The sequence below is a fragment of the Enterobacter cloacae complex sp. 677-3DZ2D5B genome (genome assembly GCF_004136695.1).
GTDB classification, from domain to species: domain Bacteria; phylum Pseudomonadota; class Gammaproteobacteria; order Enterobacterales; family Enterobacteriaceae; genus Enterobacter; species Enterobacter hormaechei_C.
In genome coordinates, this window is sequence record NZ_QFLS01000006.1 from 170,182 (window position 1) to 285,524 (window position 115,343).

Genomic DNA, 115,343 nt, shown 5'->3' on the forward strand with positions numbered 1-115,343 from the left:
CAACCAGCTTTCTGGTGAAGTTTATCCGTCAATGCAGTCCAACCTGATCGCTGGCAGCACGCAGGTGTTTAACGTGTTAAACCAGCGCATGCAGCGCGCGTTTGATAACGACAGCCTGCCGATACCACCGTTAGCCATGTCGCTGGTGCAGCAGCCGGAGCCGCAAAACAATGGCGTCTGGGGCCAGACCTTCAGCTCCTGGAGCCGAAACAGCGGCGACGGTAACGTGGGCAAGCTGGACGGCAACACCACCGGCTTCCTGCTGGGGGCAGATCGCAAGCTGGCGGACCATAACGTGCGGGTCGGCGGCTACTTCGGCTACAGCCGGGGTGATTACGACGTCGACAGCCGTCGATCCTCAACGGATACCGACAACTATCACCTTGGCCTGTATGCGGCGGGTCAACAGGATGCGTTCTCCCTTCGCGGCGCGCTGGGTTATACCTGGCACAAGATCGAAGGCGAGCGCAATGTTGATTTCAGCGGTTTCTCGGATCGGCTGAAGTCAGATTACGACGCCAACTCCCTGCTGGCGTTCACCGAAGCGGGCTACCGTTTCGGCCAGCCAGACAGGAATATTGAGCCGTTCGTCAATTTATCGTACATCCGGCTGCATACCGACAGCTTCAGGGAAGACGGCGGTGCCGCTGCGCTGAGCGTCCGTAACGAAACGATGAACACCTTCTACACGACACTCGGGTTGCGCGGTGTGACCGAGCTGCCGAAGCACGTTAACCTCTACGGTTCATTGGGCTGGCAGCACGCCTATGGCGATAAGAATACCTCTTCGCGCATGGCGTTTGCGGGCAGCGACGCGTTCATTACTCAGGGACAGGCCGTGGATGAGGATGTGATGGTCGGTGATATCGGCGTGAGCGTACAGCTGTCGCGTGCTGCGACGCTGGATGTGGGTTACCAGGGACAATATGGTGCGGATACCCGCGTCAACTCGGTTAACGCCAATCTGCGCTGGTCGTTCTGAATTATTTCCATTAAAAGAACCCGCCCTCGTGGCGGGTTTCTGCTTTTGGCTTCTGACGAGGCTAGGGATCGTTCCCAACCGCGTCCAGCAGTTTGTTTTTAAAGATAAACAAACACGCCTCGTTGAAGTTCCCTGCCCCTAACCGCTCTGACAGCACCGTTCGCTTGCGATAGAGGCTTTTAACCGACATATTCAGCTTATCTGCAATCTCTTCCATTGACCTCCCTGCCTTCAGCAACCGGATCATTATCGCTTCGTGTCGACTCAGCCGTAAGTTAAGCAGCCATTTGGTTGTCAGACGCCTGCCTTTCATATCAAGCACCAGATTAAATAACGACGCCATATCCGGAGCCGTAAGCGACGTGTTCATAAACAGCTTCATACTGAGAAGATCCTCCTCTCGAGGACGCATATCCAGCATAACGCAGCAGATCGTTTTTCTCGTTCTGGCCGGATGGCGTATCAGGTAATCATATAAACGGAGCGGCGTACGGCTATCAATCAGTACAGTATATTCATTTGCGTCGGTATCAAATATGTTTCTGTCTATCGAACTGAGGCAAATTATATCCGGGAAAAATAGCCGCATCCCCCTGACAAGGAAACAATCCTGAGTCACTAACACTATTGAAGTCGCCACTAACCATCCCTTTTAGATTAAAGCAAGCCCGCCTCTTAAGAAACAAGAACGCTTTCGTTTATAGCGTTTTACATTAACGGCAAATGTTTTCTGGCTTTGATCATCCCTCAATATGACATTGGTGAGCTAGACTTTTTGCAGACTATCACTCAATGCCTGGCGTTAATTATAAATAAAAAAGAATTTCAGAAAAGTCACTTCTCTGAACATTAAGAATTTTTGTCATGAAACTTCCCAAACATGCACCAGAAAGTACTTTAATTAACTCAGAAGAACTTCATTTTGAATATAACAAAACAGGAAGCAGAGAAAGAAAAATCATTTAATATCAATTAATTAAAAACATCAACTCTGCACTAAATTATCTAAAAAACTTACTTCTCCCAGAATTATCTCAAAACCTCCCAGCCGCTTTTCAACTTATTTATCCCCCAACACATCGGGTGTACATTAAGCCCAATCAGACCGCTGAGATGAGGGCTCATAATTACCTTTAAGTAAGTACCCCATAACGTAGCATCATTCAGATTTAATGTTCTCCTTTATGCCCTTTAACGCAGAGTTAAAAGGCGGCCGTGTTATGCAATGGATTCACAATAAACAAATGGCAAATAGATATGGAAAGATCGCTTAGCTTCACTACGTTATTCTTTTATCGCACCACAATATTATTGTTCCTGCTTTTACTCTTTCCTGTTCTGGTTCAGGCTGATGAATCCGTTTATGAGCATCAGATACAACAGGCACGTAACGGTAATTACGCTCTGTTTCTTGATTACCTACAGCGCTATGAGCAACAACATGCTTTAACACCCGGACAGGTTGCGGACTGGTTACAGGTAGCCTCCTGGGCAGGATGCGATGACGAAGTTATCCGGGTCTGGCAGCGTTATGGTATTTATATGCCGCTGCCCGCTCGCGCCATCGCTGCCGTCGCCCAGTCCAGAAGAAACCAAAAAGCCTGGCCATCCGCCTTATCGCTGTGGAAAGAGGCGCTCAGCCTTGCGCCGGATAACGACGATTACCGCATCGGCTATGTGAAGACTCTGGCCGATGCCCGCAAAGATCGCCTCGCGCTTTCGGAAGCCCGGCAGCTGGTTAAAGACAATCCTTCTCCCGCGCACCTTGAGACGCTCTCCTATGTCTGGATGCGCCAGGGAAAAAACAGGGATCGGCTGCTGGCTGACATGCGCGCGCTGAGCGCCGCGCCAGGGAATGAGGCCCTTCTTCGCGAGACGATCGATGCGCTAACGGATAACCGGGTAAGCACGCCCGCACTCTGGCTGTCACAAAACGCGGCGCTCTCTCCTGCGGAGCGCCGCCGCCTTGAGCGTAACGCCGCGGCTGAACGGGTACGCCTGGCGGATGTGCCTGGCAGAACGGAGAAAGAGCGCCTGCGGCTGGCACAAAACGCATTAGATCGCTATCACGCCCTGCTTTCCCGCTGGCAAAACGACCCGCAGGCGGCTGAAGACGTCATCCTTGCCCGTATCGATCGGCTTGGCGCCCTGTATGCGCAGGGTAATTACCAGCAGGTCATTAGCGAATATGAGTCGCTGACGGCCGCACAGCATCCGGTGCCGGACTGGGCCATCGGCTGGGTGATCTCTGCATATTTGCAGGAGAAAAACACCGTTGCCGCCTTCTCGCTTGTGCAACGCTATCCACACTACGCCTCCGATCCGCAGGATGAGGAGCATGCGCTTTTCTACGCCTGGCTGGATACGGGGCAATATCAGGCCGCCCGCCGCTACGTTGAGCGCGAGACCCGCAGCGTTCCCTGGACCCGCTACGATTTCGGGTCCCCCACCGCCCAGCCAAACGATCGGTGGCTTACCGGGCAGTCACTCAAATTTAACTATTTGCTGGCAACCAACGCCCTGCCGGAGGCCGAAAAGCTGTCGTATCGTCTGGCGTCAACGGCGCCGGGAAATCAGGGATTACAGATTGATTATGCCGCCCTGCTTCAGGCCAGAGGCCTGCCGCGTGCGGCCGAGCAAAAGCTTAAACGAGCAGAGACGCTCGAACCCACGAATCTGGAGCTTGAAAAACAGCAGGCTTACGTCGCAATGGACCTTCAGGAGTGGCGCCAGATGGATTCACTGGCTGATAACGTAATTGCTCGCGCCCCCGCCGATCGCAGCGCCCGTCGCCTGGACAGACTCAGAATGGTCCACCATATGTCTGAGCTGCGTCTGAAGGCGGGTAAAGGATTGCACTCAGATAACCCCGTCAGCGGAAGCCACGACATGAACTGGGACGCCACGCTCTATGGCCCGCCCGTGGCGGATAACTGGCGGCTGTTTGCCGGCACCCGCTATGCCCAGGGGAATTTCGACGAAGGTAAAGGCATCAGCCGCCACCTGTTGGGCGGCGTTGAGTGGCGCCCCCGTGACCTCACGCTCGAAGCCGAGCTCTCCGGCAACCACTATCACGGCAAAAACAGGCCGGGCGCACGGCTCTCAACAACTTACAGCCTGAGTGATAACTGGCAGGTCAGTGGTAACCTCGAGCGCTTGTCACGCGCCACACCCTTACGGGCATTACGCAATGGGATTAGCGCCAACCGGGGTGAAGGTGGGGTGCGCTGGTATCAAAACGAGCGACGTGAATACCAGTTCAACGCCGCAATCAGCCGCTTCTCAGACCACAACCGCCGTCAGGAATACACCCTCTCTGGGAAAGAGCGTCTCTGGCAGACCCCGACCCTGACGCTGGAGCTCGAACCGGGGATCGCCGCCAGTAAAAACAGCCTGCGGAATACGCTCTATTACAACCCGGCACGGGAGCTGTCCGTGACGGCTGCCCTGTCCGTTGACCATGAGATGTACCGCCACTACGACACTCTCTGGAGCCAGCAGTTCGAGGCAGGCGGGGGCAGCTACTGGCAGAAAAATCAGTCACCTGGCGCCGTTACCCTGCTGGGTTACGGGCAACGCATCCAGTGGAACAACGTTGTCGATACTGGCGTGATGCTGAACTGGGATAAGCGCCCTTACGACGGCAAACGCGAGAGCAATCTCTCCGTCACGTTAGATGCGACTTTACGCTTTTAAGGATGAATATGCTGAACACACGTTTTTCTATAAGCCTGATCGTCATCGGCTGGCTCTGCCTCAGCGCGAGCCTCTGCGCGCAGCCGCTCTCCTTTATGGCCCCTGAAGAGAGGCCGCAGCTGGAGGCCAGCAAACCCTGGCCGGAGAATCAGTTTTTGGTCCTGGCCTACCACGACGTCGAAGATGATGCCGCCGATCAGCGCTACCTCTCCGTTCGCACCAGCGCGTTAAACGAGCAGATAAGCTGGCTTTTGCACAACGGCTATCACGCCGTTAGCGTGCAGGACATTCTGGATGCGCATGAAGGAAAAAAAGCGCTGCCGCCGAAAGCCGTTTTGCTCAGCTTCGACGACGGTTATAGCAGTTTTTACACCCGGGTCTGGCCCCTGCTTCAGGCCTGGAACGTTCCTGCGCTGTGGGCACCGGTGGGCAGCTGGGTGGATACGCCGGCAAATCAAAAAGTTAACTTCGGCGGTCTGATGACGCCCCGCGATCGCTTTGCCACCTGGGATATGGTTCGCGAGCTCAGCCAGTCCCCGCTGATTGAGATTGGCTCGCATACCTGGGCCTCGCATTACGGCATTCCGGCCAACCCGCAGGGAAGCCGTGAACCCGCCATCGCTAACCGTTTTTTTGATAACGCGACGGGGCATTACGAAACCGATGAACACTTCAATCAGCGGATCGCCGCAGACGTACGGAAAGTCACCGATAAAATCACCCAGGTGACGGGAAAAGCGCCGCGTGCCTGGGTGTGGCCCTATGGGGCGGCCAACGGTACATCGCTCGCTATCGCCCAGAAACAGGGCTATCAGCTGGCCTTTACCCTGGAGGACGGGCTGGCAAACGTGCGCGACCTCGGCAACATCCCGCGCCTGCTGATTGCCGGAAATCCGTCGATAAAAACCTTTGCCAACACGGTTAGCCGCGTTCAGGAGTTTGAACCGGTGCGCGTCATGCATGTTGATCTTGATTACGTCTACGATCCCGATCCGGCCCAGCAGACGAAAAACATCAACAAACTCGTCCAGCGGGTCTACGACATGAAAATCAGCCATGTGTTTCTCCAGGCGTTTTCGGATCCGCGGGGCGACGGCAGGATCAGCGCGCTCTATTTCCCCAACCGTCGTCTTCCGGTCCGGGCCGATCTCTTTAATTTTGTCGCCTGGCAGCTACAAACCCGCGCGGGAGTGAAAGTCTTCGCGTGGATGCCGGTTCTCTCTTTCGATCTCAGTCCAGCCTTGCCGCGCGTGCAGCGCCGTGAGCGTCAAACGGGAGAGTTGACCGTGGCCGCCGAGCCCTATATCCGGCTCTCCCCCTGGAGTCCGCAGGTTCGCCAGCAGGTGACGGAGATCTATGAAGATCTGGCCCGCTATGCCAGCTTCAACGGGATCTTGTTCCATGACGACGCAGTGCTGACGGACGTTGACGATGCAGGACAGGATACGACCCGGCAGAAGAGCCAGCGGCTTATCGGCTTTACCCGCACCCTGAGCCAGGCGGTGAAAAACATCCGTGGCCCGCAGATCAAAACCGCGCGGAACATGTTCGCGTTACCCATTCTTGAGCCGGAAAGCGAGGCATGGTTTGCGCAAAATCTGGATGATTTTCTGGCGGCCTACGACTGGACGGTGCCGATGGCAATGCCACTGATGGAGTCCGTCCCGGCAGAAGAGAGCAATGCCTGGCTGACGCGTTTAGTCAAAGCCGTCGCCGCACGCCCCGGCGCGCTGAATAAAACGATTTTTGAGCTACAGGCCAGGGACTGGGCGCAGAAACCGCAGCGTGCCGTAGCCGATGAACGTCTGGTGGAGTGGATGCGGGTGCTCCAGCTGAACGGCATCAAAAATTACGGTTATTACCCCGACGACTTCCTCAACAACCAACCTGATATTTCGCGTATCAGACCTGAATTTTCTTCGTACTGGTATCCTGACAATGACTGATCGCATTATCGCCTTCTCTATTTTGTGTCTGGTATTCGGGTTGCCGTTAGGCGTAGCCGCGCTGTTTACTGGCGAACTGATTCTGGACTTTGTCTTTTTCTGGCCGCTGTTTATGTCCGTGCTCTGGGTAACCGGCGGCCTCTATTTCTGGTTTCAGCTTGAACGGCACTGGTCGTGGGATAACGCAACACCCGCCCCCGCCTTAGCCGGTGAGCCGTTAATCTCGATTCTTATTCCCTGCTTCAATGAGGAACGCAACGCACGGGAGACCATTAGCGCCGCGCTGGATCAGCGGTACTGGAATGTAGAAGTTATCGCCATCAACGACGGTTCTTCTGATAACACGGCGGAGGTACTGCAACAGCTGGCGCGGGAGCAGCCGCGCCTGCGGGTGATTAATCTCGCGGAGAACCAGGGGAAAGCCGTGGCGCTCAAGGCCGGCGCTGCGGCGGCCCGGGGCGATCTGTTGGTCTGCATTGACGGCGACGCCCTGCTCGACCGCGACACCGCGGCGTATCTGGTGGCACCGCTGATTCAGTATCCCCACGTTGGGGCCGTCACCGGAAATCCGCGTATTCGCACGCGCTCAACGCTGATTGGTCGTATTCAGGTGGGCGAGTTTTCTTCCATTATTGGCCTCATCAAGCGAACGCAGCGGATCTATGGCCGGGTCTTTACCGTCTCCGGCGTCATCGCCGCCTTTCGCCGACAGGCGCTGGCGGATGTCGGGTACTGGAGCCCGGATATGATCACAGAGGATATCGACATAAGCTGGAAGCTTCAGCTTCGCCACTGGGATATCTTTTTCGAGCCGCGGGCACTGTGCTGGATCCTGATGCCGGAGACGCTAAAGGGACTGTGGAAACAGCGTCTGCGCTGGGCGCAGGGGGGTGCAGAGGTGTTTCTGGTTAACCTGCGCAAGATGGCCCGCTGGGAGCATCATCGCATGTGGCCCCTGTTTCTCGAGTACGCCCTATCAACGCTGTGGGCATTTGCCTATGGGGCGACCGTGGTGTTGTTCATTCTCAGCCATATTATCCCTCTTCCCGCGAACCTGGCCGTTGCGAGCCTGTTTCCCCCGGCGTTTACCGGGCTGCTGCTGGGCGTAATGTGCCTGCTGCAATTCCTCGTCAGTTTGTATATCGAGCGGCGCTACGAGCGGAAAGTGGCAGGCTCGCTGTTCTGGGTAATCTGGTTCCCGATGGTGTACTGGATGATTGGCCTGTTTACCACCCTCGTGGCATTTCCGAAAGTCATGCTTAAACGTAAACGCGCCCGCGCGCGCTGGATCAGTCCGGACCGGGGTAAAGGGAGCATTCAATGAACGAGAGTACGTTAATTTTGACTGAACATCGGCTGGCACCGCGTCTTTTCGATGCTGCATTAACGCTGATAGCCTGGGGAGGATTCCTGTTTTTCCTGTACGCCAGGCTGTGGATGCAGTTAACCGAGGAGGGCGATCACCGCTGGAACGCAATTATCGCCTCTTTTAATACAGTGCTGGTTTATCTGCTGATTGCCGCGTTCAACGGCTGGCTGCTGATCCTGTGGTATCAGTACAATCGCCGCCGCGCGCATGTGAGGCGGCGTCATCCGGAAATGTTGCGCCATGACGAGCTTGCCCAAAGTTTTAACGTCACGCCGCAAATTATGTCCGAGATGAGCCAGTACAACCTGCTGACGGTTTACCATGACCAGATTGGCCGGATCATTGATTTGAAGATCAGCGAGCAGCAGGACGAGAAAGAAGAGTAAGAAAAAGCCCCCGCAGGTTATCCGGCGGGGGCTTTTTTGTCGCGGGTATGAATTAGTTATCCTTCACCACAATCAGCGGTTCAATATCGCTCTCTTTCTTCACCACCAGCGAGTTATCCCCACGCAGGCAGGTTCCGCCATAATTCCCGCCCACGGTAAAGGTGCAGACCTGAATGTATCTGCCGTCAACCTTCGGCAGGCACCATAGCTGCTGGTAGATATTCTTGCGGTCAACAAACTTGCCGCTGGACTGGTCCAGCAGTTCGTCCTGGGCGCCGATCAGAGCGATATTGCTCCCGCAGCGTCCGGCGATCGGTTTAACGGCATAACCGGTCCGTTTGAGCAGATCGTTGACCTCAAAATCGGTATCCAGCAGGTAACGGTGGTTCGGGAAGAGCTGCCACAGCACCGGCAGGATCGCCTTGTTACCTGGGATCACCGTCCACAGCGGTTCAAAGACCAGCACTTCCGGGCGCAGCAGGACGTCAATCAGGCGCACTTCACCTTGCGGGTGACCGGTGCGGATAGGCACGGCGGCGTACTCGGTTTCGCTCACCTCGCGGATCTGCTCAATCGCCGTTTCCCAGGCCCAGGTTTTCCATACGCAGTTAACGTGACGGCCTTCATCATCAATCAGTTGCCCGGCGGCATCCCAGCTCAGCGCGCCCAGTCCATGCAGGATTTTGGTTTCAAACCCGGCCTGGATCAGCGAGCGCTGAATAAAGAGCGCGTGGTAATCCTCTTCAATATCGTTGTCCTGCATGATATGGACGAACGGCCGCGCGTGGCTGTGCTTCCATGCGCCGGTCAGCTCCTCCAGCAAGCCTTCCGCCGGATTGTGGCCGGTGCCGCGATAGCCGTTTTTCACCCACTCTTCAAGAATCAGCCCGCCCTCGGTATGGCAGGAGGCGGAATCCGCGTTGTACTCGTAAACCTTAATGCCGCGCTCATCCATGCAGAAATCCATACGACCGGTGATCATATGGTGGCGACGCCACTGCCAGGAGAGGCGCAGACGCGGCCAGAGGATTTTTGGGATGTCGAAAAGCGCGAGTAAGCTGTCGTCTTTCAGCACCTTGTCGGTGGCATGAAGGTACATCAGGTGCAGTTCGTTGGTGGCTTTGATCAGCTCCTGCTCGGCGCTTTCGGTAATGGTGAAGTACTGGCAGGGATCGTTGTTGATAACGTGGCCGTTGGCGCGAACGTACGCCTGTTGCAGGGCGTCGTTTTCATTGAGCCATTTTCCGTCGAACTGGCGGTTGTTCTTCAACCGCGCGCCGCTGATTTTCAGCAGTTCACCGTCGATCTCCGGCTGAGGAATACTGTGTTCCGTCTCCTCCGTCTGGATCATCCAGCCGAGGATCTCGGTATCGTTGAACGTGTCATGAAGCGTATAGCAACCGTCCTCCACGCTCAGACGCAGCTCGCGCGTCCACTGCTGCCCCATCGGCAGCGGGGAGTGAATAACGTTCTGCTCGGCAATGCGCACTCTGTCATCCAGCAGCTGGGTAATGACGGCGACGTGGCCGGTCTCATGAAACTCACCGCCCTTTTGCCAGATGAGCAGCGCACCGGCCTGCGGCGCGCGTTTTGAGCCATTGGCAAAGGCCTGTAGCGGCAGAATATTGTCGTTTACCACCTGGCGCAAAAAACGCAGGGAGAAGATCTCCCACGCCATCCCGACGTCGGTAAAGACAAACCCGTGATTGAGAAACAGGAAACGGCGCGCAAACTCAACGCACTGCCATTTATGGCCCATGTACTCGTTGCCGATATAGCTGCGGAATTCCGCATCTTCCGGGTAGTGACGCGGATCGAGACTGCCGTAATTTGAAGAGTAAATCGCCACGCCACCCGGCGCATAACCTAATAACGTCCCGAAGGGGGCGTCACTGCTTAACGTTCCTTTACGCATGTGTCCAACCTAAAACAGGCAGGCGGCAATTTTTTTGTGGGGTTGTCGTCGTCTGCACGTTGTAATTAACTGACAGAGGTGGCGTTATCATACACCCGCCCTGCCCATTACGCTCGCATCGTTAAACGGTTCCTGCATCTCCTGCTACACTGCCTCAACACAACACCAAAGAGGCAGGCCAACATGTCAGATAACACCTATCAGCCACCGAAAGTGTGGGAATGGAAACAGAATAACGGCGGCGCGTTCGCCAATATCAACCGTCCCGTCTCGGGCGCGACGCACGAGAAAGAGCTACCTGTGGGCGCGCACCCGCTCCAGCTGTACTCTCTCGGTACGCCGAATGGACAGAAAGTTACCATCATGCTGGAAGAGCTGCTGGCGCTGGGCGTGACGGGCGCGGAATACGACGCATGGTTGATCCGCATTGGCGAGGGCGATCAGTTCTCCAGCGGTTTTGTCGACGTGAACCCGAACTCGAAGATCCCGGCCCTGCGTGACCACTCCACCACCCCGCCGACGCGCGTCTTTGAATCCGGCAATATCCTGCTCTATCTGGCCGAGAAATTTGGTCACTTCCTGCCAAAAGATCCGGCAGGACGAACGGAAACCCTGAACTGGCTGTTCTGGTTACAGGGCGCGGCCCCGTTCCTCGGCGGCGGTTTTGGCCACTTCTATAACTACGCGCCAGTGAAGATTGAGTACGCTATCGATCGCTTCACCATGGAAGCTAAACGCCTGTTCGACGTGCTGGACAAACAGCTGGCGCGCGGTCGTTACGTAGCGGGTGAGGAATATACCATTGCGGATATGGCAGTCTGGCCATGGTTTGGCTGCGTGGCGCTGGGCAGCGTCTATAACGCCGCCGAGTTCCTGGATGCCGGGAAGTACACCAACGTGCAGCGCTGGGCAAAAGATGTGGCGAATCGTCCGGCCGTGAAACGCGGGCGCATTGTTAACCGTACCAACGGCGAGCTGAACGAGCAGTTGCATGAGCGTCATTCAGCAAGCGACTTCGATACCCAGACGGAAGATAAACGTCAGGCCTGATCCATGACCGGGCGGTTCGCCGCCCTTATTCCGCGATGAGAAAAATGCGTCAGCACGCGTGCGCAAGGAGCCTCGTATGTCAGACCAGACGCTAAAAGCGACCCGACAGCAGAGCCTTATCACCCTGCTGAGTCAAAGCGACTGGCTGACTACCGAGGTGCTGGCTGAAAAGCTCTCCGTCAGCAAAGAGACGATCCGCCGGGATCTGAAGTCGTTGCAGCAGCAGGGGAAGCTTCTGCGCCAGCACGGGCGCGCGCGTCTGATTCACCCGGACAGCCGCGACAGCGGTGAACCCTTTGGCGCACGCCTGAAAAGCCATTATGCCGACAAAGCCGATATTGCCCGCCACGCGCTGGGCTGGATCAGCGAAGGGATGACCATCGCCCTCGACGCCAGCTCAACCTGCTTTCATCTGGCGCGCCAGTTGCCGGACATCGACCTCACCGTATTTACCAACAGCCTGCCTGTCTGCCACGAGATGGCAAAGCGCGAGCGGATCACGCTTATCTGCTCCGGCGGAACGCTTGAGCGTAAGTATCGCTGCTATGTTAATCCGGCGCTGGTGACGCAGCTAAAAGGGCTGGAGATCGATCTGTTTATCTTCTCGTGTGAAGGGGTCGATGAGCATGGCGTCCTCTGGGATCCGTCCGAGCACAACGCGGGCTTTAAGGCGCTGCTGTTAAACCGCGCCAGCCAGTCGCTGCTGCTGATCGACAAAAGTAAATTTATGCGGGCAAGCGAAGTGAAAATTGGTCAGCTGTCGCAGGTAACACAGATTATTCAGAGCGATAAACGTCAGGCCGCCAGAGACGGCCTGACACGATGAGGTTACGCGGTGAGACGGAATTTCTGCACTGAGCGCTGGAGTTCTTCGGTCTGCCGTTCCAGTGCGGCGGCGGCGGCGGAAACCTGCTCCACCAGCGAGGCGTTCTGCTGGGTCACGCCGTCCATCTGCGTGATGGCAACGCCGACCTGAGAAATTCCTTTGCTCTGCTCCTCTGACGCGGTGGCGATCTGCTTCATAATGACGGTCACTTCCGTCACGTCGCGCAGGATTGCTTCCATCGTGGTGCCGGTATCGTTCACCAGTTGCGCCCCCTGCTCCACGCGGGCAACGGAATCCGCAATCAGCCCTTCGATCTCTTTGGCCGCATTCGCGCTGCGGCTGGCCAGATTACGTACCTCACCCGCCACGACCGCAAAGCCTCGCCCCTGCTCCCCGGCCCGGGCGGCTTCCACCGCGGCGTTCAGCGCCAGAATATTAGTCTGGAAAGCGATGCTGTTGATAACGGTGGTGATTTCAGCGATTTTTTTCGAGCTGTCCGAAATGCCGCTCATGGTCGTAACCACATCTTCCACCAGCGACCCGCCGCGGCTGGCCGTGCTGGAGGCGACATCCGCAAGCTGGCTGGCCTGGCGCGCGCTTTCGGCATTCAGCTTCACCGTTGCGGTAAGCTGCTCCATGCTGGCCGCGGTCTCTTCCAGCGCGGCGGCCTGCTCTTCGGTACGCGAAGAAAGATCGTTATTCCCGCTGGAGATCTCCGTTGCCCCGCGCCAGATATTCTCGCTGCCGGAACGAATCGTGCTGACCGCCTCCCGCAGGCTGTCCTGCATTGCACTCAGCAGCGGTACCAGTTGCCCCACGCAGTTGCGGCCCAAAGATTCAATCGGCTGGCTGAGGTCGCCCTGCGCAATCTGGCGGAACTGCTGACGGATACGATCCAGCGGTTTTACCAGTATCGCCACCAGGTAGCGGTCGGTGAACAGCAGGATCAGCAGACCCACGATCGTGGCGGTGATAATTACCGTCCGGGTCATGCTGGTGAGGCCGTCGACCACCACGCGCGTGCTGTCGAGCGCCTTCGCCGCGGTATTGTTAAAGTTCTCAGCCGCTGACCCGAATGCACGGCTTAGCGGCGGCGTGACGTTGTTGGCATGCTGACGATAGCCTTCGAGCGTCGCCTGCTTCGCCTGCGCCATCTGCGGTGTAACGCCCTGATCGAGCAGCGCCTGCCAGGTGGAAATCACCTGCGCAGACACCTTTTCATCCATCGGGCCCGGGGAGATAGCTTTCATCTCTGCCAGCTTTTTACTCATGTTATCCAGCGCCTGCTGAGCAGGAGCCAGGTCCGGCGTGCCGCCCGCCGCTTTAACTTCCATTGCCCGGCTCAGGCGGGTGACGAAACGGAAATACTGATCGTTGCCCTGGCTCAGCACCGTCATTTGCCGGACCAGCTGGCGGTCAACGTCATTACCATCAGAAACACGAGACAGAGACCAGGTGCTGTAAAGCCCCACGCCTGCCCACATGACACAAAAGATCCCCAGTATCGTCAGCATGACGAAACGGATGGTGAAATTACGAAGCATCTTCATTGAGTATTCCTTGCCGTGAGGGTGAATTCGCCCAGAGGCGAGTACTCCCCTCGTTATCGGCAGATACTGTAGAAAATATACTTTTTTCGTTATCGAGTCGGCATAGAATGAAAACGTTGTTTCGAAAATTCACCGACAAGAAAGGAGACATCATGTCCTGGCACCCTTACACCGGCCGATACGAAAACATGCAGTACCGATACTGCGGCAAAAGCGGCCTGCGCTTACCGGCACTGTCGCTGGGCCTGTGGCACAGCTTCGGTCACGTTCAGCCGCTCGATTCCCAGCGCGCGCTGCTGCGTAAGGCCTTCGATCTCGGCATTACCCACTTTGATCTTGCCAACAACTACGGCCCCCCTCCGGGCAGCGCTGAAGAGAATTTTGGCCGCCTGCTGCGGGAGGATTTTGCCGGGTATCGTGACGAGCTGATCATCTCCACCAAAGCGGGCTACGACATGTGGCCAGGACCGTATGGTTCGGGCGGTTCACGTAAGTACCTGCTCGCCAGCCTCGACCAGAGCCTGAACCGCATGGGTGTGGAGTATGTGGATATTTTCTATTCTCACCGCGTAGACGAAAACACGCCGATGGAAGAGACCGCCGCCGCGCTGGCACACGCGGTGCAGAGCGGTAAAGCGCTGTATGTCGGCATTTCGTCTTACTCCACGGAACGCACGGCGGCGATGACCGAATTGCTGCGCGAGTGGAAGATCCCGCTTTTGATCCACCAGCCGTCTTACAACCTGCTTAACCGCTGGGTCGACAAGACCGGCCTGCTGGACGCGCTGGAGAAAAACGGAACGGGCTGTATCGCCTTTACCCCGCTGGCACAGGGCCTGCTCACCGGAAAATACCTGAACGGCATTCCGGACGGTTCACGTATGCAGCGCGAAGGGAAAAAAGTGCGCGGCCTGACGGAGAAAATGCTGACGGAAGCCAACCTGAGCAGCCTTCGTCTGCTGAACGAGATGGCGCACGCGCGCGGGCAGACGATGGCGCAGATGGCGCTAAGCTGGTTGTTGAAAGATGAGCGTGTAACGTCGGTACTGATTGGCGCGAGCCGCCCGGAGCAGCTGGAAGAGAACGTTCAGGCGCTGAATAACCTGCGCTTTAGCGAAGATGAACTGATGCGGATTGACCAGCACGTTGCGGATGGTGCGCTGAATTTGTGGCAGGCGTCGTCGGATAAATAGTGCGGCCTGCTGCCCTTACCACGCCCCCTCTCCCACAGGGAGAGGGGGCGTGGTGAATTTATTTCTTACTGATCTTATCCAGATACCCCATCACAAACGCCGACAGCACAAACGTCAGGTGGATAATCACATACCACATCAGCTTATTATCCGGGACGTTTTTCGCGTCCATAAAGACGCGTAACAGGTGAATAGACGAAATTGCAACAATCGACGCCGCGACTTTATTCTTCAGCGATGAGGCGTCCATTTTCCCCAGCCAGCTGAGCTTTTCTTTGTGCTCGGCGATATCAAGCTGAGAGACGAAATTCTCATAACCGGAGAACATCACCATCACCAGTAATCCTCCCACCAACGTCATATCTACCAGCGACAGTAGAACCAGAATCAAATCGGCTTCTGCCACGGAGAAAATGTTTGGCAGGACGTGGAATATCTCCTGAAAGAACTTAATCGTCAGGGCGACCAGCGCCAGGGAGAGACCAAAATAGACGGGTGCGAGCAGCCAGCGAGAGGCATACATTGCGTTTTCAAAGAAGCGTTCCATAAAATCCTGTCTGCAAACGAAACCAGCGCTGAGTATATCTCAACTATACCTCGTTGGGATCTACATCCGGACGCGCATACTCCGGCCAGACCAGCGCGACCAGTTCCGGGTAGGCTTCCAGGCTAAACTCGCGAAAACACTGGCGCAGATTTAATACATCTAAATCGGAGTACGACACCTTCTCGCCATTCAGACAGCGCTTTTTGATATTGTCGTAATATTTATAAACCGCCGAATTAAGGTCGCTACAGCGGCGCTGCGCGTCGAACAGGCCGGGCGTATCATTAATTTCGGCCATTTTCATTCGCTTAATTGTCGCATGGAGGAAATCGATATATTCGTGATTTACTCGCCAGTACCAGACCGGCGTCACGGCGTTCATCAATACGGAGAAATGATCTTCCCCCTCCTCTTTCGACATCAATTCAGGCTGCGGCGGTTCACTGACGTCTTTTGACACTTTCGTTTTATTGAACTCTTGCATCAATAAAAGCACGCCAGCGGTCAGTAAAAGTAACGTTATGACCGTGAAGAAAATGCTGTTCATGGGTAGGCTCCATTTTTTTTGATTTTAAAATTGCCTCATGATATTGTCAACGAATCTCACCCTTTTTCCAACCCCACCTTTTTGAAATTAAAGGAAATTAAAATGCTGCCCGACAATCTTGTCCCGGCAAAGTACCACATTACGCCTGTGGAACAGCCTTCGACGGAAGCAGATAAAGAGGCGAATTTCACTCAAGGAAAAAGAAAACTCTCCGACTATGAAGCCGACATATTAATTGGTGTTTCACGCACTGGCAAATCCCGTAATATGGTGCTGGAAGAGCACGATCGCCATTTAAAAGAGCGTTTATTTCGCGCGATCAAGATTGAAGCCTTAGTTCATCTGCTGAATGATTTACAGGCCGAAGGGGAAATAGACGCCCAGACGCTAAGTCAAATAATGGTCGAGAAAACGCAGCAAATAAATGAAGCCGGCAATGAAATTTGGCTTAATTTAATTACGCGTGAAAAAAACAATCCCATTTTTTATAACCTGGGGGAAGATTAACGTGAATGATGATAGCGGTAATAACGTTTATTTGACTTTAGATGATAAAAAAAGCGATGAATTTATCTTAAAGCAGAATCTCGATGCCCTGAAAAAGATAAAAAATGACGAGATGACGCGAATTACGCAGGATTTGGTTTCGATTCCGGCCACGCTGGTACGCCTGAAATGGCAGAACCGTCGGGAGATTTACGCCTTGCAGGCCAAGGAGGAGATATACGGCGCGGTGATGAACGCCATTATTGAACAGCGTCCTGAGCTTAAAGAGAAGATCCTCGGGCGACTGGAGGCGAACTATCAGTACCTGCTGGCACGCGAGACAGCCACCCTGCGCCTGACCCGTAAACTCTCGGAAGGCAATTACCGTACATCAAACGTGACCTGTGTGGCGCTTGATGAAGAGGCGCCGACGGCACCTTCAGAGTGAGACAACAATGATTGTTGCGGAATGCAGGCCGGGTAAGGCGACGCCGCCACCCGGCAGGCAAGGCTGCAAGAGCCTTCGTTTTACTTCGCGGCCGCTTTCTCTTCGCCGACCAGACCAATCTTCAGGTATCCCGCCTGATGCAGCGTGTCCATTACCTTCATCATGGTTTCATAATCGACGGTTTTATCCGCGCGGAAGAAGACGGTGGTGTCTTTCTTGCCGCCGGTGAGCTGGTCCAGCGCCGGAATAACCGAGGCATCCGTTACCGGATCGTTGCCCAGGAACATGGACTTATCGGCCTTCACGGACAGGTAGATAGGCTTTTCCGGACGCGGCTGCGGCTGGCTGGAGGACGCAGGCAGATTCACCTTCACGTCCACCGTCGCCAGCGGTGCGGCAACCATAAAGATAATCAGCAGAACCAGCATGACGTCGATAAACGGCGTCACGTTGATCTCATGCATTTCACCGTTATCGTCCAGATTTTCATTAAGACGCATTGCCATACAATCAACCTACGCGCAGTTTGGACGCCGCATGAACCGGTTTAACGGCGCTGGCGTTCAGGTCCAGATCGCGGCTTTGCAGCAGCAGAACCTGCGCGGCAACGTCACCCAGTGTGGCTTTGTAACTGCCAATCATGCGCGCGAAGATGTTATAGATAACAACCGCCGGGATAGCGGCAACCAGACCGATAGCCGTTGCCAGCAGCGCTTCTGCGATACCCGGCGCGACGACCGCAAGGTTAGTGGTCTGCGTCTGGGCGATACCGATAAAGCTGTTCATGATGCCCCAGACGGTACCGAACAGGCCGACGAACGGGGAGATAGCGCCGATAGTCGCTAGGTAGCCGTTACCGCGGCCCATATGACGACCCACGGCCGCAACGCGACGCTCCAGACGGAAGCCGGTACGCTCTTTAATGCCTTCGTTATCTTCACTGCCTGCGGAGAGTTCCAGCTCGTTCTGCGCTTCGTTCACTAACAGGGTAGTCAGGCTTTTCGCATGGAAGGATGAGGTGATATCAGAAGCCTGATCCAGAGAACGGGCTTCCGCCAGCTGCTTCTGCTCACGCTTGAGGCGGCGTTTTTGTGAAAGAAGTTCGGCGCTCTTGCTGAAGAAGATAGCCCAGGTGATCACGGACGCCAGAATCAGGCCGATCATCACAATCTTAACTACGATGTCAGCATGTTGATACATGCCCCAAACGGAGAGATCCGTCTGCATCAAATTATTACCCACTCTGTATCTCCAGGACGCAAATCACAAAATCTGAACGTAATAATATCAAAACGTCGTCGAATTGATAGTAGTTCTCATTAGTATTTACATAGTGCCGTAATTTTCGCTCACTTTCCTTGCGCTTACGCAGTAAAAATTTCTTATGCGAATTTTTGATAATATTTTCTGCTTATTCGATAAGCATCCGGATGCACATTCTGACAATCGTGGTAGTCTGGACGTCCAGACGTATAAAAATTGGGTTAGCGAACATGACTAAAAAGCAGCTTGAGACCACGCTGGTGCAGGCAGGACGCAGTAAGAAATACACTCAGGGCTCGGTCAACAGCGTGATCCAGCGCGCCTCCTCGCTGGTGTTTGATACCGTTGAAGATAAAAAAATCGCTACGCGTAATCGCGCGAAGGGCGGGCTGTTTTACGGTCGTCGTGGCACGTTAACCCATTTCTCGTTGCAGGAAGCCATGTGCGAACTGGAGGGCGGCGCGGGCTGCGCGCTGTTCCCGTGCGGCGCGGCGGCGGTCGCCAATACCATTCTGGCGTTTGTGGAACAGGGTGACCACGTCCTGATGACCAATACCGCTTACGAGCCAAGCCAGGACTTCTGCACCAAAATACTCAGCAAGCTCGGCGTCACCACCAGCTGGTTCGATCCGCTGATTGGGGCCGGTATTGCCGGGCTTATTCAGCCCAACACGCGCGTTGTGTTCCTGGAATCTCCCGGCTCCATCACCATGGAAGTGCATGACGTCCCGGCCATCGTGAAGGCGGTGCGCAGCATAGCGCCGGAAGCGATCATCATGATCGACAACACCTGGGCGGCAGGTGTGCTGTTTAAAGCCCTGGAATTTGACATCGATATCTCCATTCAGGCGGCGACCAAATACCTGATTGGCCATTCCGACGGCATGATCGGTACGGCGGTATCTAACGCCCGCTGCTGGGATCAATTGCGTGAAAACGCCTACCTGATGGGCCAGATGGTGGATGCCGATACCGCCTACATGACCAGCCGGGGCATCCGTACGCTCGGCGTGCGTCTGCGTCAGCATCACGAAAGCAGCCTGCAAATTGCACAGTGGCTGGCGCTGCATCCGCAGGTGGAGCGCGTTAACCATCCGGCGCTGCCGGGCAGCAAAGGCCATGAATACTGGCAACGTGACTTTACGGGCAGCAGCGGGTTGTTCTCATTTGTACTTAAAAAGCGCCTGAATGACGCCGAACTGGCAAGCTATCTGGATAACTTTACCCTCTTCAGCATGGCCTATTCATGGGGTGGGTTTGAATCGCTGATCCTGCCCAACCAGCCGGAGCAGATTGCGGCCCTGCGCCCGGGCGGCGAGGTGGACTTCGAAGGGACCTTAATCCGCCTGCATATCGGGCTGGAAAATGTGGACGATTTAATTGCGGATTTATCGGCAGGATTTGAGCGCATCGTGTAAAGTGCTGACTGAAATGTACTCCCCGGACGCAATTCTGAACACCGCAAGCAGAAAAGTCTGTATGAGATGCGCCTGCGATCAACCCCGACAGGCAAAATTGGGAGTACAATAGCGTTATATCTGCTGTTCCACAGGAAAGTCCATGGCTGTTATTCAAAATATCATCACGGCGCTCTGGCAACACGATTTTGCCGCGCTGGCGGACCCGCATGTCGTCGGGATTGTCTATTTCGTGATGTTCGCGACGCTGTTTCTGGAGAATGGACTACTGCCAGCCTCATTTTTACCCGGCGACAGCCTGCTCCTGCTCGCAGGGGCGTTAATCGGCAAGGGCGTGATGGACTTCGCACCGACAATGGTGATCCTCACTTCTGCGGCCAGTCTCGGCTGTTGGCTGAGCTACCTGCAAGGGCGCTGGCTTGGAAACACCCGCGTGGTGAAAGGCTGGCTGGCACAGCTGCCGCATAAATATCACCAGCGCGCCACCTGCATGTTTGACCGCCACGGCCTGCTGGCGTTACTTGCCGGGCGTTTTCTGGCGTTTGTTCGCACCCTGTTGCCTACCATGGCGGGTATTTCAGGCCTCCCTAACCGCCGCTTCCAGTTCTTCAACTGGCTGAGCGCTCTGCTCTGGGTGGGCGTGGTCACCACGCTCGGCTACGCGCTGAATATGATCCCGTTTGTTAAGCGCCATGAAGACCAGGTGATGACGTTCCTGATGGTGCTGCCGATCTTCCTGCTGGTTGCGGGCCTGGTCGGCACAATCGCGGTGGTGATTAAGAAGAAGTATTGCAGCGCCTGATACCCCATCCTGATTCTCTTCCCGCGGGGAGAGAATCAAAAGCCTAAGCGCCCTGCATCGTTCTGATGCGCGACGCATCTTCCCCCGGCGTGACGCCGAAGTAGCGCTTAAACTCCCGACTAAACTGCGACGCGCTTTCATACCCAACCCGCATCGCCGCGGCGCTGGCCTTCATGCCATCGTGGATCATCAGCATCCGCGCCTTATGTAGACGGTAGGTTTTGAGGTACTGCAACGGCGACGTGCTGGTGACGGATTTAAAGTTATGGTGAAACGCCGAGACGCTCATATTGGCTTCCGCCGCCAGCTGGTCAACGCTGAGGTTTTCCGTGTACTGGCTCTCAATGCGCTTGAGCACGCGGCTAATCAGGCTAAAGTGCGTCTGGCGGCTTACCAGCGCCAGCAGCGCCCCGCCGCCCGGCCCGAGCAGCACATGGTAAAGAATTTCGCGGATAATCTGCTTTCCGAGAATACGCGCATCCAGCGGCCTTTCCATCACGTCTAACAGGCGTTCAATCGCGCAGAGAATTTCCTCCGATAGGGTCGCGGAGTTGATACCGCTTGCCGCCATCGACGGCCGGAAAAGTTCGTCCTCCCCAATATCCATCAGCAGCTCCTGCAACTGGAGGATGTCGACGTTGACGCGGATCCCGGCCAGCGGCACCTCCTCTGTCGCGAAAGTTTCACATTCGAAGGGTAAAGGTACTGTCAGAAGCAGATATTCATTGGTGTCGTAACGGAACACGCGCTCATTGATATAGCCAATCTTATGGCCAGAAAAGAGAAACACGATGCCGGGCTGATACATCACCGGGGTGCGCGTCCCGGGCTGGGTACCGTACAGCAATCGAATATCCGGCAACAGCTCAGCCGAATCATTTCCGTTATCAATCAGTGTCTTAATCTGCGACGTTAGCTGGCGGCAGATGGCATCACGGTTCATTTTCAGTTACTCCGGGTACGGTTTCCGACGCTGACAGTGTGCGCATTTTCTTACCGTTTCTCCAGCGCGCTGTAGAAATGGGCAAGACATCGGCAGGAATGTGCATTGAGAGGATAGCGCCTGCCCGCCACAATGAGCAGCATCAGGTTGCCTTCTGCGCCACCACGATTTTTTACCCACTACAGGGAACAAGCCATGAACAACTTTAATCTTCATACCCCAACCCGCATTCTGTTTGGTAAAAACGCTATCGCTGACCTGCGCGCGCAAATCCCGACGGACGCCCGCGTCCTGATTACCTACGGCGGCGGCAGCGTGAAAAAAACCGGCGTACTGGATCAGGTGTACAGCGCTCTGGAAGGTCTGGACGTGCGCGAGTTCGGCGGTATCGAGCCTAACCCGTCTTATGAAACGCTGATGAACGCGGTAAAAATCGCCCGCGACGAGCAGATCACCTTCCTGCTGGCGGTGGGCGGCGGTTCCGTGCTGGACGGCACCAAATTCATCGCGGCGGCGGCCCATTACGCTGACGGCATCGACCCGTGGCATATTCTGGAAACGGGCGGCAGCGACATCAGCAGTGCGATCCCGATGGGCTCCGTGCTGACGCTGCCGGCCACCGGATCAGAGTCCAACAAAGGCGCGGTCATCTCCCGTAAAACCACCGGTGACAAGCAGGCCTTTATGAACGAACACGTTCAGCCCGTGTTCGCGATCCTCGATCCGGTTTACACCTATACCCTGCCTGCGCGTCAGGTGGCGAACGGCGTGGTCGACGCCTTTGTTCACACCGTTGAGCAGTACGTTACTTACCCGGTAAACGCCAAAATTCAGGATCGTTTCGCGGAAGGCATTCTACTGACGCTGATTGAAGAAGGTCCGAAAGCGCTGAAAGAGCCTGAAAACTACGACGTGCGTGCCAACGTGATGTGGGCAGCCACCCAGGCGCTGAACGGCCTGATCGGCGCAGGCGTGCCGCAAGACTGGGCTACCCACATGCTCGGCCACGAGCTGACGGCGATGCACGGCCTGGATCACGCCCAGACGCTGGCGGTGGTTCTGCCTGCGCTGTGGAACGAAAAACGTGACGCTAAACGCGCCAAACTGCTCCAGTACGCCGAACGCGTGTGGAACATCACCGACGGTTCCGACGATGCGCGTATCGATGCCGCGATTGAAGCCACCCGTCACTTCTTTGAAAGCCTGAGCGTGCCAACGCGTCTCTCTGGCTACGGCCTGGACGGCAGCTCCATCCCTGCCCTGCTGGCGAAACTGGAAGCACACGGTATGACGCAGATCGGCGAGCATGGCGACATCACCCTTGACGTCAGCCGTCGTATTTACGAAGCGGCACGCTAAGCGTTTTTAGGATCCTGACTTTCGTTTTTTGACATTTCGTCCAGACTTAATGCACATCACATCGTCGGAGGTTCCCTCCGGCGATGAGCACCTGAAGGAGGAAAAATGGCAAACCAAACCGTAATCAAGCTACAGGACGGCAACGTGATGCCCCAGCTGGGGCTAGGTGTATGGAAAGCCGGTAACGACGAGGTCGTCTCCGCCATTCATAAAGCCCTGGAAGTCGGCTATCGGTCCATCGATACCGCCGCCGCCTATAAAAACGAGGACGGCGTGGGAAAAGCGCTTGCCAGCGTCGGCGTTCCCCGGGATGAGCTTTTCATCACCACCAAGCTGTGGAACGACGATCAAAAGCGTCCCCGCGAAGCGTTGCAGGAGAGTCTGGAGAAACTCCAGCTCGATTTCGTCGATCTTTATCTCATGCACTGGCCGGTACCGGCTATCGACCATTACGTTGATGCCTGGAAAGGGATGATTGAACTGCAAAAAGAGGGGCTGATAAAAAGCATCGGCGTCTGTAATTTCCAGGTTCATCATCTGCAACGCCTGATTGATGAAACGGGCGTCGCGCCGGTGATTAACCAGATTGAGCTGCACCCGCTGATGCAGCAGCGCCAGCTTCATTCATGGAACGCCACGCACAAGATCCAGACCGAATCCTGGAGCCCGCTGGCCCAGGGCGGCGAAGGGGTGTTTGACCAGAAAATCATCCGTGAACTGGCGGATAAGTACGGTAAAACCCCGGCGCAGATCGTCATTCGCTGGCATCTGGATAGCGGTCTGGTGGTGATCCCGAAATCGGTCACGCCATCGCGTATCGCCGAGAACTTCGACGTCTGGGATTTCCGCCTGGATAAAGACGAGCTGGGTGAAATTGCGAAGCTGGATCAGGGCAAGCGGCTTGGGCCGGACCCGGATCAGTTTGGCGGGTAATCCCCTCACCCTGCCCTCTCCCCGGAGGGGAGAGGGTTAGACCTGTAGACCCGGTAAGCACAGCGCCACCGGGCATTGTTACAGGTTTAACCGGTCTTACGTTTTACGTTCTTCTTCGTTCCCGCAACACCATTCGAACGCTGATGCGCAATCGGGGTATGTTTGGTCAGCGCCGGGCGCGTGTTGCGGTTCTGGCGGCGCGCTTCGCGCATCTCTTCCAGCGTTGGCGCAGGCACCAGGCAATCACGACGCGAGCCGATCAGGTGCTTTTTCCCCATCTCTTCCAGCGCCTGGCGGATCAGCGGCCAGTTTTTCGGATCGTGATAGCGCAGCAGCGCTTTATGCAGACGGCGCTGTTTATCCCCTTTCGGCACCACCACGTCTTCGCTCTTATAACCAATCTTACTCAGCGGGTTTTTGCCGGTGTAATACATGGTCGTCGAGTTGGCGAGCGGCGACGGGTAGAAGTTCTGCACCTGATCCAGACGGAATCGACGCTGCTTCAGCCACAGCGCCAGGTTCACCATGTCTTCATCACGGGTGCCGGGGTGTGCGGAGATGAAGTATGGGATCAGATACTGCTCTTTCCCCGCCTGTTTTGAATAGGTATCAAACAGCTGTTTAAAGCGGTCATAGCTGCCCATGCCCGGCTTCATCATTTTGGACAGCGGGCCTTCTTCGGTGTGCTCCGGGGCGATCTTCAGATAACCGCCAACGTGGTGCGTCGCCAGCTCTTTGATGTAGCGCGGATCTTCCACCGCAATGTCGTAACGCACGCCGGAGGCGATCAGGATCTTCTTGATGCCTTTCAGGTCACGGGCGCGACGGTAAAGATTGATCGTCGGCTCGTGGTTGGTGTCCATATGCTCGCAAATGCTCGGATAGACGCAGGAGAGACGACGGCAGGTCTGCTCGGCGCGCGGCGATTTACAGCGCAGCATGTACATGTTGGCCGTTGGACCACCCAGATCGGAGATCACGCCGGTAAAGCCCGGCACCGTGTCGCGAATCGCTTCGATCTCGTTAACAATCGACTCTTCGGAACGGCTCTGAATAATACGGCCTTCGTGTTCGGTGATCGAACAGAATGAGCACCCGCCGAAGCAGCCGCGCATGATGTTGATTGAGAAACGGATCATCTCATACGCCGGAATACGGCTGTTGCCATATGACGGATGCGGTACACGCTTGTACGGCAGAGCAAACACGCTGTCCATCTCTTCGGTAGAGAGCGGGATCGCCGGCGGGTTAACCCAGATATAGCGCTCGCCGTGCTTTTGCATCAGCGCTCGCGCGCAGCCGGGGTTGGTTTCATGGTGTAAGATGCGCGACGCGTGGGCGTAGAGTACTTTATCGCTTTTTACTTTTTCGTAGGACGGCAGCAGCACATAGGTTTTTTCCCACGGCTTCGGACGCGGCGGCTGCACCACCACGGCCTTTGCTTCCGCTTTTTTCGGCTCAACCGGTTTGTTATCCGCGCACGGCAGATCGTCACCGTACGGATGCGGGATAGGATCGATTTTGCCCGGCATATCGATAATGCGGGAATCCACCCCGCTCCAGCCCGGCAGCGCCTCTTTCACCATGATCGCGGTGTTGCGCACGTCGCGGATCTCGCTGACCGCTTCGCCCTGCGCCAGACGGTGTGCCACCTCTACCAGCGGACGCTCACCGTTACCGAAGATCAGCATGTCGGCTTTCGAATCCACCAGCACCGAACGGCGCACGGTGTCGGACCAGTAGTCATAGTGTGCGGTACGGCGCAGGCTCGCTTCGATGCCGCCCAGGATCACCGGCACGTCTTTCCATGCTTCTTTGCATCGCTGGGTGTAGACGAGGGTCGCGCGATCGGGACGTTTACCCGCCACGTTGTCAGCCGTATAAGCGTCGTCATGGCGCATCTTACGGTCGGCGGTATAGCGGTTGATCATCGAGTCCATGTTGCCCGCGGTCACGCCGAAAAACAGGTTAGGCTTGCCCAGACGCATAAAGTCGTCTTTGCTGTTCCAGTCAGGCTGGGAGATGATCCCCACGCGGAAGCCCTGGGCTTCAAGCATACGGCCACAGATCGCCATGCCAAAGCTCGGGTGATCGACATACGCATCGCCCGTCACCAGAATGATATCGCAGCTGTCCCAGCCCAGTTGATTCATCTCTTCCCGGGACATCGGCAGGAACGGCGCCGGTCCAAAGCAGGCTGCCCAGTACTGGGGCCAGGAGAAGAGGTCGCGATCCGGCTGGATCAGGGAAATAGCGCTCATAATGCTTCCGAAGAAAAAATAGACAAAAGGAGCGGGATTATACGCTGGTTTACCGGGGGAAATGAAGGGGTATTGTGCGGGCTGTTGCCCTCACCCCAACCCTCTCCCACAGGGAGAGGGAGAAAGTGTTTTACGGTGCCGGATTCACCAGCATCTGCCCTACCGATCCCCTGTCCATCATCTCCAGCGTCTGGCTGTGGAACAGGAACGGGAAGTGCGGCCAGGAAGGCTGGCCGTAGTAGACGAGCAGTTCGACCTGGCCATCCACCCAGACGGTATCTTTCCAGCCCCTGTCTTCCGGGAACGGCATCGCCCCGTTGACGTTGCGGATCAGGAATGACACCCCTTCAATATGGAACGACTGCGGCATCTCCGAGCGGACGGTCCAGCGCTCCCATGTTCCCTGTTGGGCGGTGATATCAATGCGGTTTACGTCCCACAGCGCACCGTTGATGCCCGGATCGTCGCCAAGGCTGATATCGCGACTGCGTACTGCCGGGCCGGTCACAATTTCCTGCGGCAGCAGGCGCATCGGCAGGCTGTCGGTCACCAGCGGCAACAGGCCGGTCGGGCGCAGCGTCAGCACCAGCGTGGAGACCAGAACGCTCGACGGTTCAAAGAAGCCACGAATACGGTCAACAATGCTTGCCGCTTCGCCGCAGGTCACGGACACTTCATCCCCGTTGGTCATATCCACGAGGATCTCACGACGTTCGCCCGGTGCCAGCGCCAGCTGTTTTACCGACACCGGCGCAGGTAATAACCCCTGATCGCCTGAAATCACGTGCAGCGCGCGGCCGTCGCTCATCTGCAACTGATAGCGACGCGAGTTAGAAGCATTCAGCAGACGCAGGCGCACCCAGCCACGAGACACTTCAACATACGGGCTTTGCGCGCCGTTAACCAGCAGCGTATCGCCGACAAAACCACCGCTGCCCGGCTCGCTGTACTCCGGCGTGCCGAAGTTATCCAGCCGCTTGTCCTGAATAATGATCGGGAAATCATCGACGCCGTAGTGATTCGGGATCGGCAGCGTTTTGCTGACCTCATCTTCAATCAGCCACATTCCGGCCAGGCCGTTGTAGACCTGCTGGGCGGTGCGGTTCGGGGTGTTGGCGTGATACCACAATGTCGCCGCGCTCTGACGAATCGGGAGGACGGGCGCCCAGTCGGCATTCGGCGACATCATGCGTGCCGCGCCGCCAATCAGCGGCCCCGGCACCTGCAAACCACTGACGGTCATCGCGACATTTTCCGTCGTACGGTTGCTGTAGATGAGCTTAACGTCATCGCCATTCCACACGCGAATGGTCGGCCCGAGGTAGCGTCCGTTAATGCCCCATACCTGCGCGCGCGTTCCCTGGGTAAAGGACCAGTGGCTACGCTGAAGCGTGAGGAATAGCGGCTGCCCGCGACGGGATTCAATCAACGGCGGAATAGGCAGCGGCTGTTGCTGCCCGGCGGCGCTGGCTGTCCGCGGCATCGCACCCGCACAAAGGGCGATACCCGAAGCCTGAATAAACTGACGCCGACTGAGTGACATATAAGCTCCATCTGAAACGACTAACAACGCGGGAATTCGTTTTCCCTTACACGACACCGGGTTAAATCTTACCGGCGGCTTCTCGCTCTGCAACTTCTTTATCGAGCTGCGCAATATGCTGAGCCATCAGCTCGCGGCAGTGCGTGGCCAGCTCGCGCACTTGGTCTTTACCGTATTTAGAGGTATCTACCGGCGGCAGCATTTCGACAATGACCAGTCCGTTATTCAGACGGTTAAGATTAATCTTATTCGATGTATTGGAAACACACACGGGAATAATTGGAACGCCAGCCGCAATTGCAGCATGAAACGCGCCGGTCTTGAACGGCAGCAGGCCGCGACCACGGCTGCGCGTCCCTTCCGGGAACATCCAGATGGAAATCCGGCGCTTTTTAAACTGATCCACCACTTCCGCAATGGTGCCATGCGCTTTGGCGCGGTTGTTGCGGTCAATCAGCAAGTTACCGGTGAGCCAGTACAGCTGGCCGAAAAAGGGGATCCACAGCAGGCTTTTTTTGCCCACGGTTACGGTCGGCGGAAGAACAATATTTGAGGCCGTCACCATATCGTAGTTGTTCTGATGGTTAGCGATATAGATGGCGTTACCGAAATTCTCCGCCCCTTCAGGCAGACGCTTTTCAACCTTCAGGCCAAACAGCGGCGCAAGACGACCAAACATGTGGCCAAACGTCGCGACATGCTTTGGGTTACGCGGGCTGAACAGGCAATAAATCGATCCGAAAATACAGACCAGAATGCAATAAATAACGGTAAGAATGAGACGAACAATGTATAGCATAGCGACCTCTGAAGCCCTGACAGCTGACAATTATACTTCACCTGTGGCCAGGTAAGGACTTTATTACGAGCGCGTATTGTTAATCGCAACGCACGAATTAACAACGTTTTTACGGGAAATTTTATGGTAATACCCCCTCCGGAAAGAGGGGGATGAAACAGGTTACTCTTCGCTGTCGTCCGCTTTGCTGCGCGCCGGCGAGTCAATCTCCACGCGGTCGATTCGCTGGAGGCCGCGCATCAGTGAGCCGCGACGTCCGCGCTCACCCACCACCTTCTGCAACTCTTCCGGACGCAGTTTGATTTTACGCTTGCCGACATGAATGGTCAGCGTGCTCTGCGGCGGCAGCAGGAAGAGATGCGCGAGGCTATCTTCGCCTTTTGCCGCTTCCGCTGACGGGATACTGATGATCTTGTTGCCCTTGCCTTTCGACAGCTCCGGCAAATCGCTGACCGGGAACATCAGCATACGTCCGGCAGCGGTGATCGCCAGCAGCATGTCGCTTTCGTTCTCGATGATCAGCGGCGGCATGACGTGTGCGTTATCCGGCAGGCTAATCAGCGCTTTACCGGCACGGTTACGCGACACCAGATCGTTGAAGGTACAGATAAAGCCGTAGCCCGCATCAGACGCCATCAGCAGTTTTTGATCGTCGGCTTCCATCAGCATATGCTCAACCGTGGCACCCGGCGGCAGCGTCAGCTTACCGGTTAGCGGTTCGCCCTGGCCGCGCGCAGACGGCAGCGTGATCGGGTCAATGGCGTAGCTGCGGCCCGTGGAGTCGATAAACGCCACCGGCTGGTTACTCTTGCCCTTCACCGCCGCCTTGAAGCTGTCACCGGATTTGTAGCTCAGACCCGGCGCGTCGATATCGTGGCCTTTGGCGCTACGCACCCAGCCGCTCTGGGAAAGCACGATGGTTACCGGCTCGGACGGCAGCATGTCGTGCTCGTTCATCGCCTTCGCCTCTTCGCGCTCGTGCAGCGGAGAACGACGGTCGTCGCCAAAGGCGTCGGCATCGGCCTGCAACTCTTTCTTCAGCAGAGTGTTCATCTTGCGCTCGGACGCCAGAATCGCCTGAAGCTGATCGCGCTCTTTTTCCAGCTCGTTCTGCTCGCCGCGGATCTTCATCTCTTCAAGTCTGGCGAGATGGCGCAATTTCAGTTCGAGGATCGCTTCGGCCTGGGTTTCGCTGATGCCAAAGCGCGACATCAGGGCAGGCTTAGGTTCGTCCTCGGTACGAATGATCTCGATCACTTCGTCAATGTTGAGGAACGCCACCAGCAAACCTTCGAGGATATGCAGGCGCTTAAGCACTTTTTCCAGGCGATGGTTCAGACGACGGCGCACCGTATCGCGGCGGAAGGCCAGCCATTCGGTAAGGATCTCCAGCAGGTTTTTCACCGCCGGACGACCGTCCAGACCAATCATGTTCAGGTTGATGCGGTAGCTTTTTTCCAGATCGGTAGTGGCGAACAGGTGGTTCATCACCTGCTCCATATCCACGCGGTTAGAACGCGGCACAATCACCAGACGGGTCGGGTTTTCGTGGTCCGATTCATCACGCAGGTCGTCCACCATCGGCAGCTTTTTATTGCGCATCTGGGTGGCGATCTGTTCCAGCACTTTGGCACCCGACACCTGGTGCGGCAGCGCGGTGATCACCACGGCACCATCCTCTTTATTCCACACCGCGCGCATGCGCACGGAGCCGCGACCGTTCTGGTAGATTTTGCGGATTTCCGCACGCGAGGTGATGATCTCGGCTTCGGTCGGATAGTCCGGCCCCTGCACGATATCCAGCAAATCGTCCAGCGAGGTTTTTGGCTGCTCAATCAGGGTGATGGCCGCTTTTGCCACTTCACGCAGGTTGTGCGGCGGAATGTCCGTCGCCATGCCCACGGCGATACCGGTCGTGCCGTTCAGCAGGATGTTCGGCAGACGCGCAGGCAGCATTTTCGGCTCCTGCATCGTACCGTCGAAGTTTGGCACCCAGTCGACCGTGCCCTGCCCCAGCTCGCCCAACAGCACTTCGGCATATTTAGACAGGCGAGATTCGGTATAACGCATTGCCGCGAAGGATTTCGGATCGTCCGGCGCCCCCCAGTTCCCCTGGCCATCCACCAGCGGATAGCGATAAGAAAACGGCTGGGCCATCAGCACCATCGCTTCATAGCAGGCGCTGTCGCCGTGCGGATGGTATTTACCCAGCACGTCGCCGACGGTACGGGCGGATTTCTTAAACTTGGCGGTAGCATTCAGCCCCAGTTCGGACATCGCATAGACGATGCGGCGCTGAACGGGCTTCAGGCCATCCCCGATAAACGGCAACGCCCTGTCCATGATGACGTACATGGAGTAGTTCAGGTAGGCATTTTCCGTGAATTCATGTAGCGCGAGGCGCTCTGCCATATCGCTCATTACGTGTGATTCCTCAACTCAGAAACCGATGGGTTTCAGGCAATATTGCCGCAGATACTACCTCATCTGGCGAGTTGAGTCACAAAGAAAAAGGGCCGCTCATGCGGCCCTTTCCGGGTTATTTGTTCAGCTTGATAACCTGCTTCACGTCGATTTCAAACTCGTTCCAGTCTTTATCGATTTTACCCTGGAGTTCGACTTTATCCTGCGGCGTCACCGTCACGCCGTTCCAGCGCTTGTGGTCGATCTCCACCACCACCGTGCCGCTTTCATCGCGGAAGGTGTAACGGTCATCGGACAGGCGCTCGGTAATGTTCCCGCGCAGCTTCACCCAGGCATCGTCCTTCAGGTCTTTCACTTTAGCCGCGGTGGTGAGGTTGGCGTTGTTATCGACAAAGCCACCCTGCTGGGTTTGCGTCTGATTCTGTGTCGCAGATGGGCCAGAGAAGCCACCCTGTGCAGCGAAGACAGGGGCCGTGGTCATCATCATGATGGCAGCAATTGCAGCGAATTTTTTCATCTTTATCTCTCCCTTTAATGTCGTTTCACAATCCATTAAACAGGGTAAACCTTAACAACTTCTTAAGGGGAAAATTTATTTATTTTTACTGTACAGCAGGCGCTTGCAGAAGGTTTACTGACGGCATCAAGGAGGAAATATGCGCATTTTACTGGTAGAAGACGACAAGCTCATTGGCGACGGCATCAAAGCGGGCTTAAGCAAAATGGGCTTTAACGTGGACTGGTTTACCGACGGGAAAACCGGGCAGGCGGCCCTGTACACCGCGCCGTATGATGCCGTGGTGCTTGATCTGACGCTGCCGGAAATCGACGGGCTTGAGATCCTGCGCGCCTGGCGCGAAAGCGGAAAGAGCGAACCGGTGCTGATCCTGACCGCGCGGGATGCGCTGAATCAGCGCGTCGAAGGGTTACGCCTGGGGGCGGATGATTACCTGTGTAAGCCGTTCGCGCTGATTGAAGTGGCGGCCCGCCTCGAAGCGCTGGTACGCCGCAGCCACGGTCAGGCGCGCAGCGAGTTGCGTCACGGCAAGGTCACGCTCGATCCGGCAAGCCTTGTCGCCACGCTGGAGGGCGAAACGCTGGTGCTCAAACCCAAAGAGTTCGCCCTGCTGGAACTGCTGATGCGCAACGCGGGCCGCGTGCTGCCGCGCAAGGCCATCGAGGAGAAGCTCTACAACTGGGATGATGACGTCTCCAGCAACGCTGTCGAAGTCCACGTTCATCATTTACGCCGCAAGCTCGGCAGCGACTTTATCCGCACCGTGCACGGCATCGGTTATACCCTGGGTGACGCATGAAACTGACCCAACGCCTGAGCCTGAAGCTGCGCCTGACGCTCCTCTTTTTGCTGCTGTCCCTGGCGGCCTGGTTTGCCGCAAGCGTGGTGGCCTGGCACCAGACGACCGACAAGCTCGATAAGCTGTTCGATACCCAGCAGATGCTGTTTGCCAAACGGCTGCTGACGATGGACGTGGACGAACTTCGCGCCCCGGAACGCATGCGCGAGGTGCCGAAAAAAGCCAAACACGGCCATCTTGACGACGATGCGCTGGCCTTCGCAATCTTCACCGCCGACGGCAGCATGGTGCTTAACGACGGCGAAAACGGGCGCGACATACCTTACCTCTACCGCCGGGACGGGTTTGATGACGGTCGGTTGCAGGATGACAACGACGAATGGCGTTTCCTGTGGCTGACTTCTCCGGACGGGAAATACCGCGTGGTGGTTGGCCAGGAGTGGGAGTACCGACAGGATATGGCGCTGGACGTGGTCAGCTCGCAGCTGACGCCGTGGCTGGTGGCGCTGCCCATAATGCTGCTGTTGCTGATTGTTCTGCTGAGCCGGGAACTGAAACCGCTGAAAAACCTGGCGCAGACCCTGCGCTCGCGCTCCCCGGATGCGACCGATACGCTGCCCACCCACGGCGTGCCGACGGAGGTTCGCCCCCTGCTTGATGCGCTTAACCATCTTTTCGCCCGTACGCAGGAGATGATGGCCCGCGAGCGTCGCTTCACCTCGGATGCCGCCCATGAGTTGCGCAGCCCGCTGGCCGCGCTGAAGGTGCAAACCGACGTGGCGCAGCTTTCCCTTGACGATCCCGGGGCGCAGTCTAAAGCGCTGGGGCAATTGCACGCAGGCATCGACCGCGCCTCCCGGCTGGTGGATCAGCTTCTCACCCTGTCGCGCCTGGATTCACTGGATAATCTTGATGACGTCGAACCCGTGATGATGGCCGATTTGCTGCAATCCGCGGTGCTGGATATCTGGCATCCGGCGCAGCAGGCGGGCATTGATGTTCGGCTCAACGCTAATGCGCCCGAGGTGATGCGTCACGGACAGCCGCTACTGCTGAGCCTTCTGGCGCGTAACCTGCTGGACAACGCCGTTCGTTACAGCCCGCGCGGCAGCGTGGTGGACGTGACGCTGAACACCCAAAGCTTTACCGTGCGCGACAACGGCCCGGGCATTTCAACCGATGCGCTGACGCGTCTCGGCGAGCGCTTTTATCGTCCACCGGGCCAGGACGCCACCGGCAGCGGTCTGGGGTTGTCTATCGTCAAGCGTATCGCGGCGTTGCACGGGATGCGCGTCTCGCTGGGCAATGCGCCGGAAGGGGGTTTTGCGGTGACCGTCAGCTGGTAAGATTATTGCGCTGAGCGCAAAAGACTTTGCACATTTTGCTTATTTTTCCGCTCCGTCCTCGCGCGTAGAATACCCGGCATACTCTCATCATCGAGGACAAATAATGAGCAACATTCTGATTATCAACGGCGCGAAAGAATTTGCGCACTCTAAAGGCCAGCTGAATGACACCCTGACCGAGGTCGCGGATGGTTTCCTGCGCGACGCCGGACATGATGTTAAGGTCGTGCGCGCGGACAGCGATTACGACGTGAAGGCCGAAGTGCAGAACTTCCTGTGGGCCGACGTGGTGATCTGGCAGATGCCGGGCTGGTGGATGGGCGCACCGTGGACCGTGAAAAAATACATGGACGATGTGTTTACCGAAGGTCACGGTTCGCTGTATGCCAGCGACGGCCGCACCCGTTCAGATGCGTCTAAAAAATACGGTTCCGGCGGTCTGATTCAGGGCAAAAAATATATGCTCTCCCTGACCTGGAACGCGCCGCTGGAAGCGTTCACCGAGAAAGATCAGTTCTTCGAAGGCGTGGGCGTAGACGGCGCGTATCTGCCGTTCCACAAGGCGAATCAGTTCCTGGGTATGGAGCCGCTGCCGACCTTTATCGTCAACGACGTAATTAAAATGCCGGACGTCCCGCGCTATATCGCAGAATATCGCAAGCATCTCGCGGAAATTTTTGCTTAACTGGTAGCCTGGAATTAGAAGGAGTTAATTATGCTTACCGTTATTGCTGAAATCCGTACGCGTCCTGGCCAACATCACCGCCAGGCAGTACTGGATGAGTTCGCGAAGATCATCCCGACCGTACTGAAAGAAGAAGGCTGCCACGGCTACGCGCCGATGGTAGACGCCGCCACCAGCGCAAGCTTCCAGGCGACCGCGCCAGACTCTATCATCATGGTGGAGCAGTGGGAAACCGTCGCGCACCTTGAAGCCCATTTGCAGACCGCGCATATGAAAGCGTGGAGCGACGCGGTGAAAGGGGACGTTCTGGAAACCCACATCCGTATTCTGGAGCAAGGGGTTTAAGTTCTGTGAAATTTGCCGGGTGGCACTACGTTTACCCGGCCTACAACTTTCCCCCGCAGGCCCGGTAAGCGTTAACGCCACCGGGCTTTTTTTATCACCTTACCGCTCAACTGCTATGCTTATTCTGACTTCATGTTTAACAGGAGGATGGAATGGGTCTTTTTAACTTCGTGAAAGAAGCAGGCGAAAAGCTTTGGGACAACCTGACCGATCATAAGGGTCAGAGCGACAAAATCACCGAGCACCTCAAGAAACTCAACATTCCCGGTTCCGATAAAGTTCAGGTTAACGTCACCGATGGCAAGGCCAGCGTAACGGGCGACGGGCTAACGCAGGAGCAGAAAGAAAAAATCCAGGTCGCCGTCGGCAACATCGCGGGCGTCAGCGAGGTGGAGAACAATATCACCGCGACAGACGCCAAAGATGAAGCAACCTACTATACGGTGAAATCCGGCGATACCCTGAGCGCCATCTCTAAAACCGTGTACGGCGATGCCAATCAGTACAACAAGATCTTTGAGGCGAACCGCCCGATGCTCTCCAGCCCGGATAAAATTTATCCCGGCCAGACGCTGCGTATTCCTAAGGCATAACGTCTGAGGCTATTGGTTCACGTCGCGCAGAGGAACAGCATGAAAATCGCTTGTCTTGGCTGGGGCTCGTTAATCTGGAAAAGCGGCGCGCTACCGGTAGCCGGTGAGTGGCAAACCGACGGGCCTTCTTTGCCCGTCGAGTTCTGTCGGGTCAGTGATGGCGGTGAACTGGCGACCGCCATCTGTATGAATGCCCCTGCCGTGCCGGTGCTTTGGGCATGGCTGGAGGCCACAACGTTGAGCGTGGCCTGCCGCGCTTTGCGTGAGCGCGAAGCCATTCCCGAGGATCGCTGCGATGGCATTGGCTCGTTGCTAATCACCGGACGCGACACGGGTATCCTGACAACATGGGCCAGGGAGAAAGGTATTGAAGCGATCATCTGGACCGGGCTTCCGCCGAGAAGCGCGTCGCAGGAAGGCAGGGTTCCTGCCGTGGACGAGGCCATCGCTTATCTCGACGGCCTCAGCGGACAGACCCGCAGCCATGCGCGGGACTATATTTGCCGCGTGCCTGCCCAGCTTGATACGCCCTACCGGCGCGCCATTAAAGAGGTGCTTGGGTGGTGATACCGCTGCCCGTTACCAGTACAGCTTCCAGCTCTGTGTGAAGCGCACCAGCGCCTCGACGTAGAAGTAATCGCCCCAGCTCGCGCACTCATCCACGCCTTTATTGCTCGCCAGGTGATACACAGAGTGCTTAAGCAGCCCGTTGCCCTTCTCTTCTTTACCCATCAGATAGTGCTTTGTCAGCGAGGACATAATCCCTTTCGCCCATTCGAGGTAACGTTCGCGATCCGGATCTGTGACCGGCAGATGTTTCACCAGCTCCAGCAGTCCACACACCGCAATTGCCGCCGAGGAAGAGTCACGCAGCGCGTCGGTGCCCACCAGCGCCAGATCCCAGTGGCAGACGTAGTCTTCCGGCAGGCGATTGAGGAAGTAGTTCGCCAGCCGTTTTGACAGAGCGATCATCGTCTCGTCGCCGGTATAGATATAGCTCAGCAGGAAACCGTAAATGCCCCAAGCCTGCCCGCGCGACCAGCAGGAGTCGTCGGCGTAGCCCTGCTGGGTGTTGCCGTAGCGCGGTGCGCCGGTTGCCACATCCATATAGTAGGTGTGGAAGGTGGAGGCATCGTCACGAATGAGATACGTCGCCGCCTGCATGACGTGCGCTTTTGCGGCGTCGGCAAAGCGCGGATCGCCCGTCTGCTCTGTTGCCCAGTAGAGCAGCGGCAGGTTCATGTTGCAGTCGATGATCATTCGCCCGGCCTGCTCCGGATCGGAGAGATCGCCCCACGCCTGGATGATCTTCGCCTTCTCGTGGAAGCGTTCCAGCAGGGCTTCCGCCGCCAGCAGCGAGAAGCCGCGCGCCTCGCGGTTTCCGGTCAGCCGCCACGCGGCTACGCAGGAGAGCGTGTAAAGGAAGCCTAAATCGTGGGTATTGGTGTCGTTGCGCCCGGCGATGCGCAGGCCAAACGAGCGCACGTGTTTTTCCGCCATCGCACGGAATTTTTCCTCGCCGCTCATCTCCCACGCCAGCCACAGCTGCCCGGTCCAGAAGCTGGTGGTCCACTCCACGTTGTCAGTCAGCGGATAAAAACCGTTCTGGCAGGTTTCCGCCGGGAATTTGTCGCCGAACTCCGTTAAATGACGGCTAATCAGGTCCAGAACGTGGCTGCGCGCCGAATTCAGTTCATCGCTGAATGTGCGGGAGTCAACGGGCGCAGCGATAACAGGCAGACGTTCTTCTTTGATACGACTTAACATATTTCGGTTCCTTCTTTGACGGCGTAATTTATCGTGTTGACGTTTCTGCTACATTCAGCGCACGAGCCCCGCGCCATTTGCTCTGACAGGCGGATAACGTAAAAGCAGAAATAAGGGTAAAGGTCAGCGCCGTTGCGCCCATGATGATATAGGTGTGCTCAAAGCCAATACGGTCATACATATAGCCGGCAGGGGAAGAGACCACCACGTTGCCAACGTAGAGCATCGCCTGATAGCCGAGTAAATACATGGTGGCATTGACGCGCTTGTCGAAATGCTCGGCGATATATTTAAATACCGACACCAGCAGGAGACAAATTTCCAGACCGTACAGCGGCTTAAGCACTGAAATTAACAGGTGAGAATCACACATGCCGGAAATAATCAGACGCGCCCCGACCACCAGCCCGACAATTAATAGCCCGCGTTTGGCGCCAATAAAGTTCACAAACAGCGGGATCACCATATACATGACGAACTCCATGCCCGACTGCACGGTCCCGAGATAACCGAATACCGCGTTGCCCTGGTGAATATCGTCGAAGAAGGTGACGAAATAGCGCGAGAACTGCTGCTCGGCGATAAACATCATCCACGCCACGCCCGCCACGTACAGGCAGAAGGCCCAGAATTTGCGGTTTCGCAGCAGGGCGTAAACGTCTGACGGGGCGATTTTCTCTTTCGTCAGCACCTCGCCCGCGTGAATGGAGTTAGTGTTCACTTTCAGGCTCAGCAGGACGATCAGCATCAACACCGACGCCACGCTGCCGAGAATAAAGTTATACGCCGGTGAGAGGTTGAACAGCAGGCCGGAGAAAGATGACGCCACCGCCCAGCCGAGCGATCCCCACATACGGATCTGCCCGAACTCCATGCCGTTTAAGCGGCTAAAGCGGTCAGAATACGATTCGCACGCCGCCACACCCGCGTACCAGGCAAAGCTTAAATAGAGCGCGCCGATAATAATCCCGAGCAGGGTATTAGACATTAACAGCGGCTGGTAAACATAAATAAAGAATGGCGCCATCAGGGCCGACATGATCACCACAAAATAGAGCAGATATTTGCTCATGCCGATCTTATCGAGAATATAGCCGTAGATCGGCTTGAGAATAACGGAGAATATTCCGTTCACCGCAAAGACGGTTCCAATCACCGATCCGCTCAGGTTGGCTTTCTGACCGAGCCAGATCGCCAGCAGACCAATACTGGCAGACCAGGTAAAGAAATAGAGAAAGATAAAGCTGCTGATTTTGTAATATTCAGTTCTGTTGGTTGTCGATGTGCTTTTCATATCATCCTCGCCGGGGTGTAGGGCCAGATTTTTATAATGTGAACGACAGCTTACGTTCGCTTCCGGGTTCGCTAATAACGACCCGGCTATGGGTTATATTCAGCTGCGGCGTCGCCGCAGCAGGCTGTCTTCCGCCAGCCAGGACGGCGCAACAGAGCCAGCTTTCCCCTTGCGGGAGGTCAGCTTTTAACAGCGGAATGGAGGCGCACTCCGCAAACATAATGCTGCTGTTCGGCGGCGTGACGATGCTGTCTGGCTGGCGCTGAATGATCGGCGAAAGATCGACAATGACGCTGCTGCCGTTTTCAGCCAACAGATAACAACCGCGTTCGCGCACCTGGTGGGCGGTTTTCATCACCGCAAAGCCGCCCTCGACGGTTTGCAGAGTGCGCGTGCTGTTGATACGGTGCAGGCGCAGGTGCCACTCCCCGAACGGGATCTGCCAGGTCGTAATCTGCACGTCGCGCCACGGCGACCAGCGCGAGAAAATGTAATTTTCATCCACCCGAACCTCTTCGCACTCGCGACGACCGCGGAAATAGTCATCTCCGTCCGCCAGCAGCAGCATGGAATCGCAGGCGGCATGCTTCAGGCCAAAACGCCCGCGCTCAAGGGTGAATCCGAAGCGGCTGGAGTAGGCAAATTTGGTGTATTTCGCTTCGGTGTTGACGTAGTTGTTCAGCTCCAGCTGACCAGCGGTAAGCATGACGACGTGCTGCGAATCTTTCGAATGCATCAGGATCTGCTGCGCATGCGGAATCACATGTTTTTCAGCAAGCGCGGGCAGCGGTTGTTCTTCCGCCTGCCAGAACGGGTGTGCTTCCGGCAGCGCCAGGATCAGATAGGTTTTCAGCGCCCAGTACGGTGAACCGGGGGAGTTGTAATCCTCGCACATCGCCAGGTTCGGATACGCAAACCCCAGGGTGAGAATGCCGTCGCGATCGACAATCGACTGCTGCTGCCACCAGCGCAGATGCCGCAGCACAATGCCTTTCACGATGCCCGGGGTGAAGACGTCCAGCTGGGAAAAAGCCACCGCGCTCCAGAAGGCAACCATGGCAAAGCGGTAGGTCAGGCTGCGGCCAAACGGCACCGAGGCGCCATCGGCGGCGGACCAGTAGATAAAGTCTTCCGCGAACAGACGCGAGCGCTCGCGCAGAACATTCGCCCTCGCCTCGTCGTCACTCAGGGTGGCGTAAATCAGGCCGTAGAAATGGAAAGCCATGGAGATGTAGTAATCTTTCGGGCGGCCGGGACCGTCGGAATACCAGCCGTCGCCGAGGTAGTAGGCGTCCATCAGCGCAAAGCGGTGGTCAATGGCGGCCTGATCGTACGGCAGGCCGGCGCGCTTAAAGCCTAGCTGAACCATGATGGCAAAATAGTTCCAGTTGCTGTCCGGCATCTGCGCGTCGGTGATTTGGTTGAGCCACGCGTGCAGGTTCATCACCTCGCGACCGGTAAAGTGCGCGGTGAGTTTATCTCCCAGCAGAGCGAGCCCCAGACCGTAGGCCGCCATCTCCACCAGACGCTGATCGTACGGGCCGGTTTCACCCCAGTAACCGCTGCTTTGCGGGTCGGTACCAAGCTTAATGGCAGTAAGGTACTTCTCGCTGAACGGCGTGCTTTCGCCGGACGCCATCAGCGGAAACAGCCCCCACAGCGCGCGGGAAAGTCCCTCCATCTGCGCAATATCTGCTGTGTAATGGGCGCAGGTGTCGCCCAGCGGGAATCGTGAACGGTTCGCCGGAAATTGCGTGTCCAGCGCCTGTAAAAGTGCATTCAACGACGCCACTACCTCCTGGCGTGAAGACAACGGATTTGATTTTTCTTTGTTTGCCGCCCACATCGGTTCGCCCTCGTAATCAACTGCGGCAAAGCATAGTGAATCCGCAAGGTGCAGAAATGTTAGCCGTGTCACAGGCATGAACGATGAATAAACCTCCAGTTGAGAAAATTTAAAAAGGTGGTTTATAAAGACGATCAGACGGGAAAAAGTTGAGTTTTATTGCACTATGCACGACACGCCGACAACCGACCTTCTGGAACTGATCGCCCTGAACGATACCGTGGCCTCGTTCAGCCGCCTGTTTGCCAATACGGTGCGCTACCATCACTGGCATCAGTGTCTGGAGATCCTCTATGTGGAAGAGGGCTTTGGCGTGGCGATTGTCGATAATCGTCACAACACCATGCGCCCCGGACGACTGTTTTTCTTCCCGCCTTTTACGCTGCACAAGGTCATGGTGGACGAACAGGCGGAGGCAATTTACCGCCGCACCATTATTCATCTCGACCAGCACGCGGTGCTGAAGATCCTGCGGGATTTTCCCCAGACCCGGCAGCGCCTGGAGCGGCTGTCACGCCGTGGCGGCGAAGCGTGGGTCGCCGATTTAGCCCACTGTCACCACCATATCGACCATCTGTTTAGCTGCTATAAACCGCCGATGAACGGCGAGAGCATCGCCAGCCTGCTGATCGGCCTGTTCGCGATGCTGCCCGACGATCGCGACGGCGAGCCGGGCAACAGCCAGGGGATCGCCAGCCAGGTCATGATCTGGCTCGACGAGCATTATCAGGAGAAATTTCGTCTGGATGCGCTGGCTGCAGAGCTGGGTAAATCGCGCAGTTACGTATCGCGAAGATTCCATGCGGAAACAGGCGAAAAAATTCACGACTACCTGAACACGCTAAGGTTGCGTAAGGCGTGCGAGTGTTTACTCCACACTGATTCGAGCGTGCGTGACATTGCCGCACAGGCGGGATTTTCCGACGTGACGTGGTTTATCAGCGCGTTTAAAAAGGGGATTGGCGAGACGCCGTTGCAGTACCGGAAAAACCATTCATCGTGATGAGCTGCATTTCTTGTCCGGCGGCGCTACGCTTGCACGGGCCTACGGGTTAAGTAGGCCGGGTAAGGCGCAGCCGCCACCCGGCAAAAAGACAGCGTGTATCAGGCCTCTATATCCGCCATGTCGCCTTTCTCCTGTAGCCAGTTACGTCGATCTTCAGAACGTTTCTTGGCCAGCAGCATGTCCATCACGGCGTTAGTTTGCTGTTCATCTTCATCGCTGATGGTCAGCTGCACCAGACGGCGGGTATTCGGATCCAGCGTGGTTTCACGCAGCTGCATCGGGTTCATCTCACCCAGCCCCTTAAAGCGCTGAACGTTCGGTTTGCCCTTCTTGCGCTTAAGCTGTTCCAGCACGCCCGCTTTCTCTTCTTCCGTCAGTGCATAGTAAACTTCTTTGCCGAGGTCGATTCGGTACAGCGGCGGCAGCGCCACGTGGACGTGACCGTTTTTCACCAGCGCGCGGAAATGCTTCACAAACAGCGCACAGAGCAGCGTGGCGATGTGCAGGCCATCGGAGTCCGCATCCGCGAGAATGCAGATCTTGCCGTAGCGCAACTGGCTCAGATCGTCGCTGTCCGGATCGATACCGATCGCAACCGAGATGTCGTGTACTTCCTGCGAGGCCAGCACTTCATCAGACGAGACCTCCCAGGTGTTGAGGATCTTACCCTTGAGCGGCATTATCGCCTGATATTCACGATCCCGCGCCTGCTTGGCCGATCCGCCTGCCGAGTCTCCTTCCACCAGGAACAGCTCGGTGCGGTTGAGATCCTGCGCGGTACAGTCCGCCAGCTTGCCCGGCAGCGCGGGGCCGCTGGTCAGCTTTTTACGCACCACTTTCTTCGCCGCGCGCAGACGACGCTGGGCACTGGAGATCGCCATTTCAGCCAGCATTTCCGCGGCCTGAACGTTCTGGTTCAGCCACAGGGTAAAGGCATCTTTCACCACGCCGGAGACGAACGCCGCACACTGGCGTGACGACAGGCGCTCTTTAGTCTGACCGGCAAACTGCGGATCCTGCATTTTCACGGAAAGCACGTAGGCGCAGCGATCCCAGATATCTTCCGCCGACAGCTTCACGCCGCGCGGCAGAATGTTGCGGTATTCGCAGAACTCGCGCATCGCATCCAGCAGCCCCTGACGCAGGCCGTTGACGTGGGTCCCGCCGAGCATAGTGGGGATCAGGTTAACGTAGCTTTCGGTCAGCAGCTCGCCGCCTTCCGGCAGCCATAGCAGCGCCCAGTCCACCGCTTCAGTATCGCCTTCGAAATTCCCGACGAACGGTTTTTCCGGCAGGGTTGGCAGGCCGTTAACCGCTTCGCACAGGTAGTCGTTCAGACCATCGGCGTAGCACCAGGTTTGTTCGGTATTATTAACGTGGTCTTTAAAGGTGATTTCCACGCCCGGGCACAGCACCGCTTTGGCTTTCAGCAGGTGCGTCAGGCGGGAAACAGAAAAGCGTGGGCTGTCGAAGAAGCTTTCGTCAGGCCAGAAGTGGACGCTGGTGCCGGTGTTGCGTTTACCGCACGTCCCGACGACCTGCAAATCCTGCACTTTTTCGCCGTTTTCAAACGCGATGTTATACACCTGGCCGTCGCGACGGACGTTCACTTCCACGCGCTTTGACAGGGCGTTAACCACGGAGATCCCCACGCCGTGCAAGCCGCCGGAGAACTGGTAGTTTTTGTTGGAGAACTTACCGCCCGCGTGCAGACGACAGAGGATCAGCTCAACGGCGGGAACACCCTCTTCCGGGTGGATATCTACCGGCATGCCGCGGCCGTCGTCGATGACTTCCAGCGACTGATCGGCGTGCAGGATAACGTCCACGCGTTTGGCATGGCCTGCCAGCGCTTCGTCCACACTGTTATCAATTACTTCCTGGCCCAGGTGGTTTGGGCGCGTCGTATCGGTGTACATCCCCGGGCGGCGGCGAACCGGCTCAAGCCCGGTGAGTACCTCAATGGCATCAGCGTTATAGGTTTGCGTCATGATTTAAGCTAGCAATTCGCATTGATTGTCAGTGGCTGTGCAGTCCAAGAAAATCGACAATCTGGGTGAAATGATCTTCAAAGCCCGTGAAAGCATGGTTACCGCCCTCTTCTACAGTCTGGCGGCAGGATGCGTAATACGCCACTGCCTGGCGGTAATCCAGCACTTCATCTCCCGTCTGTTGCAGCAGCCAGATAAGATCGGGCGCTTCAAGCGGGTCGACCTGCATAACTTTGAGATCGTAAATATGGCGTGACTCTAGCACATATTGTTGGCCGGTGTAGGGGTTCTCGTTTTCGCCAAGAAAGTCCCTTAACAGCTCAAATGGCCGGACCGCCGGGTTGACGACGACAGCGGGCAACATAAAGCACTGCGACAGCCAGGTGGCGTAGTAGCCGCCGAGCGACGACCCGACAACGCCAAACGATTCGCCGCCGTGTTCCAGCACTAGCGATTCCAGCATCTCTGCCGCATCCGCCGGATAAGGGGGCAACTGCGGAATAATCATCTCCACGTGGGGATGATGCGCGCTCAGCCACTGGCGAAGCTGCGTCGCTTTCGCCGAACGCGGTGAGCTGTTAAACCCATGCAGATAGAGAAGCGTCGACATCAATAGCCTTCCGAAGCGGTATCCGGGCGGAATTGTGCCCCGGCCAGACGGCAAACTTCGGTGGTCAGCGAGCCATCGGCATGCAGCTCCAGCCAGCGCCAGCCCGGTGCGATGGTATCCAGCGTAAAGTTGGCGCAGTGCGGCTTAAACTGCACGCAGGTAGAGGGCGTCGCGAGCAGACGTCGACCGTTCCAGTCGAGATCCTGTTCCTGGTGAATATGACCGCACAGCAAATTTTTTACGCGCGGGAATTTCGCCAGCACGCCGTCCAGCGCCGCAGAGTTGCGTAAGCTGTGCTGATCGAGCCAGCTACAGCCCGCCGGCAGCGGGTGATGATGCAGTAACAGCAACGTATTGCGATTCGGTTCGGCGGCCAGTTTTGTCTCCAGCCAGTCAAGCTGATAGTCGCTCAACTCACCGTGCGGAACGCCAAACACCTGACTGTCGAGGAGCAGAATTTGCCACTGGTCCCCCGCAAAGACACATTTTGCCGGTGAAATCCCCGCATCCTGAAGCGAACTGTACATCGCGGGCTGAAAATCGTGATTGCCCGGCAGCCAGACGCAAGGCACGCTAAAGCTCGCAATCCCTTCAGCAAAATGCTGATAGGCTGCGGAGGATTGATCCTGCGCCAGATCGCCCGTCGCGACGATCAGATCGCATGGCCGCTTTTCAGCATGGATCGCGTCAAGAACCGCCTGATAACTCTCCCAGGTGTTCACGCCCAGAAGCGTCTCATGCTTTTCGGCAAAAAGGTGGGTGTCGGTGATTTGTAATATCCTGACTGGCGCCCCACCAGCAACAGTCAGGTTCAACAGGCTTTCCAAATGGTGTCCTTAGGTAGGTTTATGACGCTAACAAACCGGAATCGCCATTGCTCCATGTGCTAAACAATATCTTAGCCAGTCGGCTAAAAACTGGTTAATTTGATGCTTTTCGTCGCGTTGATGCAACTTTTTATTCGGATAATCATACCGCGCTTTAAAGCGAAAGATCTGCTGGCTTGAACACACTTCAGCGACCATCGCGTCATGATAAAGACGTACCGTCATCGACGGCAGGCTCCAGTAGCTGATGCTCGGCGCCGTTTGCTCAATCTCCACCAGCGTAGTGTAGCGCGTTGATTCTGTTATCGTTAACCGATACTGCGCGTTGCTCACCTGATAGCTCACCGTTTCGCCGGGCGCGTCGTTTCGCGGCAGCAGGCGGCGCAGCTGGGCGAAATTGGTTTCGCACAGGCGCATCATTTCTGGGAAGTCAGGTGTATAACGCTTCATTTTTTCCACTCGTGTCGTAATGTCTGATAATGCAGCTGTAGCCATTGCAGAGCGATGACAGACGCTGCGTTGTCGATTTTCCCCTCTTCTACCCACTGGTAAGCCAGCTCCCGACTCACCACATGAACCCGAATATCTTCGTTTTCATCTGCCAGACCATGGATCCCTTCCGCTGTCGTGGCGTCCACTTCGCCCACCATAATAGATGAACGTTCCGTTGTCCCACCCGGGCTTGCCAGGTAGCTCAACACCGGCTTCGTCCGGCCAACCACCAGGCCCGCCTCTTCCAGCGCCTCGCGGCGAGCGACGTCTTCGACCGACTCACCTTCTTCGATCATCCCGGCCACCATCTCCAGCAACCACGGCGTTTCGCTGGTATCATAAGCCGCAATACGCACCTGCTCGACCAGCACAACTTCGTCACGCACTGGGTCATAGGGTAGCAACACAGCCGCATGCCCGCGCTCAAAAATTTCGCGTTTGATTTCACCGCTCATCTCACCGTTAAACAGACGATGCCTGAAACGGTAAAGTTCCATTGAAAAAAAACCGCTATAAAGCGTTTCTCGTGCAATAATTTCTACATCGTTTTTGGCGAAGGTGACAGGCACGTTTTCTGGTTTTTGCATCGGTCGAGTCCTGGTAGCAATGGTGATGAAATTGTGAATTTCAAGGCTGTTTGGCTGCCGTTTGTATGGCTATATGGTAGATTGGAGCAAATTACCGCCAGATGGCACGTTACGCCAACCTTTTGGTGTGGATGATTCTGTTAGAATCGGCAATTATTTTTAATTAGATCAGCGCTAATACTGCTTCACAACAAGGAATGCAAATGAAGAAATTGCTCCCCATCCTTATCGGCCTGAGCCTGACGGGCTTCAGTGCAATGAGCCAGGCAGAGAACCTGTTACAGGTCTACCAGCAGGCACGTCTGGGCAACCCTGATTTACGTAAATCAGCGGCCGATCGTGATGCTGCGTTTGAAAAGATTAACGAAGCACGTAGTCCACTGCTGCCGCAGTTAGGCTTAGGTGCAGATTATACCTACACTAACGGTTTTCGCGATAATAACGGCATCAACTCGAATGCCACCAGCGCCTCTTTACAGTTAACGCAAACCCTGTTCGACATGTCCAAATGGCGTGAGCTGAGCTTGCAGGAAAAGAGCGCGGGCATCCAGGATGTGACCTATCAGACCGATCAGCAAACGCTGATCCTGAATACCGCGACCGCCTACTTCAACGTACTGAGCGCGATTGACGCCCTCTCCTACACCGAAGCGCAGAAACAGGCGATTTATCGTCAGTTAGATCAAACCACCCAGCGCTTCAACGTGGGCCTGGTCGCCATCACTGACGTACAGAACGCCCGTTCACAGTACGACACCGTACTGGCAAACGAAGTGACCGCACGTAACAACCTCGACAACGCGCTGGAATCACTGCGTCAGGTCACCGGTAACTACTATCCTGAGCTGGCCTCTCTGAACGTGGACAGCTTCAAAACAGACAAGCCGCAGGCGGTTAACGCCCTGCTGAAAGAGGCGGAAAACCGCAACCTGACCTTGCTGCAGGCACGCCTGAGCCAGGACCTGGCGCGCGAGCAGATCCGTCTTGCACAGGATGGTCACCTGCCAACCCTGAGCCTGAGCGCCTCTACCGGCGTATCGGATACCAGCTACAGCGGTTCTAAAACCAACACTGCCCAGTATGACGACAACAATATGGGCCAGAACAAAGTTGGCCTGAGCTTCTCTCTGCCGCTGTACCAGGGCGGGATGGTTAACTCTCAGGTTAAGCAGGCGCAGTACAACTTCGTAGGCGCGAGCGAGCAACTTGAAAGCGCGCACCGCAACGTGGTCCAGACCGTGCGTTCTTCCTTCAACAACGTGAACGCGTCCATCAGCAGCATCAACGCCTATAAACAGGCCGTTGTCTCTGCGCAAAGCTCTCTGGACGCGATGGAAGCGGGTTACTCCGTCGGTACGCGTACTATCGTTGATGTGTTAGACGCAACGACCACGCTGTACAACGCGAAACAGCAGCTCTCCAGTGCGCGTTACCAGTACTTGATCAACCAGCTGAACATCAAGCAGGCGCTGGGTACGCTGAACGAGCAGGATCTGCAAATGCTGAACAGCACGCTGGGCAAACCGGTTTCCACGTCGCCTGACAGCGTCGCGCCGGAAAATCCACAGCAGGATGCCGCCGTGGATAATTTCACCGCTAACAGCAGCGCCCCGGTTGCACAGCCAGCGGCAGCGCGTAGCACCTCACCTGCCAGCAGCGGCACGAATCCGTTCCGCAATTAAGCGTGTCATCAGGCCCACTGCGGCCTGATGCCCTCACCTCAGCCCTCTCCCACAGGGAGAGGGAGCACCATAATCCCCCCCGAACGTAAGCCAACGTAAAGATCCCCCGGATTTCGCCCCTCGTCGCTTCATTTTCAACCACTCATCCTCTATCCTGAGCGTTATTACCACTGGGTCCTGGAAGACAAATATGAAACGGACAAAAACGATGAATCACGCGTCGTTCCGCAAAAGCTGGAACGCACGCCACCTGACACCTGTCGCGCTGGCGGTCACCGCCGTCTTTATGCTGGCAGGCTGTGAGCAAAACGACGAAACGGTTTCGCTGTATCAAAACGCCGACGACTGCGCGAGCGCAACCGGTAAAGCCGCTGAGTGTACGACGGCGTATAACAACGCCCTGAAAGAAGCGGAACGTACCGCGCCGAAATATGCCTCACGCGAAGACTGTGTAGCCGAATTCGGTGAAGGCCAGTGCCAGCAGGCACCTGCTCAGGCGGGTATGGCACCGGAAAACCAGGCGCAGGCACAGTCCAGCGGCAGCTTCTGGATGCCGCTGATGGCGGGTTATATGATGGGCCGTTTGATGAGCGGCGGTGCGGGCTACCAGCAGCAGCCGCTGTTTAGCTCCAAAAACCCGAACAGCCCGGCCTACGGGAAATACACCGATGCCACCGGCAAGGGTTACGGTGCTGCAACGCCTGGCCGTACGATGACCGTACCGAAAACCGCAATGGCGCCGAAACCAGCCACCACCAGCACCATTACCCGTGGCGGCTTCGGTGAGTCTGTTGCCAAACAAACCACCATGCAGCGTAGTGCGACCGGCTCCTCAACTCGCTCAATGGGCGGCTGATCATGGAACGAGTCAGTATTGCCGAGCGCCCGGACTGGCGCGAAAAAGCCACCGAATACGGTTTCAACTTTCACACCATGTACGGCGAGCCGTACTGGTGTGAAGATGCTTACTATAAGCTCACGCTTGCTCAGGTCGAAAAGCTTGAAGAAGTGACCGCAGAGCTGCACCAGATGTGCCTGAAGGTGGTTGAGAAAGTCATCGACAGCGATGAGCTGATGACCAAATTCCGCATTCCGAAGCACACCTGGAGCTTTGTTCGTCAGTCCTGGAAAACGAACCAGCCTTCGCTCTACTCTCGCCTCGATCTGGCATGGGATGGCGTGGGTGAACCGAAGCTTTTAGAAAACAACGCAGATACGCCAACCTCCCTGTACGAAGCCGCGTTCTTCCAGTGGATCTGGCTGGAAGATCAGGCGAATGCCGGAAACTTGCCGGAAGGCAGCGATCAGTTCAACAGCCTTCAGGAAAAGCTGATTGAACGTTTCGTCGAACTGCGTGAACAGCACGGTTTCAACCTGTTGCACCTCGCCTGCTGCCGCGATACCGAAGAAGACCGCGGTACGGTTCAGTATTTGCAGGACTGCGCAGCCGAAGCGGAAGTGGCGACGGAATTTCTCTATATCGAAGATATCGGTTTAGGTGAAAAAGGTCAGTTTACGGACATGCAGGATCAGGTGATCAGCAACCTGTTCAAGCTCTATCCGTGGGAATACATGCTGCGGGAAATGTTCTCTACCAAACTGGAAGACGCTGGCGTGCGCTGGCTGGAACCAGCCTGGAAGAGCATTATCTCCAATAAAGCCCTGCTGCCGATGCTGTGGGAGATGTTCCCGAATCACCCGAACCTGCTGCCTGCTTATTTTGCCGAAGATGATTTCCCACCGATGGAGAAATACGTCGTTAAGCCAATCTTCTCTCGTGAAGGGGCAAACGTCTCGATTATCGAAAACGGTAAAACGCTGGAAGCAGTTGAAGGGCCGTACGGTGAAGAAGGGATGATCGTCCAGGCGTTTTATCAACTGCCGAAGTTTGGCGACAGCTATACGCTGATCGGCAGCTGGCTTATTAACGATCAGCCTGCCGGGATTGGCATTCGCGAAGATCGCGCGCTGATTACGCAGGATCTGTCGCGTTTCTACCCGCATATTTTCGTCGAGTAAGACTTGCCGGGTGGCGGCTTCACCTTACCCGGCCTACATGTCGAGCGTAGGCCCGGTAAGCGCAGCGTCACCGGGCATGTGTTTACCCCACCTGCACCGACAGCATACTCAAACTCCCCATCTCAATGCCGTCGACCGGGGTTGTAATAACCTCCTGACCGTCCCATGCGCCTAATACATACAGCAATGGCAAGAAGTGTTCCGGCGTCGGGTTAGAGAGCGAACCGCCATCGTGCTCCAGATAGTTCACCAAAGGGTGCCGTTCGACCGGCCCTTGCCAGGCCAGGTTGTCTTTTACATAGTCATTAAAGGCTGTTGCCCAGGGGTACGGCGTATTTTCACCGTGCCAGCGTACCGTACGCAGATTGTGTACCACGTTGCCACTGGCAATCAGCATGATGCCCTCATCACGAAGCGAAGCCAGCTTACGCCCCATCTCCATGTGCCAGGCAGCTGGTTTGGTGCTGTCGATACTCAGTTGTACCATCGGAATATCGGCATTCGGATACATTTTGATCAACACCCCCCATGAGCCATGGTCAAAGCCCCAGGCTTCTTTGTCCAGCGCAACCGGAACAGGGGCAAGCAGATCAACCAGCCGCTGCGCCAGCTCAGGGGAGCCCGGCGCAGGATAATGCGTGTCATACAGCGCCTGCGGAAAGCCGCCAAAATCATGAATCGTTTTTGGCGTTTCCATGGCCGTCACGCCGGTACCCCGGGTAAACCAGTGCGCAGAGACCACCACAATTGCCTTCGGACGCGGTAACGTCTCACCCAACTGACGCCAGGCGCGGGTATAGACGTTATCTTCCAGGACGTTCATTGGGCTGCCATGGCCTAAAAACAGTGCTGGCATACGAGAAGAAGACATGGTGATATCCTTAGAGGAGGTGTCAATGTGATAGGCCTACATTACGCGCATTCAGGTGAAGATGAACGCAGATAACCGTGAAGATCATCATCAGGAAATTTGAATGCCAGATATCGCTTAAGGAGAATGCATGTCAGTACCGTTGATTTTGACCATACTTGCGGGCGCCGCAACCTTTATCGGTGCGTTCCTCGGGGTACTCGGGCAAAAACCCTCTAATCGCCTGCTGGCCTTCTCGCTGGGTTTCGCCGCCGGGATCATGCTGCTTATCTCGCTGATGGAGATGCTGCCCGCCGCGCTTCACACCGAAGGGATGTCGCCTGTTCTGGGCTATGGCATGTTTATCATTGGCCTGCTGGGTTATTTTGCACTCGACCGTATTCTTCCTCACGCGCACCCGCAGGATTTAATGCAAAAAAGCGTTACCCCCGTTCCGGGAAATATCAAACGCACGGCCATTCTGCTGACGCTGGGTATCAGCCTGCATAACTTTCCGGAAGGTATCGCCACCTATGTCACGGCCAGCAGCAACCTGGAAATAGGTTTTGGTGTGGCGCTGGCCGTGGCTTTGCACAATATTCCTGAAGGACTTGCCGTTGCCGGGCCCGTTTATGCCGCCACGGGTTCAAAACGTACAGCTGTCTTTTGGGCAGGTATCTCCGGCATGGCTGAAATTCTCGGCGGCGTGCTGGCGTGGCTGATCCTCGGTAGCCTCGTATCCCCGGTTGTAATGGCTGCAATTATGGCTGCCGTGGCCGGGATTATGGTCGCGCTCTCTGTCGATGAGCTGATGCCGCTGGCAAAAGAGATCGATCCCAACAATAACCCAAGCTACGGCGTGCTGTGTGGAATGTCAGTGATGGGGATGAGCCTGGTTCTGCTGCAAACGGCAGGTATTGGCTAAGAATTAATGCCTCCGTTTTTATACGGAGGCTTTATATTATTCAAAAAAACAATCCTATATATTTTACATATAATAACCCACAAAATATAAATCTATTAAAACCCCGAAAAAAGAAGCCTCTTCAGATAGCCTGAAAATATTAATTAAAACCATCTAAAAATATATTTAAGTCACGTTAATCGCGTCTCCCCGCCCCAATCCGTATACTTTGCGAGTATTCTGAAATTAATATTCACATTACGAATCAATCTGAAAAAGGATATTTTCATGTATATGGGTAAAAAATTGCTGTTAGCGGCAGCTATGGCTGCCATTGTATCGGGTTCTGCGTTTGCTGATGATCAAGGCTCAGGCAAAATCAAATTCAAAGGCGTGGTTATTGACGCACCATGCAGCATCGCTCCAGACAGCGTTGATAAAGAAGTCGACCTGGGTGAAGTGACTACGGCCGTTATCAACGCCAACAAAAAATCCACGCCGGTTCCGGTCGATATCAATCTGGAAAACTGCCAGCTTGACGATCCGGCAGACGAAACCGACACGCCAATTACTAAAGTGGAAGTGACCTTTACCAGCGCAGCGACAGATGCGACGGATACCAGCCTGATGAGCAACACCTTTGCAAACGGTGCGCAGAACGTGGGCGTCCGTCTGCTGGATAACGCGGAAGGCAACATCACGCTTGGTCAGCCAAACGTGCTTGATCTGCTGGCGGGTTCAACCACCCAGACGCTGCATTTCAAAGCGGTTATGGAAGTCCCAACAGGTAAAACTGCGACGGCAGGCCAGGTTGAAGCCACGGCTAACTACGTCCTGATGTACAAATAATTCCGTTACGTCACGGTATCAGCCGACTGGCAATCCATGCCGGTCGGCACTCTTTATTTATTCGAGTAACAGGATGATGACATACAAAGTACAATGGATAATCATCATTGCGTCCCTGTTAATGACGATAGTTGCCTCTGCCACTGAATTTAATATAAACGCCATCGATAAAGATCAGCGCGGCAGCGTCGATTTATCACGTTTTAAAGATCAAATATCGGTTACGCCGGGAAGCTATTTCGTTACGGTTTCAGTTAATGATATTCCGCTGGCAAATGGCTGGCAGCTTCGCTGGCGAGAAATAAATAACGCAGTTCAGGTCTGTATTTCCCCCGAGCTGGCCGATACATTCGCATTGCAGGATGACGTTCGTCACGCTTTGCCGGAAAAAGAGGGATGCGTTGATTTCGCCACCAGACCAGACATCAAATTTATTTTTGAGCAAGGCAGCCAGACCCTGAAAGTAACGATCCCCCAGGCGTGGCTGCAATACCGTGCGGTTGACTGGATGCCGCCATCCACCTGGGACAACGGCGTGCCAGGCGTACTGCTGGATTACAATCTTTTTGCCAGCCATTATCAGCCCAATAGCAGCGGCAGCAATGACAACGCCAATACCTATGGTACCGCCGGTGCGAACATGGGCGCGTGGCGCCTGCGAAGCGATTACCAGTACACGCGAAGCGATACTGAAGCAGGCTCAGAGCAGAATGGCCGTTTTTCACGCGTGTATATGTTCCGCCCTCTGCCCTCGATCGGTGCGAAACTGACGCTGGGTGAAACGGATTTCCAGTCCTCCATTTTTGACGCCTTCACCTACACCGGCGCATCGCTAATCAGCGATGAACGTATGCTGCCATGGTCGCTGCGCGGCTATGCCCCACAGATTACCGGAATAGCACAAACCAACGCCACCGTGGCCGTAAGCCTTGCCGATCGCGTGATTTACCAGAGTAAAGTGCCACCAGGACCCTTTGTTATTCAGGATCTTAACCAGTCGGTTCAGGGCACGCTGGACGTCAAAGTCACGGAAGAAGACGGACGCGTCAACACCTTCCAGGTCTCGGCTGAATCCGTGCCGTTTTTAACGCGCAAGGGCCAGGTGCGCTATAAGCTCGCGGCGGGTAAAGCGCGCCAGGGCGCCTCCCATGATGTTGAAGATAATGCCTTCATGAGCGGCGAATTTTCCTGGGGCATGCTGTCGCACACCTCTCTGTATGGCGGCACGCTGGCCGATGGCGACCGTTATCGTTCCGTCGCTGCCGGGATCGGCCAGAATATGGCCTGGCTGGGGGCGCTCTCTTTTGACGTCACGCAGGCTACCAGCCAGCTGCCACACCAGCGCAGCCAGACGGGTTACAGCTATCGCATTAACTACAGCAAGCGTTTCGATACCACCGGCAGTCAGCTTACGCTCGCCAGCTACCGCTACTCAGACCCACAGTTTTTGAGCTACGCCCGCTACCTGGATTATGACAACGGTGACCGCCAGTCGGAAAAACAAACCCTGAGCGTGACGGCAAGCCAGTACATTTCAGCGTTATCCCTGAACCTGTACGTCAATATGCTGCGTCAGACATGGTGGAATGATTCATCCTCCACGACCGGCAGCATCACGGCGGGCTACAACTTTGATATAGGTCGCTGGAAGAATCTTGGCGTAACCCTGTCCTGGAGTAAAACGCATTACGAGGAGGAAGACGAAAATGACGATACTCAGTTTTATCTCTCGCTCAGCGTACCGCTCGATCCCGATCATCGACTTAACTATGACCTGCGTAACAGCGACACGCTGAGCCATAACGTGTCGTGGTATGACACGTCGGATCGCAATAATACCTGGGGCGTTTCCGCAGGTACGGAGAGCGGGAAGCCAGATTCCGGCGCGCAGGTCAGCGGGAATTATCAGCATTATTCTGCGTACGGCGATCTCAATCTCTCCGGCAGCTATAAAGCTAACGAATATAACTCCCTCAGCGCGAGCTGGAGCGGTTCCTTCACCTCAACGGCGAAAGGCGCCGCGCTGCACCGGCGCAGTTACGGTAATGAACCCCGCGTAATGGTCAGCACCGACGGGGTAGGCCATATCCCGCTGAACATGTCGCGCGATGAAACTAACCGTTTTGGCATCGGCGTTTTACCGTCATTCTCCAGCTATTCCCCCTCTAGCGTGCAGGTCAATATGAACAACCTTCCGGATGGCGTAGACGTGGACAACCGCGTCGTGACCTCAACCTGGACTGAGGGGGCCATTGGTTATCGTCAGATTGCCACGCGCGCAGGTCAGGACGTAACAGGCGTTTTGCGGATGTCGTCAGGAACACCACCACTCGGGGCGATTGTTCGCCTGGATGAAAGCAATTTACAGGTTGGGATGGTGGCCGATGAAGGCCGCGTCTGGCTCGGCGCCGTTGAGCCAGAACAGCAGTTTCGCGTGACATGGGGCGACAACCAACAGTGTCGCTTCTCGTTACCTTCTCACTTAGAAAACAGTATGCAGTTGATACTGCCGTGCCAGTAAGAAATCATCATGAAATTAACGCCGATTAAAAGCCTGTGCCTGATGCTGATCAGCACAACATTTACCGTCCACGCGGCCATTAACCTGGACCGCACGCGCATTGTTTTTCCAGAAAGCGACAAGGCCAGCAGCCTGAAAGTGGACAACCAGAGCAAGGCGCTGCCTTATCTGGCGCTCTCCTGGATTGAAGATGAAAAGGGGCAAAAAGAAGATGTGCACTTTATGGCGCTTCCCCCCATTCAACGTATCGAAGCGGGCGCCTCGTCGCAGGTAAGAATTGTTAAACAAGCCGCTACCCGCCAGTTGCCAAAAGACAGGGAATCGCTGTTTTATTTCAACCTGCGTGAAGTACCGCCTAAAAGCACCAGCGCCAGCGAGGAGCGCAGCGTGATGCAGGTTGCCATGCAGAGCCGAATTAAGCTCTTCTGGCGTCCGGAAGCGATTCGCAAAAAATCTGGCGAACTGACTGAAATGCGTATGGAAATTACCGCCAACGCGAAAGGGCTCACGGTCCACAACCCTACGCCGTACTACATCACGCTGGCGTGGCTGAGCAAAAATGCCAAAACCATGCTGCCGGGTTTTGACAGTCTGATGATTGCGCCTTTCGCCACGGCAACCGCCTCTACCGGCGATTACCACGGTAGTTATTACAGCATCGGCTACATCGACGATTACGGCGCACTGAAAAAAGTCGACGTACAGTGCACCGGAACGGTGCTATGTAAGCTTAACGAACGGAAAATCGATAAAGATGCGAAAGCTCACTAGTTTCCTGCTTACATTGCTGCTTACAACGCTGCCTTTGAAAGAAGCGCTGGCGCTCAACTGCTATCTGGGTGGATCTGGCGGCCCCGTCGAGGAGACAAAAACGATCTCCCCTTTTGCCATACCCAGCAACGCTCAGGTTGGCCAAAAAATATGGGAGTCTGATGACATTAAAATTCCGGTGACGTGTGACAATAACGTCACAAGCGGTTTCAAGCCGGAAGATGTTTTTGCCTGGGTAAACCCTTATCCTGCCGCAACCGATCCCTATTATGAACTGGGCGTCACCTATGAAGGCATAGATTACGATGCCACAGGCCAGCCCAACGGCGTGGATACCCGCCAGTGCCTGGACAACGATAACATCACCATTTACACCCCGGATCAAATCCGCCAGATGGGTTGGGAGAATCGCATCTGCTCTGGCAATCCGGATGATATCCACATTACGCGCACGTTCGTCGCCCGTTTACGACTTTTCGTGAGAATTAAGGCTATGCCGCCACATGGCTATGTCAGCTCGCTCAGCGATTACATCGTTGTGCAGTTTGACGGTAAGGGCGGCGTTAATCAGATGGCCGATGCGAAGAACCTTAAGTATCACATCAACGGACTGCAAAACATTACGGTGCTTGATTGCGGGGCGACGTTTACCATTTACCCTGAGAATCAGGAGATCGACTTTGGCACCTTCAGCGCGCGCGACATCGTGAATCAGCAGACGCGTTTGCGCACGTTTTCAATACGAACCACCAAAGTCCAGGATGCCCAGTGCTCGGATGGATTTAAGATGGACTCGTCGTTTTACACAACCGAAACGCTCAGCGCAGACGACACTGCGGTGCTGATAGGGAATGGGTTAAAACTGCGTATTCTTAACGGAACGGCCCCTTACACCTTCAACCAGTACAAAGAGTACGCCGATTTTACGGGCGATAAGATGAATGTTGAGCAAAACTACACAGCTGAACTTTCACGGGAAGAAGGAAAAGCGATTCAGTCCGGGCCGTTCGAAACCGTGGTACTGTTCAAAATTAACTACCACTAGAAACAAAAAAACCGGGTTTCCCCGGCTTTTTTACATCAGCATGTTCAGCTGGCTTTGCGCTCGTGCGCGCGGCGGTACTCAACCAGATCTTCAATCGTCACCACTGGCATATTGTGCAGACGCGCAAAGGTGATGCACTCCGGCGCACGCGCCATGGTGCCATCATCGTTGGTCAGTTCGCACAGCACGCCTGCGGGTTTGAAGCCAGCCAGCGTCACCAGATCGATGGTCGCTTCGGTATGACCACCACGGGTCAGCACGCCGCCCGGCTGCGCGCGCAGCGGGAAGACGTGACCAGGACGGTGCAGATCGGAAGGTTTCGCACCATCAGCAATCGCTGCACGCACGGTGGTCAGACGGTCAGCCGCCGACACACCGGTGGTTACGCCATGCGCCGCTTCAATGGTCACAGTGAAGCCAGTACCAAAGGCGCTGGTGTTGTTTTCAACCATCATCGGCAGATCAAGCTGCTGGCGACGGTCTTCGGTGATGCACAGGCATACGATGCCGCTACCGTGACGGATGGTCAGCGCCATCTGCTCAACGGTCATGTTCTCGGCGGCAAAAATCATGTCGCCTTCGTTTTCACGGTTTTCATCGTCAAGCACCATCACACCGCGGCCTTCGCGCAGGGCATCCAGTGCATGTTCAACACGTTGAGTTGAAGTGCCAAAAGAGGAAAGTAGCGTCTGATTCATGGTAAAAAAACCTCATTAACTTTATGGTTACCAGAATCAGGGCAGTCTTAGGAGCGCCGTACAAGCGGCAAAAAAATAACGTGAGCGGGCTTTGCCCGACTGGATCGTTACTCTCTCCCATCCGGACTCTAACCGTCGGCCCCGGAATTACACCGGATCTGCTGACCTTTGAGAATTCACCCAAAGCGCTCGCGGGCTTTCAGCGTTAAGCTGATTTACCGCCGGTGGGGAATTTCGCCCCGCCCTGAGAATAAGCGAGATAACTATAACGCTATTGATTACCCTGGGCAATGCATAAGCTTCAAACAATTTTGTTTAACCCGCGGCATGACACGCTACAATAGGCACTAACACCTTTTCATCAAGGGAAACGACAATGATTGACCCAAAGAAAATTGAGCAGATCGCGCGTCAGGTTCATGAGTCCATGCCGAAAGGTATTCGTGAGTTTGGTGATGACGTTGAGAAGAAAATCCGCCAGACGTTGCAGGCACAGTTGGTTCGCCTTGATTTAGTCAGCCGCGAAGAGTTTGACGTGCAGACGCAGGTGCTGCTGCGCACCCGCGAGAAGCTGGCGCTGCTGGAACAACGTTTGACCGAGCTGGAAAACCGCAATGCGCCGGAAGAAGTGAAGCCAGCGCCAGCTATTCCACCGGTGGATGACCAGGCATAAGTGCGGCCTGATGCCCTCACCCCAGCCCTCTCCCACAGGGAGAGGGTGAAAAACGAACGGGCCAACAGGCCCGTTTTTTACTGACTGTCTTTCTGGATCTTCTTAATGATGTTGGTGGTTGAACACCCGTCCTCAAAGTTGAGCACCATTACTTCACCACCATTCGCCCAGACCTCTTCGCTACCTGCGATTTGCTCTGGTTTGTAATCACCGCCCTTCACCAGCAGGTCAGGCAAAATTCCGGCAATCAGGCGCTGCGGGGTGTCTTCTTCAAATGAGACCACCCAGTCCACCGCTTCCAGCGCGCCGAGCACTATCATGCGCTGCTCCAGCGGGTTAACCGGACGCGTTTCACCCTTCAGACGTTTGGTTGAGGCATCGCTGTTGACCGCCACAATCAGGCGGTCGCCCAGCTTGCGCGCATTCGCCAGATACGACACGTGGCCCGCATGCAGGATGTCGAACACGCCGTTCGTCATCACCACTTTTTCACCGCGTTTGCGCGCGGCGGCAACGGCCACTTTCAGCTCGTCTTCGGTCATGACGCCAAAGCCGGTATCCGCACGCCCACGCACCGCGTTTTCCAGCTCAATTGGCGAAACGGTGGAGGTCCCGAGTTTACCGACGACCACGCCCGCCGCGGCGTTCGCGAAGTAGCATGCTTCTTCCAGGGAGTTACCCGCCGCCAGCGTCGCCGCCAGCACGCCAATCACCGTATCACCGGCACCGGTCACGTCGTACACTTCCTGCGCCTGGGTTGGCATATGCAGCGGCGCCTTGCCCGGTTGCAGCAGCGTCATGCCCTGCTCGGAACGGGTCACCAGCAGCGCAGACAGCTCGAAATCAGCGATGATTTTCATGCCGCGCTCAACCAGCTCTTCTTCAGTTTTGCACTTGCCCGCCACCGCTTCGAATTCAGAGAGGTTTGGCGTCAGCAGGGTTGCGCCGCGATAGCGCTCAAAATCGGTGCCTTTCGGGTCGATCAGCACCGGTACGCTGGCCTTACGCGCCAGCTGGATCATGGTCTGCACGCTCGCCAGCGCGCCTTTCGCGTAGTCGGACAGCACCAGCGCGCCAATATTGCCCAACGCCTGGTTAATGCGCTCGTGCAGCGGCTCGGGATCAACGCCTTCGAACCCTTCTTCAAAGTCGAGGCGGATTAGCTGCTGGTTACGCGACAGCACGCGAAGCTTGGTGATGGTTGGGTGGGTCGGAACAGAAACGAAGTCACACTTCACATTCACGTCCGCCAGCGACTTGCTCAGCGCACGCGCCGCATCGTCAATGCCGGTCAGGCCAACCAGACGCGAATGTGCGCCCAGAGAGGCTATGTTCATCGCCACGTTTGCCGCGCCACCGGGACGCTCTTCAATGGTGTCGACCTTTACCACCGGTACCGGTGCTTCCGGAGAGATGCGGCTGGTCGGCCCATACCAGTAGCGATCCAGCATCACATCACCGACAACCATAACTCCAGCACGTTCAAACTCTGGCAGTGTTACTTTCATTCCTGACTCCAGAAAGATTCACAATTTGCGCGCGATAATATCACACTTGTTTTGTTACGCACGGTTCCACTAGCCACTTCTGCCAGCTTGTAGTCACCTGCGCGCGTTCGTCGGCGAAACAGTCCAGCGCCACATGGCCCGGCTGTTCCTGTAATGCCAGATGGTGCAACTCATCACGCAGTGTGGTGTAGGCGCGGGTTAAGGCCTGCGCCTCCTGCTCATCCATAATGTCGTTCTGCGCCAGCAGTTCCAGTATGCGCACGTTATCCGACCAGCGGGTCAGCTTCGGCTTATCGTGCGCGTGCAGCAGCACCAGGTACTGAGTGATAAACTCAATATCGGTAATCCCGCCTTCATCGGCTTTGATATCAAAGCGATCGCGATGTTTGTTGCCAAGGTGCGCGCGCATCTTCTCCCGCATTTCCCGCACTTCGGTTTGCAGCGTACTGCCCTCGCGCGGGGTCGTCATGACCGCCTTGCGGATCGCATCGAACTGCGTTTTGAGCTGCGGATCGCCATACACCACGCGGGCGCGCACCAGCGCCTGATGCTCCCACGTCCAGGCTTCGTTCTTCTGATAGTCGGCGAAAGCCTCCGTCGAGGTGACCAGCATGCCTGCCGCGCCGGACGGGCGCAGACGCGCATCCACTTCATACAGAATGCCGGATGAGGTGCGAGTGCTGAACAGGTGCATGATGCGCTGGGCCAGGCGCAGGTAGAACTGCCGTCCGTCAATCTCACGTTCGCCGTCGGTCATGACGTCTGCCGGACAGTCGTGGAGGAAAATCAGATCCAGATCGGAGCTGTAGCCCAGTTCCCAGCCGCCCAGCTTGCCGTACCCCACCACCGCAAAACCGCGGCCTTCACGGTCAGCAAGGTGCTTCGGCTGGCCGTAGCGGGCTACCATCTGCACCCACGCCTGATGGACAACCGCGTCGATGATCGCTTCCGCCAGCCAGGTTAAGTGATCGCTCACTTTCATTACCGGCAGGGTACCGGCGATATCTGCCGCCGCCACGCGCAGCATCTGTGCCTGCTTAAACTGACGCAGCGCCTCAAGCTGTTGCTCTTCGTCCTCTTCAGGTACGCGCAGCAGATACTGACGCAGCTCGTCGCGGTAGGCATCCGTCGCCGTCGGCTGATAGAGGGTATTCGGGTCGAGCAGTTCGTCCAGCAGCAGCGGATAACGCGCCAGCTTGTTCGCCACCATCGGCGAGGCGGCGCAGAGGGAAATCAGGTGCTTCAGCGCGCCGGGAAACTCGCTTAACAGCTCAAGGTAAGTGGTACGCGTGACGATCCCACTCAGCAGCGGCATCATGCGCGACAGCGGCACCGGCGCATCGTCGCGGGAGCAGACATCGCTCAGCAGATGCGGCATCAGATGATCCAGCACCTGACGACCGCGTGGGCCGATAGCGCGTTTGTTCAGTTCGAGGCGGAAATCGGCAATCAACGCCACCACGCGATGGCGGGCATCGTCGCTTAAGTGCGCCAGCACCGGCGTGGTGTCATCTTCCTGAAGCGCGTCCTGCCACAGTTCGCGCCAGTGCTCGGAGAGCGCATCGTCCTGCGATTCAGTTTCGTCGTCGCCGATCAGATCGTTAAAGATGCGGCGCACGCCCGCCATATGCGCTTCCAGCCGTTGCGTCAGCGCCGCCCAGTCATCCACCCGCATCCCCCAGGCCAGACGCGCCCGGTTCAGCTCATCGCCCGGCAACGTCTGGGTCTGTTCGTCGTTGATACTTTGCAGCAAATTTTCCAGACGACGCAGGAAGAGATAAGAGTCACGCAGCGTTTGCGCGTCGCCTTCCGGCAGCAGATGCAGCTGATCGATAGCGCTTAGCGTCGGCAGCAGCGAGCGGGATTGCAGAGAAGGTTCACGCCCGCCGCGTATCAGCTGGAAGACCTGGACGATAAATTCGATCTCACGAATACCGCCAGCACCGAGCTTGATGTTGTCTTTCAGGCCACGGCGACGCACCTCGCGGGCAATCATCCCTTTCATATTTCGCAGGGACTGGATAACGCTGAAGTCGATGTAGCGGCGGAACACGAACGGGCGCAGCATGGCGCGCAGCTCGTTGGCGTAGGCATCGTCGCTGTCGCCCATGATCCGCGCTTTGACCATCGCGTAACGCTCCCAGTCGCGACCCTGCTCCTGGTAGTAATCTTCCAGCGCGGCAAAGCTCAGCACCAGTGGCCCGCTGTCGCCAAACGGACGCAGGCGCATGTCCACGCGGTAAACAAAACCATCCTGCGTGGGCTGATCCAGCGCCTTAATCAGCCGCTGCCCCAGACGAGTAAAGAACTGGGCATTGTCCAGCTCGCGACGGCCGCCGCGCGTGGAGCCGTTCTCGGGCCAGGCAAAAATCAGATCGATGTCTGAGGAGAAGTTCAGCTCGCAGCCGCCCAGCTTGCCCATCCCCAGGATCAACAGTGGCTGAGGAACCTCTTCCTCGCTGCACGGCGTGCCCCACTCTTTACAGCAGGCGGCGTAGAGCCAGTCCCGCGCGGCGACAATCAGCGTCTGCGCCAGCTCGCTCAACTGCTGCAAGGTGCTTTCTTCACTCACCAGCTCCAGCGCCTGCGCCCAGGCAATGCGTACCATCACCCGGCGGCGGAACTGACGCAGAACGCGCATCAGCGTGGCTTCGTCTGCCACCTCTGCCAGCGCGGTTTGCAGCCAGCCAGCATAATGCCGCCACTCGTCAGCCTGCGGCGGCGCGCTTTCCAGCTCTGCCAGCCAGTCCGGGTTAGCGCTGACGCTCTCCTGTACAAAATCACTGAACGTGAGCACGCTTTTCGCCTGCTCGCTTAACGACGACGCGGGTAACGACTCAGGCAGCCGTTCACAAACGGTCTGCCAGTGCTGCTGTAACTGCGAAGAAAGCGGCATATCAGGGGTTCCTTGCCAGAATTAACGTTTTCCGCTGTGCAGCCAGTACGGATCCTGCGAAATGGCCTCGTTGCGGAAATGCTCGATCTCAATCTGCTGACGGGTCTCGATGGCATGCTTAAGCCCCTGCCAGTTCTCCAGCCAGGCCTGCGCCTTCACGCCCTCATACGCACCCGACAGCAGCAACATGCTGTCGATGTTACGCGCCAGGCGGGGAAGCTGATCGCCATACTGGTCACCCAGCGGATGCGCAAAGGTGGTTCTCAGTTCGGCCGCGTGACGGGAGAGGTGGATATCCGCAAAACGTTTGAAGTTTTCCGCAATTTTGGCCTGCCCTTTCGCATCGAGGAAGGTGCGCCAGCCGCGCGTCACCAGAAATTCGGTCAGCGCCAGTTTCGCGCTGGCGTTTTGCGGGCTGTAGATCGCCGTTTGTGCCGACACGTCGGAAAGCATCAGCGTTTCGGTTTGAGTGAGCAAATCACGTAAGTGAGTGCTGGCTTTACGCGGTACAATGCCGCCAAAGAGCGTCAGGGTATGACGTACCAGCCCCATAGCGGCCAGCACCTGTTTTTTGGCATTTTTCACGTTACGCGCCCACAGCTCCTCGTGGAACTGCCACTGAGAGAGTGCCAGCTCCAGCGCCGCTTCCATCCCCTGCTCAACGGAGGCTTTCGGCACAACGCGCAGAATCGGGGTTTCTCGCAGCACGCGCGGCGCATTCCCGGCGGCCAGGTGATAGCCGCGTGCCGCTTTACTCAGGCTGCCCTGACGCAGTCCAGGCTGGTTCACCAGCTTGCGCGCCAGCTTCAGCACATCGCTCGCGTCGCCATCAAGCAGTTCGAGTTCCAATTCGCAGATCGGCTCCTGCTCTTCACCAGCCTTAATTTCACCCCGATCAAACGCGATCTCAATGCGGCTCTTGCCTTCCGTCACCAGCCATTTCTCGCGCCAGAAATCGGTGCTGAACAGCGGTTGCGCCTCTGCCGACAGCGTTGCGGGCAGCGTTCCTTCCGGCCACACTTCCGCCGGAAAACGATCCAGCTCAAGTTCTGGCTTACTGATGTCGATATTGTATTCCGGACGCTGGTGTAAACCGCCCACCACGCGACCGGCGATTTTCATCGTCATCTCGTAGCGCCCGTTCGCACCCCGGATGCGCAGGCCCATATCATGGTTGCGCAGCCAGTTGTCCGGCGTTTCGTAATAGATGTTGAGCAGCTGTACGGGTTCATGGTGCTCGCCGGACAGCGTATTCAGATGCTGGCGGAGCGCGTCAGCGCTGTCTTTTTCGACGATAAACTTTAATTCGATCTCTTGTGCCATAGCCTTGTACTTTTGCGTGCGTCACAGACGCGTCGATGAAGGCGAACTTCCTCGCCATTTGTTTGTCAGTACATAGTATTTTGCGCCAAATTGCCACGCAATGAGCAATTTGACGGGCGTAAAAGTTTAAAGCGGTGGAAATCATGACACAGATGATTCCGATTGATGATGAATCCTTTGCGTAGCGACACTGATACCACTACTATCGTTCCACTTTTTATGAAAATAACGACTGATATGCTTAAATTACGCCTGATTGGACTTACTTTACTCGCTTTTAGCGCCGCAACCGCGGTCCACGCTGAAGAGAAACGTTACGTTTCTGATGAACTGAATACCTGGGTACGCAGCGGCCCTGGAGACAATTATCGCCTCGTGGGTACGGTAAATGCCGGCGAGGAAGTGACTCTGCTGCAAACCAATGCAGACACCAATTACGGTCAGGTTCGTGACAGCTCTGGCCGCACCTCATGGATCCCGCTGAAAGAGCTGAGCACGGTGCCAAGCCTGCGCACCCGCGTGCCGGATCTGGAAAATCAGGTGAAAACCCTGACTGACAAGCTGAACAACATCGACGGCACCTGGAACCAGCGCACCGCAGAGATGCAGCAGAAAGTGGCGCAAAGCGACAGCGTGATCGCCGGTCTGAAAGATGAAAATCAGAAGCTGAAAAATGAGCTGATCGTCGCGCAGAAGAAAGTGAACGCCGCGAATCTACAGCTGGATGACAAACAACGCACCATCATCATGCAGTGGTTTATGTATGGCGGCGGGGTGCTGGGCGTCGGTCTGGTGCTGGGTCTGGTGCTTCCTCACCTTATCCCAAGCCGTAAACGTAAAGACCGCTGGATGAACTAACTCGTCTTCTCTGCCACACTTACGTATCATCTTGCGAAAAGAGAAAACGGGAGTGTTGGCGTGAAGAGTTATCTGGTCGGTGGTGCGGTACGTGATGCGTTATTAGGTCTGCCGGTCAAAGATAAAGACTGGGTCGTGGTCGGTGCCACGCCCGAAGCGATGATTGACGCGGGCTACCAGCAGGTAGGCCGCGATTTTCCTGTGTTCCTCCATCCGAAAAGCCGGGAAGAGTACGCCCTGGCGCGAACCGAACGGAAATCCGGTTCCGGTTATACCGGCTTCACCTGCTATGCCGCGCCGGATGTGACGCTGGAGCAGGACTTACTGCGCCGCGATCTCACCATTAATGCCCTGGCGCAGGACGAAAACGGCCATATTATCGACGTCTACGGCGGCCAGAACGATCTGCGCGACCGTCTTTTACGCCATATTTCCCCCGCCTTTTCTGAAGATCCGTTACGCGTACTGCGCGTGGCGCGTTTTGCCGCCCGTTATGCCCATCTCAGCTTCCGCATCGCCGACGAGACGATGGCGCTGATGACGGCCATGACCGACGCGGGCGAGCTGGAACACCTGACGCCAGAACGCGTCTGGAAAGAGACCGAAAACGCCCTGACTACCCGTAATCCGCAGATCTTTTTCCAGGTTCTGCGCGACTGCGGGGCGCTGAAAGTGCTGTTCCCGGAAATAGATGCGCTGTTTGGCGTGCCCGCCCCGGCGAAATGGCACCCGGAAATTGATACCGGCATTCACACCCTGATGACGCTGAGCATGGCCGCTATGCTCAGTCCTGAAGTGGACGTGCGCTTTTCCACTCTCTGCCATGACCTCGGCAAAGGGTTAACGCCAAAGGAATTGTGGCCACGCCATCACGGGCACGGTCCGGCTGGCGTAAAGCTGGTTGAAGGGCTTTGCCAGCGCCTGCGCGTGCCGAATGACATTCGCGATCTGGCAAAGCTGGTCGCCGAGTTCCACGACCTGATCCACACCTTCCCGATCCTGAAACCCGCCACCATCGTCAGGCTGTTCGATAACATTGACGCCTGGCGCAAGCCGCAGCGCGTGGAGCAAATTGCGCTGACCAGCGAAGCCGACGTGCGCGGCCGCACCGGGTTTGAAGCGTCCGATTATCCGCAAGGCCGTTTGCTGCGTGAGGCGTGGGACGTAGCGAAAGCGGTGCCAACGAAAGAGGTGGTGGAGGCAGGGTTTAAAGGCCCGGAGATCCGCGAAGAGCTGACGAAGCGGCGGATTGATGCGGTTGCGGCGTGGAAGGAAAAACGTTGCCCTCAGCCGAAAGACTGAGGGCGGTCGGTCATCAGAAGAAGACCACGTACACGGCAGCCGCGACGATAAAGCGGTAGATCGCGAACGGAATAAACGAAATACGCTTAATCAGTTGCAGGAAGGTTTTGATGGCGATCAGCGCCACAATGAAGGCGGTGATAAAGCCCACGGCGAACATCGGAATGTCACCCACGGTCAGGAAGCCGATGCTTTTGTAGAGATCCAGCGCGGTGGCGCCCATCATCATCGGCACCGCCAGCAGGAACGAGAACTCAGACGCCGCGTAACGGCTCACGCCCATCAGCATCCCGCCGGAAATGGTTGCCCCTGAACGGGAGAAGCCCGGCCACAGCGCCAGACACTGGAAGCAGCCAATCATAAACGCCTGACGATACGTCATATCGTCCAGACCTTCCGCACGCGGGGTTTTTGGCTTCAGCACTTCGGCGGCAATCAGCAGGAAGCCGCCGACAACCAGCGCGTACATCACGTTAATCGGGTTGAAGAGCGATTTAATGGTGTCGTGGAACACCAGCCCCAGCACCACTGCCGGGATCATCCCGAGCAGAATATGAATCAGCGTCAGACGCCCCTTGCCCTCTCCTTCACGCTGCGGCAAACGCCCGAAGTGGATGCCGATCAGACCAAACAGACGACGCCAGAACATCACAACCACCGCCAGGATAGAGCCCAGCTGAATCACCACCTCAAACGTCTTTGCGGTATCGCCTTCAAAGCCCAACAGATGGCCAACGATAATCATATGGCCCGTACTGGACACCGGCAAAAACTCCGTCAATCCTTCGACCACACCCAGTATTGCCGCCACCAGCAGCGAGTGCATATCGCTCATCTATAAACCCCTAAAAAGATATAAAAAAACGGTTGCCACAACGGCTACCGTGAAACATACAGCTCTAAGACCGATATAACCTAAAATGGTTTAGCTATTATGACGTTAAATCTTTCCTTTCAGATTTGTGCCACGCTCGATAATCACGCCCACGTTGGCGGCGCGCGCCACCGCGCCCGGCTTGCTTAGCTTAATGCGCACCCACGGGGAGTTAAATTTGCTCAGCAGCAGGTCTGCCACCTCTTCCGCCACGCGTTCTACCAGCGCAAATCGTTGCCCTTCCACATGGCCGATGACCGTTTCACTGATGTCGGCGTAGCTCAGACAATCATTCACATCATCGCTTTTCGCTGACTTGCGGTTATCCCAGCCCATTTCGATATCGAACACCAGTTTCTGCTCGATGGTCTGTTCCCAGTCGTAAACACCAATTGTGGTGATTACCGAAAGTTGCTCTATAAATACAATATCCATCACGACCTGCCTGCTTTTTGGCTAAACCGGATACCACTTCCGGCGAATTATGCGTATTATCCACAGATGCTGAGAATACAGATACATTTTCAAAACGGAACAGCGTTATGAGTGCAATCGCGCCTGGAATGATTATCCTCGCCTACCTTTGCGGCTCAATCTCCAGCGCCATTCTGGTCTGCCGCATCGCCGGGTTGCCTGACCCGCGTGAAAGTGGTTCCGGGAATCCGGGGGCGACCAATGTACTACGAATTGGCGGCAAGGGAGCAGCCGTAGCGGTTTTGATTTTTGACGTTCTGAAAGGAATGCTTCCCGTCTGGGGCGCGTATGCGCTCGGCGTCACACCCTTCTGGCTGGGGCTGATAGCCATCGCCGCCTGCGTCGGCCACATCTGGCCTGTTTTCTTTGGTTTTAAAGGCGGTAAAGGCGTGGCCACTGCGTTTGGCGCGATTGCGCCGATCGGCTGGGATCTCACCGGCGTGATGGCGGGCACCTGGCTGCTGACCATCCTGCTGAGCGGTTATTCGTCGCTGGGCGCCATCGTCAGCGCACTGATCGCCCCGTTCTATGTCTGGTGGTTTAAACCGCAGTTTACCTTCCCGGTGTCGATGCTCTCGTGTCTGATCCTGTTGCGCCATCACGACAACATTCAACGCCTGTGGCGTCGTCAGGAAACGAAGATCTGGATGAAGCTCAGACGTAAAAAGAAAGACGCTCAGTAAACCGTTCGTTATGCCTTATAACCAAATGTGATTTTTGTCACCTTCTGCCTGTGGTAACTGTTAGAGACACAACACAACCACACAAAAAGAAAATGGCAGAAATCACAGATTCAACTCCCCTTCCAGCGGCAGCAAACACCCCGGATGGCGATATCAAGTGGGTACGCAGCGCATCGGACGTTTCACGTCTCGTTAATGACGGCTCTCAGGGCCGGGCCAATGCCCGCATCGTGGTCGGTATCGCGCTCGGGGGAATTTTTCTCGATGCCTACGATCTCGGCGCGCTGGCATTCGGCATCAAAGACATCACCCGCGAATTTAACCTGACGCCCGCCGGTACCGGCATGGTGGCTTCAGCCATTACGTTTGGCGCGATTGTCGGGGCGCTGCTCGGCGGCTATCTTACGGATAAAATCGGGCGCTACCGCGTCTTTATGGCCGACATGGTATTCTTTGTCGTTGCCGCTATCGCCTGTGCGCTGGCCCCGAACGAATATGTGCTGGCGGGCGCGCGCTTTGTGATGGGTCTTGGCGTTGGGATCGACCTTCCCGTCGCGATGGCGTTTCTCAGCGAGTTCGCCAGACTGAAAGGCCCGGGGAATAAAGCCTCCAGCGTCGCGATGTGGTGTCCCACCTGGTATGCGGCCATCAGCATCTCTTATCTTCTGGTGCTCTTCTTTTACGCCGTGCTGCCGGAAAGCCACAGCGACTGGCTCTGGCGTCTGATCCTTGGCTTTGGCGCGGTGCCCGCGCTGGTGATTATCGCCATCCGCAGCCGCTATATGAGCGAATCCCCGGTCTGGGCGGCGAATCAGGGCAATCTGAAGGAGGCGGCGTCTATCCTGCGGCAGTCTTACAACATTAATGCCCACGTACCGCAGGATGCGCTCGACCAGCCCGCGCCTGTTGTGAACAAGGCAAAATGGTCGAACTACCTGAACCTGTTCCGCGGTATCTATCTGCGGCGTACCACGCTCGCCACCCTGCTGTCGGTCGTCTCCTCGTTCGCCTATAACGCCGTAGCCTTTGGCCTGCCGGTGATCATCTCCAGCTTCTTTGTGCAGTCGATGCTGACGACCATTCTGATCTCGCTGGCGCTTAATCTGCTGTTCGCGTTTGTCGGCGGGCTGCTGGCGGTGCGCTATGTTCCGCGCTTCGGCGCATGGCGGATGTCACTGGCGGGTTATGCGTGCCAGCTGGCGGCGCTGCTCGGCCTGGCGCTGATTGGCCGCCCTGACGGGTCCACGGAAGGCGTGGTCGCCGTCGCGATGCTGGCGCTGTTCCTGTTTGGCCAGGGTTTTGGTCCGGGTGCGCACACCATGACGTTTGCCTCTCTGAGCTACCCGACCTCGCTGCGCGGTGTGGGTGTGGGGCTTAACCAGACGCTGATGCGCAGCAGTTCAACGCTATCACTGTTTCTGTTCCCGCTGCTGGTCGCCTCGCTGGATACCGCTGTGTTCTGGGTGATTGCGCTGGCGCCGTTTATCGGTCTGGCGTCGCTGCTGGCGATCCGCTGGGAGCCGTCGGGGTATGATGTGGATGCAGAGGATTATCGCTAGCCTTTCTTGCCGGGTGGCGCTGCGCTTACCCGGCCTACATTACTGAAACCGGCTCACATGAGCCGGTTTTTTTATCCATAAGCGACTCATATGACAGCCTTCATTTCCGCCAGGGCATACTGAAACGTATCCCGATAGTGCGGAAGTGGAAGCACCATGTTAGCAACTCAGGTCACTGATAATTCATACAAAGGCTGGCAGGCCTCGCTTGCCCTCCAGTTTTGTCATACCCCTGAGAAAACCCTCCTCCATTCCGCGCGTCACACCGGGCCACTTACCGTTCAGCGTCCGTTTTATCCCGAAGGGGAAACCTGCCACCTTTACCTGCTGCACCCGCCAGGTGGAATTGTGGGCGGGGATACGCTGGATATTTCCGTGCGGCTCGACGCCAAAAGCCATGCCCTCATCACCATGCCCGGCGCCAGCAAGTTCTATCGCAGCAGCGGCCCGCTGGCCTGCCTCAGTCAGCATTTTTACCTCGACGAAGAGGCCACGCTGGAGTGGCTGCCGCAGGACACCATTATTTTCCCCGGCGCTAACGCCGCGCTGCGTTCCGTCTTTCACCTGCACGCCACCAGCACGCTGCTGGCGTGGGAGCTGTACTGTCTGGGCCGTCCGGTGATAAACGAAACCTTCAGCCAAGGCACGCTGGAGAGCCGCCTTGAGGTGTGGGTGGATGGCGAGCCGCGTCTGATTGAGCGACTGCATCTCAGCGGTGGCGATCTGACGCCCGTCGCGGACCATCCGTGGGTCGGCACGCTGCTGTTCTATCCGGCCCGGGAAGCACATCTCGACACGGTGCGCGAGCGGCTCGCCCCGCAGGAAAACTTTGGCGGGGCGACGCTTACCGACGATCTGCTGTCGGTGCGTTTTCTCTCGCACGACAACCTGATTTGTCAGCGGGTGATGCGCGATATCTGGCAGTCGCTTCGCCCGCTTTTAACCCCCAAAACCGCCTGTTCGCCGCGCATCTGGCAGACATAAAGAGAAACGCTATGGAACTGACTCCCAGAGAAAAAGACAAGCTGTTGCTGTTCACCGCCGCGCTGGTTGCCGAACGCCGCCTCGCGCGCGGGGTAAAGCTCAACTATCCGGAATCGGTCGCGCTGATCAGCGCCTTTATTATGGAAGGCGCGCGCGATGGCGAAACCGTCGCCTCGCTGATGGAAGCCGGCCGCCACGTCCTGACGCGCGATCAGGTGATGGAGGGAGTACCGGAGATGATCCCGGATATTCAGGTGGAAGCCACCTTCCCGGACGGATCCAAGCTCGTCACCGTCCACAACCCGATCGTGTAAGGAGCGCGTGATGATCCCAGGTGAATACCGGATCCAGTCCGGCAACATTGCTCTCAACGTCGGGCGCGAAACCCGAAGTGTGATAGTGGAAAACCACGGCGACAGGCCGATCCAGGTGGGATCGCACTATCACTTTTACGAGGTCAACCCGGCGCTGAAGTTCGATCGCGAGGCCACCCGAGGCTACCGGCTGAACATCCCGGCGGGCACCGCTGTGCGCTTCGAGCCCGGCCAGAAGCGGGAAGTGACGCTGGTGCAGGTGACGGGCGCACAGCGCATTTTCGGTTTTCGCGGCGAGATCATGGGCGAGGTGAAACATGGCTGAGATTTCACGCCAGGCGTATGCCGATATGTTTGGCCCCACGACCGGGGATAAAGTGCGGCTGGCCGACAGCGAACTGTGGATCGAAGTAGAAGACGATCTCACGATCTACGGCGAAGAGGTCAAGTTCGGCGGCGGGAAGGTGATCCGCGACGGCATGGGACAGGGGCAGATGACCGCCGACGACTGCGTGGATCTGGTGCTCACCAACGCGCTGATCGTCGATCACTGGGGGATCGTGAAAGCGGATATCGGCGTAAAAAATGGGCGGATCTTCGCCGTCGGCAAAGCCGGAAACCCGGACATTCAGCCCGGCGTGACGATCCCGATTGGCGCAGCAACGGAAGTGATCGCCGCCGAAGGCAAGATTGTCACCGCTGGCGGGATCGACACCCATATCCACTGGATCTGTCCGCAGCAAGCGGAAGAGGCGCTGGTCTCTGGCGTCACCACCATGATCGGCGGCGGCACCGGGCCCGCGGCAGGTACAAACGCAACCACCTGCACGCCGGGGCCATGGTATATCGCCCGCATGTTGCAGGCTGCCGATACGCTGCCGGTGAATATTGGCCTGCTGGGCAAAGGGAACGGTTCAAACCCGGACGCGCTGCGCGAGCAGATCGCGGCAGGTGCCATCGGGCTTAAGATCCACGAAGACTGGGGTGCGACGCCTGCGGCCATCAACTGCTCGCTGGAGGTCGCTGAAGAGATGGATATCCAGGTGGCGCTGCACAGCGACACGCTGAACGAGTCCGGTTTTGTCGAAGATACGCTGGCCGCCATCGCCGGGCGCACCATCCACACCTTCCACACCGAAGGGGCGGGCGGCGGCCATGCGCCAGATATCATCACCGCCTGCGCGCACCCGAATATTCTGCCCTCCTCCACCAACCCGACGCTGCCCTACACGGTCAACACCATCGACGAGCACCTGGACATGCTGATGGTTTGCCATCACCTCGACCCGGATATCGCCGAGGACGTGGCGTTTGCCGAATCCCGCATTCGCCGGGAGACCATCGCCGCCGAAGACGTGCTGCACGATATCGGCGCGTTCTCACTCACCTCGTCAGATTCACAGGCAATGGGCCGCGTGGGGGAAGTGATTATCCGCACCTGGCAGGTCGCGCACCGCATGAAGGTTCAGCGCGGCGCGCTGCCGGAAGAGACCGGCGATAACGACAACTTCCGGGTGAAGCGCTATGTCGCCAAATACACTATTAACCCGGCGCTGACCCACGGCATCGCCCATGAAGTGGGCTCGATTGAGGCGGGCAAGCTGGCGGACCTGGTGGTCTGGTCCCCGGCGTTCTTCGGCGTCAAGCCCGCCACCATCGTCAAAGGTGGGATGATCGCCTGCGCACCGATGGGCGATATCAACGCCTCGATCCCCACGCCGCAGCCGGTGCATTACCGCCCGATGTTTGGATCGCTGGGCGCCGCGCGCCACGCCACGCGGCTGACGTTTATCTCGCAGGCCGCCAGTGCGAACGGCATCCCGCAGCAGCTCAACTTGCAGAGCGCCACGGCGGTGGTGAAAGGCTGCCGGACGGTGAAAAAGGCGGACATGATCCACAACGCTCTGCAACCGAACATCACCGTCGACTCGCAAACCTACGAGGTGCGCGTCGACGGCGAACTGATTACCAGCGAACCGGCTGACGTTCTGCCGATGGCGCAACGCTATTTCCTGTTTTGAGGAGTGATGATGATTTATCTGACCCAACGCCTGGACCACGCACACCCGACTACCGCCAGCGTCACGCTGCCGATTGACGTGCGGGTGAAAAGCCGCGCCCGCGTGGCCCTGAACGACGGTCGCGAAGCCGGGCTGATGCTGCCGCGCGGTTTGCTGCTGCGCGGCGGCGATCTGCTGACCACCGACGACGGCAGCGAGGTGATCGAAGTGATCGCGGCCCCGGAGTCGGTTTCCGTGGTGCGCTGCGCCGATCCGTTCCTGCTCGCCCGCGCCTGTTACCACCTGGGCAACCGTCACGTGCCGCTGCAAATTATGCCCGGCGAGCTGCGCTACCACCACGACCACGTTCTTGACGATATGCTGCGTCAGTTCGGGCTGGAGGTGACCTTCGCCAGCCTGCCGTTTGAACCGGAAGCGGGGGCTTACACCAGCGATGCCCACAGCCATGGCCACTCCCACGCTCATTCACATTAAGGACTCATCATGCGCAAGTATTTACCGCTGTTTCTGCTGGCCTTTTCCGTTCCGGCGCTTGCCCATCCGGGCCACGGGACCGACAGCTTCCAGGCCGGATTTCTCCATCCGCTGACCGGGCTGGATCACCTGCTGATGCTGACGGGGGCTGGCGTGCTGTCCGCCCTGAGCGGCCGCAAGCTGCTGCTGCCGTTAGCAACGCTCGGCATGATGCTTGCTGGCGCCGTTGCGGGCAGCCTGCTCGGCGGTTTTAGCGGCATGGAGATGCTGATTATCGCCTCGCTGGCGGTCTGCGGCGTAATGATGTTTAAGACTGAAAATCGCCTGCTGCTGGCGGTGCCAGCCCTGGCGATGTTCCACGGCTGGGCGCACGGCGTGGAGATGTCCGGCCACAGCTTCTGGCTCTTCACCAGCGGGTTTATGTTAGCCAGCGCCACGGTGCTGTGCGCCAGCTTCGCGGCAGGGCTGCTGCTGCGCCGTCACGACGGCCTGCGTAAAACCTTCGGTGGCGGGCTGATCGTCTCTGCCCTGCTGGCGCTGATGAGCTGATGGAGCACGCCCGCCAGCGGCTGCGCCTGATGCAGCTCTCCAGCAGTAGCCTGCCGGTTGGATCGTTTACCTGGTCGCAGGGGCTGGAGTGGGCCGTTGAGGCCGGGTGGGTCACGGACGCTGAGGCCTTCAGGCGCTGGCAGATCCAGCAGATGGAGCAGAGCTTTTTCTGCGTCGACCTGCCGCTGTTTATCCGCCTTTATCGTGCCTGCGAGAAGCAGGACGTCGCGACAGCAAAACGCTGGACGGCATACCTGCTCGCCTGCCGGGAAACGCGCGAGCTGCGCGATGAAGAACGCAACCGTGGCGCGGCCTTTACGCGCCTGATTAAAAGCTGGGAACCCGCCTGCCCGCCAGAATGGTTGCCGCTGTTGACGCAGAGCCAGCTCTGCGGCATGGCGTGGCTCGGCGTGCGCTGGGGCATTAGCACGCGTGAGCTGGCGCTGAGCCTGGGCTACAGCTGGATTGAGAGCGCGGTGATGGCGGGCGTCAAGCTGGTGCCGTTTGGGCAGCAGGCCGCACAACAGCTGATTATCGACCTGAGCGACCATTTTGCCGCCGGGTTTGAACAGGCATTTTTACGTGGCGACGACGCGCTGGGGGCCGCTACGCCGCTGTCCGCCATCGCCTCCGCGCGCCACGAAACCCAATATTCACGACTATTCCGTTCCTGAGGAGTCAATATGGCTGATTACAAACATCCCCTGCGCGTTGGCGTGGGCGGCCCGGTAGGGTCGGGCAAAACCGCCCTGCTGGAAGCGCTCTGCAAGGCGATGCGCGATACCTATCACCTGGCGGTGGTGACTAACGATATCTACACCAAAGAGGATCAGCGCATCCTGACCGAGGCGGGTGCGCTGGAGCCAGAGCGCATCGTGGGCGTGGAAACGGGCGGCTGTCCGCACACCGCCATCCGCGAAGATGCTTCAATGAACCTGGCGGCGGTGGAAGCACTCAGCGAGAAGTTCGGCAATCTGGATCTGATCTTCGTCGAAAGCGGCGGGGATAACCTGAGCGCGACCTTCAGCCCGGAGCTGGCGGACCTCACCATCTACGTCATCGACGTGGCCGAAGGGGAAAAAATCCCGCGCAAGGGCGGGCCGGGGATCACCAAATCCGATTTTCTGGTGATCAATAAAACCGACCTCGCGCCGTACGTGGGGGCGTCGCTGGAGGTAATGGAACGCGACACTAACCGCATGCGCGGCGAGCGTCCGTGGACCTTTACCAACCTGAAAGCGGGTGACGGGCTGGCGACGATCATTGCGTTTCTGGAAGAGAAAGGGATGCTGCGGATCTGAAAAAGGCCTGGCATAACGCCAGGCCGTGATGGTTATTTGCAGCTGTTATTGGAAGACCCTTGTTCGCGCCATGCGCCCCACTGGCCGCCGGTTCCCGGCGTTTCTTGCCCCGGGTTGACATACCACTGGTTGAGCCAAACTTTACCGTTGTAGGACACTTTGGTGCATCGGGTTGGATAGGCAATTTTGGCGTTATAGGCCGGTGCCGCAGGATTTACCGGTGTGTCATCTTTTGCCGGGGTGTCATCCTTAGCCGGTACCGCTGGCTTACTGACGGTGATGGTCATGCTGTCCGTCGCGGTTCGCCCATCCGCGCCGGTCGTCGTCAGCGTAAAGGTCGCTTCCCCCTCGCTGTTGGCAGGAATGACGGCATAGGCATGCGCGCTGTCCACGCTCTTCACCAGCGCGCCGTTCAGTGTCGCCTCCAGCGAGAAGGTTTCTGCCCCTTTTGTCACACGCCAGTTATACGATTTGGCATTCAGGCTCTTACTGCCGTCCAGCGCGTAGGTGATCACCCCCGTGGTCGGAGAAACCAGAGCGTAATCTGCGCCTGCCACAGCCGTTGGAGCCGGCGCGACAGGCGTGCTACCATCTTTGAGCGCCATAATACGGGCCACCGCACGCTCCATGTCAGGTTGAGTACCCACTTTTGCCGAATCTCCGTTGGCCAGTGGCGTTCCGGTCTCTGCCAGAATCTGACGCATCTGACGCGGTGTCACGGTAATACCGTTGGCTTTGGCGATGCCTGACAGGCTGGCTACCACACCCGCAATAATCGGGTTCGAGGAAGAAGTTCCGGCAAACGTCGCGGTATAAGAATCGTTAACGCCGCCATTTTTATAGAGATCGCCATAACCTGTGCTCACTACGTCCCAGCAGCCCCATGCAGAGCTGGTGACGCGCGAACCATAGGTGCTGAACGACGCTTTTTTACCGTCTTTTGCACAAAACGCGCCCGCCAGGATAGCCCCGGAGTCACGCACGTTCACGTCAAACTCCCCCTGGAAGCCTGGGCTATCCAGGTTGACGTTCCCGTTACCTGCCGCCTCAATAACGTGAACGCCTTTATCTGTCAGCGCTTTAATCACATCGTAATAGGCGGGTTCGGACTCCATTGCCACCCAGCAATCCTTTTGGCAACCCGCTGGATAACCGCCCGCTACGTGTACCCCGATCTGCACCACATCGCCAGCTTTTAGCAACGGAATTAAATTATAGAGGTTATTATGCGCTGAGGCCGCGTACCCCAGTCGGCTTTTCCAGCTTATCCCTCGAATACCGGTGCCAATATCTTTCGCTGCCATAATCCCGACAGAAGCGGTGTCATGATCTTGCTTTTCAACATACGTTGTCTTTCCAGAGCTGAGGCTCATTGGCGGTAAGTTGAGGTGCTGGGTATTCCAGGGATAAATTTCCGTTGAAATAATCGTCACCCCTTCACCCGCACTGCCTGCATAGTGATCTACGCTTTCGCGGTTTACGCCCCCCATATAATAACCGGCGCGCTTAACATCAGGTGCTTTGAGATAATCCTGCTTATTGCGAAAATCCGGAACGGCGGCAGACGTTAAATTATTATTTACCGAAGATTTAACCTGCGGCGTAAGGGCGTTTTCATCCAGCGACACCGGTTCGGCCTCCGGATAAACTAACTCTACGTTCTGATTCTGCTCCAGCTCAGTAATAATATGGTTAATGTAGGTTTTATCCTGACGTTTATCTTGCGGTAACGCGATACGCAGATAACGGTCAAAGCCATAGCGTTTATTGAGTTCCGTTAACTCGGATGACTGATTTGAACTCCGCAAATTAGTCGGCCTAAACATATTTGTGGTGATAAGGGAAGGATCATTCAGGGTAATTTTATTGTTTGTCGCTTTTAGCAAACCTGTAGTGGGTTTTAGCTTGAGTACAATTGCTGTGTAGGTCGCATTGTCATGTGCAAACTCATTTTGCACCTGATTTTCTGCCGCAGCGGAAAATGAAATTGCTGCACAAATAAAAAGGGACAAGGTACTTTTTTTCATGGTAATCACGGTTCCTTTGTGAATCGACATTTCTCCTTTTTCAGTATCTGTGATACATGCACCGTGATGAATAAGAGCATCCTAATCTGGGGGAACGATCTTTCTATAATTGAATAAGAAAAATCTTTAACTCGTTTCTTTATATTTCGCAACGCGAGGATACACCTGGATACAAAAACCGTAAAGATTAATCATAATGAAATAATCAACATCCACCGCCGTTAAAAATACTCTCATTGTTACTGCTATTTTACCGCAGTCTGGATTTTAATAAGGATATATCTTGCGAGGGATTCCAACCCCGCCATTATCATGTAAGGGTTAATACGACGCATCATTATGGACATTAAAATTGTTATCGCTGAAGAATCCTCGTTGATTCGCCGCGGCTTATCCTCAATGATGCAAGCGCTCTCGTTACCCGCCTCAGGCATGAATCAGAGATGTGTTTTGACCGGTGAAGCAACCTCTTCCGCAGAACTTCTGTCGCTTCTGGGTCAGCATAACCCCGATATCGTTATCCTCAGCTATTCACTGACAACCAGCTTTAATCGCTCTCCTCTCACGGGTATGGACGGTCTGAAGCTGTTGAGATGGCTCCATCAGACTTATCCTGCGCTCAGCATTATCCTGCTCTCGCCCTATGCAAACGCCATGTTTATTCGTCAGGCGCTAAAGGAAGGCGTCAGATCGTATTTGTCGCGGGATATCAACGAGAAAACATTAAGCCAGGCGATTGCTACAGTTCTTAAAGGTGAGATCTTTATCGAAAGCCAGCTGGTAAATATGCTTTTTCGTCATGAGATGACAGATATAGAGAAACTCTCGCCGCGGGAAATCGATGTGCTGCGTCTGATATGTAACGGATTAAATTTGAAGGAGATTGCACAACATATGCACCTGAGCATCAAAACAGTCAGTGCGCATAAGATCCGGGCGATGGAAAAGCTGGATGTGCAAAACGACTGCCAGCTTTACTCGCTGATCATCAAGAACCAGATTTTCGACATCAGGATATAAAACTCCCCCGCCGCGACGACGGGAGAGCCATTCACGCCTCCGGCAGCTCCGCCAGCGGCCAGCGCGGACGCACGGACACGCTCAGGTCAGCCGTTGCGCCAGCGTTCAGGCGCACCATCCCGGCGTAGGCGATCATCGCCCCGTTATCGGTACAAAATTCAGGACGCGCGTAGAACACTTCCCCACGACGCTTTTGCATCATCTCTGCAAGCTTCGCGCGCAGCGTACGGTTGGCGCTCACGCCGCCTGCCATCACCAGGCGCTTAAAGCCGGTCTGATCCAGCGCGCGTTTGCACTTGATCATCAGCGTATCCACCACCGCATCTTCGAACGCACGAGCGATGTCGGCACGCGTCTGCTCGCTGTCGTCGTTATTGCGGATGGTGTTCGCCGCGAAGGTTTTCAAACCGGAGAAGCTGAAATCCAGCCCCGGACGATCAGTCATCGGCCGTGGGAAGACAAAGCGCCCTTCCGTGCCCTGTGCGGCCATTTTCGAGAGCATCGGGCCGCCCGGGTAATCCAGCCCCAGCAGCTTGGCGGTTTTGTCGAAGGCTTCACCGGCTGCATCGTCAATTGACTCGCCCAGCAGCTCATACTTGCCAATACCCGTTACGCTGATCAGTTGGGTATGACCACCGGAAACCAGCAGCGCCACAAACGGGAACGCTGGCGGATTGTCTTCCAGCATCGGCGCCAGAAGGTGCCCTTCCATATGGTGAACCGGAATGGCCGGAACATCCCACGCGAAGGCCAGTGAACGCCCTACCGTTGCGCCGACCAGCAGCGCGCCGACCAGGCCCGGTCCTGCGGTATAGGCCACGGCATCAATATCTTTTGCACTCAACCCGGCCTCTTTCAGCGCCGCCTGGATCAGGGGAACCGTTTTACGCACGTGGTCACGAGAGGCCAGTTCAGGCACGACGCCGCCGTAGTCAGCGTGCAATTTCACCTGACTATACAGTTGGTTGGCCAGAAGCCCTTTTTCGTCGTCGTAAATCGCGATGCCGGTTTCATCGCAGGATGTTTCAATACCCAGTACACGCATGACTTGTTTTACCTCGTTTCAATACCGCGCAGTGTAGAGCCTGGGCGGATTGTTGTAAAACTTTGTTCGCCCCAGGAAGAAGCCTCGTGTATACTCCTCACCCTTATTAAAGTCCCTTTCAAAATCGCATCGGTGCTTTACAAAGCAGCAGCATTTGCAGTAAAATTCCGCACCATTTTGAAATAAGCTGGCGTTGATGCCAGCGGCAAACCGAATTTATTAAAGGTGAGAGTTACATGCCGGTAATTAAAGTACGTGAAAACGAGCCGTTCGACGTAGCACTGCGTCGCTTCAAACGTTCATGCGAGAAAGCAGGTGTTCTGGCTGAAGTTCGTCGTCGTGAGTTTTATGAAAAACCAACGACCGAACGTAAGCGCGCTAAAGCTTCCGCTGTGAAACGTCACGCGAAGAAACTGGCTCGCGAAAACGCACGCCGTACTCGTCTGTACTAATCTGTTGAGGGCCACAGCCCTCAATTGACAGACAGAGTTGTAGTCGTAAGGCCGTGCTTCCGGAAGGAATGCGCGGCTTGTTTTCGTTTATAAGTCGCTTAAATTTTTGGGGCATATGGCCGGAAGAATCCCACGCGTTTTCATCAATGACCTGCTTGCCAGAACCGACATCGTCGATCTCATCGACGCGCGGGTGAAGCTAAAAAAGCAGGGCAAGAACTACCATGCGTGCTGTCCGTTCCATAACGAAAAAACCCCCTCTTTCACCGTAAACGGTGAAAAGCAGTTCTACCATTGCTTCGGCTGTGGCGCACACGGTAATGCCGTTGATTTTTTGATGAACTACGACAAGCTCGAGTTCGTTGAAACCGTCGAAGAGCTGGCGGCGATGCATAACCTTGAAGTGCCGTATGAAGCGGGCAGTGGGCCAAGTCAGATCGAGCGCCATCAGCGGCAAACGCTGTACCAACTGATGGATGGCCTGAATTCGTTTTACCAACAGTCTCTTAAGCACTCTGCGGCTGAGCCTGCGCGTCAGTATCTGAACAAGCGCGGACTGAGTGACGATGTGATTGCGCGTTTCGCTATTGGTTACGCCCCGCCCGGCTGGGACAACGTGTTAAAGCGTTTTGGCGGCAATAGCGAAGATCGTAAATCCCTCATCGACGCAGGCATGCTGGTCACCAACGACCAGGGACGAAGCTACGACCGCTTCCGTGAACGGGTGATGTTCCCGATCCGCGACAAGCGTGGCCGGGTGATAGGTTTTGGTGGTCGCGTGCTGGGTGATGCCCTGCCGAAATACCTTAACTCCCCGGAAACCGATATTTTCCATAAGGGCCGCCAGCTTTACGGTCTTTATGAGGCACAGCAGGATAATGCGGAACCTCCGCGTCTTCTGGTCGTCGAAGGCTATATGGATGTTGTTGCGCTGGCGCAGTACGACATTAACTATGCCGTTGCGTCGCTGGGAACGTCCACCACGGCGGACCATATCCAGCTGCTGTTCCGCGTCACCAACAACGTGATTTGCTGTTACGACGGTGACCGCGCAGGACGCGACGCCGCCTGGCGAGCGCTGGAAACCGCGTTGCCGTATATGACCGACGGGCGTCAGTTACGCTTTATGTTCCTGCCCGACGGTGAAGACCCGGATACGCTGGTGCGTAAAGAGGGCAAAGCGGCGTTTGAAGCGCGGATGGAGCAGGCTCAGCCGCTCTCCACGTTTCTGTTTAACAGCCTGATGCCGCAGGTTGATTTGAGTACCCCTGACGGGCGCGCGCAGCTCAGCACGCTGGCGCTGCCGTTAATCAGCCAGGTGCCCGGCGAAACGCTGCGCATCTATCTGCGTCAGGAGTTAGGCAACAAGCTCGGCATTCTGGATGACAGCCAGCTTGAACGTTTAATGCCGAAACAGGCTGAAAACGGCACGGTACGCCCCGCGCCTCAGCTAAAACGCACAACCATGCGTATACTGATAGGGTTGCTGGTACAAAACCCCGAACTTGCTCCGCAAGTGCCGTCGCTGGCGGGTTTGAACCACGAAAAATTGCCCGGGCTTGGCTTATTTTCAGAATTGGTCAACACTTGTTTGTCTCAGCCAGGTCTGACCACCGGACAACTTTTAGAGCATTATCGCGGCACAAAAGAGGCCGCTACCCTTGAAAAACTGTCGATGTGGGACGATATAGCAGATAAGGATATCGCAGAAAAAACGTTCACCGACTCACTCAACCATATGTTTGATTCGATGCTTGAGTTGCGCCAGGAAGAGTTGATAGCTCGCGAGCGCACCCATGGCCTAAGCAGCGAAGAACGCCGGGAGCTCTGGATGATTAACCAGGAACTGGCGAAGAAATAAAAAATTTAACGGCTTAAGTGCCGAATATCGATCGGGAAGCCCCCGGCAGCCGCACTGAGAGGCAGCGGCAAAAATATAAGTACGCCCTCGCTTTAAATGTTGGCAGCCCATCGCCGACACCAATCAAACGAATTAAGTGTGGATACCGTCTTATGGAGCAAAACCCGCAGTCACAGCTGAAACTTCTTGTCCAACGCGGTAAGGAGCAAGGCTATCTGACCTATGCCGAGGTCAATGACCATCTGCCGGAAGATATCGTCGATTCAGATCAGATCGAAGATATCATCCAAATGATCAATGACATGGGCATTCAGGTGATGGAAGAAGCACCGGATGCCGATGATCTGTTGCTGGCTGAAACCTCCAACAACACTGACGAAGATGCGGAAGAAGCTGCTGCACAGGTCCTGTCCAGCGTGGAATCTGAAATCGGGCGTACCACTGACCCGGTCCGCATGTACATGCGCGAAATGGGTACCGTTGAACTGTTGACCCGCGAAGGCGAAATTGACATCGCAAAACGCATCGAAGACGGGATCAACCAGGTTCAGTGCTCTGTTGCCGAATACCCGGAAGCGATCACCTATCTGCTGGAGCAGTACGATCGCGTTGAAGCAGAAGAAGCGCGTCTGTCCGATCTGATCACTGGCTTTGTCGACCCGAACGCTGAAGAAGATATGGCGCCAACCGCCACTCACGTCGGTTCTGAGCTGTCTCAGGAAGAGATGGATGACGACGAAGACGAAGATGAAGAAGAAGACGACGACAGCAGCGATGACGACAACAGCATCGACCCTGAACTGGCGCGTGAGAAATTTGCCGAGCTGCGTACCCAGTACGAAGTGACGCGTGACACCATCAAAGCGAAAGGCCGCAGCCATGCCGCCGCTCAGGAAGAGATCCTGAAGCTGTCTGAAGTGTTCAAACAGTTCCGCCTGGTGCCAAAACAGTTCGACTACCTGGTGAACAGCATGCGCGTGATGATGGATCGCGTACGTACCCAGGAACGTATCATCATGAAGCTGTGCGTTGAACAGTGCAAAATGCCGAAGAAGAACTTCATCACCCTCTTCACCGGCAACGAAACCAGCGAAACCTGGTTCAACGCCGCTATCGCGATGAACAAGCCGTGGTCTGAAAAGCTGCACGACGTGAAAGAAGACGTACAGCGCGGCCTGCAAAAACTGCATCAGATTGAAGAAGAGACCGGCCTGACCATCGAACAGGTAAAAGACATCAACCGTCGTATGTCCATCGGTGAAGCGAAAGCCCGCCGTGCGAAGAAAGAGATGGTTGAAGCGAACTTACGTCTGGTTATCTCTATCGCCAAGAAATACACCAACCGTGGCCTGCAATTCCTGGATCTGATTCAGGAAGGCAACATCGGTCTGATGAAAGCGGTAGATAAGTTTGAATACCGTCGTGGTTACAAGTTCTCCACCTATGCTACCTGGTGGATCCGTCAGGCGATCACCCGCTCTATCGCAGACCAGGCGCGCACCATCCGTATTCCGGTGCATATGATTGAGACCATCAACAAACTCAACCGTATCTCTCGCCAGATGTTGCAGGAGATGGGCCGCGAGCCGACGCCGGAAGAGCTGGCTGAACGCATGCTGATGCCGGAAGACAAGATCCGTAAAGTGCTGAAAATCGCTAAAGAGCCAATCTCCATGGAAACGCCAATCGGTGATGATGAAGATTCGCATCTGGGTGATTTCATCGAGGATACCACCCTCGAGCTGCCGCTGGACTCTGCCACCACCGAGAGCCTGCGTGCCGCTACGCACGACGTGCTGGCTGGCCTGACCGCCCGTGAAGCCAAAGTGCTGCGTATGCGTTTCGGTATCGACATGAACACCGACCACACGCTGGAAGAAGTGGGTAAACAGTTTGACGTGACCCGCGAACGTATCCGTCAGATCGAAGCGAAGGCGCTGCGTAAACTGCGCCATCCGAGCCGCTCTGAAGTGCTGCGTAGCTTCCTGGACGATTAATCGGTCCTGAAATGAAAAAGCTCCCAATCGGGAGCTTTTTTTTGTTTATTCCCTCTCCCTGTGGGAGAGGGTCAGGGTGAGGGCATCAGGCCGCAGAGGAGCTAAAGCCCCCTCACCACAAGCGCCTCATCAAGTTCCCGATACGCCTCCACCAGCTTGTCCAGCGTCGCCCTGTTCAGCCCACTCGGGTTCGGCAACACCCAAATCTGCGTTACGCCAATGGTAATGTTCTGCTTACCCCACTTCACACCGCGCTGGCTGAACGCCTGCTCGTAGGCCTGCTTGCCGAGGATCGCCAGCGCCGCGGGCTGATAGTCTTCAATTTTCGCGATCAGCTCACGCCCGCCAGCGCGCAGCTCATGCAGATTCACTTCGCTCGCCTGCACCGTGGGTCGCTCGACCAGCATGGTGATGCCACAGCGCGTATCCAGCAGCTGCTGCTCTTCTTCCGGCTTAAGCTGTTTGTCGGTAAATCCGGCCTGGTGGATCACCTTCCAGAAGCGATTTCCCGGATGAGCAAAGTGAAAACCGGTGTGCGCCGATGACTTGCCCGGATTAATACCGCAGAACACCACCCGCAGGCCAGGGGCCAGAATATCGTTGATCATCTCTACTCCTGTCTATGCATCTTAAGATAAGTATAAAGGATTGATTATGCGTTGTTTATAAAAACAGCAGGCAGGTGTGAATGGCTGGATTGCTGAGGGGAGTTACTTTATAATTCACCGCCACGGCCCCTTAGCTCAGTGGTTAGAGCAGGCGACTCATAATCGCTTGGTCGCTGGTTCAAGTCCAGCAGGGGCCACCAAATTTTTGCTTTAAAATCATATAATTAAGCCACTCGAAAGAGTGGCTTTTTTGTAAGTAATCCACCACACGTAGCCCGGCCTGCCGCTTCCCCTCACAAACCCTAAAAACTAAAGAAATCCCCCATCGCGCCGATCATCATCCGTGTGTATTATTTCCTGTAGCTTTTACAACAACTAACCTTAACTCAAATACTTAAGCGCCAGAGCGAAAGGCATCATGAGCACACCGATCAAACGGCTAGAAATCATTAAAAATGCCATTGAGCTGGAAGATGACGACATCATCCGGAGCCAGTTGAAACGTCTCAAAGAGGAAGCCTTTGACGATGAACTCCTGTCCATCGTCGCGGCGCTTGAGCAGAAAAACTATACCGCAGCCCTTCGCGCTATCACCGCCTGGCTGCAAAGCCAGCGCGCCGTTACCCCGTGGCGTGACCCGCAGCTGGCGGCCAGCAAGCTGGAGCTAAAAGCCCTGGAAGAGCGTCTGCGCGATCTGATTGATCGTCGTAACGCCCGGGTACAGCAGCTTGATGAGTTCAACGATCTCTATTTCTCCCGCCTCGGGCCGTTGATGCAGCAGATCCTCGCCCTGCGTAAAACGCTGGCGGAGCTTAACCTGCGTCGTCAGCAGGCGGAGACGCGTCGTCGGGAAGAGGATTACCGCCGCTGCCAGAGCTATATGGCGCAGGCCGTAGAGGTTCTGACAACGCTCACCCGGCGCTGGCGAGATCTGCCTGCGGATTCCGTTCAGGCGGCAGAGGCGCGCAAGCATCTTCAGCAGCAAAGTAATCTGATTGCCAACCTGCTGGCCGAAGCGATGGAGCTGGAGACCGGTTTAACGCGCGAAGAAGAGCCGGCACGTCAGGCGCGCGATGAGGCCAACGAAGAGTACAAGAAGTATCGCGAACAGCATCATGATGCCGAAGTTCGCCTGCGTAAAGGCAAGGATCTCTCTGAAGAGGATCGGAACGAGCTGAAGCGGCTCTGGCGTCAGGCTAGCAAGTTATGCCACCCGGATCTGGTTGCCGATGATTTAAAAGAAGAAGCCAACAGGATGATGGTGCAACTCAACCAGGCCAAACAGCGCGGCGACGTGAAGGCCATTCGCTCGCTGGTCGCCCGTCTGCAACAAGGGTTTGAACCGATGATGGCGAGCGACAGGCTGAACGACCTGGAACGTATTCGCAAAAAAATGGCACAGGTGCGTGAGCAAATCGACACCCTGGTGAACGAGCTGGCAGAGCTGGAGAAAGAAGAGTCCTGGCTGCTCGTCTCGTCGCTCAGCAATATGGAAGCCTACTTTGCCCAGCAGGAGAAAGCGCTGAAAGAGGTATGCGCCTCGCTCGAACATCAGGTGAGCGAAGCGCAGCTGGATCCCGCTGCCTGATTATTTGGCGTGCCAGTACGCGCTGGCACGCACCAGCTGTGGGTCAATTGCGTCGGTTTCAAACTGACGGCTCAGGCGTTTTACCACTTTCCCCTCTCCGGTCAGCCAGATAAAGTAATCCTCTTCCGGCACGGCCAGCGCGGCAAGATGGTCGGCCACCGCCTGCTCGTTGTGGCCGATAACCCAGGTGATGTTGAACCCGCTCAGGTGCGCCAGATAGTCCTGGTACGTCGCATCGCCCACGGTGACGATGGCGTGGATCGCCGGGCGAACAGGCAGTTTTGCGATGCTTTCTAAACGGCGGCGCAGCGCGGGCATGCCCGACTCGTCGCACACGTACAGCTGCCAGGCGTAATCTTCCGGCACCACCAGCGAACCACGCGGACCGCCGATGGTCAGCTTGTCGCCCACCTTCGCCTCTGCCGCCCAGTTGCTGGCAATGCCACCATCATGAACGAAGAAATCGAGCGCCAGCTCATGTTTTTCGTCATCGTACAGCGGGGTATAGTCACGCGCTTGCGGACGCACGCCGTCGCCCCAGTCGATGCCTTCATCAGTCACCACAGGCGGCACGAAAGTGGTGCCCGGTGCCGGGAAAAAGACTTTGGTATGGTCGTCAAAGCCGCGAGAGCTAAAGCCCTCCAGCGCCTCGCCGCCTAGCACAATGCGCTGAAATCCTGCACTGACTCGCTCAGTGCGCATCACGTTCAGCTCACGAAAACGCAGGTCATTGCGGACACGTTGAGGGTAACGGGTAGATGCCATGTTGATGCCCTTCTCAGGTGAATACGATATATCGGAATGAATTTTTAATGATAATGATTGCTATTAACTCAGAAATCAAGATTTTTTAGATTGCATCTGAATATATCTTAGATATAGTTTAGATATATCAAATTGAGGAAGAAACATGCGACACGAACACGACGGCGGCGGACGCCGGCCACGATTTTTTGGTCATGGCGATCTGCGGCTGGTGATCCTGGATATCCTGACCCGCAACGCGAGCCATGGTTATGAGCTGATCAAAGAGATCGAGAACCTGACGCAGGGACATTACACGCCAAGCCCTGGCGTGATCTATCCGACGCTGGATTACTTGCAGGATCAGGCGCTTATCACCATTACCGAAGAAGAGAACGGCCGTAAGCGGATTGCGATTAACGCCGCCGGAGAACAGTGGCTGGAAGATAACCGGGAACAGCTGGAGCAGATCCAGACGCGTATCAAGGCGCGCTCCGTCGGTTTCCAGCTGCGCAAAAACCCGCAGATGAAGCGGGCGCTGGATAACTTCAAAGCGGTTCTGGATCTGAAGGTTAATCAGGGAGAGCTCAGCGACGCGCAGTTAAAACAGATTATCGGCGTGATTGACCGCGCGGCACTGGAGATCTCCCAGCTGGATTAAGCCAGCACGCCGTCGCTCACGCGGAACACGCGGACCAGCTCTTTCAGGTGCATGGCCTGTTCGTTAAGGGATGCCGCCGCCGCAACGGACTCCTCCACCAGCGCGGAGTTCTGCTGGGTGGTGGCGTCTATCAGGCCAATCGCGCTGTTGATCTGCGAGATGCCTTCCGTCTGTTCGTGGCTGGCCTGGCGAATCTCACGCAGGATGACGTCCATCTCTTCCACGTTGCCGACCATGCCGTTGATAAGCCCGCTGGCCTTCTCCACAAGGTTCATGCCGTCCTGCGTCTGGCTTGTGGAGCTTTCAATCAGCTGGCGGATCTCACTCGCGGATGTTGCACTTTTCTGCGCGAGCTGACGTACCTCGCCCGCCACCACCGCAAAGCCGCGACCATGCTCACCCGCGCGCGCCGCTTCGACCGCCGCGTTCAGCGCCAGAATATTAGTCTGGAAGGCAATGGCGTCGATCAGGTCGATAATGTCGGACATCCTGTTCGATGTTTCGTTGATCAGGCGCATCTTGCTGGTGACCTGCTTCATCATCTCGCCGTTGTTTTTGACCACGGCAGCCGCATCGGCAGACAGGTTCGTCGCTTCTCCGGTGTGGGACGCGGTGTTCTTCACCGTAGCGGTGATCTGCTCCATCGACGCAGCCGTCTGTTCAACGGAACTGGCCTGCTCCTCCGTGCGGGCAGCCAGATCCTGGTTGCCCGCGACAATCTGCGCGGCGGCGCTGGAGATGTTTTCCGATCCGGTTTGCACCTGCTGCACAATCTCCAGCAGGCGCGTTTTCATCTCCATCAGTGCGGTGAGTAGCAGTCCGGTTTCATCTTTACCGTGCGAGGTAATGCTGCCGGTGAGATCGCCATCGGCAATGGCCTCCGCAAAATTCACCGCGTCGTTCAGCGGGCGGGTAATGGATCGCACAATGAACCAGCCAGTCAGGCTGGCTGCCGCGACGCTAAAAAGCGTAATCAGGATCAGCAGGAGACGATTGGTGCGGAAATCACCTTCCACCTGCTCGCCCGCACTCTGCATTTCATGGTCCTGGATCGCAATCAGCGCCTGCACTTTCGCTTTATAGGACTGTTGCAGGTTCAGGGTGTTGGTCATCATTTCGTTTATCGCGCCCGCACGGTCGTTATTCTGCACGGCCTGCAAAATGCGGTAGCGCGAGTCAAGATATTGCTGGCGCACGCCGTGGATATCGGCCAGCACCTGTTGGGATTTTTTATCCTTGAGAGCGTTGTCCAGCTCGCTCAGGATTGCGGCGATGCGCTCGCTGATCGCCTTCAGACGCTGCTCTGATTGCGCCGTGTACGTCCCCTGTTCGTCCAGCAGCATGAGCTGCTGCGTGCTGATAAATTCCTGGAAGTTGTCGATTAACTGGTTCGCTTTTACCGTCGTTGGATAATCGCTGGTAAGGATGGTTTGCATTCCATTGTTTGCCCGATTCAGGCTCATCAGAGACAAGCTTGCGCTGACGACCATCAGGACAATAAATAATCCAAACGCCAGAAATAATTTCGTGCCGATCTTTACGTCATGTATGAACATATTTACCCCATCGATGTGATTATTTCTCAGACGATCGCTGTTATCGACAGGAAACTCGCTAACTTTATGACTTTGATCGTTTTTTTATTTCTCACTTTCAATAAATCCGGGGCGTAGCAATTAAAAATCGGGTGTTTTTTTTAATTACTTAATATTTCATTAACAACATAACTTATTCTGAAAAACAAAAAAGCCGTTTACCCCGGAGGAATAAACGGCTTTATCGAAGCATGCATTTCTTAATGCAGCACGGTAACCGCATCTTCAAGACGTCCGGCCCGGTGCTTAACCATCGCGGAAATCTGCGCGCTCTCTTCGACCAGGTCAGCATTTTTCTGCGTAATGCTGTCCAGCTCTGCCACGGCACGGGTCAGCTCTGTCAGGCCTGTCGCCTGCTCTGAGGTGGCGTGGCTAATCTGCGCGATAAGCTGCGTGACGTTTTTCACCTGCTCGACAATATCATCCATGGTACGTCCCGCGGCGTGGACCTGATCGGCGCCCGACTGCACTTTGCTGGCGCTGGCGTCGATCAGCTTACGAATATCGTTAGCTGCATTCGCGCTGCGGCTGGCAAGATGACGCACTTCGCCCGCCACCACCGCAAAGCCTTTCCCCTGCTCGCCCGCGCGTGCCGCCTCAACCGCGGCGTTCAGCGCCAGAATATTGGTCTGGAAGGCAATGTCATTGATAAGCGAGGTAATAGAGCCAATGCGCTGGGTACTGTCGGCTATGTCATCCATGGTTTTCACCACGGTCTGCATCACGGTGCCCCCCTGCGTGGCCGCGCTGCTGGCGGCCATCGACAGCTTGTCGACTTCGGCTGCGGTCTCAGAGTTACTCTGCACCGACGCCGCCATCTGGTTCATTGTTGCCACGGTCTGCTGCACGTTAGCCACGGTCTGGCGCGTGCGGTCGTTGAGATCTTCATTGCCCTGCGCCAGCCTGTCGCTGCCGTCGCGCACGCTCACCACCTGACTGGAGACGTCGTTGATCAGCCAGCGGCACATCAGCCCCAGCTGTCCGACGGCCCGCAGCGTCAGCCCCAGTTCATCGCTGCGGTTAAGATGCTGCACGCTGTTACGCTCTCCGGTAGCGACCCTGAGCGCCTGCCGTGCGACGTTTTCCACCGGGCGGACAATCTGTTGCTCAAACACCAGGGTGCCAAGCAGCATCACCACGGCTGCCGCCACCAGCGAAGCCCAGCCCGCGGCACTGGCAACCAGCGTTGCGGTCATCACCGCAAAAAGTACCGCCATTACGCTGCGCACGCGCCAGCGCAGCGGCATCGCCGGTAATTTGCCGAGCCAGCCTTTGCGCACCACCAGCCCTTTATGAATGCGTTTTTTGCTACGTCCTTCGTTGAGCGCCTTATAAAGCGGCTCCACTGCGGCGACCTCGTCCTCGGTGGCGCGGGTACGAATGGACATATAGCCCGTCATCTGGCCGTTACGCACCATCGGTACCGCATTGGCGCGTACCCAATAGTGATCGCCATTTTTACGTCGGTTTTTGACAATCCCGCTCCAGGGTTCGCCCTTTTGCAGCGTGTACCACATGTCGGCAAAAGCCGCTTTCGGCATATCCGGATGGCGCACAATGTTGTGCGGTTGCCCGAGCAGCTCCTGGAGCGTAAAGCCGCTCACTTGCACAAAGGTGTCGTTAGTGTGGGTCATGTAGCTGTGGAGGTCGGTGGTCGACATAAGCGTGGTGTCATCGTCCAGCGGATATTCATTCTGGGTGACATAGTCAGGAGAGGACATAGTGAGCATCCCTTGCAGGTTATTTGAATGTTAATTTTGTGGCTTATGTTTTTTCGGCGATAAAAAATTTATCTTTAGTTGTTAAATATGATTGAGATCGCAAATCTCGGTTAAACCGCACTTTTCGTGCGTTTTTCTAATTAATTGATTTAAAATACTTTCGAGACGAAACTACCTACAAAGCATGATCCCCCGGCGCACACTTAAGGCGCATTTCTGCCCTGGAGTAGTGCAATTGACGACACCCCATCCCCGGCTCGTTATCCCTTATCCCGTGCGGCGCGCAATGGCATGATTAAATATTGTGCAAATTTGATTTCACCTGGCGTTTATCCCGATTTTTGTTAAGGCATCTGAGGTGGCGTAATCCCTGCAATAATTAACTCAGTATCATGTGATACGCGATCCCCGGGAGCATATTTTGAACAGGTTACCTTCCAGCGCCTCGGCTCTTGCCTGTACCGCGCACGCACTGAATCTCATTGAAAAGCGAACGCTTGATCATGAGGAGATGAAACAACTTAACCGTGAGGTCATTGATTACTTTAAAGAGCATGTGAATCCTGGTTTTCTGGAGTATCGCAAATCTGTTACCGCCGGCGGGGATTACGGAGCCGTAGAGTGGCAAGCGGGCAGTCTGAATACGCTTGTCGACACCCAGGGACAGGAGTTTATCGATTGCCTGGGTGGTTTTGGTATTTTCAACGTGGGGCACCGTAATCCAGTTGTGGTTTCCGCCGTACAGAATCAACTTGCGAAACAACCTCTCCATAGCCAGGAACTGCTCGATCCGCTTCGCGCCATGCTCGCGAAAACGCTGGCAGCCTTAACGCCCGGCAAACTGAAATACAGCTTCTTCAGCAACAGCGGCACCGAATCGGTCGAAGCGGCGATTAAACTCGCCAAAGCGTACCAGTCGCCACGCGGGAAATTTACCTTTATCGCCACCAGCGGCGCGTTCCACGGGAAATCCCTGGGCGCGCTGTCGGCGACCGCTAAATCCACTTTCCGTAAACCGTTTATGCCGCTGCTGCCGGGCTTCCGCCACGTACCGTTCGGCGACATCAACGCCATGCGCACCATGCTCGGCGAATGCCGTAAAACCGGCGACGACGTGGCGGCGGTGATCCTGGAGCCGATTCAGGGTGAAGGCGGCGTGATCCTCCCGCCGCAGGGCTATCTGCCCGCCGTGCGTCAGCTGTGCGATGAGTTTGGCGCGCTGCTGATCCTCGACGAAGTGCAGACCGGGATGGGGCGCACCGGCAAGATGTTCGCCTGTGAGCATGAGAACGTTCAGCCGGATATTCTGTGCCTGGCAAAAGCGCTCGGCGGCGGCGTGATGCCGATTGGCGCAACGGTCGCCACTGAAGAGGTGTTCTCGGTGCTGTTCGACAATCCATTCCTGCATACCACCACCTTTGGCGGTAACCCGCTGGCCTGCGCGGCCGCGCTGGCGACCATCAACGTGCTGCTGGAGCAAAACCTGCCTGCGCAGGCGGAGCAGAAAGGCGACATGCTGCTGGACGGCTTCCGCCAGCTGGGCCGGGAATACCCGGATCTGGTACAGGATGCGCGCGGGAAAGGGATGCTGATGGCGATTGAGTTCGTTGATAACGAAACCGGTTATAGCTTCGCAAGCGAGATGTTCCGCCAGCGGGTACTGGTGGCGGGAACGCTTAACAACTCGAAAACCATCCGCATTGAACCACCGTTGACGCTCACCATTGAGCAGTGTGAGCAGGTGCTGAAGGCGGCGCGTAAGGCGCTGGCGGCGCTGCGGGTGAGTGTGGAAGAGGCGTAAAAAAAGCCGGGTGGCGCTACGCTTTCCCGGCCTACAACATACTGCATATGCAAGCCCGGTAAGCGTAGCGCCACCGGGCTGCTTTTTATCGGTGAAACTCTGCCACCGTCATGGTGAAGCGAAGCACGGTATCGCTTTCATTGGCATAGCCGTGCGCCGCTTCCGTTTTCGCCACCGCCGACGCCCCGGCAGCTACCTGCGTTACCGTCTCGTCCACCGTCAGGGTTAACATGCCTTCGTTCACGTGCAGCAGCTCAAACGTTCCCGCCGGATGTCCCGGAGAGGTGAACGTTTCTCCCGGATGCATCTCCCACTGCCACAGCTCAATCATATCCGGGCCTGCGGTGCCTGCCAGCAATCTGGCGTAACCGCCCTGTGCGCCCTGCCACAGAACCGGGATCGCCTCTTCCCGAATAATGTGTATCTGCGGCTCGCTGGAGACGTTAACGATATCTGCCACCGAGACGCCAAGCGCGGCGGCCAGTTTACACAGAATGGCAATGCTGGGGTTGGCAGCCCCTTTTTCGATCTCCACCAGCATGCCTTTGCTGACGCTGGCGCGGCGAGAAAGCTCGTCCAGCGACAGTTTTTTCTCTTTCCGCCAGCTGCGGATACGGTTCGCGACGGCCAGGCTTACCTGGGCAACATCGGCACCCGCATCGGTCATTATATTGACTTTATCAGTCATTGGTCACTACCATGGTATAAAACAGTCAATACAGGATTATTTATGTCTCTTGTAACACCGTCAATAGATTCGCGACTTGTCGGGATCGCGCCCGGCTTTCGGGCGCTGAGCATTCTGGTTGAAGCTGCCCCGATTACCCAACCGGAGGTTGCGCCCGCTGCGCTGGCGCAGGCCTGCCAGCAGATGCTCAATGATGATGTGCCCTGGGCAGAAAATCATCTCGCCGCCTGGGATGAGGTGTTTAAAGCCTTTGGTGCAAAACCCAAACGTACGCCCTGCTCGGCCTCGGCCCTGCGCAAGCGCGTGATGAGAGACGGTTCGCTGCCGCCGCTCGACCCGGTGGTGGATATCTATAATGCCATCAGTATCCGCTACGCTATTCCGGTAGGGGGAGAAAATCTGGCGGCTTACTCGGGAGCGCCGCGCCTGACGCTGGCCGACGGCAGTGAGCCGTTTGATACCGTCAAAGAGGGTGAGCCGGTAGTCGAAAATCCGGAGCCAGGCGAAGTTATCTGGCGTGACGATCTTGGCATCACCTGCCGCCGCTGGAACTGGCGACAGGGGATACGCACGCGTCTGGACAGCCAGGCGCAGTCCATGTGGTTTATTCTCGAAAGCCTGCCGTCGATGCCGCTGGCGGCATTACAGGAAGCTGGCGATGAGCTGGTGAGCAATCTGCAAAAGCTGATGCCGGGCGCGACGGCGCGTATTCAGTTGCTGGAGCTGGCGTGAACAACGCCGGGTGGCGCTTCGCTTACCCGGCCTACAAAATCAACACCCCCCGTACCCGTAGGCCCGGTAAGCGCAGCGCCACCAGGCAAAACCGCTACTCCGGCAACAATCCGACAAAGCTGCGTTTTTTGCGCGGCTCCGACATCAGCTCCTCCAGCTTATCCACGCACGCGAGATAGTGCGGGGTTTGCTTATGCGCCAGCACCGCCTCTTCGTCTTTATAGGCTTCGTAGATAAAAAACCGGGTTTTCACCCGCGGGTCCTGCAATACGTCGAAGCGCAGGTTGCCCGGCTCCTTGATCGCCCCCTCGTGGTTGGCGCGAAATACCTCCAGAAACTCGTCTACCCGCTCGGGCTTAATGTTGATCTCCACCAGCGTCACGTTCATTTTGCTTCTCCCTGTTTCTCTTCCTGCCAAAACTGGAACGCCTCCCGGGCGCTCATGTTCTCGTGAACCACTTTCTTCACCGCCTTCAGCATGGCGAGCGGCGCGCTGGACTGGAAGATGTTGCGCCCCATGTCCACGCCGGACGCGCCCTGGTCTATCGCGCGCCAGCACATCTCCAGCGCCTCGTGCTCCGGCAGCTTTTTGCCCCCCGCGATAACGATCGGCACCGGGCAGCTGGCGGTCACTTTTTCAAAGCCCTCGTCCACATAGTAGGTTTTGACGAACTGCGCCCCCATTTCGGCGGCGATGCGGCTTGCCAGCGAAAAATACCGAGCGTCACGCGCCATCTCTTTCCCCACGCCCGTCACCGCCAGCGTCGGCATGCCGTAGCGCGCCCCTGCATCGACCAGCTTGATGATATTGTTGATCGACTGATGCTCAAACTCGCTTCCGATGTACACCTGCGCCGCCACCGCGCAGACGTTCAGGCGCAGCGCGTCTTCCATCGCCACCGCCACGCACTCGTTAGACAGCTCGCCCAGAATCGAGTTACCGCCGGAGGCGCGCAGCACCACCGGTTTGTTCGTCGCGGCAGGTACCTGGCTCCTGAGGATGCCGCGGGTGCACATCAGCACGTCGGTTTCGCCAAACAGCGGCGCGATGGTGAGATCGATACGCTCAAGGCCGGTGGTCGGTCCCTGAAAGTAGCCGTGGTCAAAGGCCAGCATCACCGTGCGGTTGCTCTGCGGGTTGAAAATGCGCGAAAGCCTCGACTGCATGCCCCAGTCCAGCGAGCCGCAGCCCTTCAGGGTGTACGGCACATTCTGCTGCGGCGTACCGATGCCAAAATCCTTGCCGTCTTTGATGTCGTCTAAATCAGCCATTTGCTCCCCCGTCAGAAATCGTATTTGCTGATGTTCTCTTTGGTGAACACCACGCGCTCCGGCAGCAGCACGATGCCGTTGCCCTTCGCCTCATACTGGTAGCCCTGCACGCTGTTCGGCTCGACCTTCAGCGTCCCGATATTTTTCACGTCTACGCTGTCGCCGACGTTAAGATCGCCTTTTTTCAGCAAACGATCGGCGACATTGACCGCAATTTTGCCCTGTTGCACCACGTCCCACAGGCCGAAGGCCTTCACCGTGCCGCGCTCAACGTACGGGCGCATCACATTCGGCGTGCTGAAGCCGACAATCGCCACCCCTTCCCGCTTCAGGTTTTCTGCCGCCTGTGCCGCCGCCGGCAGGGCGTTGGCGTCCGGGGCGATGATCGCATCCAGATCCGGATAAGCCTTTAAGATCCCTTCGGCGGTTTGCAACGATTTGGTGGCGTCGTTATAGCCAAACTGGGTGGTGACGACCTGCCACTGAGGATGATCTTTCTCGATTTTGGCCTTCGCCTCTTTCACCCACTGGTTCTGGTCGGTGACGGTCGGGCTGGAGTAGAAGAACGCCACTTTCGCATTCGGTTTGGTGACCTGCTTGCCCGCCATCTCCACCAGCAGGCCGCCCAGCTGTTCCGGCGTCCCCTGATTGATGTAGATGCTGCGGCACTCCGGTTTGGTGTCGGAATCCCAGGTCAGGACCTTGACGCCGCGCTGCATCGCGCGCTTCAGCGCCGGGCAGAGACCGTCCGGTGACACGGCAGAGACGATGATGGCGTTATAGCCCTGGTTAACGAAGTTATTGATGAGCTGCACCTGACCGGAGACGCTCGGCTCGGTCGGGCCGTCGTAGGTCACGTCCACGCCAAGATCTTTCCCCGCCTCTTTCGCGCCGTTGCCGCCGCTGGTGAAGAATCCCACGCCTACCAGTTTCGGGATAAAGGCAATGCGGTCCGCCGCCTGCGCCGAAGCGAAGCTGAGGGCCATTGCCAGGACGAGCAGTTTTGTTTTCATCTTACGCTCCGGATAGTTTTCTGAAGAGAGATCGCACCCATTCGCGGTGCAGACTCAGCGAACGCCCCATCACCACCACAACCAGCAGCGCCCCCGACAGCGCGCTCGACACCTGGTTGGGGATGCCGACCATCTGTAAACCCTGTTGCAGATACCCCACCAGCAGCGCCGCCAGCGCCGTACCGACAACAGAACCTGACCCGCCGTAGATATTGGCTCCGCCGAGCACGGCGGCGGTGAGCGCGGGCATCAGCAAATCGCGCCCCAGATCCGAACGCGCAGAGCCGAAATAGGAGACCATCACCAGCGCGGCAATCGCCGAGGCCACGCCCACCAGGCCGTACAGCGCGTAGGGCATGCCGTTCACCGGCAGCGCCGCATAGCGCGCCGCGCGCGGGTTCTGCCCAATCAAAAACAGGTGCCGACCAAAGCGCCCACGGTGGGTAATCAGCCAGAAGAAGGCGGTAATCACCGCGAACAGCACCAGCGGGATCGGCAGCCCCAGCACCGTGAGGTTAGCGAAGGCGGTAAAGCTGTCCGGGAAGCCGCCGATGCCCTCGTAGCCCGTCGCCCCCGCCATGCCGGAGAGCAGCAGCGCGCCGCCGCCGTAGAGGTAGAGCGTGCCGAGGGTAATGACCAACGGGCTGATGCCGGTGTAGTGGATCAGCGCCGCATTCACCAGCCCGCACAGCAGACCCAGCAGCAGCGTAAGCGGAACGGCGACCGCCATCGGCCACCCGGCCTGCATCATCACCCCCAGCGCAATCGCGCACAGGCCGATGGTCGAGCCGAGGGAGATGTCGATCCCGCCGCTGATGATCACCAGCGTAAGCGGCAGCGCCACGATGCCAATACAGATGAAATCGCTGGTGCTGAACAGCAGCATGTTGATATCAAGCATGCGCGGGTTGATGGCGCCGAAGAGCAGGATCTCCAGCACCAGTAAAATCAGCAGCGCGCTTTCCCAGTTAAGCCTCATTTACGCCACCTCTTTTTTGCGTTTGGGAAACGGGGTAACGTGCTTTCCCCCTTTGTTACCGGGCTGGAAACGGCTGTATTTCAGCGCCCGCTGATGCCGCGCCAGTGCCTGACGCAGACGCCCGTCGAGCACCAGCACGCCCAGCAGCACCAGCCCGGCGATAAAGTCGTTCCACCACGCCGGGAGCCTGAACAGCACCAGCACGGTATCGATTTGGGTGAGGAAGAACGCGCCGAGGAACGCACCGACCAGCGTGCCGGTGCCGCCCAGCAGCGAGATGCCCCCCAGCACGCAGGCAGCGATGGCTTTCATCTCCAGCCCGCTGCCGGTCTGGTTGGGCACAAAGCCTATCTGCGCGGCAAACACAATCCCGGCGCAGGCCGCCAGCATGCCGTTGAGGGTAAAGGCGATCATGCGGGTGCGGTTCACCGCCACGCCCAGCTGGCGCGCGGCGGCGAGGTTATCCCCCACGGCGTAAAAATCCCGCCCAAAGGCGGTGCGCGACAGCGTCCACGCGCCGGTGGCCGCGATAATCAACACCAGCATGCCGAGCGGCGAAATGCCGACGGCGGCAGGCTCAGAGAGGGATTTCAGCCCCGGCGGCAGCCCTTCTATCCACTTCCCGCCGGTCCAGAGCAGCATCGCCCCGCGATAAAGCCCCAGCGTGCCGAGGGTGGCGACAATCGCCGGAATGCGCAGGCCCACCACCAGAAAACCGTTGAACGCCCCGGCCAGCGCGCCGATCGACAGCGCGAAGAGAATGGAAACGGGCAGGCTGTAGCCGCTGTTAAGCGCCACGCCGACGGCAATGGCGGACAACCCGACCGTGGAGCCGACGGAGACGTCAATATTGCGGGTCAGCATCACCAGCGCCGCGCCGATAGCCAGCAGGATCAGGATCTGCGAGCTGGCGAAGATCATCCCCAGCGTCTGTAAGCTCAGGTACGACGGGTTCAGCGCCACCAGCACGGCGAACAGCGCCAGAATGGCGAGAAACGCGCTCAGCTCGCGGTTTTTCAGTAAGATCTTCATGATTGCCCTCCAAACGCCAGCGCCATCATCCGGTCGAGGCTGACGGCGTGGCGCGGCAGCTCGCCGCTGAGCACGCCCTGATGCATTACCAGCACCCGATCCGCGAGGCCGGGAAACTCATCGAGATCGCTTGAGATCATCAGCACCGCCACGTTCTGCGCCGCCACGCTTTTCAGCAGCTGATAAATATCGGCGCGCGCCGAGACGTCCACGCCGCGCGTCGGTTCATCGACGATCAGCAGCAGCGGGTTGGCCTCCAGACAGCGCGCCAGCAGCACCTTCTGCTGATTACCACCGGAGAGCGTGCGCACGGTTTGATCCGCATGGTTGAGCTTGATCCCCAGCGCCCGGTGATAGCGTTCCACTACCGCAGACTCCCGCTTTCGCTGCTGCCAGAGCGACGGCTCGTTCAGCGCCACGGTGTTCCAGCGGATCGGCGCGTCGAGAAACAGTCCGGACACCTGCCTGTCTTCCGGCAGATAGACCAGCCCTTTTTGCAGGCGTGAACTGACCGGATCGGTGGTGATCTCCTGGTTCTCCAGCCACACCCGCCCGCCGCGTACGGGACGCAGGCCGTAGAGCGTTTCGGCAAACTCGGTGCGCCCGGAGCCTACCAGCCCGGCCAGGCCGACGATCTCCCCGGCGTAAATCTCAAGGCTGAGATCGATAAACCCTTCCCCGGTAAGATCCTCCACCCGCAGCACCGGAAAATCCTGCGCCTGGGTGCGGCGGTTGCCCGGCAGCGCCAGCCACAGCTTTTGCGTATCGCTCAGGGAGGTCTCCCGGCTTACTGGCGTCATGGCGGCGATCAGGGCGTTATCGTCAAACTGCGCGGTTTCGCCGCTGAGCACCACGGCGCCGTCGCGCATCACCGAGACGTGACTCGCCAGCTGCCGAATCTCCGGCAGCTTATGCGAGATAAAAACAATCCCGACGCCAAGATCCTGCAAGGCGCGGATCTGGCGAAACAGCCGTTCGGTTTCACCTGGCGTCAGCGAGGCCGTGGGTTCATCGAGGATCAGAATTCTGGCGTTGCGCATCAGCCCGCGCAGGATCTCCACCATCTGCTGGTCAGCCACCTCGAGGGTGCTGGCGGTGGCGTCGAGGTTAAGCTGGCACTGCAATTGCCGGAGTTTTTCCGCCAGACGATTTTCCCGATCGCGCTCTCGCGGCAGACGAAACAGGATGTTTTCCCGCACCGTCAGGTTGGGAAACAGCAGCGGCTCCTGCGGCACCAGATAAATGCCTAACCTGTGCGCCTGAGCCGGGGTAAGCCGTGTAAAAGACTCACCCGCCACCGAAAGTTCACCGCTATCCGGGGTTTCTACCCCGGCGATGATCTTCATCAGCGTCGATTTTCCCGCGCCGTTACCGCCCATCAGCGCATGCACCTGCCCCGCAAGCAGCGTGAAATCAATGCCTTTTAAGACCGGTACGCCTGAAAACTGCTTGCTGATATCACGCGCGTCGAGAAGTGGTGTCATCATCGCTCCGCTATTGAACAAATGATTTTTAGATTTAATAATGTTCAAAAGCGTAGACGGTGAACTATATTTACAACCGTGCAGGGATCACAATTTTATCGATTGAGATTTAGATAAACCGGAATCGATCGAAATGATCCGTTTTGTCGCGTGGCTCACATTTTCACGTCGCGCCATCACGAACATATGATCTAAATTTTTATAAGAGTTCAATTATGAGCGATAAACGCACTGCGGAAGAAGGACGGTTTGCCGGGCTGGCACTGGCGGAAGAGGAGCTGGTGGCGCGCGTGGCCTGGTGCTACTACCACGACGGGCTGACCCAGAACGACATCGGCGAACGGCTCGGGCTGCCGCGCCTGAAGATCTCCCGCCTGCTGGAGAAGGGCCGTCAGTCCGGGGTGATCCGCGTGCAGATCAACTCCCGCTACGAGGGCTGCCTGGCGCTGGAAACCGAGCTACAGCAGCGCTTTGGCCTGAAGCTGGTGCGCGTGATGCCTGCCCTGAATACCCCGCCGATGAACGTGCGGCTGGGCATTGGCGCGGCGCAGTCGCTGATGGGCGTGCTGGAGCCCGGCCAGCTGTTAGCGGTGGGGTTCGGTGAAACCACCATGAGCAGTCTGCAACACTTAAGCGGCTTTATCAGCTCGCAGCAGATCCGCCTGGTGACGCTTTCCGGCGGCGTCGGGCCGTATATGACCGGTATCGGCCAGCTGGATGCGGCTTGTAGCGTCAGCATGATCCCCGCCCCGCTTCGCGTGTCATCCGCTGAAGTCGCCGGGATCTTAAAGCGCGAAACCAGCGTGCGGGACGTGATCCTCGCCGCCACCGCGGCTGACGTGGCGGTGGTCGGGATTGGCTCGGTAAACCAGCGCCGCGACGCAACGATCCTGCGCTCCGGCTATATCAGCGAAGGTGAACAGCTGATGTACGCCCGTAAAGGCGCGGTGGGCGATATCCTCGGCTATTTCCTCAATGCCGAAGGGGAATGCGTCGAGGAGCTGGAGATCCACAAAGAATTACTGGGCGTCACGCTCGATGAACTGGCGCAGCTGCCCACCATTGTCGGCGTGGCCGGAGGGGAAGAGAAAGCCGATGCGATTTATGCCGCACTGAAAGGTCGCCGTATTAATGGCCTGGTGACGGAAGAGACGACAGCCCGCGCGGTGCTGGCTCTGGCCGGATAAGAGCAGCCCTGCGCTAACAGCGAGGCAAGCTCATGAGTTACCTTTTAGCGTTAGATGCAGGGACAGGCAGCGTTCGCGCCGTGATTTTCGATTTACAGGGCAACCAGATTGCCGTTGGCCAGGCCGAGTGGAAGCACCTGAGCGTGGAGAACGTGCCGGGCTCGATGGAGTTCGACCTCGACACCAACTGGCGGCTGGCCTGCCGGTGTATTCAGCAGGCGCTGGAGCGCGCACGGCTTAGCGCGGCGGATATTCAGTCCGTCGCCTGCTGCTCGATGCGCGAAGGGATTGTGCTGTACGACCGCAACGGCGAGGCTATCTGGGCCTGCGCCAACGTCGACGCCCGCGCCAGCCGCGAGGTGGCTGAACTCAAAGAGATCCACGACTACCGGTTTGAATCCGAAGTGTATGAGGTCTCCGGCCAGACGCTGGCGCTGAGCGCCATGCCGCGCCTGCTGTGGCTGGCGCACCACCGTCCGGATATTTACCGCAAGGCTGCGACTATCACCATGATCAGCGACTGGCTGGCGGCGAAGCTCTCCGGCGAGCTGGCGGTGGACCCGTCCAATGCGGGCACCACCGGTATGCTGGATCTCTTCTCCCGCGACTGGCGTCCGGCGCTGCTCGACATGGCCGGGCTGCGCGCCGATATCCTTTCCCCGGTGAAAGAGACCGGCACCGTGCTGGGGGCCGTCACGAAAGAAGCCGCGCAGCAGTGCGGCCTGCGTGAAGGCACGCCGGTGGTGATGGGCGGCGGCGACGTGCAGCTGGGCTGTCTGGGGCTGGGCGTGGTCCGCGCCGGACAAACGGCGGTGCTGGGCGGCACCTTCTGGCAGCAGGTGGTCAATCTGCCGCAGGTACGCACCGACCCCGACATGAACATCCGCGTGAACCCGCACGTCATCCCCGGCATGGTGCAGGCGGAGTCGATCAGCTTCTTTACCGGGCTGACCATGCGCTGGTTCCGCGACGCCTTTTGCGCCGAGGAAAAGCTGATTGCAGAGCGGATGGGGATGGACACCTATTCCCTGCTGGAAGAGATGGCGAGCCGCGTCCCGGCGGGCTCCCACGGCGTGATGCCAATCTTCTCCGACGCGATGCATTTTAAGCAGTGGTATCACGCCGCGCCGTCGTTTATTAACCTCTCCATCGACCCGGAAAAGTGCAACAAAGCGACGCTGTTCCGCGCTCTGGAGGAGAACGCGGCGATCGTCTCGGCCTGCAACCTGGCGCAGATTTCGCGCTTCTCCGGCGTGACGTTTGAGAGTCTGGTGTTTGCGGGCGGCGGGGCCAAAGGCGCCCTGTGGAGTCAGATTTTAAGCGACGTTACCGGCCTGCCGGTGCGCGTGCCGGAAGTTAAAGAGGCAACGGCGCTCGGCTGTGCCATTGCCGCAGGAGCTGGCGCGGGGCTGTTTGCGGATATGGCTTCGACGGGCGAGCGGCTGGTGAAGTGGAGCCGCGAGTTCACGCCAAACCCGCAGCACCGGGAACTGTACGACGGCATGATGCAGAAATGGCAGGCGGTGTACGCCGACCAGCTCGGGCTGGTGGACAGCGGGCTGACCACGTCGATGTGGCAGGCACCGGGGCTGGTGCGGGCATCCCCCTCAACCCGGCCCTCTCCCTAAGGGAGAGGGAGATTAAGTCCCCTCTCCCTTAGGGAGAGGGCATCAGGCCACACTAATATTTGAATCCCATCACATTCACCGCATTCCCCTTTTCCCTTTTACTCCCCGCTGGCTAAATTAGTAACTCATCCGACCACATAACAATAATTTTACACTGGAAGAGACTATGAGCCGCTACCCGTCGTTATTCGCCCCTCTCGATCTGGGGTTCACCACCCTCAAAAACCGCGTGCTGATGGGCTCAATGCACACCGGGCTGGAGGAGCGTCCGGACGGGGCTGAACGTCTGGCAGCCTTCTATGCCGAACGCGCGCGCCACGGGGTGGCGCTGATTGTCACCGGCGGCGTAGCCCCTGCCCCTTCCGGGGTGACGATGGAGGGCGGCGCGGTGTTGAATGATGCGTCACAACTGTCGCACCACCGCATTGTGACCGACGCGGTCCACCGCGAGGGCGGCAAAATCGCCCTGCAAATTCTGCATACCGGGCGCTACAGCTATCAACCGAACCTGGTTGCCCCCTCGGCTATTCAGGCGCCGATTAACCGCTTTACTCCTCACGCCCTTAGCCACGACGAGATCCTGGCGCTGATCGACGATTTTGCCCGCTGCGCCGCGCTGGCAAGGGAAGCAGGCTACGACGGCGTGGAGGTGATGGGCTCTGAAGGCTATCTGATTAACGAATTTCTCGCCGCACGCACCAACCAGCGCGACGACGAATGGGGTGGCGACTATGCCCGCCGCATGCGTTTTGCCGTGGAGGTGGTGCGCGCGGTGCGTGAACGTGCGGGTGCGGATTTTATTATCATCTTCCGCCTGTCGATGCTCGACCTGGTGGAAGGCGGCGGCACCTTCGACGAAACCGTGCAGCTGGCGCAGGCAATTGAAGCCGCCGGTGCCACCATTATCAACACCGGGATTGGCTGGCACGAAGCGCGCATCCCCACCATCGCCACGCCGGTGCCGCGTGCGGCGTTCAGCTGGGTAACGCGCAAGCTGAAAGGCAAAGTCTCCGTTCCGCTGGTAACAACGAACCGCATTAACGACCCGCAGGTGGCGGACGATGTGATCTCCCGCGGCGACGCCGATATGGTCTCGATGGCGCGTCCGTTCCTCGCGGATGCCGAACTGCTCTCCAAAGCGCAAAGCGGCCGTGCGGATGAGATCAATACCTGCATCGGCTGTAACCAGGCCTGTCTGGATCAAATCTTCGCTGGCAAAGTCACCTCCTGCCTCGTTAACCCCCGCGCCTGCCATGAAACCAAAATGCCGGTGGTTACGACGGTCAATAAAAAACGCCTGGCCGTGGTGGGCGCAGGCCCGGCGGGCCTGGCGTTTGCGGTCAATGCCGCCTCGCGCGGGCACAGCGTGACGCTGTTTGATGCGCTGGCGGAGATCGGCGGGCAATTTACTATCGCCAGACAGATCCCCGGCAAAGAGGAGTTCTACGAAACGCTGCGCTACTACCGCCGGATGATCGAGCTGACGGGCGTCGAGCTGCGGCTTAACCAGTTTGTCAGCGCGGCGGATCTGATCGGTTTCGACGAGGTGATCCTCGCGAGTGGGATCGCCCCGCGCACCCCTGCGATCGAAGGTATCGATCATCCGAAGGTATTGAGCTATCTGGACGTGCTGCGCGACAAAGCACCGGTTGGCGAGAAGGTGGCGATTATCGGCTGCGGCGGGATCGGTTTTGATACCGCGATGTATTTAAGCCAGCCGGGCGAAGCCACCAGCCAGAACATCGCTGAGTTCTGCGTGGAATGGGGCATTGATACCAGTCTCAGTCAGTCCGGCGGTTTACGCCCGGAAGGGCCGCAGCTGCCGAAAAGCCCGCGTCAGATCGTGATGCTCCAGCGTAAGGCCAGCAAGCCGGGTGAAGGGCTGGGCAAAACCACTGGCTGGATCCACCGCGCCACCCTGCTCTCGCGCGGGGTGAAGATGATCCCGGCGGTGAGCTACCAGAAGATCGACGACGACGGGCTGCATGTGCTGATCGGTAGTGAACCGCAGCTGCTGCGCGTGGATCATGTGATTTTGTGCGCCGGACAGGAGCCAAAGCGCGATCTGGCCGATCCGCTGCGCGAAGCGGGTAAAACGGTGCATTTGATCGGCGGGTGCGACGTGGCGATGGAGCTGGATGCGCGGCGGGCGATTGCGCAGGGCACCCAGCTTGCACTGGTTATTTAGCGACGACGCCCCAGCTTCACCGCTTTCAGCACCACGAATTTGTTATTGGTGGCAATGGTGACGCAGTTGCCGAAAATCTTCTTCAGCTTGTGGAAGTAGTCCAGGTGGCGGTTCGCCACGATATACAGCTCGCCGTTGATTTTCAGGCAGCGGCGCGCGTGGTGGAACATCTCCCACGCGACGTTATCCGTCAGGGCGTGCTTCTGGTGGAACGGCGGGTTACAGAATACCGCGTTGAAGCGGAAAGGCTCTACGCCCGACAGCGCGTTATTGATCATAAACTCGCAGCGATCCAGCGCTTCAGGCAGGTTAGTTTCCACGTTCAGACGGCTGGAGGCCACCGCCATTGGCGATTCGTCGCTGAACACCACGCTGGCCTCCGGGTTCTTCGCCAGCAGCGTCAGGCCAATCACGCCATTGCCGCAGCCCAGGTCGACAATTTCCCCTTCCAGATTTTCCGGCAGATGTTCCATAAAGAAACGCGCCCCGATATCCAGACCGGTACGGGAAAAGACGTTCGCGTGGTTGTGGATGGTCCAGTCGGTACCTTCCAGTTTCCAGCTCAGCGTTTCTGGCGCGTCGGCCAGCGCCGGTGCGCTGAAGGTGCAGTTGATCAGGCGTGCTTTTTTCCAGGCAAGCGTCGTGGTGGTCGGGCCGAGGACCTTCTCGAACAGCTCCAGCGTCGAGGTGTGAATATCACGCGCTTTGGCACCCGCGATAATGCGGGTTTCTGGCGTGACGACTTTACGCAGCGCGCGCAGTTGCTGCTCCAGCAGCGCCATGGTTTTTGGCACCTTAATCAGCACCACGCCCGGCGCCTGCGGGTAGTCCGCGGTGCTGTCGAGGAACTTCACGCTGGACTCTTCGATGTCGTTATGGCGCAGGTTTTCACGCGTCGCCAGTTCGCTTAAGTAAGAATCGCCGATACTGTAAGGCGCATGTTCCGCCAGCGCGCAGGCCAGCGCGCCAAACGCGTCATTCAGGATCAGAACCGGGCCGCTGATTTCAGTCTCATCCAACTGTTGCAGCAGATATTCATCCGCCGCTTCCCACGCCTGAAGCGGGTTCACGTCGTCCGTTTCCGGGAAACGTTTAAGGTTGAGTGAACGGAAACCGTTGTCTAAGTGGCTCATCGGCCCTCCTGAATGGTAAAATTTGGCGTATCCCTGAAAAGGGTGCGTGAGTATACCCGTTTTCACACTATTTTGGGGTTTTGATGAACCAGCTGACTTATCTCCAGGGCTATCCGGAGCATTTACTTTCCCAGGTTCGTGACCTGATTGCCGCGGGAAAGCTCGGTGCGGTGCTGGAAAAACGCTACCCGGGCACGCATGATTTCGCGACTGACAAAGCCCTCTGGCAGTATACGCAGGATCTGAAAAACCAGTATCTTAAGAGCGCCCCGCCGATCAACAAGGTGATGTACGACAATAAGATCCATGTGCTGAAAAACGCGCTCGGCCTGCATACCGCCATCTCCCGCGTGCAGGGCGGCAAGCTGAAGGCTAAAGCGGAGATCCGCGTCGCGACCGTCTTTCGCAACGCGCCGGAAGCCTTTCTGCGGATGATCGTGGTGCACGAGCTGGCGCACCTGAAAGAGAAAGAGCACGACAAAGCCTTCTATTCCCTGTGCTGCCACATGGAGCCACAGTACCACCAGCGGGAGTTTGATACCCGTTTGTGGCTGACGCATTTATCGTTAAAGAGTAATGCGCAGTAGCGCACGCGAAATGTCATGATGACGTGCTACAGTGGTTTTAAGTTCCCTGCTACGGAGTACGTAAACGTTTATGATACGTTTCGCAGTCATCGGTACGAACTGGATCACGCGCCAGTTCGTCGACGCCGCCCACGAAACCGGCAAATATAAGCTCACCGCAGTCTATTCCCGCAGCCTTGAGCAGGCGCAGAGTTTTGCGAATGACTACCTGGTTGAACATCTGTTCACCTCGCTCGATGAGATGGCGCAAAGCGACGTCATTGACGCGGTCTATATTGCCAGCCCGAATTCTCTGCATTTCCCGCAAACGAAGCTGTTCCTCAGCCACAAAAAACACGTGATTTGCGAGAAGCCGCTGGCCTCGAATATTGAGGAAGTGGAAGCCGCCATTGCGCTTGCCCGGGAAAACCAGGTGGTGCTGTTTGAAGCGTTCAAAACCGCCAGCCTGCCGAACTTCCTGCTGTTGCAGCAGTCCCTGCCGAAAATTGGCAAAGTGCGTAAAGCCTTTATCAACTACTGCCAGTATTCCTCGCGCTACCAGCGCTACCTGGACGGCGAAAACCCGAACACCTTTAACCCGGCCTTCTCGAATGGCTCGATTATGGATATCGGTTTTTACTGCCTGGCCTCTGCGGTCGCCCTGTGGGGTGAACCGCACGGCGTAACGGCCACCGCCAGCCTGCTGGAGAGCGGCGTGGATGCACATGGCGTTGTGGTGCTGGACTACGGTGATTTCAGCGTGACGTTGCAGCACTCGAAGGTCAGTGACTCCGTACTGCCAAGCGAAATTCAGGGCGAAGACGGCTCGCTGGTGATCGAAAAAATCTCCGAATGCCAGAAGCTAAGCATCGTTCCCCGCGGCGGCAAAGCGCAGGAGCTGACGCAGCCTCAGCATATTAACACTATGCTCTATGAGGCAGAGGTCTTCGCCCGTCTGGTAGAAGACAACGAAGTGAACCACCCGGGGCTGGCAATCAGCCGCACCACGGCGAAGCTGCAAACGGAGATCCGCCGACAGACTGGCGTGATTTTCCCCGCAGACGGCGTGAATGTGGAAGCCGTCGCGTAAAGCTGTGTAATGAAATCGTGCAGACCATTGACGAAACCGATGGTCTGACATAATTTGTTACCTGCAAAGGGGAGTAACTTCTTCGCCGGTGGATCGTCATTACGATGCGTGCAAAACCGCATCCGGTCGCCGGGCAACCTTCGAGGTTGTAAGTGAGACCTTGCCGGAAGGCGAGGTCTATGCATAAAAAGCTAACGGCTATCGTCTTCTGACCATAGCCGTTTTTGTTTTTTATGTGTAAGGAAAATAGTATGCATTCTGTCGGCACTCCAATGCTGTGGGGCGGATTCGCGGTTGTCGTGCTCATCATGCTGGCGATCGACCTCTTTTTGCAGGGTCGTCGCGGCGAACACGGCATGAGCGTCAAGCAAGCCGCCGTCTGGTCGCTGGTATGGGTTACCCTCTCACTTCTTTTCTGCGCCGCCTTCTGGTGGTATCTGGCCTCAACCGAAGGCCGCGCGGTGGCCGATCCTCAGGCACTCGCCTTCCTCACCGGCTATCTGATTGAAAAAGCACTGGCGGTTGATAACGTCTTCGTCTGGCTGATGCTGTTCAGTTACTTCGCCGTGCCTGCGGCTCTGCAACGCCGCGTGCTGGTGTACGGCGTTCTGGGCGCTATTGTCCTGCGTACCATCATGATCTTCGCCGGTAGCTGGCTGATTACCCAGTTCGAATGGCTGTTGTATGTATTTGGTGCGTTCCTGCTGTTCACCGGGGTCAAAATGGCGCTGGCGAAAGAAGACGATACCGGTATCGGTGATAAGCCGTTGGTGAAGTGGTTCCGGGGTCATCTGCGCATGACGGACAAGATCGAGAGCGAGCATTTCTTCGTGCGTAAGAACGGCCTGCTGTTCGCCACCCCGCTGCTGCTGGTGCTGATTCTGGTCGAGCTGAGCGACGTGATTTTCGCGGTGGACAGTATCCCGGCTATCTTCGCAGTTACCACCGACCCGTTCATCGTTCTGACCTCGAATCTGTTCGCCATCCTCGGCCTGCGTGCGATGTACTTCCTGCTGGCAGGCGCGGCAGAGCGCTTCTCAATGCTGAAGTACGGCCTGTCGGTGATTCTGGTGTTTATCGGTATCAAGATGCTGATCGTCGATTTCTACCATATCCCGATCGCCATTTCGCTCGGCGTGGTGTTTGGCATTCTGCTGGTGACGCTGATTATCAATACCTGGGTTAACCGCCAGCACGATAAGAAGCAGCAGGTTTAGTGCAACGTTCGGTGCGGGCTGATGCCCTCACCCCAACCCTCTCCCACAGGGAGAGGGGGAAATGCAATGCAGGCCGGGTAAGCGTAGCGCTACCCGGCGCTTTCGTTAACCAATAGTTAAAAAACATGACGCAACACGTAAAATCCAGCATTTTACGCTTCCCTCCTTTCACGTATTCCCTATACTCGACCAGGCAAACATTTACTTACATCCGGAAATAAATGTGACTTAGAGCACATCCAGGATGGAACGCAATTTCACTCAGGAATAACGTATGAGCACACAATCACGCGGTCTGTTCGCGCGCCTGGCGCAGGGCAGTCTTGTAAAACAAATTCTGGTCGGGTTGGTACTGGGTATTCTGCTGGCCATGGTGTCGAAACCTGCCGCGGAGGCCACGGGACTGCTCGGGACGCTGTTTGTGGGCGCCCTGAAGGCCGTCGCCCCGGTACTGGTGCTGATGCTGGTGATGGCGTCGATTGCCAACCACCAGCACGGACAAAAAACCAACATTCGCCCTATTCTGTTCCTGTATCTGCTGGGAACCTTCTCTGCTGCCTTAACGGCCGTTGTGTTTAGCTTCCTGTTCCCGTCTACGCTGCACCTGACCAGCGCGGCCGGTGATATCACCCCGCCGTCCGGGATTGTGGAAGTCCTTCGCGGCCTGCTGATGAGCATGGTCTCTAACCCCATCACCGCACTGATGAGCGGAAACTACATTGGCATCCTGGTCTGGGCGATTGGTCTGGGCTTCGCGCTGCGTCATGGCAACGAGACCACGAAAAACCTGGTCAACGATTTGTCCAATGCCGTGACTTTCATGGTGAAGCTGGTGATTCGCTTTGCACCAGTCGGTATCTTTGGTCTGGTTTCTTCGACGCTGGCCACTACCGGTTTCGACGCACTGTGGGGCTACGCGCAGCTGCTGGTCGTCCTGGTCGGCTGTATGCTGCTGGTGGCGCTGGTGATCAACCCGCTGCTGGTGTTCTGGCAGATCCGCCGCAACCCGTATCCGCTGGTGCTGACTTGCCTGCGCGAGAGCGGCGTGTATGCCTTCTTTACCCGCAGCTCGGCGGCGAACATTCCGGTCAACATGGCGCTGGCGGAGAAGCTGAACCTGGATCGCGATACCTATTCCGTGTCGATCCCGCTGGGTGCGACCGTGAACATGGCGGGTGCGGCGATCACCATCACCGTGCTGACGCTGGCGGCGGTGCATACGCTGGGTATTCCGGTGGATCTGCCAACCGCGCTGCTGCTGAGCGTCGTTGCATCACTGTGTGCCTGTGGCGCATCCGGCGTGGCGGGCGGATCGCTGCTGCTGATCCCGCTGGCCTGTAACATGTTCGGTATCCCGAACGAGATTGCCATGCAGGTTGTCGCGGTCGGCTTCATTATCGGCGTATTGCAGGATTCCTGCGAGACTGCGCTGAACTCCTCTACCGACGTGCTGTTTACCGCCGCAGCCTGTCAGGCGGAAGATGCGCGTTTAGCGAAGAACGCCCTGCGCAGTTAAAAAGAAAAGCCCGGTGGCGGCTACGCCTTACCGGGCCTACAAGGTAAATGCAAAACGGCAACATGTGTTGCCGTTTTTAGTGTTTGCACCCTCTCCCTGTGGGGAGGGTTGGGGTGAGGGCACCAGCCCGCACCCAGCTTACAGCGTCACACCACTCTTAAAAATCGCCAGCTCGCGGAAGTCGTTCTTCTCGTTACAGGTCTGCCTGCCGCTGGCGAACTCTGCGATAGCGTCCACGAACTCGCTCAGCAGCTGCGGCATCGCTTTGCCGTGGATCAGCTGCCCTGCGTCGAAATCGATCCAGTGCTTTTTCTTTGCCGCCAGCTCGCTGTTGGTGGCAATTTTAACCGTCGGCACAAACCCGCCGTACGGCGTACCGCGGCCGGTACTGAACAGCACCATATGGCAGCCCGCCCCCGCCAGCGCGCTGGTGGCGACCGCATCGTTACCCGGTGCGCTCAGCAGGTTCAGGCCGTGGGTTTTCAGGCGTTCGCCGTAGCGCAGAACGTCCACCACCTGGCTGGCCCCCGCTTTCTGGGTGCAGCCGAGGGATTTCTCCTCCAGCGTGGTGATTCCGCCCGCCTTGTTCCCCGGCGACGGGTTCTCGTAAATCGGCTGATTGTGGGCAATGAAGTACTGTTTGAAGTCGTTCACCATGGTGACGGTCTTCTCAAACGTCTCTTCGTCGCGACAGTGGCTCATCAGAATGCGCTCTGCGCCGAACATCTCCGGCACTTCGGTCAGCACCGTGGTGCCGCCGTTGGCAATCACGTAATCCGAGAAGCGGCCCAGCATCGGGTTAGCGGTAATGCCGGAAAGCCCGTCAGACCCGCCGCACTCCAGGCCAAACTTCAGTTCGCTCAGCTTGCCCGGCTCGCGCTTGTCGTGACGCATCACCTCGTACAGCTGGTGCAGTTGTTCAACGCCCGCTTCCACTTCGTCGTCCTGGTGCTGACACACCATAAAGTGCACGCGCTCAGGATCGAACTCGCCCAGCGTATCGCGGAAGGCGTCAACCTGATTGTTTTCACAGCCGAGGCCAATCACCAGCACCGCCCCCGCGTTCGGGTGGCGCACCATATTTTGCAGCATGGTGCGGGTATTGATGTGGTCGTCGCCCAGCTGGGAACAACCATAGGTGTGGCTGAACAGATGCACGCCGTCGGTGCCTTCAGCATTGTTAGTCTCTTTCAGGAAACGCGTCTGAATTTGACGCGCGATCCCGTTCACGCAGCCGACGGTCGGGAGGATCCACAGTTCATTGCGGATCCCCACCTCGCCGCTGGCGCGGCGGTAGATCTGCACCTCACGATCGGCCGCCTGTCCTTCTTCTGCCTGGAAGTCAGGTTGATAGCTGTACTCGTCCAGATCGCTGAGATTGGTGCGGGTATTGTGGGAATGAATGTATTCACCCGGCGCAATATCCGCCAGCGCATGACCGATGGGCAAACCGTACTTCACCACGTTCTCCCCTTTCGCGATGGGGATCAGGGCAAACTTATGTCCACGTCCAATGGCCTGGCGTAACGTCACCGACTGGTTGTCGAAGGTCACTTCCGTCCCTTCGGCTAAATCGGCCAGCGCGACGGCAACGTTATCCAGCGAATGGATTTTGATGTATTGCATATCAACCTCAAACGGCCTTAGTTCAGTTCAATGGCGAAGTAGTCACGCGCATTGTTAAAGCAGATGTTTCTCACCATTTCGCCCAGCAGCTGGATATCCGCTGGCGCTTCGCCCGCGTGCACCCAGCGGCCAATCATCTGGCACAGAATGCGGCGGAAATATTCATGGCGGGTATAGGAGAGGAAACTGCGGCTGTCGGTCAGCATGCCAACGAAGCGGCTCAACAGGCCGAGCTGCGCCAGCTGCGTCATCTGACGCTCCATGCCGTCTTTCTGATCGTTAAACCACCAGCCGGAACCGAACTGCATCTTGCCCGGCATCCCTTCGCCCTGGAAGTTGCCGATCATGGTGCCCAGCACTTCGTTATCGCGTGGGTTCAGGCAGTAAAGGATGGTTTTTGGCAGCAGGTTTTGCTCGTTCTGTTTGCTCAGCAGTTTTGACAGCTCTTCCGCCATCGGACGGTCGTTGATGGAGTCAAAGCCCACGTCCGCGCCCAGCAGTTTGAACTGACGCTGGTTGTTATTACGCAGCGCGCCGATGTGATACTGCTGAACCCAGCCGCGGCGGGCATATTCCGCACCGAGGAATACCAGTACCGCCGTTTTAAACTGCGCCACTTCGTGCTCACTCAGGGCTTCGCCGGAGAGACGACGCGCCAGAATGCTGTCCAGCTCAGCTTCGCTGGATTCCGCGAACAGCACTACGTCCAGCGCGTGGTCAGACACTTTACAGCCGTGTGCGGCAAAGTGATCCAGACGTTTGGTCAGCGCGGTTTGCAGATCGCCAAAGCGACGGATATCGGTGTCAGACACTTCCGCCAGCTTCGCCATGTAGTCGTTAAAGGTCGGCAGCTCGATGTTGAAGGCTTTATCCGGGCGCCAGCTTGGCAGCACTTTGATGTCAAACGTGCTGTCCTTCGCGACAACCGCGTGGTGCTCCAGAGTGTCGACCGGATCGTCGGTGGTGCCCACCATCTTCACGTTCATCTGCTTCATGATGCCGCGCGCCGAGAAGCTATCCTGCGCCAGCAGGTCGTTGCACTGATCCCAGATTTCATCCGCCGTGGCGGGAGAGAGCAGCTTGCCGGTGATACCAAACGGACGACGCAGTTCAAGGTGAGTCCAGTGGTATAACGGGTTACCGATGGTGTGGGGAACAGTAGCGGCCCAGGCGTCAAACTTCTCGCGATCGGTCGCGTCGCCGGTACACAGGCGCTCGGCCACGCCGTTGGTGCGCATTGCGCGCCACTTATAGTGGTCACCCTTCAGCCAGATATCATACAGGTTTTTGAAACGGTAATTTTCGGCAACCTGCTGCGGCGGTAAATGGCAGTGGTAGTCGAAAATCGGCTGGTCTTTTGCGTAGTCGTGGTACAGGCGGCGAGCAAATTCGGTATCTAACAGAAAATCGTCGGTCATAAACGGTGTCATTATCGTCTTCCTCATTACGGGAGCGTCAGAAAGCTTATGTTCAGATGCTGCAAAGTTATCACACCAATTTCCAGAGTCCGACGTTTTTTTCGTGAGTTAGATCAATAAACGTCGACAAATAAATTACCCTCAAAGGGGTAAACCCTCTCTCAGGCCGCGCCAGTTCTGGCTTTGCGCGTGCCGCATAATGTCCCTACAAAGATTCACACTTTTGTGATGTCACTCACCTTTTAAAGTTGTATGACAAGTTATCTTTTCGCCGTCGCAAACTATAAGCCGACGGAATGCATTACCGGTGTTTGATACATCGGATTTAACGGTACGGAAGCCGACTTAGCACGATTACTAATGGCAAGGTTCGGGCCGTTCCGGGACAGGTTCCCGGTTACGCCCCTCCCGTTACAGAACAGCTCCCGGCAACGGTTGAGTTGTTGCCGTGTCCCGACACGGAAATAACATAACGATGAGGTTTTACATGCGTAAAATTAAAGGGTTACGTTGGTACATGATCGCACTGGTGACGCTCGGCACCGTGCTGGGCTACCTGACACGTAACACCGTGGCAGCAGCGGCGCCAACGTTGATGGAAGAGTTACATATCTCCACGCAGCAATACTCTTACATCATTGCGGCTTACTCTGCCGCTTACACCGTAATGCAGCCTGTTGCAGGTTATGTTCTTGATATTCTGGGTACAAAAATTGGTTATGCCTTCTTCGCTGTAGCCTGGGCCGTCTTCTGTGGGGCGACCGCGCTGGCCGGCAGCTGGGGCGGACTGGCGCTGGCGCGTGGTGCGGTAGGTGCTGCCGAAGCGGCGATGATCCCCGCGGGTCTGAAAGCCAGCTCTGAATGGTTCCCGGCAAAAGAGCGTTCTATCGCTGTCGGTTACTTCAACGTGGGCTCCTCCATCGGGGCGATGATTGCTCCGCCACTGGTGGTGTGGGCGATTGTGATGCACAGCTGGCAGATGGCGTTCATCATCTCCGGTGTGCTGAGCTTTGCCTGGGCCATGGCGTGGCTGATTTTCTATAAACACCCGCGCGACCAGAAAAAGCTGTCTGACGAAGAACGTGACTACATTATTAATGGTCAGGAATCCCAGCATCAGACCGACAACGGCAAAAAGATGTCCGTCTGGCAGATCCTGGGCACCCGTCAGTTCTGGGGTATCGCCCTGCCACGCTTCCTGGCAGAACCGGCCTGGGGTACGTTTAACGCCTGGATCCCACTGTTCATGTTTAAAGTTTACGGCTTTAACCTGAAAGAGATCGCGATGTTCGCCTGGATGCCAATGCTGTTTGCAGACCTGGGCTGTATCGTCGGCGGCTACCTGCCACCGCTGTTCCAGCGCTGGTTTGGCGTGAACCTGATTGTGTCCCGTAAGATGGTGGTCACCATGGGCGCCCTGCTGATGATCGGCCCGGGTATGATCGGCCTGTTCACCAGCCCTTACGTGGCTATCGCCCTGCTGTGTATCGGGGGCTTTGCTCACCAGTCTCTGTCCGGTGCGCTGATTACGCTCTCGTCCGACGTGTTTGGTCGTAACGAAGTCGCCACCGCCAACGGCCTGACCGGGATGGCCGCCTGGACCGCAAGTACCCTGTTTGCGCTGGTGGTCGGCGCGCTGGCGGATACGATTGGTTTCAGCCCACTGTTCGCGGTACTGGCTGTCTTCGACCTGTTGGGTGCGGTGGTTATCTGGACGGTGCTGAAAAGCAAATCCGCAGATGAACTTGCGAAAGAGTCCCTCGGGGGACCGGCGACGCAGAGTTAGCGTTGTTGTGCCGGGTGGCGGCTCCGCCTTACCCGGCCTACAAAATCCAATAAAATAGTAGGTCGGGTAAGCGTAGCGCCACCCGGCAAGAACGACGCAAAAGCCGCCTCCGGGCGGCTTTTTTGATGGCGAAATCTGGAGACTGGCACGCAAAAGTGGTATAACAAATCATTCGCCGTACCCTGCCTGGAGCGCATATGGAAATCACCGAATCACGTCGTTTATATCAACAACTTGCCGCCGAGCTGAAAGATCGCATCGAGCAAGGGGTCTATCTTGTCGGTGATAAACTTCCCGCTGAGCGTTTCATTGCGGATGAAAAAAGCGTCAGCCGCACGGTGGTCCGCGAAGCCATCATCATGCTGGAAGTGGAAGGGTATGTTGAGGTACGCAAAGGTTCCGGCATTCATGTGATTTCCAGCCAGGCGAAACACTCCCCCACCCCGGACGAAAGTCTGGAGTTTGCCAGCTACGGTCCGTTTGAGCTTCTCCAGGCTCGCCAGCTGATTGAAAGCAACATTGCGGAATTTGCTGCGACGCAGGTGACCAAGCAGGACATCATGAAGCTGATGGAAATCCAGGATCACGCGCGTAAAGAAAAATGTTTCCGCGATTCTGAATGGGACCTGCAATTCCACGTCCAGGTCGCCCTTGCGACTCAGAACACGGCGCTGGCGGCAATCGTTGAAAAAATGTGGACTCAGCGCGTTCACAACCCGTACTGGAAGAAATTGCACGATCATATTGATTCCCGCACGGTAGATAACTGGTGTGACGATCACGACCAGATTCTTAAGGCCCTGATTCGTAAAGATCCGCATGCGGCGAAACTGGCAATGTGGCAGCATCTGGAGAACACCAAACAGATGCTGTTTAATGAAACAAGTGATGACTTTGAATTTAACGCTGACCGCTATCTTTTTGCCGATAATCCGGTCGTTCACCTCGATACCGCGACCAATCTCGCAAAATAACGCCCCGAACTGCTGGCAGGCGCACCGCCGCGCCTTCCGGCCAGACAGGGTAAGAAAACCTCTATAGTGTCAGCCTTTGTAAAATTTCTCGCTCCCCTCCGTGGCTTACGCCAAAATCGTGTTTCCCCTCAAATTCTGTGACGCAGAACGTCGGGCTTTGTTACAATTGGA

Annotated in this window: 103 protein-coding genes, 1 tRNA gene and 1 riboswitch (1 of these 105 running past the window's edge); of the genes, 60 read left to right on the plus strand and 44 right to left on the minus strand. The window is 56.8% G+C overall.

Annotated features, from left to right (window positions below; translation table 11 throughout):
• Positions 1 to 982, plus strand: the end of a protein-coding gene (locus DD597_RS10665; protein ID WP_045342438.1) for an autotransporter outer membrane beta-barrel domain-containing protein. The gene continues 2,096 nt to the left of window position 1, outside the view; only the last 982 of its 3,078 coding nucleotides appear in the window; the start codon falls outside the window, past its left edge; it ends in the stop codon at positions 980 to 982.
• Positions 983 to 1,043: 61 nt separating this feature from the next.
• Here DD597_RS10665 and DD597_RS10670 read toward each other — a convergent pair whose 3' ends face one another.
• Positions 1,044 to 1,571 carry a LuxR C-terminal-related transcriptional regulator gene (locus DD597_RS10670; RefSeq protein ID WP_003862459.1) on the minus strand — a complete coding sequence of 176 codons (528 nt, stop codon included), beginning with the start codon at positions 1,569 to 1,571 and terminating at the stop codon, positions 1,044 to 1,046.
• A 668-nt stretch (positions 1,572 to 2,239) separates the two neighbouring features.
• On the opposite strand from DD597_RS10670, the gene pgaA reads away from it, so the two are divergent.
• Genes pgaA through pgaD form a run of 4 tightly spaced genes read left to right on the plus strand, consistent with a single transcriptional unit; the run spans position 2,240 to position 8,379 of the window.
• The gene (pgaA, locus tag DD597_RS10675) at positions 2,240 to 4,678 is read left to right on the plus strand and encodes a poly-beta-1,6 N-acetyl-D-glucosamine export porin PgaA (protein ID WP_129256169.1); all 2,439 of its coding nucleotides are present in this window, start codon (positions 2,240 to 2,242) and stop codon (positions 4,676 to 4,678) included.
• 8 nt (positions 4,679 to 4,686) lie between these two features.
• A complete protein-coding gene (gene pgaB, locus DD597_RS10680; protein ID WP_129256170.1) occupies positions 4,687 to 6,624 on the plus strand; it encodes a poly-beta-1,6-N-acetyl-D-glucosamine N-deacetylase PgaB in 1,938 nt (645 codons plus the stop codon).
• Positions 6,617 to 7,948, plus strand: a complete 1,332-nt coding sequence (pgaC, locus tag DD597_RS10685; protein WP_023314840.1) for a poly-beta-1,6-N-acetyl-D-glucosamine synthase — start codon at positions 6,617 to 6,619, stop codon at positions 7,946 to 7,948. The genes pgaB and pgaC overlap by 8 nt, the downstream gene beginning before the upstream one ends.
• Entirely contained in the window at positions 7,945 to 8,379 is a 435-nt protein-coding gene (gene pgaD / locus DD597_RS10690) for a poly-beta-1,6-N-acetyl-D-glucosamine biosynthesis protein PgaD (protein WP_003862463.1), read from the plus strand. The genes pgaC and pgaD overlap by 4 nt, the downstream gene beginning before the upstream one ends.
• A 52-nt stretch (positions 8,380 to 8,431) precedes the next feature.
• Here the strand turns inward: pgaD and gss are convergent, their stop codons facing one another.
• Positions 8,432 to 10,294: a bifunctional glutathionylspermidine amidase/synthase gene (gene gss / locus DD597_RS10695; RefSeq protein WP_129256171.1), complete on the minus strand. Its 1,863-nt coding sequence runs from the start codon at positions 10,292 to 10,294 to the stop codon at positions 8,432 to 8,434.
• Positions 10,295 to 10,477: 183 nt separating this feature from the next.
• On the opposite strand from gss, the gene yghU reads away from it, so the two are divergent.
• Positions 10,478 to 11,344, plus strand: a complete 867-nt coding sequence (yghU, locus tag DD597_RS10700; protein ID WP_023314842.1) for a glutathione-dependent disulfide-bond oxidoreductase — start codon at positions 10,478 to 10,480, stop codon at positions 11,342 to 11,344.
• Positions 11,345 to 11,420: 76 nt separating this feature from the next.
• Positions 11,421 to 12,170 carry an L-fucose operon activator gene (gene fucR / locus DD597_RS10705; RefSeq protein ID WP_023314843.1) on the plus strand — a complete coding sequence of 250 codons (750 nt, stop codon included), beginning with the start codon at positions 11,421 to 11,423 and terminating at the stop codon, positions 12,168 to 12,170.
• A gap of 2 nt (positions 12,171 to 12,172) precedes the next feature.
• Here the strand turns inward: fucR and DD597_RS10710 are convergent, their stop codons facing one another.
• Positions 12,173 to 13,720 (minus strand): methyl-accepting chemotaxis protein, encoded by a 1,548-nt coding sequence (locus tag DD597_RS10710; RefSeq protein WP_003862469.1) that lies wholly within the window; start codon positions 13,718 to 13,720, stop codon positions 12,173 to 12,175.
• Between the two features lie 152 nt (positions 13,721 to 13,872).
• Here DD597_RS10710 and DD597_RS10715 point away from each other — a divergent pair, with 152 nt between their 5' ends.
• Positions 13,873 to 14,913: an aldo/keto reductase gene (locus tag DD597_RS10715; RefSeq protein ID WP_129256172.1), complete on the plus strand. Its 1,041-nt coding sequence runs from the start codon at positions 13,873 to 13,875 to the stop codon at positions 14,911 to 14,913.
• A 58-nt stretch (positions 14,914 to 14,971) separates the two neighbouring features.
• Here DD597_RS10715 and DD597_RS10720 read toward each other — a convergent pair whose 3' ends face one another.
• On the minus strand, positions 14,972 to 15,460 hold the full coding sequence (locus DD597_RS10720; protein WP_003862473.1) for a TIGR00645 family protein: 489 nt from the start codon (positions 15,458 to 15,460) through the stop codon (positions 14,972 to 14,974).
• A 43-nt stretch (positions 15,461 to 15,503) separates the two neighbouring features.
• A complete protein-coding gene (locus tag DD597_RS10725; protein WP_003862475.1) occupies positions 15,504 to 16,007 on the minus strand; it encodes an ESA_00282 family adhesion-associated protein in 504 nt (167 codons plus the stop codon).
• Between the two features lie 102 nt (positions 16,008 to 16,109).
• Between DD597_RS10725 and DD597_RS10730 the strand changes: the two genes are divergently transcribed.
• Both DD597_RS10730 and DD597_RS10735 read left to right on the plus strand, forming a co-directional pair.
• Positions 16,110 to 16,514: a hypothetical protein gene (locus DD597_RS10730; RefSeq protein WP_045335726.1), complete on the plus strand. Its 405-nt coding sequence runs from the start codon at positions 16,110 to 16,112 to the stop codon at positions 16,512 to 16,514.
• A gap of 1 nt (position 16,515) precedes the next feature.
• The gene (locus tag DD597_RS10735; protein WP_003862479.1) at positions 16,516 to 16,941 is read left to right on the plus strand and encodes a hypothetical protein; all 426 of its coding nucleotides are present in this window, start codon (positions 16,516 to 16,518) and stop codon (positions 16,939 to 16,941) included.
• Positions 16,942 to 17,021: 80 nt separating this feature from the next.
• Here the strand turns inward: DD597_RS10735 and exbD are convergent, their stop codons facing one another.
• Positions 17,022 to 17,447 (minus strand): TonB system transport protein ExbD, encoded by a 426-nt coding sequence (gene exbD, locus DD597_RS10740; RefSeq protein ID WP_001251472.1) that lies wholly within the window; start codon positions 17,445 to 17,447, stop codon positions 17,022 to 17,024.
• A gap of 4 nt (positions 17,448 to 17,451) precedes the next feature.
• The gene (exbB, locus tag DD597_RS10745; protein ID WP_003862482.1) at positions 17,452 to 18,183 is read right to left on the minus strand and encodes a tol-pal system-associated acyl-CoA thioesterase; all 732 of its coding nucleotides are present in this window, start codon (positions 18,181 to 18,183) and stop codon (positions 17,452 to 17,454) included.
• A gap of 251 nt (positions 18,184 to 18,434) precedes the next feature.
• Here exbB and metC point away from each other — a divergent pair, with 251 nt between their 5' ends.
• A complete protein-coding gene (gene metC, locus DD597_RS10750) occupies positions 18,435 to 19,622 on the plus strand; it encodes a cystathionine beta-lyase (RefSeq protein ID WP_003862484.1) in 1,188 nt (395 codons plus the stop codon).
• 142 nt (positions 19,623 to 19,764) lie between these two features.
• Positions 19,765 to 20,424 carry a DedA family general envelope maintenance protein YghB gene (yghB, locus tag DD597_RS10755; RefSeq protein ID WP_003862486.1) on the plus strand — a complete coding sequence of 220 codons (660 nt, stop codon included), beginning with the start codon at positions 19,765 to 19,767 and terminating at the stop codon, positions 20,422 to 20,424.
• A gap of 43 nt (positions 20,425 to 20,467) precedes the next feature.
• On the opposite strand, the gene DD597_RS10760 is transcribed toward yghB, so the two are convergent.
• Complete coding sequence (locus DD597_RS10760) at positions 20,468 to 21,367, minus strand: AraC family transcriptional regulator (protein ID WP_003862489.1); 900 nt, start codon at positions 21,365 to 21,367, stop codon at positions 20,468 to 20,470.
• Positions 21,368 to 21,562: 195 nt separating this feature from the next.
• Between DD597_RS10760 and yqhD the strand changes: the two genes are divergently transcribed.
• Positions 21,563 to 22,726 (plus strand): alcohol dehydrogenase, encoded by a 1,164-nt coding sequence (yqhD, locus tag DD597_RS10765; protein WP_045342452.1) that lies wholly within the window; start codon positions 21,563 to 21,565, stop codon positions 22,724 to 22,726.
• 105 nt (positions 22,727 to 22,831) lie between these two features.
• Positions 22,832 to 23,659 (plus strand): 2,5-didehydrogluconate reductase DkgA, encoded by an 828-nt coding sequence (gene dkgA / locus DD597_RS10770; protein WP_129256173.1) that lies wholly within the window; start codon positions 22,832 to 22,834, stop codon positions 23,657 to 23,659.
• 86 nt (positions 23,660 to 23,745) lie between these two features.
• Here the strand turns inward: dkgA and DD597_RS10775 are convergent, their stop codons facing one another.
• From DD597_RS10775 to DD597_RS10795, 5 genes are all read right to left on the minus strand, one after another.
• Positions 23,746 to 25,920: a YgiQ family radical SAM protein gene (locus DD597_RS10775; RefSeq protein ID WP_129256174.1), complete on the minus strand. Its 2,175-nt coding sequence runs from the start codon at positions 25,918 to 25,920 to the stop codon at positions 23,746 to 23,748.
• A gap of 130 nt (positions 25,921 to 26,050) precedes the next feature.
• Positions 26,051 to 27,463 carry a cell division protein FtsP gene (gene ftsP, locus DD597_RS10780; RefSeq protein WP_017384056.1) on the minus strand — a complete coding sequence of 471 codons (1,413 nt, stop codon included), beginning with the start codon at positions 27,461 to 27,463 and terminating at the stop codon, positions 26,051 to 26,053.
• A 61-nt stretch (positions 27,464 to 27,524) separates the two neighbouring features.
• Positions 27,525 to 28,262: a 1-acylglycerol-3-phosphate O-acyltransferase gene (plsC, locus tag DD597_RS10785; RefSeq protein WP_003862497.1), complete on the minus strand. Its 738-nt coding sequence runs from the start codon at positions 28,260 to 28,262 to the stop codon at positions 27,525 to 27,527.
• A 162-nt stretch (positions 28,263 to 28,424) separates the two neighbouring features.
• Positions 28,425 to 30,683 carry a DNA topoisomerase IV subunit A gene (gene parC, locus DD597_RS10790; protein WP_047654211.1) on the minus strand — a complete coding sequence of 753 codons (2,259 nt, stop codon included), beginning with the start codon at positions 30,681 to 30,683 and terminating at the stop codon, positions 28,425 to 28,427.
• Positions 30,684 to 30,801: 118 nt separating this feature from the next.
• A complete protein-coding gene (locus tag DD597_RS10795; protein WP_003862501.1) occupies positions 30,802 to 31,203 on the minus strand; it encodes a YgiW/YdeI family stress tolerance OB fold protein in 402 nt (133 codons plus the stop codon).
• A gap of 139 nt (positions 31,204 to 31,342) precedes the next feature.
• Here DD597_RS10795 and qseB point away from each other — a divergent pair, with 139 nt between their 5' ends.
• The 6 genes from qseB to DD597_RS10825 all read left to right on the plus strand — a co-directional run bounded on the left by qseB (position 31,343) and on the right by DD597_RS10825 (position 35,538).
• Entirely contained in the window at positions 31,343 to 32,002 is a 660-nt protein-coding gene (gene qseB, locus DD597_RS10800; protein WP_023323747.1) for a quorum sensing response regulator transcription factor QseB, read from the plus strand.
• A complete protein-coding gene (qseC, locus tag DD597_RS10805) occupies positions 31,999 to 33,348 on the plus strand; it encodes a quorum sensing histidine kinase QseC (protein WP_058674836.1) in 1,350 nt (449 codons plus the stop codon). Before qseB ends, qseC begins: the two co-directional genes overlap by 4 nt.
• Before the next feature lie 103 nt (positions 33,349 to 33,451).
• Complete coding sequence (locus DD597_RS10810) at positions 33,452 to 34,033, plus strand: NAD(P)H-dependent oxidoreductase (protein ID WP_032607911.1); 582 nt, start codon at positions 33,452 to 33,454, stop codon at positions 34,031 to 34,033.
• Between the two features lie 30 nt (positions 34,034 to 34,063).
• Positions 34,064 to 34,378, plus strand: a complete 315-nt coding sequence (locus DD597_RS10815) for a putative quinol monooxygenase (protein ID WP_003862506.1) — start codon at positions 34,064 to 34,066, stop codon at positions 34,376 to 34,378.
• Positions 34,379 to 34,530: 152 nt separating this feature from the next.
• Positions 34,531 to 34,971, plus strand: coding sequence for a peptidoglycan-binding protein LysM (gene lysM / locus DD597_RS10820; RefSeq protein WP_003862507.1), 441 nt, complete (start codon positions 34,531 to 34,533; stop codon positions 34,969 to 34,971).
• Between the two features lie 39 nt (positions 34,972 to 35,010).
• Positions 35,011 to 35,538 carry a hypothetical protein gene (locus tag DD597_RS10825; RefSeq protein ID WP_032607912.1) on the plus strand — a complete coding sequence of 176 codons (528 nt, stop codon included), beginning with the start codon at positions 35,011 to 35,013 and terminating at the stop codon, positions 35,536 to 35,538.
• 12 nt (positions 35,539 to 35,550) lie between these two features.
• Here DD597_RS10825 and DD597_RS10830 read toward each other — a convergent pair whose 3' ends face one another.
• Genes DD597_RS10830 through DD597_RS10840 form a run of 3 tightly spaced genes read right to left on the minus strand, consistent with a single transcriptional unit; the run spans position 35,551 to position 39,878 of the window.
• Complete coding sequence (locus tag DD597_RS10830) at positions 35,551 to 36,738, minus strand: glycoside hydrolase family 88 protein (protein WP_129256175.1); 1,188 nt, start codon at positions 36,736 to 36,738, stop codon at positions 35,551 to 35,553.
• A 28-nt stretch (positions 36,739 to 36,766) separates the two neighbouring features.
• Positions 36,767 to 38,032, minus strand: coding sequence for an oligosaccharide MFS transporter (locus DD597_RS10835; protein ID WP_129256176.1), 1,266 nt, complete (start codon positions 38,030 to 38,032; stop codon positions 36,767 to 36,769).
• A gap of 31 nt (positions 38,033 to 38,063) precedes the next feature.
• Positions 38,064 to 39,878, minus strand: coding sequence for a DUF2264 domain-containing protein (locus DD597_RS10840; RefSeq protein ID WP_129256177.1), 1,815 nt, complete (start codon positions 39,876 to 39,878; stop codon positions 38,064 to 38,066).
• A 166-nt stretch (positions 39,879 to 40,044) separates the two neighbouring features.
• Here DD597_RS10840 and DD597_RS10845 point away from each other — a divergent pair, with 166 nt between their 5' ends.
• Positions 40,045 to 40,881, plus strand: a complete 837-nt coding sequence (locus DD597_RS10845; RefSeq protein ID WP_129256178.1) for an AraC family transcriptional regulator — start codon at positions 40,045 to 40,047, stop codon at positions 40,879 to 40,881.
• A 101-nt stretch (positions 40,882 to 40,982) separates the two neighbouring features.
• Here DD597_RS10845 and parE read toward each other — a convergent pair whose 3' ends face one another.
• Genes parE through nudF form a run of 5 tightly spaced genes read right to left on the minus strand, consistent with a single transcriptional unit; the run spans position 40,983 to position 45,391 of the window.
• Positions 40,983 to 42,875, minus strand: coding sequence for a DNA topoisomerase IV subunit B (gene parE / locus DD597_RS10850; RefSeq protein WP_003862513.1), 1,893 nt, complete (start codon positions 42,873 to 42,875; stop codon positions 40,983 to 40,985).
• Between the two features lie 28 nt (positions 42,876 to 42,903).
• A complete protein-coding gene (gene yqiA, locus DD597_RS10855) occupies positions 42,904 to 43,485 on the minus strand; it encodes an esterase YqiA (protein WP_023314863.1) in 582 nt (193 codons plus the stop codon).
• Positions 43,485 to 44,312 (minus strand): 3',5'-cyclic-AMP phosphodiesterase, encoded by an 828-nt coding sequence (gene cpdA / locus DD597_RS10860; protein ID WP_023314864.1) that lies wholly within the window; start codon positions 44,310 to 44,312, stop codon positions 43,485 to 43,487. The genes yqiA and cpdA overlap by 1 nt, the downstream gene beginning before the upstream one ends.
• A gap of 27 nt (positions 44,313 to 44,339) precedes the next feature.
• Positions 44,340 to 44,762, minus strand: coding sequence for a DUF1249 family protein (locus DD597_RS10865; protein ID WP_003862516.1), 423 nt, complete (start codon positions 44,760 to 44,762; stop codon positions 44,340 to 44,342).
• Positions 44,759 to 45,391 (minus strand): ADP-ribose diphosphatase, encoded by a 633-nt coding sequence (gene nudF, locus DD597_RS10870; protein ID WP_003862517.1) that lies wholly within the window; start codon positions 45,389 to 45,391, stop codon positions 44,759 to 44,761. The genes DD597_RS10865 and nudF overlap by 4 nt, the downstream gene beginning before the upstream one ends.
• Positions 45,392 to 45,594: 203 nt before the next feature.
• Between nudF and tolC the strand changes: the two genes are divergently transcribed.
• The 3 genes from tolC to DD597_RS10885 all read left to right on the plus strand — a co-directional run bounded on the left by tolC (position 45,595) and on the right by DD597_RS10885 (position 49,092).
• Positions 45,595 to 47,073, plus strand: coding sequence for an outer membrane channel protein TolC (tolC, locus tag DD597_RS10875; RefSeq protein WP_129256179.1), 1,479 nt, complete (start codon positions 45,595 to 45,597; stop codon positions 47,071 to 47,073).
• A 190-nt stretch (positions 47,074 to 47,263) separates the two neighbouring features.
• Entirely contained in the window at positions 47,264 to 47,929 is a 666-nt protein-coding gene (locus tag DD597_RS10880) for a DUF1190 family protein (RefSeq protein WP_003862522.1), read from the plus strand.
• A gap of 2 nt (positions 47,930 to 47,931) precedes the next feature.
• The gene (locus DD597_RS10885; protein WP_023314866.1) at positions 47,932 to 49,092 is read left to right on the plus strand and encodes a glutathionylspermidine synthase family protein; all 1,161 of its coding nucleotides are present in this window, start codon (positions 47,932 to 47,934) and stop codon (positions 49,090 to 49,092) included.
• An 82-nt stretch (positions 49,093 to 49,174) separates the two neighbouring features.
• Here the strand turns inward: DD597_RS10885 and ygiD are convergent, their stop codons facing one another.
• The gene (gene ygiD / locus DD597_RS10890; RefSeq protein WP_003862526.1) at positions 49,175 to 49,963 is read right to left on the minus strand and encodes a 4,5-DOPA dioxygenase extradiol; all 789 of its coding nucleotides are present in this window, start codon (positions 49,961 to 49,963) and stop codon (positions 49,175 to 49,177) included.
• Between the two features lie 130 nt (positions 49,964 to 50,093).
• Between ygiD and zupT the strand changes: the two genes are divergently transcribed.
• From zupT to DD597_RS10915, 5 genes are all read left to right on the plus strand, one after another.
• Entirely contained in the window at positions 50,094 to 50,867 is a 774-nt protein-coding gene (zupT, locus tag DD597_RS10895) for a zinc transporter ZupT (protein WP_003862527.1), read from the plus strand.
• Between the two features lie 267 nt (positions 50,868 to 51,134).
• A complete protein-coding gene (locus DD597_RS10900; RefSeq protein WP_003862529.1) occupies positions 51,135 to 51,695 on the plus strand; it encodes a fimbrial protein in 561 nt (186 codons plus the stop codon).
• A gap of 76 nt (positions 51,696 to 51,771) precedes the next feature.
• Complete coding sequence (locus DD597_RS10905) at positions 51,772 to 54,216, plus strand: fimbria/pilus outer membrane usher protein (RefSeq protein WP_129256191.1); 2,445 nt, start codon at positions 51,772 to 51,774, stop codon at positions 54,214 to 54,216.
• A gap of 9 nt (positions 54,217 to 54,225) precedes the next feature.
• On the plus strand, positions 54,226 to 54,987 hold the full coding sequence (locus DD597_RS10910) for a molecular chaperone (protein WP_129256180.1): 762 nt from the start codon (positions 54,226 to 54,228) through the stop codon (positions 54,985 to 54,987).
• On the plus strand, positions 54,971 to 56,032 hold the full coding sequence (locus DD597_RS10915; RefSeq protein ID WP_003862536.1) for a fimbrial protein: 1,062 nt from the start codon (positions 54,971 to 54,973) through the stop codon (positions 56,030 to 56,032). Before DD597_RS10910 ends, DD597_RS10915 begins: the two co-directional genes overlap by 17 nt.
• 44 nt (positions 56,033 to 56,076) lie before the next feature.
• Here DD597_RS10915 and ribB read toward each other — a convergent pair whose 3' ends face one another.
• The gene (gene ribB, locus DD597_RS10920) at positions 56,077 to 56,730 is read right to left on the minus strand and encodes a 3,4-dihydroxy-2-butanone-4-phosphate synthase (protein WP_003862538.1); all 654 of its coding nucleotides are present in this window, start codon (positions 56,728 to 56,730) and stop codon (positions 56,077 to 56,079) included.
• A 105-nt stretch (positions 56,731 to 56,835) separates the two neighbouring features.
• Positions 56,836 to 56,986: riboswitch (FMN riboswitch) on the minus strand.
• 120 nt (positions 56,987 to 57,106) lie between these two features.
• On the opposite strand from ribB, the gene ubiK reads away from it, so the two are divergent.
• Positions 57,107 to 57,403, plus strand: a complete 297-nt coding sequence (gene ubiK / locus DD597_RS10925) for a ubiquinone biosynthesis accessory factor UbiK (RefSeq protein ID WP_003862539.1) — start codon at positions 57,107 to 57,109, stop codon at positions 57,401 to 57,403.
• Positions 57,404 to 57,480: 77 nt separating this feature from the next.
• On the opposite strand, the gene hldE is transcribed toward ubiK, so the two are convergent.
• Genes hldE through DD597_RS10940 form a run of 3 tightly spaced genes read right to left on the minus strand, consistent with a single transcriptional unit; the run spans position 57,481 to position 63,130 of the window.
• Positions 57,481 to 58,911: a bifunctional D-glycero-beta-D-manno-heptose-7-phosphate kinase/D-glycero-beta-D-manno-heptose 1-phosphate adenylyltransferase HldE gene (gene hldE / locus DD597_RS10930; protein WP_003862540.1), complete on the minus strand. Its 1,431-nt coding sequence runs from the start codon at positions 58,909 to 58,911 to the stop codon at positions 57,481 to 57,483.
• Positions 58,912 to 58,951: 40 nt separating this feature from the next.
• The gene (glnE, locus tag DD597_RS10935) at positions 58,952 to 61,807 is read right to left on the minus strand and encodes a bifunctional [glutamate--ammonia ligase]-adenylyl-L-tyrosine phosphorylase/[glutamate--ammonia-ligase] adenylyltransferase (RefSeq protein ID WP_129256181.1); all 2,856 of its coding nucleotides are present in this window, start codon (positions 61,805 to 61,807) and stop codon (positions 58,952 to 58,954) included.
• A gap of 21 nt (positions 61,808 to 61,828) precedes the next feature.
• On the minus strand, positions 61,829 to 63,130 hold the full coding sequence (locus tag DD597_RS10940) for an inorganic triphosphatase (RefSeq protein WP_048209624.1): 1,302 nt from the start codon (positions 63,128 to 63,130) through the stop codon (positions 61,829 to 61,831).
• Between the two features lie 237 nt (positions 63,131 to 63,367).
• Between DD597_RS10940 and DD597_RS10945 the strand changes: the two genes are divergently transcribed.
• On the plus strand, positions 63,368 to 63,988 hold the full coding sequence (locus tag DD597_RS10945; RefSeq protein ID WP_001303390.1) for a TIGR04211 family SH3 domain-containing protein: 621 nt from the start codon (positions 63,368 to 63,370) through the stop codon (positions 63,986 to 63,988).
• A gap of 60 nt (positions 63,989 to 64,048) precedes the next feature.
• A complete protein-coding gene (locus DD597_RS10950; RefSeq protein WP_003862543.1) occupies positions 64,049 to 65,290 on the plus strand; it encodes a multifunctional CCA addition/repair protein in 1,242 nt (413 codons plus the stop codon).
• 13 nt (positions 65,291 to 65,303) lie between these two features.
• On the opposite strand, the gene bacA is transcribed toward DD597_RS10950, so the two are convergent.
• A complete protein-coding gene (gene bacA, locus DD597_RS10955; protein WP_003862545.1) occupies positions 65,304 to 66,125 on the minus strand; it encodes an undecaprenyl-diphosphate phosphatase in 822 nt (273 codons plus the stop codon).
• 105 nt (positions 66,126 to 66,230) lie between these two features.
• Entirely contained in the window at positions 66,231 to 66,599 is a 369-nt protein-coding gene (gene folB, locus DD597_RS10960) for a bifunctional dihydroneopterin aldolase/7,8-dihydroneopterin epimerase (RefSeq protein WP_003862547.1), read from the minus strand.
• A 107-nt stretch (positions 66,600 to 66,706) separates the two neighbouring features.
• Here folB and plsY point away from each other — a divergent pair, with 107 nt between their 5' ends.
• From plsY to ureG, 10 genes are all read left to right on the plus strand, one after another.
• The gene (gene plsY / locus DD597_RS10965) at positions 66,707 to 67,321 is read left to right on the plus strand and encodes a glycerol-3-phosphate 1-O-acyltransferase PlsY (protein ID WP_129256182.1); all 615 of its coding nucleotides are present in this window, start codon (positions 66,707 to 66,709) and stop codon (positions 67,319 to 67,321) included.
• A 92-nt stretch (positions 67,322 to 67,413) separates the two neighbouring features.
• Positions 67,414 to 68,880, plus strand: coding sequence for an MFS transporter (locus DD597_RS10970; RefSeq protein WP_003862552.1), 1,467 nt, complete (start codon positions 67,414 to 67,416; stop codon positions 68,878 to 68,880).
• A 156-nt stretch (positions 68,881 to 69,036) separates the two neighbouring features.
• Positions 69,037 to 69,864, plus strand: coding sequence for an urease accessory protein UreD (locus DD597_RS10975; RefSeq protein WP_129256183.1), 828 nt, complete (start codon positions 69,037 to 69,039; stop codon positions 69,862 to 69,864).
• A gap of 11 nt (positions 69,865 to 69,875) precedes the next feature.
• Positions 69,876 to 70,178, plus strand: a complete 303-nt coding sequence (locus tag DD597_RS10980; RefSeq protein ID WP_003862556.1) for an urease subunit gamma — start codon at positions 69,876 to 69,878, stop codon at positions 70,176 to 70,178.
• Between the two features lie 10 nt (positions 70,179 to 70,188).
• Complete coding sequence (locus tag DD597_RS10985; RefSeq protein WP_003862557.1) at positions 70,189 to 70,503, plus strand: urease subunit beta; 315 nt, start codon at positions 70,189 to 70,191, stop codon at positions 70,501 to 70,503.
• Positions 70,496 to 72,199, plus strand: coding sequence for an urease subunit alpha (gene ureC / locus DD597_RS10990; protein WP_003862558.1), 1,704 nt, complete (start codon positions 70,496 to 70,498; stop codon positions 72,197 to 72,199). Before DD597_RS10985 ends, ureC begins: the two co-directional genes overlap by 8 nt.
• Before the next feature lie 9 nt (positions 72,200 to 72,208).
• Positions 72,209 to 72,673 (plus strand): urease accessory protein UreE, encoded by a 465-nt coding sequence (gene ureE / locus DD597_RS10995; RefSeq protein ID WP_003862559.1) that lies wholly within the window; start codon positions 72,209 to 72,211, stop codon positions 72,671 to 72,673.
• 9 nt (positions 72,674 to 72,682) lie between these two features.
• Positions 72,683 to 73,222, plus strand: coding sequence for a HupE/UreJ family protein (locus DD597_RS11000; protein ID WP_003862561.1), 540 nt, complete (start codon positions 72,683 to 72,685; stop codon positions 73,220 to 73,222).
• Entirely contained in the window at positions 73,222 to 73,896 is a 675-nt protein-coding gene (locus DD597_RS11005) for an urease accessory protein UreF (RefSeq protein WP_032607933.1), read from the plus strand. Before DD597_RS11000 ends, DD597_RS11005 begins: the two co-directional genes overlap by 1 nt.
• A 9-nt stretch (positions 73,897 to 73,905) precedes the next feature.
• A complete protein-coding gene (ureG, locus tag DD597_RS11010) occupies positions 73,906 to 74,523 on the plus strand; it encodes an urease accessory protein UreG (RefSeq protein ID WP_003862566.1) in 618 nt (205 codons plus the stop codon).
• 32 nt (positions 74,524 to 74,555) lie between these two features.
• Here ureG and DD597_RS11015 read toward each other — a convergent pair whose 3' ends face one another.
• Entirely contained in the window at positions 74,556 to 76,331 is a 1,776-nt protein-coding gene (locus DD597_RS11015) for a serine protease (RefSeq protein ID WP_223866345.1), read from the minus strand.
• Between the two features lie 558 nt (positions 76,332 to 76,889).
• On the opposite strand from DD597_RS11015, the gene DD597_RS11020 reads away from it, so the two are divergent.
• Complete coding sequence (locus DD597_RS11020) at positions 76,890 to 77,570, plus strand: response regulator transcription factor (RefSeq protein WP_057058774.1); 681 nt, start codon at positions 76,890 to 76,892, stop codon at positions 77,568 to 77,570.
• Between the two features lie 31 nt (positions 77,571 to 77,601).
• On the opposite strand, the gene tsaD is transcribed toward DD597_RS11020, so the two are convergent.
• Positions 77,602 to 78,615 (minus strand): tRNA (adenosine(37)-N6)-threonylcarbamoyltransferase complex transferase subunit TsaD, encoded by a 1,014-nt coding sequence (gene tsaD, locus DD597_RS11025; RefSeq protein WP_022651877.1) that lies wholly within the window; start codon positions 78,613 to 78,615, stop codon positions 77,602 to 77,604.
• 236 nt (positions 78,616 to 78,851) lie between these two features.
• Here tsaD and rpsU point away from each other — a divergent pair, with 236 nt between their 5' ends.
• The 3 genes from rpsU to rpoD all read left to right on the plus strand — a co-directional run bounded on the left by rpsU (position 78,852) and on the right by rpoD (position 82,925).
• Positions 78,852 to 79,067: a 30S ribosomal protein S21 gene (rpsU, locus tag DD597_RS11030; protein ID WP_001144069.1), complete on the plus strand. Its 216-nt coding sequence runs from the start codon at positions 78,852 to 78,854 to the stop codon at positions 79,065 to 79,067.
• A 115-nt stretch (positions 79,068 to 79,182) separates the two neighbouring features.
• Positions 79,183 to 80,928 (plus strand): DNA primase, encoded by a 1,746-nt coding sequence (dnaG, locus tag DD597_RS11035; RefSeq protein ID WP_003862574.1) that lies wholly within the window; start codon positions 79,183 to 79,185, stop codon positions 80,926 to 80,928.
• A gap of 152 nt (positions 80,929 to 81,080) precedes the next feature.
• Positions 81,081 to 82,925 carry an RNA polymerase sigma factor RpoD gene (gene rpoD, locus DD597_RS11040; RefSeq protein ID WP_006812010.1) on the plus strand — a complete coding sequence of 615 codons (1,845 nt, stop codon included), beginning with the start codon at positions 81,081 to 81,083 and terminating at the stop codon, positions 82,923 to 82,925.
• Between the two features lie 101 nt (positions 82,926 to 83,026).
• Here rpoD and mug read toward each other — a convergent pair whose 3' ends face one another.
• Positions 83,027 to 83,533, minus strand: coding sequence for a G/U mismatch-specific DNA glycosylase (gene mug, locus DD597_RS11045; protein ID WP_022651878.1), 507 nt, complete (start codon positions 83,531 to 83,533; stop codon positions 83,027 to 83,029).
• Between the two features lie 124 nt (positions 83,534 to 83,657).
• Here mug and DD597_RS11050 point away from each other — a divergent pair.
• Both DD597_RS11050 and DD597_RS11055 read left to right on the plus strand, forming a co-directional pair.
• Positions 83,658 to 83,733 (plus strand) — tRNA-Ile (locus DD597_RS11050).
• 218 nt (positions 83,734 to 83,951) lie between these two features.
• Entirely contained in the window at positions 83,952 to 85,121 is a 1,170-nt protein-coding gene (locus tag DD597_RS11055) for a DNA repair protein (RefSeq protein WP_048241784.1), read from the plus strand.
• On the opposite strand, the gene DD597_RS11060 is transcribed toward DD597_RS11055, so the two are convergent.
• The gene (locus DD597_RS11060; protein ID WP_058674788.1) at positions 85,122 to 85,886 is read right to left on the minus strand and encodes a siderophore-interacting protein; all 765 of its coding nucleotides are present in this window, start codon (positions 85,884 to 85,886) and stop codon (positions 85,122 to 85,124) included.
• Positions 85,887 to 86,031: 145 nt separating this feature from the next.
• Here DD597_RS11060 and DD597_RS11065 point away from each other — a divergent pair, with 145 nt between their 5' ends.
• Positions 86,032 to 86,526 carry a PadR family transcriptional regulator gene (locus DD597_RS11065; RefSeq protein WP_003862595.1) on the plus strand — a complete coding sequence of 165 codons (495 nt, stop codon included), beginning with the start codon at positions 86,032 to 86,034 and terminating at the stop codon, positions 86,524 to 86,526.
• Here DD597_RS11065 and DD597_RS11070 read toward each other — a convergent pair.
• Positions 86,523 to 88,082, minus strand: a complete 1,560-nt coding sequence (locus DD597_RS11070) for a methyl-accepting chemotaxis protein (protein WP_022651882.1) — start codon at positions 88,080 to 88,082, stop codon at positions 86,523 to 86,525. The genes DD597_RS11065 and DD597_RS11070 overlap by 4 nt on opposite strands.
• A 239-nt stretch (positions 88,083 to 88,321) precedes the next feature.
• On the minus strand, positions 88,322 to 89,842 hold the full coding sequence (locus DD597_RS11075) for a PAS domain-containing methyl-accepting chemotaxis protein (RefSeq protein WP_129256184.1): 1,521 nt from the start codon (positions 89,840 to 89,842) through the stop codon (positions 88,322 to 88,324).
• 421 nt (positions 89,843 to 90,263) lie between these two features.
• Here DD597_RS11075 and ygjG point away from each other — a divergent pair, with 421 nt between their 5' ends.
• Positions 90,264 to 91,643, plus strand: coding sequence for a putrescine aminotransferase (gene ygjG / locus DD597_RS11080; RefSeq protein ID WP_022651884.1), 1,380 nt, complete (start codon positions 90,264 to 90,266; stop codon positions 91,641 to 91,643).
• An 85-nt stretch (positions 91,644 to 91,728) separates the two neighbouring features.
• Here ygjG and DD597_RS11085 read toward each other — a convergent pair whose 3' ends face one another.
• Complete coding sequence (locus DD597_RS11085) at positions 91,729 to 92,331, minus strand: helix-turn-helix transcriptional regulator (RefSeq protein ID WP_045345577.1); 603 nt, start codon at positions 92,329 to 92,331, stop codon at positions 91,729 to 91,731.
• A 42-nt stretch (positions 92,332 to 92,373) separates the two neighbouring features.
• Here DD597_RS11085 and DD597_RS11090 point away from each other — a divergent pair, with 42 nt between their 5' ends.
• Positions 92,374 to 93,063, plus strand: a complete 690-nt coding sequence (locus DD597_RS11090; protein WP_003862604.1) for a B3/4 domain-containing protein — start codon at positions 92,374 to 92,376, stop codon at positions 93,061 to 93,063.
• A 94-nt stretch (positions 93,064 to 93,157) separates the two neighbouring features.
• Here the strand turns inward: DD597_RS11090 and lsrG are convergent, their stop codons facing one another.
• Genes lsrG through lsrA form a run of 6 tightly spaced genes read right to left on the minus strand, consistent with a single transcriptional unit; the run spans position 93,158 to position 98,843 of the window.
• Positions 93,158 to 93,451 carry a (4S)-4-hydroxy-5-phosphonooxypentane-2,3-dione isomerase gene (gene lsrG / locus DD597_RS11095; protein WP_003862606.1) on the minus strand — a complete coding sequence of 98 codons (294 nt, stop codon included), beginning with the start codon at positions 93,449 to 93,451 and terminating at the stop codon, positions 93,158 to 93,160.
• Positions 93,448 to 94,335 carry a 3-hydroxy-5-phosphonooxypentane-2,4-dione thiolase gene (lsrF, locus tag DD597_RS11100; RefSeq protein WP_023314882.1) on the minus strand — a complete coding sequence of 296 codons (888 nt, stop codon included), beginning with the start codon at positions 94,333 to 94,335 and terminating at the stop codon, positions 93,448 to 93,450. The genes lsrG and lsrF overlap by 4 nt, the downstream gene beginning before the upstream one ends.
• Positions 94,336 to 94,346: 11 nt before the next feature.
• Complete coding sequence (gene lsrB, locus DD597_RS11105; RefSeq protein ID WP_003862610.1) at positions 94,347 to 95,348, minus strand: autoinducer 2 ABC transporter substrate-binding protein LsrB; 1,002 nt, start codon at positions 95,346 to 95,348, stop codon at positions 94,347 to 94,349.
• A gap of 1 nt (position 95,349) precedes the next feature.
• Entirely contained in the window at positions 95,350 to 96,327 is a 978-nt protein-coding gene (lsrD, locus tag DD597_RS11110; protein WP_003862612.1) for an autoinducer 2 ABC transporter permease LsrD, read from the minus strand.
• Positions 96,328 to 97,359 (minus strand): autoinducer 2 ABC transporter permease LsrC, encoded by a 1,032-nt coding sequence (gene lsrC / locus DD597_RS11115; protein ID WP_003862614.1) that lies wholly within the window; start codon positions 97,357 to 97,359, stop codon positions 96,328 to 96,330.
• Complete coding sequence (gene lsrA, locus DD597_RS11120; RefSeq protein WP_109949031.1) at positions 97,356 to 98,843, minus strand: autoinducer 2 ABC transporter ATP-binding protein LsrA; 1,488 nt, start codon at positions 98,841 to 98,843, stop codon at positions 97,356 to 97,358. The genes lsrC and lsrA overlap by 4 nt, the downstream gene beginning before the upstream one ends.
• Before the next feature lie 215 nt (positions 98,844 to 99,058).
• On the opposite strand from lsrA, the gene lsrR reads away from it, so the two are divergent.
• From lsrR to DD597_RS11135, 3 genes are all read left to right on the plus strand, one after another.
• Positions 99,059 to 100,030, plus strand: coding sequence for a transcriptional regulator LsrR (lsrR, locus tag DD597_RS11125; protein WP_023295481.1), 972 nt, complete (start codon positions 99,059 to 99,061; stop codon positions 100,028 to 100,030).
• A gap of 32 nt (positions 100,031 to 100,062) precedes the next feature.
• Positions 100,063 to 101,658 carry an autoinducer-2 kinase gene (gene lsrK, locus DD597_RS11130; protein WP_129256185.1) on the plus strand — a complete coding sequence of 532 codons (1,596 nt, stop codon included), beginning with the start codon at positions 100,063 to 100,065 and terminating at the stop codon, positions 101,656 to 101,658.
• A 166-nt stretch (positions 101,659 to 101,824) separates the two neighbouring features.
• Entirely contained in the window at positions 101,825 to 103,846 is a 2,022-nt protein-coding gene (locus DD597_RS11135) for an NADPH-dependent 2,4-dienoyl-CoA reductase (RefSeq protein WP_129256186.1), read from the plus strand.
• Here the strand turns inward: DD597_RS11135 and rlmG are convergent.
• On the minus strand, positions 103,843 to 104,979 hold the full coding sequence (rlmG, locus tag DD597_RS11140; RefSeq protein ID WP_045332921.1) for a 23S rRNA (guanine(1835)-N(2))-methyltransferase RlmG: 1,137 nt from the start codon (positions 104,977 to 104,979) through the stop codon (positions 103,843 to 103,845). The genes DD597_RS11135 and rlmG overlap by 4 nt on opposite strands.
• Before the next feature lie 83 nt (positions 104,980 to 105,062).
• Here rlmG and DD597_RS11145 point away from each other — a divergent pair, with 83 nt between their 5' ends.
• The 4 genes from DD597_RS11145 (at position 105,063) to sstT (ending at position 109,368) form a co-directional block, all read left to right on the plus strand.
• The gene (locus DD597_RS11145) at positions 105,063 to 105,566 is read left to right on the plus strand and encodes a M48 family metallopeptidase (protein ID WP_063944493.1); all 504 of its coding nucleotides are present in this window, start codon (positions 105,063 to 105,065) and stop codon (positions 105,564 to 105,566) included.
• A 70-nt stretch (positions 105,567 to 105,636) separates the two neighbouring features.
• Positions 105,637 to 106,635 (plus strand): Gfo/Idh/MocA family protein, encoded by a 999-nt coding sequence (locus DD597_RS11150; protein WP_063944494.1) that lies wholly within the window; start codon positions 105,637 to 105,639, stop codon positions 106,633 to 106,635.
• 251 nt (positions 106,636 to 106,886) lie between these two features.
• Entirely contained in the window at positions 106,887 to 107,852 is a 966-nt protein-coding gene (locus DD597_RS11155) for a TerC family protein (RefSeq protein WP_003862625.1), read from the plus strand.
• Positions 107,853 to 108,126: 274 nt separating this feature from the next.
• Positions 108,127 to 109,368, plus strand: coding sequence for a serine/threonine transporter SstT (sstT, locus tag DD597_RS11160; RefSeq protein WP_003862628.1), 1,242 nt, complete (start codon positions 108,127 to 108,129; stop codon positions 109,366 to 109,368).
• Between the two features lie 138 nt (positions 109,369 to 109,506).
• Here the strand turns inward: sstT and DD597_RS11165 are convergent, their stop codons facing one another.
• Together DD597_RS11165 and uxaC are read right to left on the minus strand one after the other, a co-directional pair.
• Positions 109,507 to 110,994, minus strand: coding sequence for a UxaA family hydrolase (locus DD597_RS11165; protein ID WP_003862630.1), 1,488 nt, complete (start codon positions 110,992 to 110,994; stop codon positions 109,507 to 109,509).
• 17 nt (positions 110,995 to 111,011) lie between these two features.
• Positions 111,012 to 112,424 carry a glucuronate isomerase gene (uxaC, locus tag DD597_RS11170; RefSeq protein WP_003862632.1) on the minus strand — a complete coding sequence of 471 codons (1,413 nt, stop codon included), beginning with the start codon at positions 112,422 to 112,424 and terminating at the stop codon, positions 111,012 to 111,014.
• A gap of 475 nt (positions 112,425 to 112,899) precedes the next feature.
• Here uxaC and DD597_RS11175 point away from each other — a divergent pair, with 475 nt between their 5' ends.
• On the plus strand, positions 112,900 to 114,198 hold the full coding sequence (locus DD597_RS11175) for an MFS transporter (RefSeq protein WP_003862634.1): 1,299 nt from the start codon (positions 112,900 to 112,902) through the stop codon (positions 114,196 to 114,198).
• Between the two features lie 197 nt (positions 114,199 to 114,395).
• Entirely contained in the window at positions 114,396 to 115,172 is a 777-nt protein-coding gene (exuR, locus tag DD597_RS11180) for a transcriptional regulator ExuR (protein WP_003862635.1), read from the plus strand.
• Positions 115,173 to 115,343 lie beyond the last annotated feature (171 nt).

Bases quoted from the DNA above. Each gene is read 5' to 3' on its own strand.
- bacA (WP_003862545.1), bottom strand. From the start codon at position 66,125: ATGAGCGATATGCACTCGCTGCTGGTGGCGGCAATACTGGGTGTGGTC.
- parE (WP_003862513.1), bottom strand. From the start codon at position 42,875: ATGACGCAAACCTATAACGCTGATGCCATTGAGGTACTCACCGGGCTT.
- DD597_RS10910 (WP_129256180.1), top strand. From the start codon at position 54,226: ATGAAATTAACGCCGATTAAAAGCCTGTGCCTGATGCTGATCAGCACA.
- DD597_RS11150 (WP_063944494.1), top strand. From the start codon at position 105,637: ATGATACGTTTCGCAGTCATCGGTACGAACTGGATCACGCGCCAGTTC.
- DD597_RS11065 (WP_003862595.1), top strand. From the start codon at position 86,032: ATGCGACACGAACACGACGGCGGCGGACGCCGGCCACGATTTTTTGGT.
- DD597_RS11090 (WP_003862604.1), top strand. From the start codon at position 92,374: ATGTCTCTTGTAACACCGTCAATAGATTCGCGACTTGTCGGGATCGCG.
- DD597_RS10940 (WP_048209624.1), bottom strand. From the start codon at position 63,130: ATGGCACAAGAGATCGAATTAAAGTTTATCGTCGAAAAAGACAGCGCT.
- lsrD (WP_003862612.1), bottom strand. From the start codon at position 96,327: ATGAGGCTTAACTGGGAAAGCGCGCTGCTGATTTTACTGGTGCTGGAG.
- DD597_RS10905 (WP_129256191.1), top strand. From the start codon at position 51,772: ATGACATACAAAGTACAATGGATAATCATCATTGCGTCCCTGTTAATG.
- lsrA (WP_109949031.1), bottom strand. From the start codon at position 98,843: ATGACACCACTTCTCGACGCGCGTGATATCAGCAAGCAGTTTTCAGGC.
- uxaC (WP_003862632.1), bottom strand. From the start codon at position 112,424: ATGACACCGTTTATGACCGACGATTTTCTGTTAGATACCGAATTTGCT.
- DD597_RS11000 (WP_003862561.1), top strand. From the start codon at position 72,683: ATGCGCAAGTATTTACCGCTGTTTCTGCTGGCCTTTTCCGTTCCGGCG.
- fucR (WP_023314843.1), top strand. From the start codon at position 11,421: ATGTCAGACCAGACGCTAAAAGCGACCCGACAGCAGAGCCTTATCACC.
- DD597_RS11145 (WP_063944493.1), top strand. From the start codon at position 105,063: ATGAACCAGCTGACTTATCTCCAGGGCTATCCGGAGCATTTACTTTCC.
- lsrF (WP_023314882.1), bottom strand. From the start codon at position 94,335: ATGGCTGATTTAGACGACATCAAAGACGGCAAGGATTTTGGCATCGGT.
- DD597_RS10900 (WP_003862529.1), top strand. From the start codon at position 51,135: ATGTATATGGGTAAAAAATTGCTGTTAGCGGCAGCTATGGCTGCCATT.
- DD597_RS10815 (WP_003862506.1), top strand. From the start codon at position 34,064: ATGCTTACCGTTATTGCTGAAATCCGTACGCGTCCTGGCCAACATCAC.
- sstT (WP_003862628.1), top strand. From the start codon at position 108,127: ATGAGCACACAATCACGCGGTCTGTTCGCGCGCCTGGCGCAGGGCAGT.
- yqiA (WP_023314863.1), bottom strand. From the start codon at position 43,485: ATGTCGACGCTTCTCTATCTGCATGGGTTTAACAGCTCACCGCGTTCG.
- yghU (WP_023314842.1), top strand. From the start codon at position 10,478: ATGTCAGATAACACCTATCAGCCACCGAAAGTGTGGGAATGGAAACAG.
- DD597_RS10795 (WP_003862501.1), bottom strand. From the start codon at position 31,203: ATGAAAAAATTCGCTGCAATTGCTGCCATCATGATGATGACCACGGCC.
- tsaD (WP_022651877.1), bottom strand. From the start codon at position 78,615: ATGCGTGTACTGGGTATTGAAACATCCTGCGATGAAACCGGCATCGCG.
- pgaA (WP_129256169.1), top strand. From the start codon at position 2,240: ATGGAAAGATCGCTTAGCTTCACTACGTTATTCTTTTATCGCACCACA.
- DD597_RS10885 (WP_023314866.1), top strand. From the start codon at position 47,932: ATGGAACGAGTCAGTATTGCCGAGCGCCCGGACTGGCGCGAAAAAGCC.
- pgaD (WP_003862463.1), top strand. From the start codon at position 7,945: ATGAACGAGAGTACGTTAATTTTGACTGAACATCGGCTGGCACCGCGT.
- dkgA (WP_129256173.1), top strand. From the start codon at position 22,832: ATGGCAAACCAAACCGTAATCAAGCTACAGGACGGCAACGTGATGCCC.
- DD597_RS10970 (WP_003862552.1), top strand. From the start codon at position 67,414: ATGGCAGAAATCACAGATTCAACTCCCCTTCCAGCGGCAGCAAACACC.
- ureG (WP_003862566.1), top strand. From the start codon at position 73,906: ATGGCTGATTACAAACATCCCCTGCGCGTTGGCGTGGGCGGCCCGGTA.
- zupT (WP_003862527.1), top strand. From the start codon at position 50,094: ATGTCAGTACCGTTGATTTTGACCATACTTGCGGGCGCCGCAACCTTT.
- DD597_RS10835 (WP_129256176.1), bottom strand. From the start codon at position 38,032: ATGAAAAGCACATCGACAACCAACAGAACTGAATATTACAAAATCAGC.
- parC (WP_047654211.1), bottom strand. From the start codon at position 30,683: ATGAGCGATATGGCAGAGCGCCTCGCGCTACATGAATTCACGGAAAAT.
- lysM (WP_003862507.1), top strand. From the start codon at position 34,531: ATGGGTCTTTTTAACTTCGTGAAAGAAGCAGGCGAAAAGCTTTGGGAC.
- DD597_RS10825 (WP_032607912.1), top strand. From the start codon at position 35,011: ATGAAAATCGCTTGTCTTGGCTGGGGCTCGTTAATCTGGAAAAGCGGC.
- DD597_RS10720 (WP_003862473.1), bottom strand. From the start codon at position 15,460: ATGGAACGCTTCTTTGAAAACGCAATGTATGCCTCTCGCTGGCTGCTC.
- DD597_RS11005 (WP_032607933.1), top strand. From the start codon at position 73,222: ATGGAGCACGCCCGCCAGCGGCTGCGCCTGATGCAGCTCTCCAGCAGT.
- ureE (WP_003862559.1), top strand. From the start codon at position 72,209: ATGATTTATCTGACCCAACGCCTGGACCACGCACACCCGACTACCGCC.
- lsrR (WP_023295481.1), top strand. From the start codon at position 99,059: ATGAGCGATAAACGCACTGCGGAAGAAGGACGGTTTGCCGGGCTGGCA.
- DD597_RS11075 (WP_129256184.1), bottom strand. From the start codon at position 89,842: ATGTCCTCTCCTGACTATGTCACCCAGAATGAATATCCGCTGGACGAT.
- tolC (WP_129256179.1), top strand. From the start codon at position 45,595: ATGAAGAAATTGCTCCCCATCCTTATCGGCCTGAGCCTGACGGGCTTC.
- lsrG (WP_003862606.1), bottom strand. From the start codon at position 93,451: ATGAACGTGACGCTGGTGGAGATCAACATTAAGCCCGAGCGGGTAGAC.
- rpsU (WP_001144069.1), top strand. From the start codon at position 78,852: ATGCCGGTAATTAAAGTACGTGAAAACGAGCCGTTCGACGTAGCACTG.
- DD597_RS11055 (WP_048241784.1), top strand. From the start codon at position 83,952: ATGAGCACACCGATCAAACGGCTAGAAATCATTAAAAATGCCATTGAG.
- DD597_RS10775 (WP_129256174.1), bottom strand. From the start codon at position 25,920: ATGAGCGCTATTTCCCTGATCCAGCCGGATCGCGACCTCTTCTCCTGG.
- mug (WP_022651878.1), bottom strand. From the start codon at position 83,533: ATGATCAACGATATTCTGGCCCCTGGCCTGCGGGTGGTGTTCTGCGGT.
- DD597_RS10760 (WP_003862489.1), bottom strand. From the start codon at position 21,367: ATGAACCGTGATGCCATCTGCCGCCAGCTAACGTCGCAGATTAAGACA.
- DD597_RS11155 (WP_003862625.1), top strand. From the start codon at position 106,887: ATGCATTCTGTCGGCACTCCAATGCTGTGGGGCGGATTCGCGGTTGTC.
- lsrK (WP_129256185.1), top strand. From the start codon at position 100,063: ATGAGTTACCTTTTAGCGTTAGATGCAGGGACAGGCAGCGTTCGCGCC.
- DD597_RS10915 (WP_003862536.1), top strand. From the start codon at position 54,971: ATGCGAAAGCTCACTAGTTTCCTGCTTACATTGCTGCTTACAACGCTG.
- pgaC (WP_023314840.1), top strand. From the start codon at position 6,617: ATGACTGATCGCATTATCGCCTTCTCTATTTTGTGTCTGGTATTCGGG.
- glnE (WP_129256181.1), bottom strand. From the start codon at position 61,807: ATGCCGCTTTCTTCGCAGTTACAGCAGCACTGGCAGACCGTTTGTGAA.
- DD597_RS10980 (WP_003862556.1), top strand. From the start codon at position 69,876: ATGGAACTGACTCCCAGAGAAAAAGACAAGCTGTTGCTGTTCACCGCC.
- DD597_RS10715 (WP_129256172.1), top strand. From the start codon at position 13,873: ATGTCCTGGCACCCTTACACCGGCCGATACGAAAACATGCAGTACCGA.
- DD597_RS10725 (WP_003862475.1), bottom strand. From the start codon at position 16,007: ATGAACAGCATTTTCTTCACGGTCATAACGTTACTTTTACTGACCGCT.
- rpoD (WP_006812010.1), top strand. From the start codon at position 81,081: ATGGAGCAAAACCCGCAGTCACAGCTGAAACTTCTTGTCCAACGCGGT.
- yghB (WP_003862486.1), top strand. From the start codon at position 19,765: ATGGCTGTTATTCAAAATATCATCACGGCGCTCTGGCAACACGATTTT.
- DD597_RS10880 (WP_003862522.1), top strand. From the start codon at position 47,264: ATGAAACGGACAAAAACGATGAATCACGCGTCGTTCCGCAAAAGCTGG.
- DD597_RS10830 (WP_129256175.1), bottom strand. From the start codon at position 36,738: ATGTTAAGTCGTATCAAAGAAGAACGTCTGCCTGTTATCGCTGCGCCC.
- DD597_RS11165 (WP_003862630.1), bottom strand. From the start codon at position 110,994: ATGCAATACATCAAAATCCATTCGCTGGATAACGTTGCCGTCGCGCTG.
- hldE (WP_003862540.1), bottom strand. From the start codon at position 58,911: ATGAAAGTAACACTGCCAGAGTTTGAACGTGCTGGAGTTATGGTTGTC.
- dnaG (WP_003862574.1), top strand. From the start codon at position 79,183: ATGGCCGGAAGAATCCCACGCGTTTTCATCAATGACCTGCTTGCCAGA.
- folB (WP_003862547.1), bottom strand. From the start codon at position 66,599: ATGGATATTGTATTTATAGAGCAACTTTCGGTAATCACCACAATTGGT.
- DD597_RS10710 (WP_003862469.1), bottom strand. From the start codon at position 13,720: ATGAAGATGCTTCGTAATTTCACCATCCGTTTCGTCATGCTGACGATA.
- gss (WP_129256171.1), bottom strand. From the start codon at position 10,294: ATGCGTAAAGGAACGTTAAGCAGTGACGCCCCCTTCGGGACGTTATTA.
- plsC (WP_003862497.1), bottom strand. From the start codon at position 28,262: ATGCTATACATTGTTCGTCTCATTCTTACCGTTATTTATTGCATTCTG.
- DD597_RS10730 (WP_045335726.1), top strand. From the start codon at position 16,110: ATGCTGCCCGACAATCTTGTCCCGGCAAAGTACCACATTACGCCTGTG.
- DD597_RS11085 (WP_045345577.1), bottom strand. From the start codon at position 92,331: ATGACTGATAAAGTCAATATAATGACCGATGCGGGTGCCGATGTTGCC.
- ftsP (WP_017384056.1), bottom strand. From the start codon at position 27,463: ATGTCACTCAGTCGGCGTCAGTTTATTCAGGCTTCGGGTATCGCCCTT.
- DD597_RS10670 (WP_003862459.1), bottom strand. From the start codon at position 1,571: ATGCGGCTATTTTTCCCGGATATAATTTGCCTCAGTTCGATAGACAGA.
- DD597_RS10845 (WP_129256178.1), top strand. From the start codon at position 40,045: ATGCACGACACGCCGACAACCGACCTTCTGGAACTGATCGCCCTGAAC.
- DD597_RS10865 (WP_003862516.1), bottom strand. From the start codon at position 44,762: ATGAAGCGTTATACACCTGACTTCCCAGAAATGATGCGCCTGTGCGAA.
- exbD (WP_001251472.1), bottom strand. From the start codon at position 17,447: ATGGCAATGCGTCTTAATGAAAATCTGGACGATAACGGTGAAATGCAT.
- qseB (WP_023323747.1), top strand. From the start codon at position 31,343: ATGCGCATTTTACTGGTAGAAGACGACAAGCTCATTGGCGACGGCATC.
- DD597_RS11135 (WP_129256186.1), top strand. From the start codon at position 101,825: ATGAGCCGCTACCCGTCGTTATTCGCCCCTCTCGATCTGGGGTTCACC.
- metC (WP_003862484.1), top strand. From the start codon at position 18,435: ATGACTAAAAAGCAGCTTGAGACCACGCTGGTGCAGGCAGGACGCAGT.
- DD597_RS10975 (WP_129256183.1), top strand. From the start codon at position 69,037: ATGTTAGCAACTCAGGTCACTGATAATTCATACAAAGGCTGGCAGGCC.
- ygiD (WP_003862526.1), bottom strand. From the start codon at position 49,963: ATGTCTTCTTCTCGTATGCCAGCACTGTTTTTAGGCCATGGCAGCCCA.
- DD597_RS10945 (WP_001303390.1), top strand. From the start codon at position 63,368: ATGCTTAAATTACGCCTGATTGGACTTACTTTACTCGCTTTTAGCGCC.
- ubiK (WP_003862539.1), top strand. From the start codon at position 57,107: ATGATTGACCCAAAGAAAATTGAGCAGATCGCGCGTCAGGTTCATGAG.
- plsY (WP_129256182.1), top strand. From the start codon at position 66,707: ATGAGTGCAATCGCGCCTGGAATGATTATCCTCGCCTACCTTTGCGGC.
- lsrB (WP_003862610.1), bottom strand. From the start codon at position 95,348: ATGAAAACAAAACTGCTCGTCCTGGCAATGGCCCTCAGCTTCGCTTCG.
- DD597_RS10840 (WP_129256177.1), bottom strand. From the start codon at position 39,878: ATGTGGGCGGCAAACAAAGAAAAATCAAATCCGTTGTCTTCACGCCAG.
- DD597_RS11070 (WP_022651882.1), bottom strand. From the start codon at position 88,082: ATGTTCATACATGACGTAAAGATCGGCACGAAATTATTTCTGGCGTTT.
- DD597_RS10985 (WP_003862557.1), top strand. From the start codon at position 70,189: ATGATCCCAGGTGAATACCGGATCCAGTCCGGCAACATTGCTCTCAAC.
- rlmG (WP_045332921.1), bottom strand. From the start codon at position 104,979: ATGAGCCACTTAGACAACGGTTTCCGTTCACTCAACCTTAAACGTTTC.
- yqhD (WP_045342452.1), top strand. From the start codon at position 21,563: ATGAACAACTTTAATCTTCATACCCCAACCCGCATTCTGTTTGGTAAA.
- exuR (WP_003862635.1), top strand. From the start codon at position 114,396: ATGGAAATCACCGAATCACGTCGTTTATATCAACAACTTGCCGCCGAG.
- ureC (WP_003862558.1), top strand. From the start codon at position 70,496: ATGGCTGAGATTTCACGCCAGGCGTATGCCGATATGTTTGGCCCCACG.
- nudF (WP_003862517.1), bottom strand. From the start codon at position 45,391: ATGCAAAAACCAGAAAACGTGCCTGTCACCTTCGCCAAAAACGATGTA.
- qseC (WP_058674836.1), top strand. From the start codon at position 31,999: ATGAAACTGACCCAACGCCTGAGCCTGAAGCTGCGCCTGACGCTCCTC.
- DD597_RS11060 (WP_058674788.1), bottom strand. From the start codon at position 85,886: ATGGCATCTACCCGTTACCCTCAACGTGTCCGCAATGACCTGCGTTTT.
- DD597_RS11175 (WP_003862634.1), top strand. From the start codon at position 112,900: ATGCGTAAAATTAAAGGGTTACGTTGGTACATGATCGCACTGGTGACG.
- DD597_RS11020 (WP_057058774.1), top strand. From the start codon at position 76,890: ATGGACATTAAAATTGTTATCGCTGAAGAATCCTCGTTGATTCGCCGC.
- lsrC (WP_003862614.1), bottom strand. From the start codon at position 97,359: ATGAAGATCTTACTGAAAAACCGCGAGCTGAGCGCGTTTCTCGCCATT.
- DD597_RS10810 (WP_032607911.1), top strand. From the start codon at position 33,452: ATGAGCAACATTCTGATTATCAACGGCGCGAAAGAATTTGCGCACTCT.
- pgaB (WP_129256170.1), top strand. From the start codon at position 4,687: ATGCTGAACACACGTTTTTCTATAAGCCTGATCGTCATCGGCTGGCTC.
- ribB (WP_003862538.1), bottom strand. From the start codon at position 56,730: ATGAATCAGACGCTACTTTCCTCTTTTGGCACTTCAACTCAACGTGTT.